This window comes from Sphingopyxis sp. (assembly GCF_016463645.1).
GTDB lineage: Bacteria > Pseudomonadota > Alphaproteobacteria > Sphingomonadales > Sphingomonadaceae > Sphingopyxis.
Window position 1 is genome coordinate 1 of the sequence record NZ_JAEMQX010000005.1, and the last position, 92,987, is coordinate 92,987.

General features: G+C 65.5%; 69 protein-coding genes and 1 pseudogene. 32 read left to right on the forward strand and 38 right to left on the reverse strand.

Annotation, left to right across the window (positions count from 1 at the left end; all coding sequences use genetic code 11):
• The 8 genes and pseudogenes from JHC57_RS02600 to JHC57_RS02635 form a co-directional block, all read left to right on the forward strand.
• Positions 1-326: pseudogene (locus JHC57_RS02600) on the forward strand (acyl-CoA dehydrogenase); the annotation flags it as partial.
• Between the two features lie 117 nt (positions 327-443).
• Positions 444-1,076, forward strand: a complete 633-nt coding sequence (locus JHC57_RS02605; RefSeq protein ID WP_294028409.1) for a response regulator transcription factor — start codon at positions 444-446, stop codon at positions 1,074-1,076.
• Between the two features lie 142 nt (positions 1,077-1,218).
• The gene (locus tag JHC57_RS02610; RefSeq protein ID WP_294028411.1) at positions 1,219-1,926 is read left to right on the forward strand and encodes a response regulator transcription factor; all 708 of its coding nucleotides are present in this window, start codon (positions 1,219-1,221) and stop codon (positions 1,924-1,926) included.
• A 125-nt stretch (positions 1,927-2,051) separates the two neighbouring features.
• Positions 2,052-5,129: a sensor histidine kinase gene (locus tag JHC57_RS02615; protein WP_294028412.1), complete on the forward strand. Its 3,078-nt coding sequence runs from the start codon at positions 2,052-2,054 to the stop codon at positions 5,127-5,129.
• Positions 5,130-5,320: 191 nt separating this feature from the next.
• Positions 5,321-5,848, forward strand: coding sequence for a hypothetical protein (locus tag JHC57_RS02620; protein ID WP_294028414.1), 528 nt, complete (start codon positions 5,321-5,323; stop codon positions 5,846-5,848).
• Positions 5,849-5,933: 85 nt separating this feature from the next.
• Positions 5,934-6,338, forward strand: a complete 405-nt coding sequence (locus tag JHC57_RS02625; RefSeq protein WP_294028416.1) for a hypothetical protein — start codon at positions 5,934-5,936, stop codon at positions 6,336-6,338.
• A 7-nt stretch (positions 6,339-6,345) separates the two neighbouring features.
• A complete protein-coding gene (locus JHC57_RS02630; RefSeq protein ID WP_294028418.1) occupies positions 6,346-7,080 on the forward strand; it encodes a C39 family peptidase in 735 nt (244 codons plus the stop codon).
• An 8-nt stretch (positions 7,081-7,088) separates the two neighbouring features.
• Positions 7,089-7,655, forward strand: a complete 567-nt coding sequence (locus JHC57_RS02635; protein WP_294028420.1) for a hypothetical protein — start codon at positions 7,089-7,091, stop codon at positions 7,653-7,655.
• Positions 7,656-7,784: 129 nt separating this feature from the next.
• Here JHC57_RS02635 and JHC57_RS02640 read toward each other — a convergent pair whose 3' ends face one another.
• Together JHC57_RS02640 and JHC57_RS02645 are read right to left on the reverse strand one after the other, a co-directional pair.
• Positions 7,785-9,224 carry a hypothetical protein gene (locus JHC57_RS02640; RefSeq protein WP_294028421.1) on the reverse strand — a complete coding sequence of 480 codons (1,440 nt, stop codon included), beginning with the start codon at positions 9,222-9,224 and terminating at the stop codon, positions 7,785-7,787.
• On the reverse strand, positions 9,221-9,901 hold the full coding sequence (locus tag JHC57_RS02645; protein WP_294028423.1) for a helix-turn-helix domain-containing protein: 681 nt from the start codon (positions 9,899-9,901) through the stop codon (positions 9,221-9,223). The genes JHC57_RS02640 and JHC57_RS02645 overlap by 4 nt, the downstream gene beginning before the upstream one ends.
• Before the next feature lie 390 nt (positions 9,902-10,291).
• Here JHC57_RS02645 and JHC57_RS02650 point away from each other — a divergent pair, with 390 nt between their 5' ends.
• Positions 10,292-10,525, forward strand: a complete 234-nt coding sequence (locus JHC57_RS02650) for a helix-turn-helix transcriptional regulator (RefSeq protein WP_294028425.1) — start codon at positions 10,292-10,294, stop codon at positions 10,523-10,525.
• A gap of 100 nt (positions 10,526-10,625) precedes the next feature.
• On the opposite strand, the gene JHC57_RS02655 is transcribed toward JHC57_RS02650, so the two are convergent.
• A complete protein-coding gene (locus JHC57_RS02655) occupies positions 10,626-11,069 on the reverse strand; it encodes a VOC family protein (protein ID WP_294028426.1) in 444 nt (147 codons plus the stop codon).
• 177 nt (positions 11,070-11,246) lie between these two features.
• Here JHC57_RS02655 and JHC57_RS02660 point away from each other — a divergent pair, with 177 nt between their 5' ends.
• The 8 genes from JHC57_RS02660 to JHC57_RS02695 all read left to right on the forward strand — a co-directional run bounded on the left by JHC57_RS02660 (position 11,247) and on the right by JHC57_RS02695 (position 20,770).
• Positions 11,247-12,977 (forward strand): FAD-dependent oxidoreductase, encoded by a 1,731-nt coding sequence (locus JHC57_RS02660; protein WP_294028428.1) that lies wholly within the window; start codon positions 11,247-11,249, stop codon positions 12,975-12,977.
• Entirely contained in the window at positions 12,974-14,299 is a 1,326-nt protein-coding gene (locus JHC57_RS02665; RefSeq protein WP_294028430.1) for an MFS transporter, read from the forward strand. Before JHC57_RS02660 ends, JHC57_RS02665 begins: the two co-directional genes overlap by 4 nt.
• Before the next feature lie 27 nt (positions 14,300-14,326).
• Positions 14,327-15,217, forward strand: coding sequence for an SDR family oxidoreductase (locus JHC57_RS02670; protein WP_294028432.1), 891 nt, complete (start codon positions 14,327-14,329; stop codon positions 15,215-15,217).
• A 174-nt stretch (positions 15,218-15,391) separates the two neighbouring features.
• Positions 15,392-18,031 (forward strand): TonB-dependent receptor, encoded by a 2,640-nt coding sequence (locus JHC57_RS02675; protein WP_294028434.1) that lies wholly within the window; start codon positions 15,392-15,394, stop codon positions 18,029-18,031.
• Positions 18,032-18,100: 69 nt separating this feature from the next.
• Positions 18,101-18,865: an SDR family NAD(P)-dependent oxidoreductase gene (locus JHC57_RS02680; RefSeq protein ID WP_294028436.1), complete on the forward strand. Its 765-nt coding sequence runs from the start codon at positions 18,101-18,103 to the stop codon at positions 18,863-18,865.
• 22 nt (positions 18,866-18,887) lie between these two features.
• Positions 18,888-19,622, forward strand: coding sequence for an NIPSNAP family protein (locus JHC57_RS02685; RefSeq protein WP_294028438.1), 735 nt, complete (start codon positions 18,888-18,890; stop codon positions 19,620-19,622).
• A complete protein-coding gene (locus JHC57_RS02690) occupies positions 19,619-20,347 on the forward strand; it encodes an NIPSNAP family protein (RefSeq protein ID WP_294028440.1) in 729 nt (242 codons plus the stop codon). Before JHC57_RS02685 ends, JHC57_RS02690 begins: the two co-directional genes overlap by 4 nt.
• Positions 20,348-20,356: 9 nt before the next feature.
• Entirely contained in the window at positions 20,357-20,770 is a 414-nt protein-coding gene (locus JHC57_RS02695) for an EthD domain-containing protein (protein WP_294028441.1), read from the forward strand.
• Positions 20,771-20,812: 42 nt separating this feature from the next.
• On the opposite strand, the gene JHC57_RS02700 is transcribed toward JHC57_RS02695, so the two are convergent.
• The 19 genes from JHC57_RS02700 to JHC57_RS02790 all read right to left on the reverse strand — a co-directional run bounded on the left by JHC57_RS02700 (position 20,813) and on the right by JHC57_RS02790 (position 53,239).
• A complete protein-coding gene (locus JHC57_RS02700) occupies positions 20,813-21,415 on the reverse strand; it encodes an OmpH family outer membrane protein (RefSeq protein ID WP_294028443.1) in 603 nt (200 codons plus the stop codon).
• A 1-nt stretch (position 21,416) separates the two neighbouring features.
• Positions 21,417-22,175, reverse strand: coding sequence for a SapC family protein (locus JHC57_RS02705; RefSeq protein WP_294028445.1), 759 nt, complete (start codon positions 22,173-22,175; stop codon positions 21,417-21,419).
• Positions 22,176-22,255: 80 nt separating this feature from the next.
• On the reverse strand, positions 22,256-34,450 hold the full coding sequence (locus JHC57_RS02710; protein ID WP_294028447.1) for a filamentous haemagglutinin family protein: 12,195 nt from the start codon (positions 34,448-34,450) through the stop codon (positions 22,256-22,258).
• A gap of 53 nt (positions 34,451-34,503) precedes the next feature.
• Positions 34,504-34,980, reverse strand: a complete 477-nt coding sequence (locus tag JHC57_RS02715; protein ID WP_294028448.1) for a hypothetical protein — start codon at positions 34,978-34,980, stop codon at positions 34,504-34,506.
• Between the two features lie 11 nt (positions 34,981-34,991).
• A complete protein-coding gene (locus tag JHC57_RS02720) occupies positions 34,992-36,581 on the reverse strand; it encodes a putative porin (protein WP_294028449.1) in 1,590 nt (529 codons plus the stop codon).
• Between the two features lie 32 nt (positions 36,582-36,613).
• Positions 36,614-37,309 carry a hypothetical protein gene (locus tag JHC57_RS02725; RefSeq protein WP_294028450.1) on the reverse strand — a complete coding sequence of 232 codons (696 nt, stop codon included), beginning with the start codon at positions 37,307-37,309 and terminating at the stop codon, positions 36,614-36,616.
• Positions 37,310-37,327: 18 nt separating this feature from the next.
• Complete coding sequence (locus JHC57_RS02730) at positions 37,328-37,735, reverse strand: biopolymer transporter ExbD (protein WP_294028452.1); 408 nt, start codon at positions 37,733-37,735, stop codon at positions 37,328-37,330.
• A 12-nt stretch (positions 37,736-37,747) separates the two neighbouring features.
• On the reverse strand, positions 37,748-39,439 hold the full coding sequence (locus JHC57_RS02735) for a DUF2341 domain-containing protein (RefSeq protein WP_294028454.1): 1,692 nt from the start codon (positions 39,437-39,439) through the stop codon (positions 37,748-37,750).
• Between the two features lie 10 nt (positions 39,440-39,449).
• The gene (locus tag JHC57_RS02740; protein WP_294028456.1) at positions 39,450-41,153 is read right to left on the reverse strand and encodes a ShlB/FhaC/HecB family hemolysin secretion/activation protein; all 1,704 of its coding nucleotides are present in this window, start codon (positions 41,151-41,153) and stop codon (positions 39,450-39,452) included.
• 208 nt (positions 41,154-41,361) lie between these two features.
• A complete protein-coding gene (locus JHC57_RS02745) occupies positions 41,362-42,147 on the reverse strand; it encodes a LuxR family transcriptional regulator (protein WP_294028457.1) in 786 nt (261 codons plus the stop codon).
• Positions 42,148-42,230: 83 nt separating this feature from the next.
• The gene (locus JHC57_RS02750) at positions 42,231-43,175 is read right to left on the reverse strand and encodes a FecR domain-containing protein (RefSeq protein WP_294028459.1); all 945 of its coding nucleotides are present in this window, start codon (positions 43,173-43,175) and stop codon (positions 42,231-42,233) included.
• Between the two features lie 20 nt (positions 43,176-43,195).
• A complete protein-coding gene (locus JHC57_RS02755; protein WP_294028461.1) occupies positions 43,196-43,738 on the reverse strand; it encodes an RNA polymerase sigma factor in 543 nt (180 codons plus the stop codon).
• 37 nt (positions 43,739-43,775) lie between these two features.
• The gene (locus JHC57_RS02760; RefSeq protein WP_294028463.1) at positions 43,776-44,447 is read right to left on the reverse strand and encodes an energy transducer TonB; all 672 of its coding nucleotides are present in this window, start codon (positions 44,445-44,447) and stop codon (positions 43,776-43,778) included.
• Complete coding sequence (locus JHC57_RS02765) at positions 44,444-45,037, reverse strand: STN domain-containing protein (RefSeq protein WP_294028464.1); 594 nt, start codon at positions 45,035-45,037, stop codon at positions 44,444-44,446. Before JHC57_RS02765 ends, JHC57_RS02760 begins: the two co-directional genes overlap by 4 nt.
• 368 nt (positions 45,038-45,405) lie before the next feature.
• Positions 45,406-46,998, reverse strand: a complete 1,593-nt coding sequence (locus tag JHC57_RS02770) for an alkaline phosphatase D family protein (protein ID WP_294028465.1) — start codon at positions 46,996-46,998, stop codon at positions 45,406-45,408.
• Positions 46,998-50,312: a TonB-dependent receptor gene (locus tag JHC57_RS02775; protein ID WP_294028467.1), complete on the reverse strand. Its 3,315-nt coding sequence runs from the start codon at positions 50,310-50,312 to the stop codon at positions 46,998-47,000. Before JHC57_RS02775 ends, JHC57_RS02770 begins: the two co-directional genes overlap by 1 nt.
• Positions 50,313-50,403: 91 nt before the next feature.
• On the reverse strand, positions 50,404-51,396 hold the full coding sequence (locus JHC57_RS02780; protein WP_294028468.1) for a FecR domain-containing protein: 993 nt from the start codon (positions 51,394-51,396) through the stop codon (positions 50,404-50,406).
• Positions 51,362-51,964, reverse strand: coding sequence for a sigma-70 family RNA polymerase sigma factor (locus JHC57_RS02785; protein WP_294028469.1), 603 nt, complete (start codon positions 51,962-51,964; stop codon positions 51,362-51,364). The genes JHC57_RS02780 and JHC57_RS02785 overlap by 35 nt, the downstream gene beginning before the upstream one ends.
• Before the next feature lie 318 nt (positions 51,965-52,282).
• Positions 52,283-53,239 (reverse strand): hypothetical protein, encoded by a 957-nt coding sequence (locus tag JHC57_RS02790; RefSeq protein ID WP_294028471.1) that lies wholly within the window; start codon positions 53,237-53,239, stop codon positions 52,283-52,285.
• A 7-nt stretch (positions 53,240-53,246) separates the two neighbouring features.
• Between JHC57_RS02790 and JHC57_RS02795 the strand changes: the two genes are divergently transcribed.
• Positions 53,247-54,785 (forward strand): hypothetical protein, encoded by a 1,539-nt coding sequence (locus JHC57_RS02795; protein WP_294028472.1) that lies wholly within the window; start codon positions 53,247-53,249, stop codon positions 54,783-54,785.
• Positions 54,786-54,928: 143 nt separating this feature from the next.
• Here the strand turns inward: JHC57_RS02795 and JHC57_RS02800 are convergent, their stop codons facing one another.
• From JHC57_RS02800 to JHC57_RS02820, 5 genes are all read right to left on the reverse strand, one after another.
• Positions 54,929-55,483: a hypothetical protein gene (locus tag JHC57_RS02800; RefSeq protein ID WP_294028474.1), complete on the reverse strand. Its 555-nt coding sequence runs from the start codon at positions 55,481-55,483 to the stop codon at positions 54,929-54,931.
• Positions 55,484-55,668: 185 nt separating this feature from the next.
• Entirely contained in the window at positions 55,669-58,983 is a 3,315-nt protein-coding gene (locus tag JHC57_RS02805; protein WP_294028476.1) for a TonB-dependent receptor, read from the reverse strand.
• A gap of 83 nt (positions 58,984-59,066) precedes the next feature.
• Positions 59,067-60,128, reverse strand: coding sequence for a FecR domain-containing protein (locus tag JHC57_RS02810; protein WP_294028477.1), 1,062 nt, complete (start codon positions 60,126-60,128; stop codon positions 59,067-59,069).
• Positions 60,125-60,634 carry a sigma-70 family RNA polymerase sigma factor gene (locus JHC57_RS02815; RefSeq protein WP_294028479.1) on the reverse strand — a complete coding sequence of 170 codons (510 nt, stop codon included), beginning with the start codon at positions 60,632-60,634 and terminating at the stop codon, positions 60,125-60,127. The genes JHC57_RS02810 and JHC57_RS02815 overlap by 4 nt, the downstream gene beginning before the upstream one ends.
• A gap of 193 nt (positions 60,635-60,827) precedes the next feature.
• Positions 60,828-62,003 (reverse strand): Gfo/Idh/MocA family oxidoreductase, encoded by a 1,176-nt coding sequence (locus JHC57_RS02820; protein WP_294028481.1) that lies wholly within the window; start codon positions 62,001-62,003, stop codon positions 60,828-60,830.
• Between the two features lie 95 nt (positions 62,004-62,098).
• Here JHC57_RS02820 and JHC57_RS02825 point away from each other — a divergent pair, with 95 nt between their 5' ends.
• From JHC57_RS02825 to JHC57_RS02860, 8 genes are read left to right on the forward strand one after another with little or no spacing between them, the layout of a single operon-like run.
• Positions 62,099-62,488 (forward strand): c-type cytochrome, encoded by a 390-nt coding sequence (locus tag JHC57_RS02825; protein ID WP_294028483.1) that lies wholly within the window; start codon positions 62,099-62,101, stop codon positions 62,486-62,488.
• A gap of 28 nt (positions 62,489-62,516) precedes the next feature.
• Positions 62,517-63,560 carry a sugar phosphate isomerase/epimerase gene (locus JHC57_RS02830; protein WP_294028485.1) on the forward strand — a complete coding sequence of 348 codons (1,044 nt, stop codon included), beginning with the start codon at positions 62,517-62,519 and terminating at the stop codon, positions 63,558-63,560.
• A gap of 45 nt (positions 63,561-63,605) precedes the next feature.
• Entirely contained in the window at positions 63,606-64,904 is a 1,299-nt protein-coding gene (locus JHC57_RS02835) for a sugar MFS transporter (RefSeq protein WP_294028486.1), read from the forward strand.
• Positions 64,901-65,812: a TIM barrel protein gene (locus tag JHC57_RS02840; RefSeq protein WP_294028488.1), complete on the forward strand. Its 912-nt coding sequence runs from the start codon at positions 64,901-64,903 to the stop codon at positions 65,810-65,812. Before JHC57_RS02835 ends, JHC57_RS02840 begins: the two co-directional genes overlap by 4 nt.
• A gap of 11 nt (positions 65,813-65,823) precedes the next feature.
• Positions 65,824-66,651, forward strand: a complete 828-nt coding sequence (locus JHC57_RS02845; RefSeq protein ID WP_294028489.1) for a DUF1080 domain-containing protein — start codon at positions 65,824-65,826, stop codon at positions 66,649-66,651.
• Positions 66,648-67,208: a gluconate 2-dehydrogenase subunit 3 family protein gene (locus JHC57_RS02850; protein WP_294028490.1), complete on the forward strand. Its 561-nt coding sequence runs from the start codon at positions 66,648-66,650 to the stop codon at positions 67,206-67,208. The genes JHC57_RS02845 and JHC57_RS02850 overlap by 4 nt, the downstream gene beginning before the upstream one ends.
• A complete protein-coding gene (locus tag JHC57_RS02855) occupies positions 67,205-68,044 on the forward strand; it encodes a sugar phosphate isomerase/epimerase (RefSeq protein WP_294028492.1) in 840 nt (279 codons plus the stop codon). The genes JHC57_RS02850 and JHC57_RS02855 overlap by 4 nt, the downstream gene beginning before the upstream one ends.
• A 20-nt stretch (positions 68,045-68,064) precedes the next feature.
• On the forward strand, positions 68,065-69,738 hold the full coding sequence (locus JHC57_RS02860; RefSeq protein ID WP_294028494.1) for a GMC family oxidoreductase: 1,674 nt from the start codon (positions 68,065-68,067) through the stop codon (positions 69,736-69,738).
• Positions 69,739-69,758: 20 nt separating this feature from the next.
• On the opposite strand, the gene JHC57_RS02865 is transcribed toward JHC57_RS02860, so the two are convergent.
• The 6 genes from JHC57_RS02865 to JHC57_RS02890 all read right to left on the reverse strand — a co-directional run bounded on the left by JHC57_RS02865 (position 69,759) and on the right by JHC57_RS02890 (position 81,049).
• Entirely contained in the window at positions 69,759-71,780 is a 2,022-nt protein-coding gene (locus JHC57_RS02865; protein ID WP_294028496.1) for a glycoside hydrolase family 97 protein, read from the reverse strand.
• A 27-nt stretch (positions 71,781-71,807) separates the two neighbouring features.
• Positions 71,808-72,854, reverse strand: coding sequence for a cupin-like domain-containing protein (locus JHC57_RS02870; protein WP_294028497.1), 1,047 nt, complete (start codon positions 72,852-72,854; stop codon positions 71,808-71,810).
• Positions 72,847-74,322, reverse strand: a complete 1,476-nt coding sequence (locus JHC57_RS02875) for a tryptophan 7-halogenase (protein ID WP_294028499.1) — start codon at positions 74,320-74,322, stop codon at positions 72,847-72,849. Before JHC57_RS02875 ends, JHC57_RS02870 begins: the two co-directional genes overlap by 8 nt.
• Complete coding sequence (locus JHC57_RS02880) at positions 74,319-75,863, reverse strand: tryptophan halogenase family protein (RefSeq protein ID WP_294028501.1); 1,545 nt, start codon at positions 75,861-75,863, stop codon at positions 74,319-74,321. Before JHC57_RS02880 ends, JHC57_RS02875 begins: the two co-directional genes overlap by 4 nt.
• Before the next feature lie 78 nt (positions 75,864-75,941).
• Positions 75,942-79,301 carry a TonB-dependent receptor gene (locus JHC57_RS02885; protein ID WP_294028503.1) on the reverse strand — a complete coding sequence of 1,120 codons (3,360 nt, stop codon included), beginning with the start codon at positions 79,299-79,301 and terminating at the stop codon, positions 75,942-75,944.
• Positions 79,302-79,615: 314 nt separating this feature from the next.
• Positions 79,616-81,049, reverse strand: coding sequence for an MFS transporter (locus tag JHC57_RS02890; protein ID WP_294028504.1), 1,434 nt, complete (start codon positions 81,047-81,049; stop codon positions 79,616-79,618).
• A gap of 144 nt (positions 81,050-81,193) precedes the next feature.
• Between JHC57_RS02890 and JHC57_RS02895 the strand changes: the two genes are divergently transcribed.
• On the forward strand, positions 81,194-82,198 hold the full coding sequence (locus JHC57_RS02895; protein WP_294028506.1) for a LacI family DNA-binding transcriptional regulator: 1,005 nt from the start codon (positions 81,194-81,196) through the stop codon (positions 82,196-82,198).
• A gap of 106 nt (positions 82,199-82,304) precedes the next feature.
• Positions 82,305-82,790, forward strand: coding sequence for a GFA family protein (locus JHC57_RS02900; protein WP_294028507.1), 486 nt, complete (start codon positions 82,305-82,307; stop codon positions 82,788-82,790).
• Between the two features lie 15 nt (positions 82,791-82,805).
• Here JHC57_RS02900 and ahpF read toward each other — a convergent pair whose 3' ends face one another.
• The 5 genes from ahpF to JHC57_RS02925 form a co-directional block, all read right to left on the reverse strand.
• The gene (gene ahpF, locus JHC57_RS02905) at positions 82,806-84,362 is read right to left on the reverse strand and encodes an alkyl hydroperoxide reductase subunit F (RefSeq protein ID WP_294028530.1); all 1,557 of its coding nucleotides are present in this window, start codon (positions 84,360-84,362) and stop codon (positions 82,806-82,808) included.
• Positions 84,363-84,491: 129 nt separating this feature from the next.
• Positions 84,492-85,055, reverse strand: a complete 564-nt coding sequence (gene ahpC / locus JHC57_RS02910) for an alkyl hydroperoxide reductase subunit C (protein ID WP_294028508.1) — start codon at positions 85,053-85,055, stop codon at positions 84,492-84,494.
• Positions 85,056-85,200: 145 nt separating this feature from the next.
• On the reverse strand, positions 85,201-85,494 hold the full coding sequence (locus JHC57_RS02915) for a hypothetical protein (RefSeq protein ID WP_294028509.1): 294 nt from the start codon (positions 85,492-85,494) through the stop codon (positions 85,201-85,203).
• A 41-nt stretch (positions 85,495-85,535) separates the two neighbouring features.
• Entirely contained in the window at positions 85,536-86,270 is a 735-nt protein-coding gene (locus JHC57_RS02920; RefSeq protein ID WP_294028511.1) for an AraC family transcriptional regulator, read from the reverse strand.
• Positions 86,271-86,278: 8 nt separating this feature from the next.
• On the reverse strand, positions 86,279-86,755 hold the full coding sequence (locus tag JHC57_RS02925; RefSeq protein ID WP_294028512.1) for a nuclear transport factor 2 family protein: 477 nt from the start codon (positions 86,753-86,755) through the stop codon (positions 86,279-86,281).
• 125 nt (positions 86,756-86,880) lie between these two features.
• On the opposite strand from JHC57_RS02925, the gene purT reads away from it, so the two are divergent.
• The 4 genes from purT to JHC57_RS02945 all read left to right on the forward strand — a co-directional run bounded on the left by purT (position 86,881) and on the right by JHC57_RS02945 (position 92,637).
• On the forward strand, positions 86,881-88,059 hold the full coding sequence (gene purT / locus JHC57_RS02930) for a formate-dependent phosphoribosylglycinamide formyltransferase (RefSeq protein ID WP_294028514.1): 1,179 nt from the start codon (positions 86,881-86,883) through the stop codon (positions 88,057-88,059).
• A gap of 141 nt (positions 88,060-88,200) precedes the next feature.
• The gene (locus tag JHC57_RS02935) at positions 88,201-89,271 is read left to right on the forward strand and encodes a hypothetical protein (protein WP_294028515.1); all 1,071 of its coding nucleotides are present in this window, start codon (positions 88,201-88,203) and stop codon (positions 89,269-89,271) included.
• 55 nt (positions 89,272-89,326) lie between these two features.
• Complete coding sequence (gene polA, locus JHC57_RS02940) at positions 89,327-92,137, forward strand: DNA polymerase I (protein ID WP_294028517.1); 2,811 nt, start codon at positions 89,327-89,329, stop codon at positions 92,135-92,137.
• Positions 92,134-92,637, forward strand: coding sequence for a hypothetical protein (locus JHC57_RS02945; protein ID WP_294028519.1), 504 nt, complete (start codon positions 92,134-92,136; stop codon positions 92,635-92,637). The genes polA and JHC57_RS02945 overlap by 4 nt, the downstream gene beginning before the upstream one ends.
• The last annotated feature ends 350 nt before the right edge of the window (positions 92,638-92,987 follow it).

A 92,987-nucleotide genomic window follows, 5' to 3' on the forward strand; every position in this document is an offset into this window, starting at 1 on the left:
GCGTCATACCCGATCCGGTGCTGCTGTTCCGCTATTCGGCGCTCACCTTCAACGCGCACCGCATCCATTACGACCGCGACTATGCGCGGGGTGTCGAGGGCTATCCCGGGCTCGTCGTCCACGGCCCGCTGATAGCGACCCTGCTCATCGATCATGCGCTCCGTGCCGCGCCGGATATCACCCCGCGCCATTTCCGATTCCGTGCCGAGGCGCCGTTGATCGACGGCGCGCCCTTCGACCTCTGCCTCGCTCGCGAGCGCGAAGGCGCACGATTGTGGGCGCGCGATGCGGCGGGGCGCACGACAATGCGCGCGGACCTCTGCTGATGGCGGAAATCACACGCGCACTTGTCGCTGTCGCTTCGCCGCCGGGAGCGCTATTATCGCCGGGCAGAAGCATACCCGCCGGTTGCCGGGGCAGCGCGGGATCGGGACATTCGAGCGATGCGTGAAAATTCGCCGGCCATCCGGGTCCTGATCGTCGACGACCATCCCGTGCTCCGCGCGGGCGTGGCGGCCATGCTGGGCAACCATTCCGACATGGTCGTGGTCGGAGAGGCCGGCGACGGCGCCGAAGCGCTCGACCAGTTCCGCACGCTCCATCCCGACGTCGTCGTGATGGACCTTCAGATGCCGGGCACGAACGGGGTCGAGGCGACGGCGGCGATCCGCGCCGAAGCGCCTTCGGCAAAGATACTTGTCCTCACCACCTATGCCGGCGACGTCCAGGCCGTGCGCGCGCTGCGCGCGGGCGCCACCGGCTATCTGCTCAAGAACAGCCTGCGCACCGGGATCGTCGACGCGGTCCGGAGCGTCCACGCGGGGCGGCGGCATATCGACCCCGCGGTGTCCGAACAGATTGCGCTGCACGTCGCCGACGATCCGCTGACCGAACGCGAACTCTCGGTTCTCGAACTGGTGGCGCTCGGCCACGCCAACAAACAGGCGGCCGCCGAACTGGGGCTGGCCGAGGAGACGGTCAAGGCGCATCTCAAGAACATCTTCCTCAAGCTCGACGTCAACGATCGTACGCGCGCGGTCACCGTTGCGATCGAGCGCGGGATCCTGGGCGGCTGACCCCCTCGAACGGGGCAGCGGCATACCCCGATGTCGGGGCTGGCGGCCGACGGCAGGCCGGTTATCCCTGTCATCGGGGATGGTGCAATCCCGCAACATCGCGTCGAATGAACCGGCACGCCCGAACGGGCTGGAGAACGTCATGGAGGACGATGAACCCCTGATCGTGATCGTCGACGACGACGACGCCATTCGCGACGCCGTGATCAATCTTCTCGCATCCGTCGGCATCGACGCCGTCGGCTTCGGGTCGCCGGCCGAGGCCGATCGCGCGCCGCTCCCCGATCGGCCCGGCTGTTTCATCCTCGACGTGCGCATGCCGGGGACGAGCGGCCTCGACTTCCAGCGGCAGCTTTACGCCGGGCCGGGCCGGGGCAAGCCGGTCATCTTCCTGACCGCGCACGGCGACATACCGATGTCGGTGCAGGCGATGAAGGCCGGCGCGATCGATTTCCTCACCAAGCCTTTTCGCGACCAGACGCTGCTCGATGCGGTCCAGACCGCGATCGAACGCGATTGCGCCCAACGGAACGCGAGCCGGATCTGCGACCGTCATCTGGAACGCTTCTCGGCCCTGACCCCGCGCGAGCGCGAAGTGATGCGCCACGTCGCGATGGGCCGGCTCAACAAGCAGATCGCCCATGACCTCGGGATCACCGAGGTCACGATCAAGCTGCATCGCAGCAACGTGATGCGCAAGATGAACCTCGCCTCCGCCAGCGACCTCGTCCGGTCGTGGGAGACCATGGCGCCGCACCTGTCGGAAGATGCGGCCGGAGCTGCCGGGGTGGCGCCGCGGGGGCGCCCGCCCGATCATCGCCTCCTCCACGGCAGCGCCGCCTGCTCCTAGCGCTTCGCGGCGGACGACGGCGGACGACGGCGGGTGGCCGTCGCGCGTTTAACCCTTATTTGATTTTAGGCCTTCGCCTCCGCTCCCCCCGCGACTAGTCTCGCGCGCCGTTGAAGGGGGCCAAGGTGGGAAGGCTGATCGCGATCCTGATCTTCATTCTGCTCGGCCTGTTGCCGGGCGGGGCGATGGCGGCGTTCGAACGGTCGGTCTTCCAGTACCACCACCGTCACTGGAGCGAGGAAAGCGACGCGCCGAAGCCTGTCTTCGCGGTAAAGCAAGGGCGGCGCGGCTATATCTGGATCGCATCCGCCGCCGGGCTGTTCCGTTTCGACGGAATCCGTTTCGACAATGTCAGCGAGGGCGTCGACCTGGTGCAGCATGGCCCGCCGTCGGCGATCCTCGTGCGCCGAAACGGCGATATCTGGACCAGCTTCGAGCGGTCGGGCCGGTTCGCCGTCTATCGGAACGGCCGCTTCCGCTTTCTCGATGCGCCACGTTCGCCCGACCGCGTCGCGGCGATGCACGAGGCGGAGGACGGTACGATCTGGGTACTGACCGAACGGACCGGACTGCCCTTGCTGCGCTATCGCGGCGGCCGATGGACGCGGTTCGGGACGGGGGCGGGCGCACCGTTCGACAATCCCTTCAGCATGGTCGTGACCCGTGACGGCACCGTCTGGGTTTCCTTTACCGGATCGGTTGCGCGATTGCCCCCAGGCAAGACCCGCTTCGAAACCGTGCAACAAAAACGCCGCGCGCTCGGCCGCTTGTCGCTCGATCCGCAGGAACGCGTCTGGCTGACCGAACAGGGCGGCTCCTATCCGATCAGTGGGCCGGGCGGCCGCGGTGCGCCGCCGCCGCTTCGCCACGCCTACGCCACCGATGCCGCCGAAATACGCGGCTGGCCAATGTTCGACCGCGAGGGCAATCTTTGGATATCGACCTATTATCACGGCATCCAGCGCGTCGCCCGCCCCGATCCGCGCGGCGCCGCAACCCGCGCCGAGGCGATCGCGAGCGTCGAGCATTTCACCGCGCGCGACGGCCTGTCTTCCAATGCGACCACGGCGATATCGCAGGATGCCGAAGGCAATGTCTGGGCCGGAACCGAAAATGGCGTCGACCGCTTCTGGCCGGCGACGCTGCGCTTCGAGCCGGGGCTGACCGACCCCGCAGCGTTCGGTGACCTCCTCCTCCCGGCATCGGACGGCTCGGTCTACATCGCCCAGGCATCGGCGATCTATCGCGTTCGCCCCGGCGGACATCCCGAGGCGATATTCCGCCCCGCGCTGGAGCCAAGCTCGCTCTGCGAAGCACCCGACGGTGCGATCTGGATCGGCGTGCGGAGGGATGTCTTCATCTGGCGCGACGGAAACGTCCGGCGGCTGCCCCGCCCCGTACCGCTCGATCTGACCATCTATGATTGCGCATTCGATGCGAGCGGCAGCTATTGGGTGACCGCCTCGCTCGGCGGCATGGCGCGCTGGCGCGCCGGGCGCTGGGAACATCCGCTCGGGCCCGCAAGCCGCGATTTCATTCCCAAATCGATGATAACCGACCGGAACGGCCGCCTCTTTGTACAATGGAACGACCGCACGCTCGCACGGATCGACGACACGCACACCACGAGGATCCCGATTCCATGGGACGGATATGAACCCGACGATGCCTCGCTCTATCCCGCCCCCGACGGGAACCTGTTCGTCGCCGGCCGGTTCGGGCTCGCCCGTCTAGCGGGCGGGCGTTTCCAGTCGGTCTCGGCCCGCCACACGCCGCTGTTCAGCGGCCTCAATGGCATGGTCAGGACTCCCGAAGGCGACAGCTGGCTTGCCGGGCCCGCCGGCGTGATCCAGATATCCTCCGACCGGCTCGACCGCAGCTTCGCAAATCCCTGCGGTGCCGTGCCGATGCGGGTGTTCGGCGCACTCGACGGCCTTCGCAGCCTGCCGCACGACCATAGTCGCCGTTCGATCGTTCGCGGCGGCGACGGGCGGTTGTGGATCGCGACCCAGACGGGAACGCTCTGGCTCGATCCGGGCGATATCGCGCGCAACCGCCAGCCGCCCCGGGTCGCGATCAGCGCGCTGTCGGCCGATCGTCTTTATCGCGACCCGCGACGGGTCGAACTGCCCGCCGGCACCTCCGACATCGAAATCGATTTCGCGGTGCTCGCCTTTGCCAACCCTCGCGCGACGCAGGTGCGCTACCGCATCGAGGGGCAGGACAGCGAATGGGTCGATGCCGGGACGCGGCGACAGGCCTTCTATACCAATCTTGCGCCGGGCACGTACCGCTTCCACGTCGCCGCCGCCAATGACGACGGCGTATGGAACGAAGAAGGCGCGGCGGTCACATTCGAGATTCCGCCGACCTTCATCCAGTCGCGCTGGTTCCTGCTGCTGTGCATCGCGGCGGGATTGCTCCTGATCTGGACGTTCATGCAATGGCGCTATGCCGAGGCGATGCGGCGCCTCAGGAACCGGCTCGAGGAAAGGGTCGGCGAACGCGAGCGGATCGCGCGCGATCTTCACGACACCTTGCTCCAGGGCGTTCAGGGGCTCGTGCTGCAATTCCAGGCGCTCGCCGACCGGATCCCGGCGGGTGACGGCGAACGCGCGTCGCTCCAGCGGACGCTCGACCTTGCCGACGATATCATCCTCGAAGGGCGCGAACGCGTCCAGGCGCTCCGCGGACATCAGGACGCGGCCGATCTGGAAAGCGTCATCCGCAATCTCGTGAAGGCGCATCCCTTCTATCCCGCGGTCGAGGTGAAGGTCGCGATAGAGGGAGCCGCCCGCGCGGTCGATCCGTTCGTCGCGTCCGAGCTGGCGCTCATCGGCGGCGAGGCGCTCTTCAACATCGCGCATCACGCGCGGGCGACCGAGGTTCGCGTCCTCGTCCGCTTTGCGCGCGACGACCTCTCGATCCGGTTCGCCGACAACGGCGCCGGCATTCCCGACGAGGTGCTTCGGCGCGGGCAACGCGAAGGCCATTTCGGACTCGTCACGATGCGCGAGCGCACCGAACGGATCGGCGGCAGCTTCGCGATCGACAGTGCGCCCGGGAAAGGAACCGCGATCACGATCCGCACCGCGGCCGAAATGGCCTATGCCGATGCCAGACCGGCAAGTCTCGGGCAAAGATTCCGGCGATATTTTTCGGGCAAGCCCGCGTCCCCTCGCCACGACGACGCGCGGGATTGACCGCACGCAATCCACCCACCGGGATCATCTGGATATTTCTCCACCCCGGCATTGCCAATTCGCAAAGCAGCCGGTGCCGCTGCGGATCATGATCAGCCTGTTCGCACCGATGCGGACGGAGTCGGGGAGGATCCGCATCTGCCATGCCATTCGGCATCGCGAGCCGTCCCCATTATCGAGAGGAAGACGTCATGATGAAGAAAGTCATGCTGGCGGTGTCGACGCTGGCACTCGCTGCGACGGCCGCACCGGCCCTCGCCCAACAGAACCAGGACAATGACAACACCACCACCGGCGCCGCAGGCGGCTTCGGCAACGACACCACCGTCGTCAACGACCTGATCGACCTGTTCGTCCAGGACAATGCGGCCGATACCTTTTCGGACGACGATCAGGACAATGATGGCAACGGCTCGGGCAACGGCAACACCGCCGTCGTCGCGATCCAGACGCTGAACGCCACCAACACCAACCAGTATCTCGACGAAGTCGTCGATCTGGACGGTGAAGACGACAGCGACACGGCCGTCGGCTACAACAGCGGCAACAACTCGGTGCGCGGCAATGCGTTTGCGGCCTATGCCGGCATCCTGAACGCCGCCTGGAACACGGGCATCAACGCCAACACCCAGGCCGCGACCAACATCGCCGCGCAAGGCACCGTCAGCTTCGGCGACAGCGCTCCGGCTGCTGCCGGCGGCGGCGGCGGCGGCGACTGATCGAGTCCCCCCGGATGGCCGGCCCGGCTCCACTGACGGGCCGGCCATTTCCTGAAGAAATTTCGCTTTCAAGGAGCCCCGTGTCATGAAACCCCCGATCGTCCCGGTTCTGCTGATCGTGGCAGGCCTGTCCGTGCCCGTATCGGCGCAATTGCCTCCACCGGAGACGGCTCCCGTCGTGGCCGTGGCCATCACAGCGGACGTATCGGCGGTCCCGCAGCGTCCGGCTCGACCCGCGCGCAAATCGCCGATGCTGAAGGACAACGAGCTCGATACGCTGCGCGGCGGCCAGTCGCTCGTCATCACCAACCAGACGATGGAATCGCTCGTCGCCGGCAACACCCTCAACGGCGACTATACCGCCGGGTCGGTCGCGCTCAGCGATTTCGCGCTGTCGAATTTCAACGGCGTCGGCAATCTGCTGATCAACACCGGTGCGCAGGTCAGCGCCCAGAGCGGCATGAACCTCACCATCAACCTCGGCGACTGAATTCGCCATGCGGCCCATGCGCGCCCCGATCGCAGGCTTCCTATGCGCCCTTGCGGCCGCCCCCGCCGCCGCCGAGGTCCGCCTGACCGGACCCGAAACCGGCAGCAGCTATCAGCTCCAGGTCATGACCTGGTGGGATATTCCCTTCCGCTCGGTCATCCGCCAGCGCTATGATTTCAGCTGCGGATCGGCCGCGATCGCAACGCTGCTCACCTATCATTATGGCGCGCCGACGTCGGAAACGATGCCCTTTCGCGCGATGTGGGAAAAGGGCGATCGCGAGGCGATCCGCAAGGTCGGCTTCTCGATGCTCGACATGAAGACCTATCTCGCCTCGCGCGGCTATCGCGCCGAAGGCTTTCGCCTGACCGTCGAGCAGTTGAAGCAGGTCAAGCGTCCGACGATCGTCCTGATGAACCTCAAGGGCTTCAAGCATTTCGTCGTGATCAAGGGCGTCCGGGGCGACCGCGTGCTCACCGGCGATTCGGTGCTCGGCCTCAACGAATATTCGCTCGAGGATTTCGGGAAACACTGGAACGGGATCGCGCTCGCGATCGTCGAGGGCGGCAGAGGACGCCCCGAATTCAACCTCGCAGGCGACTGGGGCCCCTGGTCGCAGGCACCGCTCGAAGAAGACGGGTCGCTCCGTGTCGCGGTTGGCGATCTCACGACCAACCTGCCCCCGCAATATCAGCTGTCGCCGCAGATCCTGCTCGACGTGCGCGTCGGCACCGTGAAATGAGAAAGACCATGTCCCCACGCATCCTCCTGCTCGCCCTCGCGCCCGTGCTCCTCGCTGCTGGCGAGCCGGAGGATGCGGATCCGCTGGCCAATGCCCGGACGGTATCGGACGAGATACTGGCCACGCAGCGCGGCGGTTTCGCCTTTCAGGGGATGGTGATTTCCTTCGGCGCCGATATCCGCAGTTTCGTCAACGACGAACTCGCGCTGCGCACGATCGTCAGCTGGACGCCCGAGGGACAGACGATCGAACGCTTCGTTTCGCCCTCGTTGACCGCGGTCGACGCGGCGCAGGTCCAGGGCGGCATCCTGACCAGCGGCGGCATCAGCATGCGCGTCGGCGACGAGTCAGTGTTCCTCGCCAACAACGGCCAGACGGCATTGATCCAGAGTACCGACGCGATCCAGAACGTGCTGATCAACACCGCCAGCAACGTCTCGCTGAACCAGCAGGTCGACGCCGTGCTCGACCTCAGCGGCTATGAAGGCTTCCGCGACGCACTGGCCATGACGCGGATGAGCGATGCGATCGGCGCGGTGATGGGCGCCCAGACGATCGGCGCACTCGGGAACTGACGACCCCCCGCCCCCGTTTCGACAGGGACGGTTCACCTGGCCCCGCCGTCATGGCGGGGCTTCTTTCGTTGCGGGCAAGGGAGAGATGGAGAGATGTCCGGCTCGGGGCGGGACGGAGGGCTTCGGGGCTTACAGCTTCCCGCCGAAGGGCATACGCAGCGTGATCGACACGTCGGGCGCATCCTCGGTCACCCCGATCTCGAAACCGAGGTTGATCACGTCGCGCTGCGTCAGGCGGTACGACATGCCGAAGTTGAGCGAGCCGACGTGAATATAGTTGGATTTCTGCCGCGTGTCGCCGACCTCGGTCTTGGTCGGAAAGATATAATTGTGCCGATAGCCGAGCGAGAAGGAAAAGCGCGGATTGAGCGCAAAGCCGAAGCCGATGTTGGCCGACACGGCATCGCCCGGATCGACGCGCCCGATCAGCACGTCGCCGACCATTTTGTTCACGTCGCGCGGGATGTGATAGAGATAGGCGGCGCCGCCATAGATGACCGCGGGATCCGACGGCATCAGGAAGTTGAGCCCCGGCTGAACCGCCCAGAAGCCCGATCCGGTGGCGAGCCCCGTCGCGACGCCGAATTCGTCATAGCCGATGTCGAAGGGCCCCTTGCCCGTGTCCGATTTGACGCGAAGCGATCCGACGAAGATCGGCTTCTGCCCGACCGGCCGGTTGAATTGATAGCGAAGCGAGAATTCGGCGTCGCCGATCCCGTCGCCGCGCAGCGCGATCGAGCGGACGATGCTCTCGTCGCGTTGCTGCACGACCTCGATCCGGTCGTTGCGATAGAGATAGGGCAAGCGGACTTCGGCCTCGAGCTGGTCGCTGAGCCCATAGCGGAACGAAGCGGTTCCGACGAGCGTGTCGCGGTCGGCATCGGTCGCTTCGATCAGTCCGATCTGGATCCCCGGGATCAGTTCGATCCCGCGGAAGACGAGGCGATTGGTCGACGAACGCGTATATTCAAACGAAGGTTCGAAGAAGAGCTCGCCGGCACGGGTGAGCACGCCCTGCCCTTCCGGCACGGCCGCCACGCGTTGCTGGGGCGGCTCCTCCGGCGGCGGCGCTTCTCCGACGGGCGCATCGGGCAGCGCGACGGTATCGCTGCCGGGACCTGGCAGCGCGGGGCCGGGGCCGACTCCCTGTCCCATGCCCGTCCCGCGGAACAGGTCGAGCGGCGCTTCGGCCAGAGCGAAGGACGACAGCCGGTCGATCTGCGCCTGCTGGGTGATAAGCTGGCCCTGCATTTTCACTATATGCTCCCGCTGTTCGACGAGCATCGCATTTTGCTGATCGATCAGCGCGCGTTGTTCGGCGATGATCCGGCGCTGCACCTCGATCTCGCTCTGGACGTCAGCGGCGGCAGGCGCGCCCCCGGCGATTCCGCCCTGCGCCGCGGCGGCATTCCAGGTCGGCAGGGTGTCCAGAAAGGGAAGCGTCTCGCACTGGCATTCGAGCGCCGGCGCTTCATGCGCTTCCGCCTGCGAGGGCATCATGACGGCCGAGAGGCCGACGGCTGCCACGCCGACGTGGCGCAGCACGGGCGGGGGGGACAGGCCGGTCATGCGCCTATCCCCTGCCCGCTGAACGATCGTCGCGGCCGCATTGCGCCCATATTGTCGATCGCCAGCCCCGCTTCCTCGCCCGCGATCGCCCGCAACCCCTCCAGATCGACGAGGCGACACAGCTGCGGCCCCTCCAGCTCGATCAGGCCTTGCCGGACAAAGCCGGAGATCGTCCGGCTCACGGTGTGGATGGTCAGCCCCAGATGATCGGCGATATCGCTCCGCGTCATCGGCAGCGGAATGCTGCCGAGCGCCGACAGCCGCTTCGCCGCGATCAGCAAAAAGGCGGCGACGCGCTCGTTCGCATTGCGGCGGCCGAGCAGGAATATGCATTGGTTCGCGCTGTCGAGCGCCCGTTCGAGGGCCCGATTCTGCCCGAAGCTGTCCGGCTCCATATTCAGCACCGGATGCCGGGTCAGGATCGTGTTGGTGACCGCTTCGGCCGCGGCGTCGCGCAAGCCATATTCGACTCCGAACACGTCGCCCTGATAGAAAAAGCCGGTCAACTGACGATGCCCGTCGACATGGAAATGACAGGTCCGGACCGTGCCCGAAACCACTTCGAACCAGCAATCGCCGGGGTCTCCCTGCGAAAAGATGATCTCGCCCTTGCGAAATTTCAGGATGGTATCCTGCGGAATAGTCCCGCGTTGAACTTCTGCCGACAGACCTTGCACGCCACGTCTCCAATCTTGAATTGGTATTTGCGGCGACCCCGTTTGCGAGTCTCATCTGCCTTTGCGGGTCGTGAATCCATCCGGGAAAAACCTAGGAATTCGTGTGTATGAACGGCCTAGCAAATTCACTTACGTAAATTTCCTCGGCATTTTCGATGTATTTACGACTGAATTTCAATATCATAGGCGTATTGGCATAGCCGGTGCCGCTATATGCTTAATTAGCTTGGGTTAATTGCTAAACAGCGCGCAAAGGGATATCATGCCCATCAGAGCAGGTGGGTTGCGGGTCGTGCCGCGCAAAAGATGCTCGTCGGTCGCAAAATATCCACGCCTTGGGTGTCAGGGGATTGCACCGTGCATCGTAATGCTTTGAACGTCGAACCGCATTTGACCTTTCGTGAACATCAAATACTGGAATTGGTAGCGGTCGGCTGCTCGGCCAAGCAGATCGCGCTCGAGATCAATATCGCGCCGCGCACGGTCGAACGGCATATCGAAAACGTGCGACTGAAACTCAATGCCCGCAACCGCGCGCATCTGATCACCCAGGCCATGCACCTCGGCCTGCTCGTCATCGAAACCCCGTCCCCCGACGAACCGACGCTCTTCGAACTCGAATAGTTGGCCGGCCCGGCCGAACCCGGTCGCCGCGCGCCCGGCCAATGTCCGATTTCAAACTCGAAGCAACCGGCTCCCATAATGTCGCAAAACCGCAGGCCGGCTACCAGCGCGGCTCGATTTGCGACAAGGCCATCGAAACGCAGGGATCGCCGTCGAACATGTTGAGCCTGGCTTCGCGGAAAACCTCGAACCGGTCGAACCAGGGCTCCGTTCCCCCGAGCTCGACCTCGAAACCCACCTCGACGCCCGCGTCGCGCGCGCGCTGCTGCGCCGCGTCCATATCCCGCACGCCGAACACGATGATCGTGCTGCCCTCGCCATATTTTTGCAGCCGGTCCCAATAGCGGCCCTCATTGCGCAACGGCGCGAGTATCTCGAGCCCCGAGTCCCATGAGAGAGCCGCAACGACCCCGGTGCTTTCAACGATGGCCGGCCGATCGAATTCGATGCCCAGCACGGCACTGAACTTCGCGACATAGGCGTCCAGATTTTCGCGATAAACGATGATCGCGACATGATCGATTTTTTGAATGGCCTGTTCCATAACCGGACTTTTCTCCCATTTTTCAACCGGATGAATAGAATCTTTCGGGTCTCGGGCATAAAATACCTAGTATTCTAATTATTTTGAGTCCACTGTCTTCACAGCCGTGACGTCTCGTTTGCGAACACGGGCCGGAAGAGCGGGCGACGCAATCAGCCCGCCGGGAGAGAGAGAATCGTGGTCGAAACGTCGCCGCATCGCGACCCGAATTCGCCCGCCGAACGGACCTGCGACGTTCTTGTCGTCGGCTCGGGCGCGGCGGGCTTTACCGCAGCGATTTCGGCTCGTCTGATGGGGCTTGATGTCCTGATGGTCGAGAAGGCCCCGCGCTTCGGCGGCACGACGGCACGCTCCGGCGGCATTCCCTGGATTCCTGGCAATCCCTATCAGGCCGCGGCGGGCGGCCCGGACGACCCCGCCGAGGCGCGCCGCTACCTGCGATCGGAACTCGGCAATCGTTACGACGATGCGTTGATCGAGGCCTATCTCGATTCGGGACCCGAAATGATCGCGTTCCTGACCGAGCATGGCGCGATCGCGTCGAAGGCGCTCGCCCCCTTCCCCGATTATCACAGCGACGTCGCGGGCGCGGCGCTCGGGGGGCGTGGCGTGCGGCCGCTACCCTATGACGGGCGCCGGCTCGGCCACCGCTTTGCCGACCTCGAATGGCCGATCGGCGAAACGATGCTCAGGGGGCGAATGACGATCAACAGCGAGCATATGGCGCATTATTACAATGTCGCCAAAAGCCTGAAATCCTTCCTGTTCGTCGCCGCGCGCCTGCTGCGCTATGCGCGCGACCGCTTGTCGGGCTACCCGCGCGGAACCGAAATCGCCGGAGGCAATGCCCTGATCGGGCGGCTTGCCGAAAAGGCCTTTGCGCTCGATATCCCCCTGCTTCTCTCCACGCCGATCACGCGCCTGACAAGCGACGGCGCACGGATCGTCGGTGCGGTGTCGGCGTCGGGTCCGATCCACGCGCGCCGCGGTGTCGTACTCGCGACCGGGGGCTTTTCCGGCGACGCGGCGTTGCGCGAGCGCTACTTCCCCGCCAATACCGCGGGAGAAAACAGCTGGACGCTGACCACCCCGGGCGTCGCCGGCGACGCGGCGCGCCTTGCCATGGAAGCAGGCGGCACCCTCAACGCCAATATGGCGCAGCCCGTCACCTGGCTGCCGATGAGCCGCGTCCCCCGCTCCGACGGAAGCGAGGGCCTGTTTCCGCACCTGATCGACCGCAACAAACCGGGCTTCATCGCCGTCGGCCAGGATGCCCGTCGCTTTGCCAATGAGTCCTCGTCCTATCAGGACTTCACGCCCCGCATCGCTGCGGCGCTCGCGGACGCCGCGCGGCAGGAAGCCTATCTGATCTGCGACCATCGGGCGCTCCGCAAATATGGCATCGGCCCTGTCCGCCCGGCGCCTGTCCCCTTCGGGAAATGGCTGCGCAACGGCTATCTGGTGACGGGCCGCAATCTTTCCGAGCTTGCGGAACGACTGGGCCTCGACGCCGCCTCGCTCGTCGGGACGGTCGCGCGCTTCAACGCGGGCGCCGGGACGGGGACGGACCCCGAGTTCGGCCGCGGCAGCACCGCCTATCAACGCGCAATGGGCGACCCCTCGCACACGCCCAACCCGTCGCTCGGGCCCCTTGTTCGGGCGCCCTTCTATGCGGTGCGCCTCGTTCCCGGAGACATCGGCACATCGATCGGCCTCTCGACCGATGCCGAAGCGCGAGTGCTCGACGCCGACGGCAAGGCGATCGTCGGGCTTTATGCGGTCGGCAACGACATGGCGAACCCGACCGTCGGCGTCTACCCCGGCCCGGGCGTGACCCTGGGCCCCGCGATGACCTTCGCCTGGCGTGCCGCTCGCCACCTAGCCACCGCCAGGGAACAGTTCGTATGACGATGCCTCCAACCGCCATCGCCGTTCGCCGCGACGCGAGCGATGCCGAACCGACACCCGCGAAGGGCGCATGGCTCGCGCTCGGCCTGCTGTCGCTCATTTACATGCTGAACTTCATGGATCGGCAGATCCTGTCGGTCCTGATCGAGCCGGTGCGGAAGGATATCGCCTTCAGCGATACCGAGATCGGCCTTCTTACCGGAACTTTATTCGCGCTCTGCTATTCGGCGCTCACCGTCCCGATCGCGATGCTCGCCGACCGCTGGAACCGGGTCCGGATCGTCGCGGCCGGTTGTTTCCTGTGGAGCCTGTTCACCGGATTGTCGGGGACGGCGACGAGCTTCATCCATCTCGCAGCCGCGCGGCTGGGGGTCGCTTTCGGCGAAGCGGGCGGGGTCGCGCCATCGCTGTCGCTGCTCGGCGACCTGTTCCCGCCGCGCCGCCGCGTGCTCGCGATCGCCATCTTCACCTGCTTCTCTCCCGTCGGGGTTCTCGTCGGAACGACTGCGGGCGGACTGATCGCCGCCGCCTGGGGCTGGCGCGCGGCGTTCCTGTTCGCCGCGGCGCTCGGCATAGTGATGACGCCGATCCTGCTTCTGTGCGTGCGCGAACCCCTGCGCGGTCGCTTCGATCGCCCGACCGTCAAAGCGCAGCGAACGTCATTCGGGGAAACGCTGGCACTGTTCGCCAAGCTGCCGAGCCTCGCCTGGCTGGCAATCACATGCGGCGTCTATGCCATGGTCGGCAACGGCCTGCTGACCTGGATGCCCGCCTTGCTGATGCGTACCCACGGTGCGTCGGTTCGCGATGTCGCGCTCTACTACGGGCCGATGGTCGGGATCAGCCTTATCGTCGGGACGATTCTCAGCGGGGTGGTCGTCACGCGTATGGAAAGCCGGTCGATCAAGGCCTATGCGCTGGTGCCGGCGGGAGCGATGGCGCTCTGCGCTCCCCTCTTTCTCTTCGCGTTGACGAGCGAGAGCTGGCAGTCGATGCTCCTCTGGCTCTTCGTGCCGATCGCACTGATGAATTTCGTGATCGCACCGGCGCTCAGCCTTATCCAGCATCTGGCGCCCGCCGACGCACGCAGCACGGCGTCGGCATTGCTGATGCTGGTCCTCAATCTCGTCGGCATCGGACTCGGGCCGTTGCTCATCGGAATGGTGAGCGATGCGCTGGCCGCCTCCGAAGGCACGCGCAGCGTCCATATCGCCATGATGACCGTCATCGGCCCGCTGATGGTGGCGACCGTGCTGCTGCTTCTGATGGTCGCGCGCCATCTCGCGCGCGACCATCAACGCGTGCTCGACGGCGACGTCTGAATTCCAACCACGACAGGGAGAGTCGACATGACCGACATCAATGGAAAAATCGCGTTCGTCAGCGGCGGAGCGAGCGGTATCGGGCTCGCCATGGCACAGGCGTTTGCGAAACGTGGAGCGAGGGTCGCGATCGCGGACATCGATTTCGATCTGGCCCGCCGCCAGGCCGCCCTGATCGACGGAGCCGCCGCGATCGAGCTCGACGTGACGAGCGAGGACAGCTGGCAGATGGCCGCCGAGACGACGCGGCGTGCGCTGGGACCGGTTTCGATATTGTGCAATAATGCAGGCGTTGGCGGAGGCTCCGGCAAGCTCGAGGAATATGATCCGGAAATCTGGCGCTGGGTCTATTCGGTCAATGTCCATGCGCTGCTCTATTCGGCCCGGACCTTCGTCCCCGACATGAAGGCGAGCGGCACCCGGTGCCATATCGTCAACACCGCATCGATGGTCGCGCTCGTGCCGACGCCCAATTCGATCGCCTATGTTGCATCCAAGTTCGCGACGCTCGGCATCTCGTTCGGAATGCGCAACGAGTTCGAGGGCTTTGATATCGGCGTCTCGGTTCTCTGCCCCGGCATGACCGCGACGCGCATCGTCCAGACGACAGGCAGGTTGCGCCCCGACAACCGGAATAATGCGCTCACGGACGAGCGCATGAAAACGATGCACGATATCCTCCAGACCGGGATGCGTCCCGAGTCGGTCGGCGAAATGGTCGCCCGAGCCGTCGAGGGGGACGAATTTTATGTCCTGCCGTCGCCGGAGTGGAAGCCGATGGTCGAGGGACATTTTTCCGACATCCTGTCGGGGTTCCGCGAGCCTGCCCAGCCGGGTCATTCCGACGATCTGACGAGTTTCCTCAAGGCCTGGAACAAGACGGAAATGTTCGGCTACCGCATTCCCGATGCGCCTTAGCACCTGAAGAAGCCGAGAAATATCTTTATATTTCCTTTTCTTACAACAAATCCGCGCACCGCTCGCGCAATTCCGTTTCAAAAATATCTTAGTATACGAACTTTTTTCTTCACGCCCCACCATTAGTAAGCTAAGTAAATTCCAGCGATCAAAGTCGCACATGGGAGGAAGAGGATGAAAAGAGAGGCAGCGCGCCGCCGCTTGCTGGCCGGCACCACATATGTTCCCGCCCTGATCTTGGCGTTTGGCACCTTGCTGCCAGCGACCGTCCATGCACAGGACGTGGCCGCGCAGGACGCGGCACCGGCGGCGAATGAAGAGATCGTCGTTACCGGCAGCTATATCGCAAAACCGATCCAGGATAATGCCTCGCCCATTTCGCTGATCGGTTCCGAGGAAATCCAGTCGCGCGGCATCCAGTCGGTCGAAGGACTTCTCTCGACCCTGCCTTCCAACGGCCTTTCCAAGCGTTACAGCGACGCGACCGGATCGCCTTACACCGTCGGCACCTCGCAGGTGAACCTGCGCGGCCTCGGCTTCTCGTCGACGCTGACGCTGATCAACGGACGGCGCCAGACCTTGTCGCCGACCCCCGACACCGACGGCGCGAGCTTCGTCGACATCAACCCGATCCCGCTGATCATGATCGAACGGCTCGAGGTGCTGACCGACGGCGCGTCGGCCATCTACGGCTCGGACGCCGTTGCCGGCGTCGCGAACTTCATCATGCGCAAGAAGATGGACGGCATCGAGGTGCGCGGCTCGCTCGCCGGCACCTTCGAGGATTGGCAGCGCGACAGCAATATCGGCATCGCCGGCGGCTTCTCTTCGGGGGGCCTCGATGTCGTCGCGGGCGTGGAATGGATCCACCGCTCGCGGCTCGGACAGGACGAGCGCGACTTCTCCGCACCCTTCGCTGTCTCGGGCTTCGGTTCGCCGGGTGCCTTCCAGCCGGTCGCCGGAACCGCGGCCGACCGCGTGCGCGATCCCGATTGCGAGGAACTGGGCGGCACGGCGGCGGCGGGCAATCTTTGTTCCATCTACCTGTCGCCCTATTTCGATCTCGTCCCCCGAGAAGACCGCATCGCGAGCTATCTCACCGCGACTTACGACCTGGGCGATGGCCTCGAACTTTATGGCGAAGGCGGATATACCTATTCGAAGATCTATATGCGGGGCAGCCCCTCCTATCTGAACTCGAAATTCCCGATCGTTCCCGCCGACAACCCCGGAAACCTCGTCGAAAATGGCGGACTGGGCGTCGATGCCTATTATTTCGGCCGCGCATTCGGCGCTCAATTCCCCGCGACCCAGCGCCCGCAGACGATCCATACGCTGCGCGGCGTGCTCGGCATGCGCGGCGATCTTTCCGACGATTGGCGCTTCGATACCTCCTTTTCATACAGCCGGCAGCGGACCTATTCGATCGTTCCCGGCGACGTGAACGCCGAGCGCTACGAAGCCGCGCTGAACTGTCAGGGCGGACCCAATAACGATCTCTGCTTCAACCCGTTCGGTTCGGCGCTGCTCGATCCGGCGCTGGCGAACTCGCAGGAGGTCATCGACGATTTCAGCCGCATCGCGCTGCGCGAATATATCTCGTCGCTCGCGGTCTGGGACGGCGTCCTTTCGGGCCGCGTCGCCGAGTTGCCGGGCGGACCGCTGTCGATCGCCATCGGCGCGCAGTACCGGCGTGAAACGCTCAGCTTTTCCGCCGACATCGAACAGCAAACCAACCAGCTCGGCTTCGTCTATTCGGGGCCCAATTTCGACAGCGGCCGCAATTTCTACGCCGGTTTCATGGAAATCGACATGCCGTTCCGCGACTGGATCACGCTCAACATCGCCGGCCGTTACGAACATATCGGCGGCGGCATCGGCGGCACCTTCAATCCCAAGGGATCGCTGCGCATCGAACCGACCGACGGGCTGGTGCTGCGCGGTTCGGTGGGATCGAGTTTCCGCGCACCATCGCTGTCGCAGATCACGTCGATCTCGACGATCAACACCGCGATCACCGATCCGCTCAACCCGTCCGCGGTGCCCTTCTTCACCATCGTGCGCACCGTTCCAGGCGTTGCGCTCGAATCCGAAAAGTCGCTCGCCTACAATCTGGGCGTGGTGTGGGAGCCGGCGCCGGGCCTGTCGCTCAGCGTCGACTATTACAGCTATGACTACAAGGATCTGATCGTAAAGCAGGATGCCCAGTCGATCGTCAACGCCGACCCGCTCGATCCGCGCATCGACCGCCTGAACGGCACTGGCCCGATCCAGTCGATCGCGGTGTCGTTCGAAAATGCGCAATCGGTGAAAATCAAGGGACTCGACTTCGCGGCGGACTATCGCACGAGCTTCGTCGGCGGAACGCTGTCGCTCACCGGGCGTGCGAGCTATACCGCGAGCTACAAGGCCGATGTCGGCCATGGCCATGTCGAGCAGCTTGCGGGCTATCGCAATTATCAGAACTTTGCGCCGCCGGTGCCGCGCTGGCGCGGCAACCTCAACGCGCGCTTCGAGACGGGACCGCATCAATTCTCCGTCACCACGACCTACATCGGTCCGGTCCGCGAGAATTACAACAATCTCAACGACCCCAATTACGGGTTCAAGGTCAAGTCGTTCACGACCGTCGATGCGCAATATTCGGTGCAGGTCGATGCATTGAAGAGCGAGTTCAGCATCGGCGTCCAGAACATCTTCGGCGCCGAACCGCCGAAAGTGCTCCTGACGTCGGTCGAACTGTCGGGTTTCGACCGCCAGCTTCACGACCCGCGCGGCACCATCGGTTACGTCGGCTTCAAGACGCGTTTCTGAAAACGCAGGCAAGGGGGCAGGCCCGCACAGGCCCGCCCCCATTTGCTCGACGAGAGAGGAGCCCGGCACATGGATGGTCGCCTGAAAGGCAAGATCGCAATTATCACTGGAACCGGCGGCGCCATGGGCCAGCAGGCGGCACTGCGCTTCGCGGCGGAGGGCGCGAAGGTTGTGGGCTGCGACTATAACGCGGAAAAAGGGGAAGAAACGGTCCGGAAGGTCCTGGCCGCGGGAGGCGAGATGATTTCGCTTCACCCGCTCGATCTGGGATATGAGGACGGCGCGCGGACGCTCCTCGACGCCGCGATCGGGGCTTATGGCGGGGTCGACATCCTCTATAACAATGCCGCGATGGCCTGGTTCGACTGGGTCCCCGACATGAGTTTCAAGGCGTTCGACGACACGATGCGCGAAGAGGTGGATATCATCTTCCATCTCACCAAGCTCTGCTGGCCGCATCTGATCAGGTCGGGGAGAGGATCGATCATCAATATCGCATCCGGTGCCGCATTGATGGCGCTCCCCGAACAGGGCGCGATCGCGCATTGCGCGGCGAAAGGCGCGGTCGTGTCGATGTCACGGCAATATGCGGCCGAAGGCGGCGTCCACAATATTCGCTGCAACAGCATCTCGCCCGGCGTGATCGCTTCGGCACAGACGGCGGTCTTCATGAAGGATCCCGCCTGGACCGAGAAGCTGGTCGCGAAGCGGATGATCAAGCGTATCGGCGACCCGGCCGAAGTCGTCAACGCGGCGCTTTTCCTTGCGTCGGATGAGGCGAGCTATGTCACTGGCGCCAATCTGTGCGTCGATGGCGGCTCGACCGCGATGTGACCGGCCGCGAAGGAGGCGCCCGATGATGTTCGAATATCGATTCTACGAATGCACCCCCGGACGCCTTGCCGAAGAGGTTGCGCGGATGAAGGAGGTCGCGATCGATCCGTGGCCGGGTGGTGGCGGCGAAAGCCTGTTCGACCGCTTCGGCATTCCCCGCCCGCTCGGCGCCTGGACCTCGATCGCCGGGCGCCAGCAACCGGTGTTCGGTTATATTCTGAAATGGGATTCGCTCGACGCCCGCGACCGCGCCTTTCCGCCCTTCTGGACGTGCCCCGAATGGGCCGAGGTGCGCACACGCACCGACGACGGGCATCCGCTGGTCGACAGCATCGAGGACTGGCTGCTCGCTCCGAATGCCGCGTGGAAGCGAACCGGCGAGATCGATGCGACGCGGCATGGCGGCGTCCACGAAATGCGGATCCACCGCTGCCTCGCGGGTTTCGGACCGCAGGTCACCGCCTATCTCGCCGAGATCGAGCATCGCCAGATCGAAGTCCTAGGCGGGCGCATCCTCGGTGTTTTCGACGTCGCCATCGGCCCGGACATGCCCGCGATCGTCAGCTTCGTCGCCTGGCCCGATTTTCCGACGCAGCAACGCGCCGCCGAAAGGCTCGACATGGAACCACGCGTGCGCGAGCGTCACCGGCAGTGGCGGGACGAATATGGCCGCTCGCCGATCCGCTCGGTCGAGCAGACGCTGCTCCGCCCGCTCGACTATGGCCTTCCCCTGAGCAATTTCGGACTGTCGTCATGATGGACGCCCCCCAGGATTATTACGAGCTGCGCATCTATCGCTGCCTGCCCGGTCGCCTGCCCGACCTGCACCATCGCATGGGCTATGAATTGCCGCACCTCTTCGCCCGCCACGGCGTTGCGCGGCCGCTCGCCTATTGGGACGGCTATGCCGGCGCGTTCAGCCCGATCTACTGCTACATTCAGAGATGGCAGAGCCTCGACGAACGCTTCCGCGCATTCGGGGGCTTCTACGCCGACCCCGAGTGGATCGAACAGCGCGATGCGAGCAATTGCGGCGAGCAGATGATCGACCGCCTCGACCTGATGCTGCTCAAGCCGTCGCCGCATTGGGCAGCGCTGAAAACGCCGGGCGAAGCACAACCCGTCGGCGGGATTCACGAGTTGCGGCTGCAGCGCCTGTCGACGCGGAACGCCGCCGAGGCGCATCGCGTGCTCGCCGAGGTCGATCTGCCCTATCTTCGCGATCGCGGCGCGACGATCCTCGGCCTCTTCATGGTCTGGTACGGATGGAAGACGCCGCACGCGGTCATCCTGCTCGCCTGGCCCGATATCGGGACGCGCGAGGCGGCAATGGACGCGCTCGACGCCGATCCCGCCATCCAGACCCTTCGCAAGGCCGAACGCGAAACCTTTGGCGGGCCGCTGCTCGGCACCGCCGATTCCCATCTGATGCGCCCGGCACCCTACGGCATCGCGCACAACAATCTCGCGCCGCAACCCTGAGATCGCCCGATGTTCAAAATGTCGTTCACCATATACCGCCGCCCCGGCATGACGCGCGACGAATTCCTCGATTATTGGAAGAATGTTCACGCGCCGCTCGCGATCAAGAACGCCAAGGTGCTGCGCATCCGCCGCTATGTGCAGATGCACGCGGGCGATTACGAGATGGTCCGGACCATGACCGAAACGCGCGGCTGCCAGCCGCCGCACGACGGCGTGTGCGAAATCTGGTGGGACAGCGAGGAAGACCGGCTCGCCGCCGCGCGCAGCGCCGAGGGACAGGCCGCCAGCCGCGAGATGTATGCCGACGAGCTTCGCTTTTGCGACATGAGCCGCGCGACCGTCTCGTTCGGCTACGAGCATGAGGTGATCGTGGAGGGTGAACCGACCCCCTCCTATCGTCAGGCGGCCGGTATCGAATAGCGCTCGGCTCGACCCGCCGGCCTGCCAAACCGGGAGGAGATCCTATTCGGCGCCCGGAGAATTTCCTTCCGCCGCGACCTGGGGCAATTTTTCGCGCTCGAACTGGATCGTCGTGATCTTGGCGTCGAGCGCCTGCACCACCTCGGCCGTCAGGTCGTTCGCGAAATTCCCGCCGAGCACCGCACCGCGATCGAACAACAACCCGCATTTACGTTCGCCATAGACTTTTACGATCACCGGCTGCGCTTCGTCGGCAACGCGCGCGAGCGCCTTGGCGCGGGTGGCGTCGATCTCGCGGCTGCCTTGCGCGGCCTGTCGCTGCAGCGCCTGCCAGCGCGTCGCGAGAGCATCGCGGCGCGTCCTGGTTTTGGCATCGTCGCCCTGCGCCGCGAGCGCCTTCGCCTCGGCCTCGATCGGCGTGCGCTGCTGGTCGACTTCGGCCTGGGCGGCGCGTGTCAGCTCCGCGATCCGCGCCGATACCGCCTTTCCGACAGCCGCATTGGCAAAAACCGCCTCGCGTGAGAGCAGGCAGACGCCGGGGACGACCGGGCCTCCGAACGTCGGCGCGGGAGCGGTCTGCTGCGCAGCGACCGGCGCGGCGACCAGCGCGAGAGCGATGGCACTTGTCGGTATGATCCGGATCATTTCAGGCATCCTCGGTTTCGGTGACGGCTTCCGCCGATACGACGGCGTCCTCTGCGCGCGCCAGCAGGTCGGCGAAGCGGTCGAGCGACAGGAAATGGAAATGGACGAGCGCGAGCCATCCCTTGCGATGCCATTCGAGCACCAGCGCGTCGGGAAGCGCGTCGAACTTCGCGCGATCGACGACCTTGAAACCGCTGAGCGTCAGGGCCTGCCCCGAATCGAGCCGCGCGTCGGCATGCTGGTCGACGAGCAGCTCCTGCGCGAGCAGCGCCTCGACGAAGGCATCGGTCTGGATGTGCGCACCGTGGAAATCGCGGCAGAAGGTCAGGATATTGTCGACCACTTCGGTCGGCCTCCCGTCCGAAAACAGCGCCGCGCCCTCGGCGTCTCCCGTAAAATGCGGCGCCGCGCGGTCGATCGCGAGGACAAAGCTGTCCTGCGACCGGTCGACGAAGACAAACGGATAGCGACGGGCATAAGCGGGCACATAGCAACCCGGCGCCCATTCTTTGCCATCGACGAATCCGTTGCGGCGGTCGAGGCCCAGGATCGCCACGGGAAAGCCGTCGCCGGCCGCAAAAACGACCGGGTAGTGTCGCATCGCAGGCCCGAATTCGACGACGGTCAGCGGGATCGCATTGGCTTCCTTGGCAAAGCCATAGCCGCCGGGCCGGAGCCGCAGGTCGACGTGCTGCGCCGCCGTGAGCAATTCGGGCTGGCGATAGAAGAGCGGAAATCGGGTTTCGGTTTTCTCGGTCATGTCGAACCTGTCTGCAAAAAGAGGAAATAGCGGTTGGCAGTGGCCGGGAGGAACGACCCTCCCTCCCGGCCGGCCGCCGGTCAGTCGCGATCGACCGGGCAACGGTTGGTTGCGGTTTCGACGCAGTCGTCGGTGCCGAAGCTGACGACCGATCCCGTCAGGATCGTCTGGCGGACGGTGCGCAATTTCTCGACTTCGGCTGCCATGTCGAACGCCTTGTCGAGCGCGTCGTCCTCCGCCGACTGGGCGAAGTTTTCGAGGTTGAGCGGCCCGACCGAGCCTTCCTCGGTCGTCAGGTCGACGTTCGTCTCGCCCCCGACCGTGATATTGTCGAGCCCGCGGATCTCGATCGCCCCGACGAACAGGTCGCGCGATGCCCGGATGCCCGCATCGCCGGCGTTGACGATGCCGTTGAAGGCATAAAGGTCGACGTCGCCGCCCTGCTTGCCGTCGACCTGGTCGAGCGTCGCGATACCGGCACCGTTGGGCAGGCCGGAGAGCTGGATGTTGGTCTGACCCCAGGCGTTGATCGGGAAGGCCACCGGCGGCACCGAAAGCGACGTCTTGCGACCGCGCCCGGCGTCGATGTTGCCAAAGGACGACCAGATCAGGATATCGCCGTCGTCGGCGGTCATCGTGCGGCTCTGGTTGACGATATAGTCGCCATAAGTGACCACATTGACCCCGCCGCCGCGCTGGGTGACGATACCCGCGGTGCCCGGATTGGTATTCGAGATCGCAAGGCTGGCGAGCTGGATCGAGCCGCCCGGCGCGAGCAGGTCGACGTTGCCGCCGCTTTCCCCGCGGATCTGGCTGACCATCATCTCGATATTGCCCGTCCAGCGATGCTCGCCTTCGGCCAGCGTCTCGCCCGGCTTGCGCTGCGCACCGGGGAAGAGGCGGCCCACCGCATCATAACCGCGCGTCGGGTCGCCCTGACGGACATAACGGCCGTCGGTTTCGGGCGAGCGGCCCACTGCTTCGCGACCGGCGGTCTTGAGCTCGGCGTTGAGGATGCGCACCGCGAGCGGCCGCTGGAGCACGGGGTCGAGCGCCTTGAACGCCGCGAACGCCCCGGCATATTCGGCGGGATCGATCTCGGCGACCAGCTTGCCGCGGGTGATCGGACGACTGCCACTGACCTCGTCGGGCGCTTCGGTCGGGATCGGTTCCCGCCCCGCCATCTCGCGCATGTAATTGACGAGTTCGATCGCATAGACGGTGGTCCGCGTCTGGCCGTCGGCGAGCACGACATCGGTCGAGACGGTCAGCCCCTCGCGGTCGCCCTCGACGAAATACTGGCGGAGCCACGACGGCGCATCGGCGACATTCTCGGGATCGAGATAATAATCGAAGAACGGCTGATACTCGGGTTCCTGATCGATGCCGGCGAGAGCGCTGATGCTGCCGCCGCTGAGCGGCGCCGCGGTCGGAACGATGCTGTATGCCTCGCGCGCCCGGATGCCCCGCCCCTCGGTGCGGCCCATCCAGATTTCGTCGCCCGCCTGCACCCACAGGTGTCCGGGGCCATAGAGCACGGCGTCGGGCAGATAGATCGAACCGCCCGCCTCGATCACCGGCACGTCGCTGCCGTCGTGGGTGATGAAGGTGATGTCGCCCATGCGGATGTTGCCGCCGGCCTTCAGCCGCGTCTCGTGCCCGAAGGTGAAGGTCCCGCCATGCATCCCGTTGCCGCCGTTCGGATCGGTATCGTAGCTGCCCTCGTCCCAGCCGATCATGTCGCCCTGCGCGGCGTAGATCCGGCTGTAGCTCGACGACCCGCTGTGGACGTTGGGCCCGTCGATCCCGTAGCCCGGCCCGGCCTGGTTGAACATCCAGTGGCCGTTCAGCGGATCCTGCGTGATCGTCGACTGGAACAGCGGGGTATTGAAATTGCTGGTGCCGGGGTTGATCGCGCGCGGAACCCAGAGCGGGTCGGCGTAGCCGATGGTGAAGCCCGCACCGTCATAATTGCCCGCAAGGCGGAACCGGATATTCTGCTGCGCGAGGAGGTCGAGCCGCGTGTCGGGCCACATGTCGACCATGACGCGGGCGCCGGCCTTGTCCTCCATCCCGAAGTTGATCGAGCCCGCCGTCGCCACGAACGCGGTCTGGCTGGGCAGTATATTCACCCCGCCGTTGGCGCCCGACTGGGTGCGATAGTTGATGTCGCCGCCCAGCGAGGTGACGCGAAGGCGGGTGTCGGCCGTGTAGCCGAGCCAGCTCGGCTGGTCGCCGCTGCTGCCGTAGCGCCCGCTGAGCCACAGCGGCAGCGACGTCACGCCGAGCATCGACGATACGCCGCGCAGATTGACGTCGCCGCCCGCCTGCAGGCTGAGCTGCGCATCGTCGACGGCGAGTTGCAGATAGGCGGCGTTGTCGAGCGCCAGCCCGATTCCCGTCCGCTGATCGGTCGCGATCACGCTGCCCGCGACGTCGATCGTCGCACGGCCCTTGCCGACCTGGACAAGGCCGCCTTTCATATTCTGGCCGACGTTCATGACCAGATCGCCGCCGCCCGACAGATGGAGCGTCTTGGCCGGCATGTCGGCCGTACCGCCCGAAACGCGCACCCACGTCGGAAGCGCGACAACCAGATTGTCGACATCCCCGCCACTGGTGATGCTGACGTCACCGCCGCCCAGCGCGCCGATGCCCTGCGTAAACTGGTCGGCGAGCAGCGAAAGCGCCGTCTGGCCGGTCTGGTCGGCCTGATATTGCACATATTCCGTGTTGAACAACGCGTTCGGGTCCTTGCCCGGATAGCTGTAGCCGAACAGTGCGGTCGTCGGCGTCGAACCGCTCGCCACCATCCAGCGGTAATTTTCGAATATCGTCCCCGCGCCGGTTATCGCACCGCCGACATTCACATTCACATCGCCACCCTTGGTCATATACGACCGGTGCGCGATGATGCCGGGCATGTTGCTGCTCGAAAAACCGACATGCGTCTTGTCGGTGAAATTGGCGACCGGACCATCCTCGACGCCGACGGTATAGATGGCGCCGTTCACCATCTCGACCGGCCGCACGTCATCGAAGCCGAACGTGCTGTTATCGGGGATATAGCGCCCGTCGGCGAGAACGAGCGCGACATCGCCGGTGCCGCCGACCACGACCCGGACCTCGAGGTCGCCGAGACCGGCGATCGAGGCGGGCACGCGCATCTGGACCGGCGCGCCCGGGTCGTTCGACCGGTTCGACGCGATTTCCCAGACGAGGTCGCCGCCAAGAAAGGTCTTGCCGGCGATGACGACTTCGCCGGGGAAACGCGTGTCGGCGGCCAGCGTCACATCGGCGGTCAGCACGGTATCCGCCGCGAGCACGCTGCCGTCGGGCATTTCGGTCCCCGCAGGCAGTTTCGTGCCCTTGCGCAGCACCGTACCCGCCGGAAGCTCGGGGTAGATGGTGCGCCCGGCACCGTCGGCCGAGGCGTAGCTCGTCGGCTTCAGGATCGTGCCGTCGGCGACCGGCGTGCCCTTCGGAACGGTGATCCGGGTCGCCGGATCGCTGTCGTTCCAGCTCCCCTGATAGCTGATCAGCGAAGCCTTTTCGTAGGTCAGGTCGCCGCTGGCGGCGACGTTGATGTCGCCGGTGCCGGTGCGCACCAGCCCGCCGACCTCGATCGCCCCGTCGCTGCCGGTTTGTGTCGAGAGCACATTGGTCTGTGCGAAATCGGCGCCCGCGACGAGGTTGTAGCTCCAGCTGTCGTCATTGGTGAAATCGGACGCCGGCGCATCGGGCAGCGGGACCGAGCCCGGGGTCCAGCCAAAGGGGAGCCCCTCCGGCGAAATGGCGTCGGGAGTCGCATGTCCGTCGACGAAGCCGTCTGACAGGTTGGCGTTGATCGTCAGGTCGCCCCCGGCGCGCAGTGTCAGCACGCCGCCCTTTCCGTCGAAGCGCGCATTCTTGAAGTTCCAGTTGTGGACAAGGTCCATGTCGCCTTCGGAGCGCAGTTCGATCCCCGGGACGAGCTGGAAGGCGGCATTGCCCGCCTGGCCGAGCCGCGCCCGGATTCCTGTACCATTGGCGTCCATGAACGCCGTCGCATCGGCGATCACCTGCTGCTGCAACGCAGTGTCGATTTCGGCCAGATGGCCGTTCGATGCGTCGCCGTCGGCGTCGCCGAGATCATAGACGCGGAACGCCTCGAGCTGCGTGGCGCCGCCCGAGACATTGGCGCCCCAGCGCGTGACGGCGACGTCGTTGCCGGTCTGCGCCGCGCGCAGCCGAACGGTGCCGCCCTGCCCCTTGCCTTTGCCCGAGACGTCGAGCGACGCATTGCCGACGTCGATATTGCCGCCGACCGCGACCTGCAGGTCGACCGAGCCGCCGCGCTGGTCGGCGCCCTTCGCGCTCACGTCAAAGCGCGCGCCGTCGGCGACGATCAGGTCGCCGCCCGAGGCGAGCAGGATCGTTCCGCCCTTCGCGCTGTCGCTACCGAGGATCGCGTCGCCGGCGACCGTGATATCGCCATTGCCGGTAACGATACGCAGCGCATCGACCCGTGTCGTGCCGTTGAGCAGGACATCGCCGTCGAGGATCGCGAAGTCGCGGCGCCGCGAGAAGCCCCAGTCGTTGAGTCTGGCGTTGAGGCCGCCGAAATCGTCGAGCGTCGAGGTCGTCAGCGCGAAACTGCCGGTACGGTAACCGTCGGCGACATCGGCCTTCAGCACGCCGCCCAGCACGACGACGCCGCGCCCCGCCGACAGTGCAACCGCGCCCGCGTCACCGCCCGCCGAACCGCCCGACACATTGAGGAGCGAGCCTTCTTCGACCAGCGTATCGCCGTTGACCGAGGTGAGTTGGATGCTGCCGCCGGGCAGGAAGCCCTGGACCTCGAAGAAGGACACATCGGCGCCGCCGACGTCGATCTTCGCGCCCGAGGCCAGCCGGACGTCACCCTCGCTCGCGGTCGCGCGCACCGTACCCGACCCCGCGCGAATCGCGGCATCGATCAGGACATCGGTCCCGCGGAAATCGAGCAAGGCACCCGCCGATGCGAAGGCGGGGAGCGCCGCCGTGCTGCCGTTGCCGCGCAGTTGGGTCGCGTCCGCCGCGGTCACGACATGGCCCGCGCCGCTTTCGCCGGTGATCTCGGCGGCGCGGATCGTAAGCGCGCCGTCGAAGCTGCTTTCGCCCAGACCCGCGAAGATCACACGCTGTTCGGCATCCATTGTCGTGGTGTCGAAGGCGAAATCGACATTGCCCTCACCCATCACGATATTCTTCGCGCCCAGCGCCAGCGCGCCGCCGTTTCCGGTGGCATCGATCGCCGCGGCGTCGCTGTTGCGAAGCTCGAGCGTGCCGGCGGCGATGCTCACATTGCCCGGCGTTTCGCCGCGCGCGATGAAGGCTGCGCCGTCGAGCGCGACCGTGCCGGTCAGGTCGAGCGCCACATCGCCATAGAAATCGATGGTCGAATAGCTTTTGAGCGTCAGCTTGTCGGCGGTGGTCAGCGCGGCCAGCGTCGCCCCCGAGAAGACGAGGCCCTCGGTGCCTTGCGGAACCGCACCGAGGCTGACGAGACCCGCCGCCGCGGTGATCGCGTCGGCCTTGATCACCGCGCCATTGCCGACGATCGTGTTCTCGGTCGAGTCGAGCAGCACCGAGTCCGCCGCTTCGAGCGTGGCGCCCGCCTCGACGATCATGTCGCCGGCAACGCTCTGCACATTCTCGCGCGACACGGTAATGTCGCCGAGGTTCGAGACGCGCAGGAAGGCACCGCCGCGATCTTCCGGACCGGCGACAAACTGTCCGAATTCATAAAAGGCGGGCATGCTCGGCGCGATTGCGATATCCGCGGCATCCGCGCCATCGCCCTGCGCGCGGATCACCGACCCGCTTTCGACGCGCACGGTGTCGTTCGCGGCGAACAGCAGCTCGGTGCCGGTCAGCGGATTGGCTCCATCTGTGCGGATCACGACATTTTCGGCGCCGACGCTCTTTTCGGGCGAGCGGACCTCGTCAACCGAATCGCGCGTGGATTGGCCGGTGACGACTTCGAGGCCGGCCTGTCCCTGACGGCGGATACCGCCGATCAGCAGGCTTTCAGCGATGTTCGAGATCTTGTTCGGATCGAGAACCAGATATCCATCGAGGTCGCTGACATCGGTCCCCGGCGCCGCGATCACGATATTGTCCGACGTGATGTCGACGATCCCGCCGCGCGCGCCGGTCACGCCGCTCGCGCCGCCGGCGACAATCGTGCCGTCGAGCTTGAGCGCGCTGTTCGCTGCGAGCGTCAGGAAGCCGCCGTCGACCGGCAGGCGCGGGTCGGCGTTATAGGGATTACCCGAACGCAGCAGCCCTTCGAGGAAACGCTCGCTCGAAAAGAAGCTGTTGCCATAGGTTTCGAAGAATTCGGAACGTTTGCGCACGTCCCTGCCGCTCGTCAGGCGCCAGGTCGACAGCGTCTGGTCGGTGATGCCGGTGCCCGACAGGCCGCGGCGCCCGAGCACGAGGAAGCTGTCGTCGGACGCCCGGCGCGCCTCGGTCGTCATCGGCGTATCGCCGGCGAGCGAGAGCAGATAGCCGCCCGGGGTCAGCGCATATTCGGCCGGGAGCAGCGTGTACCAGCCCGCCGGATTGCCGTCGAAGGCCGCAAGCCACACCGACGACCCGAGCGGCAGATAACCTGCCGTCGTGCCACCGTTGACCGTGTCGCTCGACGTGCCCGGATTATAGAGCGGGTCGATCGGCGCGATGATGCCGTTCCCATAGGCCGGGACGATCGCATAATTGCCCGACGCATCGAGAATGTTCGTCTGGCCCATCGGGCCCGCGACGAACTCCAGCCCGAGCACGTCGCCGCTGCCCGACACGTCGATCGTCGCGCCTTCCTGCACGTCGACGATATCGCCGCTCAGTGAAACGCGCTTTTCGGGCGGGGTCGACAATTCGGTCGATCCGGTGGTGCCCGCCGACGTCGGCGCATACCAGCTCTGGCCGTCGTAAGTGTAGCCGTAAAGGATCGTCCGGCCATCGGCCGCCGTCGACGTGATGCTGCCCGGAAGCAGGGCTACGCTGCCCGGAACGAAGGTTTCGGCTCCGCTGTCGTCGGTTACATTATAGCCCGTTGCGGTCAGGCGGATTTCGCCGAACGGCGCGCGCAGCGTGCCCGCCTGCTCGATTTTCGGCGCTTCGAGGATAAGCGTTCCGCCCGCCGACAGCGGCGCGGCGCGGCGGCCGGTCTGTTCGACGCGGATGCTCCGGTCGGAATCGAAGCGCAGGACCCCGTCGGTGGTCGGATAGATTTGCGCCGCGCGCAGTATGAGGTCGCTCGTCGTGTGGATTCCCGGGGTGACGTCGCCGTCTTCGGGGACCGGCTGCTCGGCCCCCACGGCAAAGCCGCCGCGTATGTCGCCTTCGGCCGCGATGACGACCTTCCCGAATCCGCCGACCTCGAACTTGCCGGCGATCTCGACCGTCTCGCCCGAAACCGTCAGCGTGCCGCTGCCTGCCTCCTTCAGCGCGAAGCCGATGCCGCCGCCGCCGGTCAGATAGACGTTGCGGCTGCTGAACGACATGTCCTGCGTACCGTTGAACCCGCCCGCGACGGTCAGCACCCGCTGGCTCGAAATATCGATCGCCTGGTCCGATTCCAGCTTGCCCGCGATCGACAGCGTATCGAAACGCTTCATATCGCGCAGGATGTTCGCGCCAACCGTGGCGCGCGAGCCGCGACCGAGCCCGGCCGGATTCTGGACGTTGCCGAGCGCGGTGAGCACGAATGTCATCGAGCGATCGAACGCGGCCATGTCGGCCGGCTCATATCCTTCCGGAAACGCATAGCGGCTCGGCGGTGGCACGTTCGGAACCGCAGTCATGTCGGCATCGAGCACGAGCGCACCGTCAGCGTCCGACGGGTTATATTTGACGAGCGGGCCCAGCACCGTGCGCACGAAATCGGTGAACTCGGCGATGCTGGTGATCTGGATATCCTCGATGTCACCGGCGCCGAAGCCAAGCTGCGGTTCGAGCCAGCTATAATTGTCCGCGAAAAACTGGCGCAGGCTGACCGGCGCTTCGGGCGTCGGTTCGGGGAAGAAGGCATATTGGAAATTGTCGAGGATCGATTGCAGGCCGGTTTCGCCGGTCGACCAGTCAGTATATTCGGGGAGCAACAGCTTGCCGTCGAGGCCGCCGGCGATGGCGAGCTTGCCGCCATAATTATACTGACTGCCCGCTTCGCCGCGCAGGTTGCCGAGCAGGTAGCCGCCGTCGGCATCGAGATCGATCGCACCGGCATCGCTGCCGATCACCTGATTGACCTTGACCACCGCATAGCGGCCGGGCTGGAGGACCGAGAGCAGGCCGCTGGTGCCCGACACGTCGATCGTCGCCCTGGCATCCATGACGACATGGGCGCCCTGCACCGCAACAGCGCCACCGTCGACAATCCGCCCGTCATACCAGAAACCGCGGCCGTCGGCGCCGCCCGGCACCTTCACCGTCTGGGCGATGCCGGTCGCGTCGAGCAGCGCGCTGTTGCCGAGGTGGATGGTCGAGGCGGACGTGCCGCCGACGTTGATCGAACCGCCGTGCGCGCGTAGCGTACCGTCGATACGGATCTGCGACGCGTCGAGCAGGATGCTGCCGAGCGGGTCGACCTCGACCAGCGCGCCGGCCTCGATCGTGATCGCGTCGCCGAGCAACTGGAGCGAGCCGCCCTGACGCAAATGCGGCGGCAGGAGCGCGAGGTCGGTCACGTCGCGCAGGTCGGTGCCGCTCGCGACGTCATAGGCGCGGCCGCGGAAGCGCATGTTGCGCGTCTGGAACAACAGGTTGGCGCCCGAAGCGATGGTCAGCGTGTCGGCGCCGAGCGCCAGACTGCCGACGCCCATGTCGCGGAACAGCGTCTCGTCGATATATTCGGCCTCCCCCGCCGAGCCGCCGGCGGGTCCGACGACGACATCGCCCGACGCGATCAGCGCCAGCATGCCACCACCGCCGAGGCCGCCAAGGCTGATGTCGGCGAAATCGAGAATCGCGCCGACGGTCTGGCCGCCGCCGCCCAGTTCGACCTTGCCGCCCTTGCCTTCGAACAGGCGGAAATCGCCTTCGTTGAAACGGGTGGACGCACCCTGCCCCTGGCTGTTCTGTCCGGGTTTGACGCGCTGGTACCAGCCGCCGCCGGCGGCATCGAGCGTGATGTCGCCCGTCAGCGTCGAGCCGAGCAGGCTGATCGTCCCGCCGTCGACATAGCCGCGGATGGCATTGGCGGGCGCATCGACGTCATTGATCCACGGCGCCGCGACCGACAGCAGGACGTCGCTGCCGATCGTCATGCCGTTGGCGGCCCCGAGCGAAATATTGCCCGATGGCGCGATGATCGAGACATTGTTGCCGACGCGGCCAACGCCATTTTCGCTGCCGGTCGAAAAACCGCCGCCCGGCGCGAGGCGGATCGAGACGCCGGGATTGATCGTCTGGTTCTGATGGCCGCTGCCATAACCGAGCACGACGTCGCCCATGCCCGAGAAGAAATCATCCTCGATATAGGAGATCCAGCGCGGCTGGCCGTTTTCATAGGTGCCCTTGGACGTCCAGAGCGGATCGCCCTCGGTATAGCTCTGGTCGCCATAGGCGGTGCCGACCGCGAACGGATCGAGCAGCATCGGATCGCTCTCGACGAACGGGCCGTTGGTTTCGGTCTCGGTCCACAGCGTGCCGGTGAATGCCTTTTCGTCGGCGACGATGAAGCTGTACGTCGACGACCAAGGCCCATATTCAGGCCCGCCGCGGTGGAGCGTCGCCGACCCCGCCTTGGGCATGCCGATTTCGCCGACAAGGCTCGCACCGACCGCGCCGGCGGGAACGCGCGGGGCGCGGATCTGACCGAGCGCCGCCATTACCTGGCGGTCGCCCACGACGGCGTCGCCCGTGAGCTTGCCGAACAGGCGCGAACTGCCCGACAGCAATTCGACCGCCCCCGCGTCGGCGCCCTCGACATAGCCCTTTTCCAGCCGCGTCGCCTTGCTGATCCCGACATAGCGCAGGTTCGGATCGGCGTCGGAGATATTGTGGAAGCGCCCGAAGCTGTCCTGCAGGCGCGTCACGGTCACTTCGGCATCGGTATATCTGGTGCTGCCGCCCGACACGTCGATCGTCGCGCCGTCCTCGACGATGGCGAACTCGGACGCGCGGATGCGTACGTTGCCGCCTTCGGTCGACATCTGTTCGGCGGTACGCTGCTCGCCCGCGAGCGCACCAGTCCAGTCGACGATCGCCGCGCCGTCGCGGCGGTCGACATAGACCGTCTCGCCGACCAATATGCCGTCGCGCTGCTTCGGCGAGGCCGACACTTCATTCGAGCGCACCTCGACCGCGAAGATGTTGTCGGCGACGCTGCGCTCGACATCGCGCAGGCCCGACACGTCGATCCGCGCGCCCGATTTCATGACGAAGCTGCCCTTGTCGCCGCGGGTTTCCTGGACCGAGCCGTCGGTGGCCGCCGGGCTGCTGCCGCCGCGTTCGCCGACGCCGCTCGGGCTCGCGTGGATCACGACCTCGCCGCTGCGCGAGATCACGCTGGAATTTTCCTCGAGCACAATATCCCTGCCCGCGATCAGGATGCGCCCCTTGGCGAAACTGTCCGCCGCAAGGCCGGTGATGTCCGATGTATCGGGGGTGATGCTGGTGACGCTGCCTTCGCCCAACGTGACCTTGCCGGCGAAATAATTGCCGCCGACCGAATAATCGCTGACGTTGAAGCCATGGCTCGCCTGCAGCACGATCGTGCCGTTGCGCTGGCGCACGCCGTTGGTGACGCGGATCGCGCCCATCTGGTCGACATTGGCGCCGACCATCGTCACCGCGCCGCGATCGACGAGGATCTCGCCGCTGTTGGCGGCGGTCATCCCCACCGCATTGGCGCGTTCGAGATAGGCCGCGTCCCACGCCGCCTGCGTTTCCGGCCGGCAACATGGCATTCCGGGGAAGCTGCCGTAGGAATCGATGATCGGCGTCGCCCGCACATTGACCGCAAGACCGCCGCGTGCCGAGTTGGTGAAGCCCTGACCGGCGCTGAGCTTGATTTCCTCGCCGGCGGCCATCAGCACCTGTCCGTCGTGCGCGGTCAGCTTGCCGGCGTTCGAGACGTTGGGGCCGAACAGCATGATCTTGCCGGGGCTGGCGCTGTCCGACGAACTGGCGGTCAGGGTCACGCCGCGTTCGACCGTGATGCGCGAATTGGCGAGATAATTGGTATAGTTCTGCTGCGTCGTCGCAAGGCGCGCGCTGTACTGGTCGACGAACTGCGTCTTGATCTGCGCCGCTACTTCGTCGCGCAGCATCTGGGGGATCGATTGCGATCCGGCCGGAATCCCCTGCCAGCTTACCCCGGTCCAGAACTGACTGATGTTGGTGAAATCCGAATAATCATAGTCGCCCATTTTCGACACGTCGATGTTGGCGATGATGCTTTCGAGCACCGCGCCGAGACCGACATTCGCGAATTCGGGATTGACGAAATAGCTGTTGCCGCCGGTCGACGCATCATAATAGCTCAGCAGGTCGAGGCCGTAGCCCGAATTATACTGGTCGACGCCCTCCATGCCATTGTCGCGCAGGATCGCCATGCGGATCGCGGCGCGCGCGAGGAAATCGATGACGCTCGTGCGCTCGCCCGCGACCGGCGCCGGCGCTTCGCCGAGCAGGCTGTTCGGATCGAGCCCGACCGGCGGGCGCGGCACCATGCCGATATTCTGGGCGGGAAAGAGCGGATTGGCGGCCTGACCGCGGATGACCCCGTTGCCCGAAAGCAGCCCGTTATAGAGCTGATTCTCGGTGATCGGCAGCGCGGTCGCAAGGATGCTGTGCGCGTTGATCTGCGCGCCGTCCTTGAAGATGATGCCATTGGTATTCTGCAACCACACCTGGCCCTTGGCGGTAATCTTGCCCGCGATCTCGCTCGGCTTGCTGTCGAAGATGCGGTTGAGCGCGATCCAGTCGGTGCCCTGCTGCTGGAAACGCACCTCCTCATTCTTGCCGACGTCGAAGCGCGACCAGTCGAGCAGCGCGCGCTTCTGCTCCTGCTCGATCGTCATCACCAGTCCCGTGTTCCCCTGCGCCACGGTCGGCAGCTTGGCACCCGTCCAGCGCCCGCCCTGCAGGATTTGCGTTCCCGGCAGGGTGCCGGCTTCCTGCGCGACGGCGGGCTGCGAGGCCATGACCAGCAGCGAAGAGATGCTGACCGATGCCGCCAGCGCGGCGCGGCTCAAACGGGTGATGCGCTTGCGGGCGGGGGCGATGAAAGCATTGGGGGTCAACATGACGATTCCTCGGGATCGAATGGGGAAAGGGGTACGCGCGGCGGGTGTGCGGATCAGGGGTTGGCCGGCGCCGGTTCGGCGGCGGGCACCGCGTCACGCTCGGGGTAGAAGCCGAGCGCCGCGACTTGGTCGCTGAACTCCTGCAGCTTGTTCTCCAGCCGGACGCGATAGAGGCCGGTCAGCGGTTCGCTCGCCGCCATCTTCTTGCCGAGGCCCATTTTTTCGTAATCGGCGATGATCGCGTCGCCGAGTTCGCGCAGTTCGCGGTTCTTGTCGGCGGCGATCGTGATTGCCTTGCGGCTCGCCTCGATCTGGCCGGTGGCGCTGCGCGCGGCGGCGACCTCGGCCTCCATCGCGCGCATCTTTTCCGACATGTCACGAAGCTGGTCGTTACGCTGCTTCAGCGTCGCGATCAGTTGCTGCGCCTGCTCGGCGACGATGCAACCGCCGGGCGCCGCATTTTCCTGTGCCTGCGCGGCAGGAGCGATGGCCAGCGCGACGAGCGACAGGCCGATGATCTGCTTTTTCATCACGATATCCCTCAAAACTTCGCGTTCAGGTCGAGCATGAAGACGTCGGTATCGATCGGCGGCGCGGCGGTGCCGGTCGCGGGGTCGACGAGGTCGATGGTGCGCGCCGAAAGCCACGAGCCGGTGAGCCAGAAATTCTTGGCGAGGCCCCAGCTGCCGCGAACGACAAAACCCTTCTGGTCGGTGCCGCCGAGACCGAAATCGGAATCGGTGAACAGGTCGAGCGTCGAATCGGCTTCGAGACGGCGGTAACCCGCGCTGAGGCTCCAAGCGTTCGCTTCGGCGATCTCGCGGTGGCCGATCGACAGCTGCGCGTTCCACGCCATGTCGCCGCTCGACGCGGGCACCAGCCGGTCGTCGAGTTCGTCGCGGTCGAAGGCGAAGTTTTTCAGCACCTCGAAATCGAGCGCGCCGACGAGCGTCGGGTTGATGTCGAATTCGGCGCGCGCGGTCGCCGCCCCGACGCGGAACTTCGATGCGAGGCCGAACTTGACGGTGTTCACGACGCCGCCGTCCTGGCGCAGGTTGAACACCGAGTTACCGAACTGGACGCGATCGGGCGCGGTGAAGTCGTTATCGCGCAGGCCCTGCGTATTATACTGGCCCTGGACGTTCGCGAATTCGTAGAGCGCCGCCGCCGCCTTGAAGCGCAGCCCGTCGACCGGCGCGGTCTTCACCCCGATCTGGCCCGCGAACAGGAATTTGTCGTCGCCGGTGAAATCCCATTCCTCGAGCGGGAAGGCACCGCCGGTCAGGAAGACCGAGGGTGCACCCTCGCCGCCACCAAGGCGCGCTTCGAGCGTCGCCGCCGCGCCCTCGAACTGCAGGTCGCGGTCGAACATCAGCTCGGTCGAGAAGAAGGGATTGTCGAACTTGCCGAGGATGAGGTTGCTGCCGGCAAAGCGGCCGTCCTTGTCGAACGGGCGCACGCGGATGTACGCACGGTCGAGCCCGACCATGAACTTGTCGAAATTGCCGGTCAGCGATTCATTCGTCGAAACCGGGTCGCTTGGGTTGCCGGTGACGAAGCGCAGGCCGGCCTCGACCTTGTCCGACACCTTGGCATCGACGCCGAAACGGGCGCGGACGCGCGCGCGCTGGCGATCCTTCGTCGTCGCGCGCAGCGGCAACAGGTCGTCGACGAAATAGCCGCCATCGGCGTTGATCGCATTGATGTCATAGATCAGCGGCGTGTTGCTCTGACCGAAGGCGACATGCTCGCCCCGCACGCGCATGTCGCCCGAGAAGCGAAAGCGGCTGAGCCATTCGGGAAGCGCGTCGGGCTGGGCCCAGCCTTCCTGCCGGGCGGTCGCGACGACCTCCTTCTTCACTTCGTCGCGGATCTGGTTGCGGACCGCCTCGGGCACATAGGGCACACGCACGACGCCGCTGTTCGCCTCGGCGCGCTTGCGCGCCTCCGACAGCACCGAATTGGCGTCGTCGCGCGACAGCACGCCCTTTTCGACGAGGACGTCGAGGATATCGATCGTCGAGGGATCGGTCGGGCGATCCTGCGCGGCGGCGCCCTGCGGGATCGCGGCCAATGCAGCGAGCGCAGCGGTCGCGGCCAGGAGAGTCGGTTTAAGCTTGTGGCTACGCATCGTTGATTTTCCCTGTTCCTTGGTCATGGGTTTCACGCCTGATTGAGTTGGAGAGTGATCTGGTTGGGGACGCCCGCGGGTGGCGGCGTGTCGATCCGGTTGAGGCCGCGCAGCGTCTGGAGCAGTTCGGCCTCGAGATCGGCCGGACGGACGCCCGAGAGCCCCAGGATTTCCAGCTGCCCCGACCCCGAGACGCGGACCCGGACACGAAACTGGAAGCTCGCCTGCGCGAGGTTGGGCCGCTTGCGCAGTTGCCGCATCAGCGCGCGCTGGACGAGTTCGGCATAAGCGCGCGACGCGCCGCTGCCGCCCTTGCCGGTGCCGCCGATCATCGGGCCGCTGCCGGTGCCGCCCTGCCCGCGCGGACCGCCCGAAAAGGCCCCGCTGTCGCTGGTCGGGTCCTGCAGCAGGCTCGACAGGTCGCCCGTCGGCGGGTTGGTGTTCGCCGGTTGCGGCGGCGAGAGCGGGTCGGGCTGCACCGCCTGCGCGGTTTCGGCGACCTTCTCGACCTCCTCGGGCGGCTGTTCGGTGAGTTCGGGCGGCGGCGGAGGCGGCGGCGGCGGGACCGCGAGGTCGAACATCTCGACCTCTTCGTCGCGCACGCGCTCCTCGACCTTGTCGAGGCCCGCGAGCCACCAAGCGGCCAGCAGCAGCGCGAGGATCAGCGCGGCCGGCCCGGCGACCCGCCTGAGGTCGGGCGTCTTCCGGAGGGATGGAAAAGCGGTCATGGCGGTCCGATACCCCGCTCAGCCCGCGGGCTTTTCGGCGGGCAGGCCGATCTTGGTGATGCCCACGCCCTTCAGCACATCGAGCACCTCGACGACCTTGCCATAGGCGGCCTGCGTGTCGCCGCGGATCACGACGGGCACTTCGGGATCCTCGGCGAAACGCTGACGCATCTCGGCCTCCAGCTCGGCAGTCGTCGTCGGCGCGCCGTTGAGATAGAGGTCGCCCGTCGACGCGACGCTGATCGCCTGCGTCTGCGAAGCCTCCAGCGTCTGGCGGTTCGACGCCTGCGGCAGGTCGAGTTCGATGCCCGCCACCTGCGCGGTCGCCATCAGGATGAAGATGACGATCAGCACATAGGCAAGGTCGAGCATCGGAACGACGTTGATCTCGTCGTAAATGGCGTCTTCGTCTTGAACTTTAGCCATGAGCCCGGCTCCTCAGGCGCCATATTCTTCGGCAATCCGCGCGACGAGGGCGTCGGCGAACGAGCGATTAGCAGCGTTGATGCGCTTGATCCGGGTGAGGATCAGGTTGTAGCCGAACAGCGCGGGGATCGCGACGGCGAGGCCGGCGGCGGTGGCGAGCAGCGCCGCGGCGACACCCGGAGCAATCGCGTTGACGTTGACGTTCCCCTGCGCCGCGATCGCGGCAAAGGTGATCATCACGCCGACCACCGTACCGAGCAGGCCGAGGAACGGCCCCCCCGCGATCGACAGCGTCAGGATGACGAGCTTGTCCGACAGGCTGTACGCCTGGTTCGACGACACCGCATCGATCCGCGCCTTCAGCGCTTCGATCGCCGGCGCAGTGAAGCGCGCACGTCCGGCCTGCGAACGATTGGCAACCTCCTGCAGCCCGGCCTGATAGAGCTGCGACAGCGTCGAGCTCGGGGTCTTTTCGGCGTGCTGGCCGAGCGCGGCGCCATCGAGCTGCGCTTCGGTCGCATAGGCTTTTTCGAACTGGCCGTTCTCGGTCTCGATCCGCTTCAGGAGGCGGAACTTCTGGACCATCACGCGGATCGCAAGCACCAGCAGCACGGCACAAAGCGCGATGACGAGCCAGCCTTCGATCGTGACGCTTTTGACGACGGTCACGAAATAGCCGAGTTCGAAATGCCCGCTGCGTTCCTGTTCGGCGCCGAAGGTCACGAGGCCGCGGCCGTTGTCCGACCGCGCGACCGCCTGCACATAGCCCGCGCTGCGATCGGCGGCGGCGAAGCGCAGATTGTCGATCTGGCCGGCGAAGCCCTGCCCGACGACGATATCGCCCTGCTGTGCGGGAAGCGCGGCGCTGCCGGCGCCCGCCGGGGTGCCATTGACGAACAGTTCGGCGCGGCCATCGCTGCGCACGACGAGAGCGACATGGTTCCAGCTGCCCGGCTTCAGCGCCGCAGTCGAGGGGATCTGCACGCCGCCGACGGTCACCACCGGCGCGAGCCCGGCAAGCGCGATCGAGAAGGACCCACCCCGGTCGACGACGCTGCCGCCCCCCGCCGCGCCCGGCTTGACCCACGCCATGAAAGTGAACGGCCGGCCGCCGATGTTGAGGCTGCTCGAAGCCGCGATGCGCAGCACTTCCCTGCCGCTGAACGTCGCCGACTGGCCGGCGAAGCCCGCCGAGGTCGGGACGGTCGAAACGCTGTTGTTGTTGCGCGTGCGGTCCTTGACCGGCGAGCCAGAGAAATCGAGCGCGAGGATTTCGGACGCATCGAACACCCCGGCCGGATTGGCGGTCGAGGCGACGTCGCCATCATAATAGAGATGATAGGTCTGGCTCGATGCGGGGTCGAGGCCGACGCCCTTCACCCACACCGTCGCGAGCCCCGACTTCGGGTCGAAATTCTCGACATAATGGTCGACGCGTTCGCCATTGGGGCCCGCGACGCGCAGGTCCGATCCGTCGGGCTTCACATCGTCGAACGCAAAGGTCTGCGTCGACAGGCGGAGCACGAAGGGAAAGGTCGCCGTCTTGGCGTCGAGCCCCGCGCCATCGGCCCCCGGCTTCACAACGATTTCCTTGCGCACCGACAGATTGTCGTCGAGCCAGGCGGCGTCTTGCGTTTGCGCCGCAGCGGACATGGAAAGCATGCCGATCGCTGCCGCGATCGCTCCGAAAATCAGTTTCTTCATGGGTATTTCCTCAGTATTTCAAGCCGACTTTGAAGTGCGCGCGCAGGCCACCCAGGTCGTCCTGGACAGGCTGCCCCGACTTCGTCGGATCCGATCGAAATTGATAAGCAAGGTCGAGTTGACCGTAGAAAATCTTGTACAGGTCGAACCTAGTCGTCAGGCCGGCGCTTCCGAGCCAGAAGGACGATTTTTCCTCGGGAAGCGGGCTTTCGATCCAAGCGTAGCCGCCCTCCAGGAAAGCCGCGACGCGCCAGTCGATCTTTTCGGCGCCCGTCGGGAGCTTGTAGCCGAGTTCGAGCGAAAGCCGCGCGCCGCTGTCGCCGAGCACTTCGGCCTCGCGGTAGCCGCGGATGCTGCCGACCCCGCCGAGCACGAACTGTTCGTTCGAAATCAGCGGCGCGGGGGCGAGCTGCCAGTCGAGCGCCGCGCGCAGGTCGAAATCATTCTTGAGCTGGCGGTTATAGACGCCGCTGCCATAGAAATAGATGAAGCTCGCTTCGGCGCCGGCGCGCTTGCCGACCGATTCCTCGTTGACGTTCGGGGTCAGCGGATTGTCGGGAATATAGCCGAATTCGCGCTGGCGGCCGACGAGGCCGTCGAAAGCGAAGGTCGTGCCGATGCTGAACTCGCCATTCGATTGCGTGTTGCCGCCGAGCCAGCGATATTGCGCGGTAAACGGCAGATAGGTGACCGGCGTGTCGAAGGTCAGTGTCTCGCCCGTTTCAGGATCGACGAGGCCGATCTGGTCGAGATAATCCTTGTAATCGACGCCGAACAACAGCGACTGCACCGTCCCCTGCGGCGAATTTCCGAGCGTGCGCATGAAGCGCCCGCCGACGGTCAGGCCATTGCCAAGCACGGTCAGCCCGCCGACCGTCGCGACGTCGGTGTTCGAATTGACGATATAGCCGAGCAGGCTCGACCGGCCGTAGCCGAGCGGCGCATAATAGGAGCCCGAGACGACCTGTACCTGATCGAAATCCTCGGGCGCGGTCTGGAAGAAGATATTCGCGCTGTGTCCGGCCTGCCAGAGATTGTCGTAGTTCGCCGACACGTTGAGGCGAAAGCGTTCGGTCGAGCGGTTATACTGGTCGCTGACCTCGATCGACGCGCCCCACGGCTTCTTGTCCTCGACCGCCAGTTCGATGTCGACGGTCCCCGGCGCCGCGCCGGCCTTGAACTCGGGAGTGATCGTGCGCGTCGTGCGCGCGTTCGCCGATGACAATTCCTGCTGGAGCGTCGGCACATTGGGAACGGTGCCGGGCTTCAGGCTCGGCAGCGCGCCGCGAACCTCGCTCGGCAGCACGAAGTCGGCGCCCGTCACGCGGACGCGGCCGACCTTGCCTTCGGTGACGACCAGCTCGAGAATGCCCGAGCTGACGTCCTGTTGCGGGATTTCGACGACGACCGTCGCATAGCCGCGGTCGCGATACGCTTTTTCAAGCTCGCTGCGCGCGACTTCGACGTCAGGCACGCTCTTGCCGTAACCCGCGTGCGGCATCAGCACCGTCTGGATGTCGGCCGCCGTGAGGACCGAATTGCCGCGCACGACATATTCCATGACGTCGAAGCGAAACTTGGGATCGCCCGCCGGCGCCGCGGCGGCCTCGTCCTGCGCCGCGGCCGGATTCGCCGCACAGAGAGCAAGGACGCTTACCGCGGCCATACAACCCCGCAGCGGGTGCAGGGTACGCCCCGCTCTCAATTTTTTCATTCGAACCATCGCTGTGCAACGCCCCTCGTAAAGTCGAATCGGTCAGCCCGATTCGCTACCGGTGGTCGCTCCGCTAAGGTTTCACTATGACATTAGTAATACTAACCTTTTCGAGTAGATTTATATAAATATCTTACAACAAAATGCCCGGATCAATATTGATCCAGGCTGGATTTGAAGAGGTTATTATTTCTATATTTTAGATATATTATATTCTTGAGCCGGCCTGTGACGACCGCACTCCTGCGCCTTCCCGGAACGATCCATCCCATGATGCATCGAGGATCGCGAAAAGCGCGATGGCATCCGCTCTGCTTCGGGTGCCCAGCTTTTCCCGGATTCCCCGGAAATGGAATTTGACGGTCTCTTCGACGATCTCGAGCTGCTCGGCGACGGCGCTGTTCGTGAGCCCCTGCGCGGCGAGTTCGAGAATCTCGATTTCGCGACGGGATAGCGGCGTGCGGCCGCGGATGAGCGAGAGCCTTTCGATCGTCCGTGCCGTCAGCACGGTCGCGACAAAGAAGAGGTCGAGAAATGATGGTGGCAGGGCCCGCAACACCGGCGGAGCAGCGATCGCGTCGGCGATCGCAACGCGCCCGCCGCGCCCCCATACCGCCACGCTGACGCCGCCTTCTACCCCTGCCCTGCGCAGGTTCGCCATGACATCCCTCGCAAAGGCCGACTTCTCGCCGGGCCATTCGTCGCAGGTCCACACGAAAGGTTCGATCGCGCGGCGTGCGAAGCGCCGGACCGGGTCGCGCCCGTCAAAGCCGATGTTGCGCACGCGGTCGGCCGTTTCGCTCGCCAGCGTCGACCATTGAACGGTCTGGTTGGCAAGGTCCCCCGGCGGAATGAAGGTCAGGATCAGATCGGGCAGGCCCTGCCCATGCAGAAAGCAGGCGAGCAGGTCGAACGCGTCCTTGCGCGTCCGGACCTGCGCCAGCCGGCCCGACAGCGCGGGAAGTCCGGCGTCGAGCATTTCCAGCGGCTTCATGGCAAGACACGCACTCATTTCATTCCCCTCGCTCCGATGACGTTCGGGGGCCGGGAAATGCGAAATCTTTTTTTCGCGGTTCCCTAATTTCGCAGGATCGCAATGCCTCCCGGAAGGCGGGTGACCTTCATGCCGAGCGACTTTGCGATGTGATCGACCGCAAAATCCGCGCGTTCGAGGTGGATGACACCGCTGATCCGGACCTCGTTTCGGCTGCCCAGCAGGTAGACGCGCCCGGGGCGATAGCGATTGAGCTCGGCTATCACTTCGCTCGCCGGGCGGTCCTTGAACAGGAACAGATCGCGCTGCCATGCGGCGCCGCTTTCGGCGACGTCGCGCGGGGTCGGCCGCACCTCACCCGCCCGGAAGTCGAGACTGGCGCCGGCATCGACCGTGGCGCGGCCGCCCTGCGACACCACCTCGATCCGTCCCTCCAGACAGGCGACACGCATCAGCCCACCGCCCGACCGCATCGAGAAACGCGCGACCTGTGCGCGGACCTCGACATCCTTCGCCGTGGCGATCAGCCGGCGTCCCGGATCGCAGGTCGCCGAAATCAGGGCCTCGCCCTGCGACAGCTCGACACGCGGCGCCGCGGCATCGGCCCAGAACAACAGCCGCGAATCGGTGTTGAGCTCGGCGCTGACCTCGGGCTCGAGCCGGACGTGACGGCGCTCGCCCTTGCCTGTGCGATATTCACGCGCCCCCGCCGGGACAGGCGCCGCCAGGGGCACCAGCGACACCGCCGCAGCGGCGGCCATCGCAGCCCCGCCGCCAAGGAACCAGCGGCGCGAAACCCCGTGGCCGGCCGCCGGCAAGGCCGCGCCGCCGGCCAGCGCCGGCCCCAGTTGTTCCCACAGGCGGACCGCCTGGCGGAACGCGCCTTCATTCTCTTCGTTTTGCGCGCGCCACGACAGCAGCATGTCGAGGTCGCGCTGCGTCGCCTCGCCCGATTTCAGGCGCACGACCCAGCTACGCGCCATCGCGTCGCGGTCGGGCCATCGTCCCAGTTCATTATTATCGGGCATCGTCAACCTGGATCAGTCCTTCAATGACGAGACGGTTTTTGCCGGCCATAAGCGAAATCCTCCCGTTCTTCTTTTTTCAGATATTCGGCGCAATGGTCGAGCGCGCAGCGAAGCTCCATCTCGACCGTCCGCGTCGAGACGCCAAGTTCGGCGGCGATTTCGCGGCACGACCGTTCGTGGATGCGCACCGCGATCAGGATCATCCGCCGCCGTTCGGTCAGCGCGGCAATCGCGGCTTCGAGCTGCCCCACCGCCTCGCGATCCTCCGCCGTGCGCGCGACCGAGGGTGTAGGATCGGGGATGTCGAGCGCTGCCTCGATCCGGTCCGCCAGCGAATGGCGGTTCGCCGACCGGCGGAGATCCGTCGCGGCATTCAGCGTCAGGCGGAACAGATAGGCGGGCGCGTTGCGCACCGAATAGGATTTTTCGGTCGTCCGCAGTTTGACATAGACTTCGTTCAGCGCCTCGTCGGCTAGGTCAGCCGAACCGAGGCGGCGACGCAGCCGCTCCCGGAAATCGGGATAGAGTTGCATGAAGCGCTGCAGGAGGGCGAAGGTCTCCACGGCGCTAGCGGGCCGTCACGGGCGGGCGCATCGGCACTCACCCCCGGACCTGGAAGTCGATCGGCACATCGACCTCGATCGGTGCGGGCAGTTCGTCGGGCACCTGCGGCAGCGGTTCGGCGCGCCACAGCGCGGCGAGCGCCTTTTCGCCGACCAGGCTGTTCGGCGAACGCAGCACGCGCGCATCGACGACGCGCCCGTCACGCGCGACGCGAAAACGCAGTATGACGAGGCCGGCATCGCCGCGACCGATATGATCGCCGCGGCGCCGGCTATGCGCCGCGATATGCTTGCGGAGGATCGCGCCATAGGCCGACTTGCCCGCCCCCGCGAGCGGATCGTCCGCCAGCAGGCTGGCCAGTTCGGTGTCGAATTTCGCGTTGCCCGCCTCGGCCGCCTTGCCGCTTCCCTTGGTGCGGATGGCGACGTCGCTGTTTTCCCGCGTGACGGGCAGATCGCGGGCATCGATGTCGCCGCCGCCCGCGCGTGCGGGACCGGCAGCGGGATCGAACGTCAAAAGTTCGACCGTCATCGGCTCGCTGCCCGGCGCCGCGCGCGATCCGCCCGCACCGCTGCCGGCATAGACCAGGCTGAAGAGGATGAAGCCGCCCGCATGAAGGACCAGCGAAAGCGCGATTGCGGCCTTGCGCCCACGATCCTCCGGCGCGGCGCGGCGGCTCTCGCCGCCGATCGCGGTCGCCGCGTTCATTGCGCGACGATCCGCAACCCGACCGGCTGGGGCATGTTCGCCGGCGGGGGCGAACCGACCGTCATGCCATCGAGCAGCCGGCGCGCGATGACGAGCGCCTCGCCGTTGCTCCCGGCGCCGAAACCGTCGAGACCGGTGATCCGTCCGTCCGCCGAGAGCCAGACATAGAGCGTGAAATCATAGGACCGCGTGCCCAGTTCGCTCGACCGGCGCAGGAGCGCGAGACTCGCGCCCAGCAGCTTCTCGCCATACCAGCGATATTCGTCGTTGCTGGCGCGAAAGGCCGAGGTCAGTACGTCGATCTCGTCGAGCGACATGTCGGCGGGCGCCTCGCGCGATGCCGATTCGAGGATGATGGCGTCGGGACGCGTGAAGCGCGGAACCAATCCGCTTCCCTCCAGCATCTGCATCAACGCCTCATATGCGGTCCGCGCCTCCTGCACGGGGCCGGCCCGCTTGCCCTCGACGAGGCCTTCGGCGACGATGACGTCATATCCGTTGCGCTTGCCGAACTGGCGCAAGGCATCCGCAAGCGGCTGGCCGGCGGTTACGCCCCAGTCGCGCTCGCGCGCCGCGACGGGCCCGGCCACCAGCGCCTGACATAACAGCGCCAGTGACAGAGCGAGCGCGCGTATCGCCCGGCCGGAATGTCTCGTCTGCCCCATCTAGCTTGATCGACCCCGTGCAGAGACCATCGCCGAAATGGAGGCCAGTTGCGCTGCCAGTATTGCAATTTGGTGACGACCGGCAGCGATGTCGCCAGTGCCCGCATTATCTGCGCGGCGCCAATCCGGCAGCCTGGCGAGGACGGCAAACCCGACGGCGGCAGCGACCGGAAGTTTCCCGACCTCGGCCCTTGAAGCCGGGGATCCCGGGTCTCGAAAGGCGTGTTTTGGGCGCGAAGTCGTTGCTTGCCCGGCGTGTCCGGCGAATCCGGAACCGGAACCACATGGGCGGTTCAGGATAAATCGAGGCGAGCCTTGTCGGGCGTCACGACGAAGCGAGCAAGCGTATCGAGCGAACCGCCCGGCGTCTGCACGCGATCCATGACCTTGACGTCCGCATGCCATGCCTCCGCAGTGATGTCGTGAATCTGGTATCCGCGCTGATCGTTGAGCAAGGCGACGTTGGGACTGGCGGCGAGCAGGGCCTCGTGCCGCTTGAGCGGTACGGACGATCCATCGCCGCCCGAGGTGATCGACGTCGCGAGAAATTCGGTCGCTGCCGCGGGACCGTCGGGTTCGTCGTCGCGCACCGGAATCGTTCCGACCGCGTGAATATGCGCATCGCCGGTCGCGATCACGACGTTGGTGAGGTCGTGACGACAGATCGAGCGCACCAACTGCTTGCGTGCGCCGGGATAGCCGCTCCAGCTGTCCGGACCGGCACGCAGCTTGCGCGTGCCGTCTCCCGCCGTTTCGTATAGCGGCATGGCGAATACCTGCTGCGCGATCAGGTTCCAGCCCGCCTTGTTGCGAAGCCCTCGATCGAGCCACGCACGCTGCGCGTCGCCAAGTATCGTCGCTTCGGCATCGCCGGTGCGGCACGCGGTCTGGCCCGGCTGCGTGCATGACTGGTCGTCGCGATAACTGCGCGTGTCGAGGACATGCATGCGCAGCAGTGCGCCGAAATCGAGCCGGCGATGCATGACGATGCCGCACGGCCCGGGAAGTTGGGCGCGGCGGACGGGCATATGCTCGTACCAAGCCTGCATCGCGGCGAAGCGCCGCAAGGCGAAAGCTTCGGGCGGCGTACCATCTTGGTCGAAGGCGCTCGCCCAGTCGTTGTCCACCTCATGATCGTCGAATGACATGACGAACGCGGCGGCGGCGTGCGCCGCCTGCAACTGGCGGTCGCCCTTATACTGGGCGTAGCGGCGCCGATAATCGTCGAGGCTGTATATCTCGTCGCCGAAATGCGACCGGTCGACGATGCCGCCGGCGGCATCGCGCACCTGGAGATGCGGCGCCCCCGGATGGCCGGCGGTCTCGTAGATATAGTCTCCATAATGAAAGACCGCGTCGAGGCCGGCTTCCTCGCTCAGGTGGTGCCACGCGTCATACCAGCCGTGCGGATAGGCCTGGCAGCCGGCGACGGCGATTCGCAGGCGGTCCACGCCGACGCCCGCCGCCGGGGCGGTCCGCGCCGTCCCCGCCGTGCTGGCCTCCGCGCCATCGACGCGGAAGCGGTACCAATAGGGCCGGTGCGGGCGAAGGCCATCGACCTCGACATGCACCGCGTGCGCGAATTCGGGCCGCGCCACCGCTTCGCCCGAGCGCACGATCCGGGTGAAACGCGCGTCTTCCGATACCTCCCAGCACACCGGAACCGCAACCATCGGCATGCCACCATGTTCGGCAAGCGGGTCAGGTGCCAGCCGCGTCCAGATCACGAAGCCGTCAGGCCATGGATCGCCGGAGGCGACACCAAGCGAGAAGGGATAGCGCCGGAATTTCGGCGTCGCCGCCGATACGGACCCGAAACCGGCGAACAGCGCCATGCCGCCTGCCGCGGCGAGAAGACGGCGGCGATCGATATGGGGCGACATCATCAGAAACGGGCGCGCAGGCCGATGACGCCGCTCGTTCCCGCCTTGAGATAGACGGCGCTATAATCGTCATAGGGAGTCGCCGAACTGGTTACGGTCGATCCCTCGACGATGACGTTGCGGGCGCTGTTGAGCAAGTTGCGGATCGAGAAGAATGCCTCGACCCCCTTGTGGACCGCAACGCTCCCCGAGAAGCTCATATCCCAGAAATCGTCGTAGTAGGAGGGCGTGGTGCTGCGGTATTTGTCGCCGGTCCAGGCGGTGTTGAGATAGAGCTTCACCGGTCCCTTGCGATAGGAAAGCGAGATGCTGCCCATCTTGTCGGCGACACCGACGATCGGCACTTCGGGATAGTTCATGCTGAGCGAGCCGCGCACCGACAACCCGTCGAGCGGCGATGGCAGATACTTCATCGCATGGCTGAATTCGAACTCCCAGCCGCGGATGCTGATCGCCTCGCCGCCCACCGTGGTGGTGGTGCGGAAGGTGTAATCCGAATATTCGGTACCGGTATAGCCGAACTCGTCGGCGGTCAGGTCCTGGGTCTGGAACAGCCCTTTCACCTTGTTCTGGTACAGGTTGATCGCGACGACGCCGACCGGTTCGAAATATTGCGCGAGACGCAGCGAGATATTGTCGGAAATTTCAGGCTTCAGCCCCGGATTCGGCGCGCGAATGACCTGGTTGATATCATCGATAGACCAGATACCGGTGAGCGTGCCCACTTCCGGACGGCGGATCGTGCGGCTGTAGCCGAGTTGCAGGTCGGTGCTGGGCGTGAAGGAATATTTGAGCGACGCGCTGGGAAAGAAATAGTCATAGGTTCCCTTGCGCTCGACCTTCGGGCGCGAGAAATATTGATATTCGAGCCCCGGGATGGTGGTCGCCATGCCCGTCGAGGCGGAGACGGGGTAGCCCGCGGCCGCGACCTCCTGCGCGGAGAGCGCGTCCACCTCCAGCGCGGTGGTGGTCGTCTGTTCCCAACGCAGGCCCGCGCGCACCTTCAGCTTCTCGGTCAGCTCCGCCGTGCCCATGGCGTACAGCGCGTTTGTTTCCTCGGCGAACTGCCGGTTGTTGCCCACATTGATGCTGTACCACTCGCTCGCCGTCGTCGCGGCGGTCGCGGTCCAATATTCGGGATGCTGGCGGTAGAGCTCGAGCAGCTTGTAACCGCTCGGCATATAAAGATACGAACTGCCGTTCAGAGTCCGGATGTCGATCCCGCTGTCGGCGAACGACACCTGGTTGCCACCCTGGATTTGCGCGAACAGGTCCGCGGTCGAAAGATCGCCGACATAACGGTAACGATCCTTGTCGGTCTCGTCGCGATACAGCCATTTGGCACGCTGGTTCTTGAAACCGACCTTCAGCACCAGCGGCAGGCCGCCGACATCGGTGCGATAGGTGGCATTGAGAGCGCCCCCGCGCTGGGTACGCTTGGCATATGGACCATTGTTGAGGCGCAGGATCAGCGCCGACGGTCCCGAGAAGCTCGCCGGGTCGCTCCAGTCTCCACCGCTCAACTGCTGAATCTGCCATTTCTGGCCGAACAGGTCGCCGGGTTCGCGTTGCGCGGAAAAATTGCCGCGGGCGGTGAGCGCGCTCAGCACATAGGCCGAATCCTTCTCGCCCTGCGGGTCATAGGTGCTGATCGAGTCCGAATAGAAGAGGTTGCCGTCGATGGCGAGCTGACCGGTCTCGTAATTGAAGCTGGGGATGATCGTCTTGCCCTTGCTCGTCTTGTAATTGAGCGTGTTCTGGATCGACATGCTCGCGGCCGTCGCCGCCTGCTGGGTGGTGATGTCGAATAGCGGGTCGCCGATCACTCCGCGCGTTCGTGCGTTGGTGGTGAATTTATATGCCGTCGACGCCGCCCAGATGTCGGCCTCGTTGTAAACCGACGCGAGCGAGAGCACGAGTTCGTCGCTCGCCTTGAAGTCCATATTCAGCGATGCCGCGAGCCGCGAGATTTCGCGCGAGTCCTGTTGCGTCTCGATCGATGTGATCGCCAGCGGCTCGGGGCTGATCGCGGTGGGCACGTTGCTGCGGCCGAGCGTGACCTGCTCATGCTCGATATAGAGGTTCGACTTGCTGACGCTCGCGACCACGCCAAGTCGTCCGCCGAGCAGCACGTCGGAATATTCGACCTGCCAGTTGGGCAGGAAGCGCTTGCCGCCATACCCGCCCTCGCCGGGGCCTGTATGTTCGCGCGAATCCCACAAATTGGCGTGGGTGCTGGCACTCGCCTGGAGCAGGATGCGCCGGCCCTTGCGATCGAAAGCCCGCTTCGTCTTGATGTTGATCGTGCCCGCCGGCGCGTTCGCATCGACATCGGCGCTGATCGTCTTCGATATCTCGATCGAGTCGATCGAGCTCAGCGACAGCTGTTCAAAGCTGAAGGTTCGCGAGCCGGCGGCGCCGGTCATCGCATCGACGCCCGCCAGGCTGACGCCGTTCAGCGTCACTGCGGTATATTCGGCGGGAAGCCCGCGCAGCTTGACGTTGCGCACGGTACCGTCGCCGTCGCCGCCGGCATCGGTGTCGACGCCCGGCATGAACTTGATGAATTCGCCCGGATTGCCGTCGGCGATATCGCCGTAGGATTCGGCCGACAGGCTATTCTTGATATCCATCGACTGGCGCTGACTCATGATCGCGCGCGCGTCACCCTCGCGCACGCCGATGACGACGATCTCGTCGTTGAGTTCGCCACGCTCGTCGCCGCGCGTCATCGCAAAATCCTGCCGCGTGGTGCCGCCCGCGGAAACGCTTACGGTCGCGTTCTGGCTGGCATAGCCGATATAGCGGACGGTGATCGTGGCGGGTCCGGCCGGCACATCGGCCAGCCGATATTCGCCGCCTTCGCCGGTCGTGATCGACCGCCGGTCGCCGTTCGCGGCCGTCACCTCGACGATCGCGGCACGCAGATATTCGCGGGTGGCGGGGTCGATGACCTGGCCGGTGAGTTCACCCTTGCCGGCGACCTCGCGGGTCTGTGCGCCCTGTACCGCGCGGCGGGAGCGCAGAGTCACCACCTGCCCGTCGTCGCTCGCGATTTCGAGCGGTGTGTTTGCGATCATGCGACGGAGCGCGGCGCGCACGTCCATCCGCCCCTTGATCACCGGCGTTCGCACCCCTTCGAGGTCGCGTGCGGCCGCAACGATCTGGATTCGCGCCTGACGGGCGAGTTCGGGGATCCCCTTGACCGCCGGCTGCGCGGGAATGTCGAACTGGCGGACCTGTGCATAGGCGGGCGCCGAGGTGGCGAGCGCGACGACGACGGCGGTTGTGGTAAGTGCGAAACGACGCGAATTCATGGCTATTGCCCCCGAGATGCGGGCGGCGACCTCCGCCCGTTCGGAGACTGAGAGACCTGGGCGGCGCGCTTCCGCCCCTGGCTTGCGCAAATTATTGCTGCGGTGCGGCGCGATACAGCCGGACGAGGTTTCCGCGCTGCTCGACGCGAGCGCCGAAGACCGTTGCGACGGCGCGGCCGAAGCCCGCCGGATCGCCTGCGGCGAACAGCCCCGTGACCGGTTCGCGCGCGAGCGCCGGGTCGGCGATCTCGATCCGCGTGTTGCTGTAGCGTGCGAAGGCGGCGGCCGCCTCGTCGAGCCGTTCGCCCTCGAAGGCGATCTTGCCCTCGCGCCACGCAAGTTCGCGCGATAGCAGGTTGGGGTCGACAATGCGTGGCGCGGGCCTGCGCGCGGATATGCCGCTGGCGGGAAGAATGAGCCGCGAGCCGGGGCGCATCGTCACCGGCGCCGCGATACCCGGCCCGCGCAGCGCAAGCCCCCCGCGGTCGACCAGGATATCGACGGGCGCCGCGTCCAGCGCACGGATGCGGAACGCGGCGGAGAAGGTCGAAAGCCGGTTGTCGCGGGCATCGACGACGAAGGGGCGCGCGCCGCGGATGGCCGTGAAGAAGGCCTCGCCTTCGAGCAATTCGACGCGGCGTTCGCGGTCGGTATACCGCACGCGCACGCTCGTGCTCGTGTTCAGCATGACCGTCGAGCCGTCGTCGAGCGTGACCAGCCGCACTTCGCCGAGATCGGTATGAATCGCGCCCGCGGCGGGGAGAACGATGCCGAGCGTCGCCGCCGATGCGGCGATCGCGCACCCGCCGCCGGCCCAGCCCAGCATCTTGCGCCGCGTTATGGTGCGGGGTTCGCCCGGCGCGAAGCGTTGCGGGTCGAACTGCGGCCCCAGCGCGCTAGCGGATTCGCTGAGCATCGAAACGGCATCGGCGCGCAACATCGCGCCGCGTCGGCGCGAATCGCCGGCGAGCCACGCATCCAGCGCCGCCGCTTCACCATCTGAAAGCGGGCCGCGGTCGCGTCTTGCGATCCAGGCGGCCGCCTGATCGTCAATGTCTCGACTGGTTTCGCGTTCGCTCGTCAAGGAAGGCCATCTCCAACTCCGTTTTCGTAGAGCCTTCTGCCAGAGCTCTTCCGCCATCGCCAAACCAATTGATCAGGTAACGCAGCCCTCGCGAAATGTGTTTTTCGACGGTATTTTCGGAGATCGCCATACGCGCGGCAATTTCGCGCTGCGAGAGACCATCGACGCGGCGCAGCACGAAGGCCTGCTGCGTCTTGCTCGGCATCGCGGCGATCGCCCGCGCCAGCCGCCCAAGCTCGTCGCGGTCGATGGCGATCCGTTCGGGCGATGGCAGATCGTCGGCATGCTCGAGCGCAGCGACGTCCTCGACCGCATGAATCGGGACGACCCGCGCGCGCCGCAATTGTCTGGAGATGACCGATCGCGCCACCTGGAAGAGATAGGCGCGGGGATGGACAATCCCGTCCGGGCTATCGAGGTCGGCCAGGATCGCATAGGCTTCCTGGATGATGTCGTCGGGATCAAGACCGAGCGGTGTGCGGCGCGCCAGCCACCCCCGCAGCGCCGGCTCGTGCGGCAGGATGTTGCGAAGAAACCATCGCGTTCTTTCTCGGTCCGGAACGGGCACTGGCTATCCCTGGAAAGCATGGTCGGATCATACGACCGCCGTGAGCGGGGAACCGCGGACGGCACGGCCCGGCGGCGAGTCCGCGCTGCGTTAGGTGTGAAATGTGACAGCCAGCATTCAGAACGATGCCAATGGCATGACAGTCTCGTTCCGGATTCGTCACAGAAATGACACCTCAACCGACGCGGCTTTCGGGATCGGTGCCGACCGGCAACGGTCTCGACGCGGACACCCTTCATCGTAGCTGGCGGGGCTGACGAAAGCCGTCCCGTTTTCACGACGGGGGTCTGTCGCAATCCCCAGCCTATCCGCGCGGCATCAGAATTTCTTTCGCAGCACCAGCCGGACCGTCCGCCCCAGGGGATCGACCTCGTCGCGGCTGAAACCGGCGGGGATCGAGCCGTCGACGCGCGTCACGCGCCGGTAGCCGTTGAAAAGATTGTCGACGTCGACGGACAATTTGAAGTCGTTCATCACCCCCTTCCTCGATGGAGAGGCGAAGAGGCGGTCGGGCTCGACGAAAGCCGAGAGGCCGAACGTCGTCGGCGGCCTGAAAATGAAATCTTCTGCCGCTCCCCGCACACGCCCCGGGGCGCTCCAGTTGGCGGCCAGGTTCAGGCCGAGGCCGCGCTTGCCGATCGACAGTTGCGCCGAGAGATTGTGACGCGGTTGCCCGCCGGCGCCGAGCTGGTCGATCGCCGGCAGGCCCGGACGGACAAGGAGCATGTTCTTGAGCCGCCAGCGATGGTTGAGCGAAGCGCTGAGTTGCACCGGGTCGGCCCGGTTGCCGCTCACGAGACGGAAGGTGACGCCGGTCGTGAGATCGGCATCCATGTTGCGGGCGATATTGATGGCCCGCGCATCGACCGTCACCAACCGCCCTTCCCCGTCGCGCGTGACGCGCTCGGGAAAGGCGGCCTCGATGGCCGGCGTCAGCTCGGGAAAGGATGTCACGCCGCCGCGCGTCACCGACCGGCGATAGCCGATGTTGAGCGTCAGAATCTGTCCGAGCGGACGGATCATGGCGGCAAGCGACACATCTCTGCGCTCGCCCCGGAGAAGGGAGGGATTCCCGCCCGTAATCCACACCGGTTCCGCGACCTCCTGCCGCGCATAATCGAAGATGCGATTGACGACGGTCTCGACCGGCGCGTCGAGCTGCTCGAACGAGGGCCCGATCTCCGCATGGTCGATCGACCCGCGAAACTGGACGACCGGCCAGGGCGACCAGCTCAGATTTCCGAAAAAGCGCCGCTGCGCCCGATTGCCCGTCATCGTCTGCATGCTGGCCGACAGATCGACGTCCAGGTCGCCGAGCCAGTTCGCCTCCGCGTCGCTCTGCCGCGATATCGGCAAACCGAGCGACAGCTGGCCGTCGATCTGTCGCCGCGACACGGCTGCCGGTGCGAAATGCCCGGCAACCGTCCCCCCCCTGCCGGCTCCATGTTCGATTGCGGCTGGCACCGATAACGACATTCCACACGATCGGCCCCGCCGGCAGATCGAGGATTGCCTTGCGCACATTGGCCCGCACGCTCAGATTTTCGCCGCGCGTCCGGCTGCGCAAGGCCAGCAGCAAATTCTCGTCCCACGCCCCATAGGGATTGAAATCGGGATCGCCCGCATCGATGGACCGCTGGACAGCCGCGACGTCGACCCCGCTTTCCAGAAGATTGTCGGCCCGGCTGCGCGACCAGTTGACGCCGAAACTCGTCTGCCAGCCCCCGATGCGGCCATTCAGCGACAGCGAGGCCCCGAGCGACGTGACCTCGTTGATCGTGCGAAGCGCGCGCAGGCCGTCGAAGGGCCGCGTCAATATGATATCATCGGCGAAGGGCGACGAGGGATGTCCGGCCGGGATGATGATCGACGCCATGGGCAGACCGCGCTTCCCCTCGGTACGGCTCCGGTTCGCGTTGAGCGCGAAGGAAGCCGAAAAAGCCCCGATCGGGCGCGTGAGGCCGAGGCTGAGAACCGCAGCCCGCCGCGGCGATCGCAATGTCTCGAAGCGATGGGGATCGACCGGATGGCGGATGTTCGCGGTCCGCGCGAAATCGTCGAGGCCGGGGTCGCGCGTCGCGCCGGCCGGAACGGCGGCCACGGTCACGGCCATGCCGGCGGCGAGACTGAGTGCGGGATCGATCTCGCCTCCGCCGGGCGCCGCAACGAAGCCCATGCCATCGAAGAGGCCCCCACGCCGCGGAAGATCGCGAGCGGATTTGAGAAAGGCGCTGTCGGCATTGACCCGCGCCTGGACGTTCCAGCGGGTATCGCCATCGATCGCCGCGCGCATCGCCGACAGCGAACCGCCATATTGTCCGCCGGCCGTCGCGAAATCAAAGCCGGCATCGACGTTGAGGCTCGCAAAGCTCTTCTTGAGAACCAGATTGATGACGCGCCGGCCCGCCTGCTCTCCGTATCGCGCCGCCGCTTCCGGTTTCAGAACCGCCAGCCGCTCCAGCGCCTCGGCCGGATAGGACAGGATCGACCGATCAAAGCCGATCGGCTTGCCGTTGATCAGGATCACCGGTTGCGCGCCGCCTGCATTGATGAAAGGGGAAAGGCGCGCCAGCAGATCCTGCACGCTATCCGCGCCATGGCCCGCGATCTCATCCTCCTCGAACTCGGTTTCCGCGGCGACCTCGGCTTCGCCGCGCCGACTGGCCGTGACGACGATCTCGTCGCTCCTGCCCGGCACCGGGTCGGGTTCGGCACCGGACCGCGCCTCGCTTCGCGGTGCGGGCAATTTCGCGGTGGCCGTCCGGTCGGCTTCGGAAATCGCCGCCATGCCATGCGCGGCGGGCGCCGCCGGAGCGAGTAGCATCGCCAACGAAAAGGGGATCAGCCTTCGCGCCATCGAGAAGCCCCATTGCGCATTACCAGCGAAAAAAACGGGCGCGCCCGAAAGGCGCGCCCGTAGTTCGGAGAGGTGCCGTTCATCCGGACACGATCACGAAAGGCGGCTTAGCTGATGTCCACCGCGCCGGGAGTTCTCAGCGGAAGATTGCCGATGATCGTGCAGGCGCCGCTGCCCGGGGTCACTTCCGGCAGCACCGCATTGACGTCGAGGCTGTCGTCGCCCGAGCTCGGCGGGTTGTTGTCGTTGAAGACGATGTTCGTGATGTCGCCGGCACAATCGCCGGGGGTCGGTGTGATCACATAGACGTTCCGGACATTGAACGCCTCGTTGCCGCCGGTATTGGTATAATCCACCGCAAAGGGCTGCGTGATCGGCAGGATGCCCGGACAGGCGATGAAGCCAGCGTTGAACTGGATGCCGTCGACATTGCCCGGCGTGACGGCGGGCTGCTGGGTTTGCGTCGTGCTGCCGGTGCCCGGATTCACGACTTCGACCGTCACCCGGCAGGGGAAGGCCGGCGACGATCCCTTCTGGACCGTGACCGTTCCTTCCCATACCCAGACCGGCGCGGCGCCCGGACCCGGCGTCCAGGTCTGGGCGCCCGCCTGCGCGTTCAGCAAGGACAGCGCCGTCGCTGCGAAGATTGCCATCTTTTTCATCAATCATCTCCCAAATAACAGTGAAAAAAGCGCTTACAAGAACATCACCGAGTCGTGATGCAGTAAAATTTTGCCACTATTAAATTTGGAGTCAATTGACTCTATATATATTATTCAATCTGAATTCGGTATTCATTATACCATTTCGGATATTAATATAAACAATATTTTACTCTATTTTACATCTAGAATCTTTTTGAGACACTGAAACCGATGATGCGGGGATCGAGCGTAAAGACGTTCGCGCTGAGGCCGGTATCGTCGGCGTTGGTAAACACGTCGGTGATCGGCGCATCGTCGAAGAGATTCTTCACATAGAACTGGAAGGCCAGGTCGTCGTCCGGACGCGACAGCGTCACCGCCACATTGGCATTGTCCCATGCCTTGAGCCGGTCGTAGGCGGTATTGTATATCCGGGCGTAGCTCTTCGACTGGCGGTAATAGTCGCCGCGGAACGTCAGCTCCCAATCGCCGCCGTCGATGAAGAACGTATATTGGGCGCCGACGTTGAAGGTCAGCCGCGGCGCATTGGGCAGCTCGTTCCCCGAAAGATCGGCCGCGAACCCGCGCCCGCCGTTCGGCGCTCCGCTGCCGCCCTGGTTGATGTTCAGCCCAATGGTGTCCGGGTTATAGGGTGCAAGCGGATCGTAGGTGAAGCCGAACAGGCTGTTGTAGGGCGTGCCGCCCGTCGTCGCGGGATTGAAATCCCCGATCCGATTGCTGCCCGGACACATCGCGGTCAGCCCCAGCTGATGCAGGCTGGTGCGCGCGCTGGCCAGGATGCGTTCGACCAGCACCCGCGGCGCGATGCAGTTGGAGGGCGCCTGCAGCCAGGGGCGCAGAACCACCCAGTCGGCGTTGCCCTGCGTACGGTTCATCACGTCGATGGACTGCTCGCCATTGTCCAGCCGGGTACGCAGATATCCCAGATTGGCATCGACGCGAAAGGCCCGCGACGGTCGCCAGGCGGCCTCGAGTTCCAGCCCCCAGCTCGTCGCATCGAAGTTTTCATTATAGGCGATGCGATCGACGATCTGCGAAATCTGATAATCTTTATAATCATAGTAGAATGCGGTCGCGTTGAGCGTGAACCGGCCGCCGTCGAAGCTGTTCTTCGTCCCGATTTCCAGAGCGTTGATATATTCGGGTTTGAACGTCGTATCGAGCGGCTGATCCTGGACGATCGCGGGATTGATGTCGACGCGAGGCGGATTGGTACCGCCGCCCTTGTAACCGCGCGATGCCGACGCATAGATCAGCGTATCGTCGGCAAAGCCGAGGTCGGGCTTCCAGTCGAGTACGACGCGGCCTGTGAACTTGTTCCACTTCTGCCGGATATCGTCGAGGGCCGGATAGCCGCTGTTCACGCGGCCGCCGGTACTCTGGCCGGGAACGGCGCTCTCGGTGCCGCCCGCGAGCAGCAGCTGGCTGGGTATCTGCGTCGACACCTTCCTGTCGCTCGTATAGCGCGCGCCCGCAGTCAGCTTGAGATTGTCCGTGACATTCCAGTACAGCTCGCCGAACAGAGCCTTCGACTTGATGCGCACGCCGTTCTGGCTGAGAAAATAATTGTGCCCCTGGTTGTCGAGGCTGTCGAGCCCGTTGGGGTCGGTGTAAACGCACTCCCGCCCCTCGAAGCCAAGCGGGCACGGGTTTGTCGTGAGCTCGCCGCCCGGACCGCGGATGCCCTTGTAGAAATAGTCCGCGATGGCCGTGAAGAAATTGTTGAAGACATAATAATCGTCTTGCGATTTGAAATCGAGATAGTTGGCGCCAAGATTGAAATTCAGCGCGCCGTCGAAATCGGATTGCAGCCGAAGCTCCTGCGACCATTGACGGTTGCGCGACCGGCTGATGTCGATCGACAGGAGCCGGTCCGAACAGCCCACCTGCGGATCGCAATAAATGCCGTCGGGCGTCGGTCCGGGATAGCGGGCGGTATCGATCGGCCGGTTGAAGACATCGTTGAGCGGTTGCGAGGAATCGTTGAAAACCTGATTGGATACGAAGCGGTTGTAATCCTGCGACGAGTAGTAGCGGTCGCGCGCATAAGCGGTCTGCGACACCAACTTCAGCCCGTCCGAAGGCTCGAGTTCCATGTTGAGCTGAAACAGGTCGTTCTTCGCCCGGAACACAGGATCGTAGCTGGTCGCAATCTCCCGCAGATTGCGGGACTGCACGACGTTGCTGAACGGGTCGCCCGGCCTGATCATCGGAACCGCGACCGTCCGCGTGACGGGATCGATCCCGAGCGAAATGCCCCGCGCGGCGAGATAATAGGACAAGGCGTTGCCGTTGGGCGCGCCATAGGCCGCATCGTCATAGAGCGACCCGGGCAGGCAGCCCTGGCTCATGCGCCCCTGCGTCACCGGATCGGTAATCGTCACATTGCCGATCCGCGATGGGCCGGGGTCGCGCGTACAAAGGCTCTTGCCGGTCCGCGAACGGTCGTCATCCTCCTCGAAATGCTGCCAGATCAGATTGGCGCGAAAGCGATCGCCCGGTTCCCACGCCGCGACCGCGCGCGTCGACCATAGCTCGCGGCCGTTCACACGCTTGCCGGTGAAGCTGTTATAATCGAAACCGTCGCGGCTGGTCAGCGCGCCCGCGAAGCGGACGCCCAGCGTATCGGTGACCGGAAGGTTCAGCATGGCGTTCGCGCGCATCGACTTGAAGCTGCCGACCTCGACTTTCGCGAGCAGGCCGAAATCGGGCTCGGGAAGCATCGGTATCAGGTTGACCACGCCGCCGGTCGCGTTGCGCCCGTAAAGCGTGCCCTGCGGACCGCGCAAAACCTCGACCCGCTGCATGTCGAAAAATTCGGACTCGAACAGGCGATTGCGGACAAGCGGCGTATTGTTGAAGCTCACCGCCACGGCCGGATCGCTCGATGCCGACACCGCCTTGGTCCCGACCCCGCGGATCGAGAAATTATACATGCTGAAATTGCTCTTGGAGAAATTGACGTTTGGCACCGCGCGAAGCAGCTCGGACCCGCCCTCGATCTTCCGGTCATCCAGCGCCGCCGCCGAAAGCGCGGTCATCGCGATCGGCACGTCGATGATCTTCTCCTCGCGCTTCTGCGCCGTCACGATGATTTCGCTGTCGCCACCCGCCTGATCGGACGCCCCGACCGCGGCCGCCATCGGGACCGCGCCCGCCGTCTCGGCGGAGGCCTGCGCGACCTTCCGCGCAGGGCTGACGATGAAGATCTTTCCGTTGCGGCGAAAGGTCAGCCCCGTCCCGCGCAGCAATTCGCGCAGCGCGCCCTCGGCGCCGGAGCGATGCCGCAAGGCCTCGCTACGCTTTCCCCGCACCATCTTGCCGTCGAAAATGACCTGAACGCCCGACACCCGGGCGAAAGTCCGCAGCGCACTGCCAAGATCCTGGGCCGGAATATCGAACTGGTGTATCTGACGCGCCTCGGCATGGGCCGGCGCCGAAACGGCGACCAGCGCGCCCAACGCAAGACTTGAAAGCAAATAGTAACGCGCGGACATAATCCCTCCCCATTGTGCGAGGGATTGTTTTTTGGCCCCTCCGCCATTAAAACGGATGGACCGTCCTTTTGCGCCCCCGTTTCTTATCTTGGATCGATTTTTTCTTCGCTTGCCCCCGAAACTGCGGTCCCGATCACGATCCGGCCATTTTCCTCGCGGGCGACGAGCGGATAGAGCGAGGTCACTCCCCTGATGAAACTCTCGGTGTCGCCAGCGTTGAAAACGCCGCTCACGAGATGGCGGCCGGCAGCCGCATCGCCGATGGCGATCGGCGATGCGGCGTAGCGGTTGATCCGTTCGACGGCGTTGGCAAGGGGCATGTCGTCGAAATCGACCTGCCCGCTTTCCCATCCCGGCGAACGGCCTTCCGCCACAGGAACTATCTCCGCCGCTCCCGACGAAAGACTGGCCACCAGTTCCTGTCCTGGCGCAAGCTGGGGGGTGGGCTGCACGGTCGATTTGCCCGCCCTGACCTTGCCCGTCGCGGCCGCACGCGGAACGACCGCAACCTGGCCTTCGAACAGCAGGACGCGCAATTGGTCGCGCAGCAGTTCGACGCTGAAACTCGTGCCTACCGCCACCACCGCCTGCGAACCCGCGGTCACCGTGAACGGCCGCAGCGGATCCTTGGCCACGTCGAATTTCGCCCGGCCGCGATCGAGCGTAATTCCGCGCCGCTCGTCGGTGAAGGACACCGATATCCGGCTGTCGGCGTCGAGCGAAACGCTCGATCCGTCATCGAGCCGGACCACACGCCGCTCGCCTATTTCAGTGAAATATACGTCCGCGCCATGGCTCCAGTACCAGCCCGCCGCCGATGCCATCAGCGCGACAACCGCCATCGCCGCAAAGGCGCGGCGACGTGTCAGCCCGGGGGCCTCGGTATCGGCGCGCGCCTGTTCCATCGCGGTCAGCGCCCTCGCGCGAAGCGACAGGAAACCTGGCATTTCGGCAATGGCATCGGTTCCCTGCCACACCGCGACCATCTGTTCGAAATGCCGGGCATGACGCCGGTCCGCGGCGAGCCACTCGTCAAAATCGCCCTGCTCACGCGCGGTGAGCGGCCGGTCGGCGATCAGCAGGCACCATGCCGCCGCCTGCTCTTCGCGTTCGCCAGGGTCATTGTCGTTCTGCGGCGTCATCATGTCCGCTGCTCCATCCGGCGAGCGAGAAAGACGAGCGCACGCAGGATATGCTTGTCGATGGTGCGGATGTGGAATCCGAAATTGTCGGCGATCGTCTGCTTCGGAATATTCTCCACCCGGTACAGGATGAAGATTTGCTGCGTCGGTTCGGGAAGCGCCTGGATCGCGGCCCACAGGACCGCGATCGATTCGCGCGCAGACACGATCCGGAACGGGTCCAGACTGTCGATGCCCGCGCCGGCATCCTGCTTCACCATACCCGCGAAATTGCGGCGCGTGCCGTCGCGGCGCGCCCTGTCCGTCACCAGATTGGCGGCAATCCGGAAGATATAGGCGGCACTCAGCTCTTCGCTGTCCCTGTGCGAATTCGCCAGCCGCAAGAAAACCTCCTGAGTCATGTCTTCGGCTTCGGCCAGACTTCCTACGCGCCGCGAAAAGAAGGCGATCAGCGGCGGCCGGAATTTCCGGGTCAACCGCTCCAGCTCGGGCACAGGTTCCGCCGTCACAGCCCCCTCTCATCCGCCGTCTCGACACTAAAACGTTTATCGGCGAAAAATGCGCCCTTCTTTTTTCCCGATCATGTCCGGTCCGGCTTTGAAATATGGTCGGCGAACGGCATCCCTTGCCCGCACATTCCGGCATGTGCAGGTTGGTACGATATCGATCTCTTCCCGGCCCTGCCGAAGAACCCGCTGACGCTCAGACCGTCGGGATATCGGGGAGCGGCGTCCATTTCGTTCCGCCCGAACTGTTTTCCACCGCCGCTTCGACGAAGGCCATCGTTCGCAAGCCGTCTGCGATTCCGGGAAACCAGTCGGCCGCACCGGGCGGCGGCGGCGTCGCAGCGCCCGCGCGCAGGGCCCGGCCGAAGCTGCGGTACAGGTTGGCGAACGCCTCGATATAGCCTTCGGGATGCCCCGCCGGGGTGCGCAGCCGCGCCAGCGCCGTGGCGTCGAGCCCCGGCCCGCCCGCGCGGACCAGTTCGCTCGGCCGGTCGAGCCAGCGCAAGGTCAGGCTGTTCGGCTCCATCTGCGACCATTCGAGACCGCCCTCCTCGCCGTGGATTCTGAGGCGCAGGCCGTTTTCATCGCCCGCGGCGACCTGGCTGGCTTTCAGCATGCCGCGCGCGCCGCCCCTGAACCTCAGGAGCACCGACACATCGTCGTCGAGACGGCGGCCCGGAACATGCGTGGTCAGATCGGCGCTGAGAGATTCGACCGCGAGTCCCGAGACATGCTCGGCGAGCTGGAACGCATGCGTCCCGATGTCGCCGAGGCAACCGCCGAGCCCGGCGCGCGCGGGATCGGTGCGCCATTCGGCCTGTTTGTTGCCATCGCGATCGATCGGCCGGCTGAGCCAGCCCTGCGAATATTCGACCTGCACCAGCCGGATATCGCCGAAATCGCCGCGCGCGACGCGCACGCGCGCCTCCTCGATCAGCGGATAGCCGCTGTAGGTGAAGGCGAGGCCATAGAGCTTGCCGCTGCGCGCGACCGCCGCATCGATCGCGCGCGCCTCGGCGAGATCCAGCGCCATCGGCTTTTCGGACAGGACGTGAAAGCCCGCATCGAGCGCGGCGATCGCCATCGGCGCGTGCAGATGATTCGGGGTGACGATCGCGAGCGCCTCCATCCGCTCATCCACGGGAAGCCCTGCTTCGGCGGCAAGCAACCTATCGAAGGTCGCATGGGCGCGACCCGCATCGAGTCCCAGCGCTTCGGCGCTGCGCCGGTTGCGGTCAGCGTCGGTGCTGAAGGCACCGCATACCAATTCATATTCGCTATCGAGCGCGGCGGCCATACGGTGCACCGCACCGATGAAAGCGCCTTCGCCGCCGCCGACCATGCCATAGCGAATTTTCGACCGACCGTTCATCGCATTCCCTCTGCCAGAATTCATAAAATTGTTTGCATTATTCGCTTTCAACCGGTTACATCATCGCACCGGCTGTTGCCAGACGGGAGAGGATAATGAAATTTCTGTTCGCCCTGCCGCCGGCGGGTGCAATATTGATGGCCGCGATGATCACGCCATCGCCCATAGCACACGCCGGACCGGCCCAAGGGCCGGGCGCGCAGGCCTTTGCCGCGTGCAAGGCCTGTCACACGGTGGAAGCGGGCGGCAAAAGCGTGATGGGGCCAAATCTGCACGGGCTGATGGGCCGGCAGGCAGGCTCGGTCGCCGGGTTCAATTACAGCCCTGCGCTCAAGGCCTCGAAAATCCGCTGGGATGAAAAGTCGCTCGACGAATATCTCGCCGCGCCGACCAGGAAAGTGCCCGGGACGCGCATGGTCGTCAAAGTGGCCGATCCGGCGCGGCGCGCGGCGCTGATCGCCTGGCTCAAGGCCGAAACCCAGTGACAGTCAAAGTGACGCGAAAGGCCATCGCATGAAGGGTCCGGCTGTTTTTCTCGCGCAGTTCATGGGCGACGCGGCGCCCTTCGACACTTTGCCCTCGGCGGCGCGGTGGATGGCGGAGGCGGGCTATGTCGGCATCCAGATTCCGACCTGGGACAGCCGCTGCATCGACCTGGCCAAGGCCGCCGAGAGTCAGGACTATTGCGACGAGCTCGCCGGGACCTGCCGCGAGGCGGGGGTCGAGATCACCGAGCTGTCGACGCATCTGCAGGGGCAACTGGTCGCGGTGCATCCCGCCTATGACGCCCAGTTCGACGCCTTCGCCCCCGACGCGCTGAAGGGCAAGCCGGCCGAGCGGCAGGCATGGGCGGTCGAGCAGCTCCACCTCGCCGCCAAGGCGAGCCGGCGGCTCGGCCTCGATGCCCATGCGACCTTTTCGGGCGCGCTCGCCTGGCCCTATCTCTATCCGTGGCCGCAGCGTCCCGCGGGACTGGTCGAGGAGGCGTTCGCCGAACTCGCGAAACGCTGGCGGCCGATCCTCGACATCTTCGAGGAACAGGGCGTCGACCTCGCCTACGAGATTCACCCGGGCGAGGATCTGCACGACGGCGTGACCTTCGAACGCTTCCTCGCGGGGGTCGGCGATCACCCGCGCGCCAACATCCTTTACGACCCCAGCCATTATGTGCTGCAGGCGCTCGACTATCTGGCCTTCATCGACATTTATCACGAGCGGATCCGCATGTTCCATGTCAAGGATGCGGAACTCAATCCGACCGGGCGATCGGGGGTCTATGGCGGCTTTCAGGACTGGGTCGACCGCCCCGGCCGCTTCCGCTCGCTGGGCGACGGCCAGGTCGATTTCGGCGGGATTTTCTCGAAGCTGACGCAATATGGCTATGCCGGCTGGGCGGTGCTCGAATGGGAATGCTGCCTGAAGCATCCCGAAGACGGCGCGCGCGAAGGCGCGCCCTTCATCGCCGCGCACATGATCCGCAAGGCCGACAAGGCATTCGACGATTTCGCGGGCGGCAGCGATCCCGCGCTCAACCGCGCGATGCTAGGGCTGACCTGACGACAGGGCACACCGGATAAAGATAAAGTTCGAGGGGACGCAGGGATGACGACATTGCACAAGGGACGCCTGTTCTGGCTCGGCGTGCTCGCGCTGTTCACCGCCGCGGCGAGCCTTGCGATCCGTGGCGCGATCGCCAGCGGGCTCAAGGCCGAATGGATCGACCCGATCGCCCCGTTGCAGGCGGGCGAGCTCGTGGCCGCGGCGCTGGGCGCCGCTTTCCTGAGCTTTTCGATCACCCTGTTCGTCGCCAGCGCGTTGCTCGACCAGATCGGGATGAAACGGTGCCTCGCCGGCGCGGGACTGTGCTTCATCCTCGGGCCGCTGATGATCGTCACCGCGGGCCATGTCGCGGCGGGCATGGCCGTCTATTGGGTCGTGTGGGCGGGCATGCTGCTCAGCGGCATCGGCTGGGGACTGACCGAGGCGGCAATCAACCCGCTGACCGCACAGCTCTATCCCGAAGACACGACCCACCGGCTCAATGTGCTGCATGCATGGTTCCCGGGCGGAATCATCGTCGGCGGGCTCATCGGCTTCTTCCTGTCGGCGGCATTGCCGTGGCAGGGCATCATGGCGCTGGTCATGATCCCCGCCGTCGCGACGGTCGTGGTCGCCCTGACCACGACCTTCCCGCCGCCGCTGCGCGAGCAAAGCGGGGTCAGCTTCGGCGAAATGGTGGGCGAGGTGTTTCGCCGTCCCAGCTTCTTCATCTGGTTCGGCGCGATGTTCCTGACCGCCGCATCCGAACTCGCACCCGGCCAGTGGATCGACGTTGCGCTGTCGAACCGCGTCGGCATGCGCGGCATCCTGCTGCTCGTCTATGTCAACGCGCTGATGTTCGTCTTCCGCCATTTCGCGGGCCGCCTCGCCAACCGCATCTCGAACCCGGGGCTGCTGTGGGTGTCGAGCCTGCTCGCCGCGATCGGCCTGTTCATGCTGGGCGAGGCGCAATCGCCGGTTGCCGCGGTTGTCGCCGCCACCGTTTGGGGCCTTGGCGTCTGCGTGATGTGGCCGACGATGCTCGCCTCGGTCGCCGAACGCTATCCGCGCGGCGGATCGTGGGCGATGGGGCTCGTCGGATCGGCGGGCGCGCTCGCCAGCTTTTTCGTGCTGCCGCAGCTCGGCGCGATGTTCGATCGCGCCAAGATCGAATTCGCCGGGGGCCCCGAAGCCTTCGCACGGCTCACCGGCGCCGCGAAGCTGGCGGTCGAGGACGCCGCGGCATCCTTGTCCTTCCAGCGGCTCGCGATCCTGCCGCTCGTCCTGCTCGCGGTGTTCGGCTTCATCTGGCTGCGCGAGCGCGGCAAGTCGCGCGCGGCGCTCGCGGGCGAAACCGCATGAGCCTTTCGCGCCGGACGCTGCTGGCGGGAGGCGCCGTCGCGGCAGCGGCCGCGGCAAGGCTCGCGCATGGCGCGGCGCCGTCGAACGCCCCGCGCTTCTCGCTGAAATATGCCCCGCACGAAGGCAGCTTCAGAAGCCGCGGCGGGCGGCTTGAACAGATCGCCTTTGCCGCCGATCAGGGCTTCACCGCGTGGGAGGACAATGAGGCGGCCGCCCGTCCGATCGCCGACCAGACCGCCATGGCGCGCGCACTGGAACAGCGGAACATGGCGATGGGCGTGTTCGTCGCGAGCATGCCGCGCTGGTCCGAGTTCCGCCCGCTGCTGGGCGGCAACGACAATGGCGATCGCGAGCGTTTCCTCGCCGATATCCGGGCCTCGGTCGATGTCGCCAGGCGGCTGAACGCGAAGCATATGACGATCGTCACCGGCTTCATGGACCGCAAGCTGCCGGTCGATATCCAGACCGCGCGCGTGATCGACGTGCTGCGCCGTGCCGCCGAAATCTGCGAGCCCCACGGCCTCACCATGGTGATGGAACCGCTCAACACGCTGGTGAACCATCCCGGCGTCTTCATGACGACCGTGCCGCAGGGCTATGCGGTCGCGCGCGGGGTGAATAGCCCCGCGATCAAGATATTGGCCGACCTTTACCACGAGCAGATTCAGGCGGGGAATCTCATCAACACGCTCGACGGCTGCTGGGACGAGATCGGCTATATCCAGTTCGGCGACAATCCCGGGCGCAACGAGCCCGGCAGCGGCGAGATCAACTATCGCAATATCGTCCGCTGGCTGCGCGCCAGGAAATTCGCGGGCGTCATCGGCATGGAACACGGCAATTCGGTCGAAGGCCGCATCGGCGAAGAGCGGCTGATCGCCGCCTATCGCGAAATCGACGCGGCATGAGGGAGAGACGCATGAAGCATATCGCATGGACCGGGACCATCGCCGCCGCCATCGCGGCGAGCGCGCCGGTTGCCGCGCAGGAAAAGCCCGGCTTCAAGGATACCCCGATGCTGCCTGGCGGCCAATGGCATGTTCACGATTCCGACCGTCCCTATCCGGCCACGGTGGCGCCGGGCGATGCCCCCGGCGCGCCGCCCTCGGACGCGGTGGTGCTGTTCGACGGCAAATCGCTCGATGCCTGGCAGGCGAAGGCACGACCGTGGACCGTGCGCGACGGCGCGATGACATCGATCCCGCCACTGGGCGGCCGCGGCGAGAATGCGCTGGTCAGCAAGGCGAGCTTCGGCGACGTCCAGCTCCATCTCGAATTCCGCTCCCCCAACCCGCCGCTCCATAGTTCACAAGACCGCGGCAACAGCGGCATCTGGTTCATGCAGCGTTACGAGATCCAGATTCTCGACGGCTATCAGAACCCGACTTATGCCGACGGCACTGTCGGTGCGATCTATGGCTGGAAACCGCCGCTCGTGAACCCGTCGCGGAGGCCCGGCGAATGGCAGAGCTACGACATCGTCTTCGAGCGCCCGCATTTCGCGCCCGACGGCAAGCTGCTGCGCCCCGCCTATATCACCGCCTTTCTCAACGGCGTGCTCGTCCAGAACCGCCAGCCATGGCTCGGCGGGACGATCTGGCGCGACCTCGGCCAATATGAGGCGCATGGCGATGCCGCGCCGATCCAGCTGCAGGACCATGGTTCGCCGGTCTCGTTCCGCAACATCTGGGTGCGTCCGCTACCCGAAACGGCTGCGAGCTACGACTTCGAAGGAACCGTGAAATGATCATCGACCGCAGGGACGCTCTCGCCGGCATGGCGGCGATGTTCGGCGCGAGCCTTTTCGCACCGATCGCCCGCGCCGCCGCGGCGCAGGCGACGCCGATCAGCGGCGGCCCGCCCTCGGCGCCGGTGTTCACCACGCAGCAGCGTGCACTGATGGCCGCGCTCAGCGAGCGGGTGATGCCGACCACCGATACGCCCGGCGCGATCGCGGCCGGCGTCCCCGAATTCATTGAAAAGCTGCTCGCCGACTGGGCGTCGCCCGATGACCGCAAGCCCATTCTCGCGGGGCTCGACGTGATCGAGGCGCGCAGCAGGAGCGATTACGGGGTCGCCGCCGACAAGGCCACGCCCGCGCAGCAGGACGCGCTGCTGACGCTGGCGATGGACGGCAAGCTGGCCGGCGGCGCGGATTTCTTCGACAAATTCCGCCAGCTCGTCCTCACCGGATATTTCACGTCCGAGGTCGGCATCACCCAGGAGCGCGAATATCTGCCCGTCCCCGGGCAATATGACGGCGCCTATCCCTATTCCAGGGTCAACAAGGTGTTCTCGTCATGATGATCGGCAGACGGCAATGGATGGCGGGTTCCGCCGCGCTTGCAGCGACACTTGCGGGGGGGCCGCTCATGGCGCGAGGTACCGGCCCCAGGCCCATCGGCATCCAGCTTTATACCGTGCGCGAACTCTTCGCGAAGGACCCGATGGGGGCACTCGAACAGGTCGCGGCGATCGGTTATCGCGAGGTCGAATATGGCGGCGGCGGTTATGACGGGATGGACCACGCCGCGCTCCGCAAGACGATGGACCGGCTGGGGCTGACCTCGCCCTCGATCCATGTCGCCTATGAAGCGCTCGCCACCGATTTCGATGGCGCGGTCGCGATGACCAGGGCGCTGGGCGCCGACACGCTGATCGTCCCCTATATGGGCGCCGCGTATCGCAACGCCGAAAGCTGGAAGGCCGCGGTGGCCGATTTCAACCGCTATGCCGAGCGGCTCAGGAAAGCCGGACTGGGCTTCGCCTATCACAATCATGATTTCGAGTTCACCGTGAAGCCCGGCGGCACCAGCCTGTTCGATACGCTGATCGCCGACGCCGATCCCGCGCTGGTGCAGATCGAGCTCGACCTGTTCTGGGCGGTCGCTGCGGGCGAGGACCCGAAGGCGATCATCCGGCGCCTGGCCGGGCGCATCTACGCCTATCACGTCAAGGACCGCACCGCCGACGGCAAGATGACGAGCGTCGGCAAGGGCGTGATCGATTTCGCCGACATCTTCACGCTCAACGCCGTCGCCGGCGTGAAGCATTTCTACGTCGAGAACGACCAGTCGCCCGCGCCCTATCTGCCCGACATCACCGCCAGCTTCAGCGCGCTCAGCCGCCTCCGCGCCTGACCGATATTCGAGGACAAGACATGACCGACCAGTTCGATGCGATCGTCATCGGTTCCGGAGTCAGCGGCGGATGGGCCGCGAAGGAATTGACCGAAAAGGGCCTGAAGGTGCTCATGCTCGACCGCGGGGTAATGGTCGAGCATGGCGATTATGATTACGACGGCAAGCCGGCCTATGAGGTCCCGGCGCGCGACATGATGCCCAAGGCGCTGATGGACAGCGACTATTTCATCGCCAAGCATGGCTATGTCTCGCCGTCGAACCGGAAATTCTACAACAACGACCGGCTCAACCCCTATGCCTATGGCGAGGGCGAGAAATTCTACTGGATCCGGCCCGCCGCGGTCGGCGGCAAATCGCTGATCTGGGGCCGGTGGAGCTTCCGCTGGGCGCCTGAGGATTTCGAGGCGAACAAGCGCGAGAATGTCGGGATCGACTGGCCGATCCGCTACGACGACCTCGCGCCCTGGTACGACTATGTCGAAAACCATATCGGCGTGTCGGGATCGCGCGAGAATCTGCCGCAATTGCCCGACAGCCGGTTCCAGCCGCCGATGCCGATGAACATCGCCGAGAAATGGGTGAAGGAACGGCTCGAGGCGACATCGCCGGGACGCAAGCTGATCAACACCCGCCTGTCGAACATGACCGAGGACAAGGAGGATCAGGGGCGCAGCAAATGCCAGTTCCGCAACCAGTGCGGGCGCGGCTGCTCCTTCGGCGCCTATTTCTCGACGCAAGCGGTCACCCTGCCCGCGGCGCGCGCTACCGGACGGCTGACGCTGCGCGCCGACGCGGTGGTCTCCAATCTCGAATATGATCCGACGACCAAGCGGGTCACCGGCGTGCGCGTGATCGACACGAAGACGAAGCAGGCGGAAGTGATCCCCGCGCGCCTCGTCTTCCTCTGCGCCTCGGCGATGGCCTCGACCCAGATATTGATGAACTCGCGCATCCCCGGCAGCAGCAAAAGCCATTTCGACGCCAGCGGCACCCTCGGCCGCTATGTGATGGATCATATCTTCCGCGTCGGCATCTCGGGCGATATTCCGGGGATGACCGACTTTATCGAATATGGCCGTCGCCCCGGCGGCGTCTATGTCCCGCGCTTCCGCAACGTCGGCGGCGAGGAAGGCGTCGGCTTCAGGCGCGGCTATGGTTTTCAGGGCAGCGCGCGCCGCGATCCGGCACCGCCCGAAGGCTTCGGTGCGGCGATGAAGCACGGTATGCGCGCCTATGGCCCGTGGAAATTCGGCATGGGCGCGTTCGGCGAATGCCTGCCTTATGAGGATAATCGCGTCAGTCTGCACCCCGACAAGGTCGACCGGTTCGGCATCCCGCTGATGCGCTTCGACGTCACCTTCCGCGACAACGAGATTCGCATGATGGACGATGCGCGCAGCGAAGGCGAAAAGATGCTGCGCAAGGCGGGCCTGCTCAACGTCACCAGCGGACGCAGCGAACATGTGCCCGGCGATGCCATCCACGAAATGGGCGGCGCGCGCATGGGTGCCGACCCGCACCAGTCGGTGCTCAACAAATGGAGCCAGGCGCATGATGCCGCCAACCTGTTCGTCACCGACGGCGCGCAGATGGCCTCGATCTCGTGCGTCAATCCGTCGCTGACCTTCATGGCGATGACCGCGCGTGCCGCCGACCATGCCGTGAAGCAATTGCAGGCCGGCGCTATCTAGGACGGACCCGCGCGGGCGCCTCAGTCCAGAAGGCGGAAACGGATCGCCGCGCCGCCACCGGGCGCGAGCTTCAGCGAGAGCGTGTCGGTGCGCGTCACGATCCGCTTTTCGATCATCAGCGCTTCGGGATTGGTGCGGTAATCGGCACCGGGACCGTCGGCATAGATTTGTGCCTCATAGCGCTTTCCGGGCGCGAGGAAGGCCAGCGGCTGCGCAATGTCGCGCGCCTCCTCGTCGCCGACCGCCCCCAGATACCAGTCGCCCTTCCCGCGCTGCTGCCGCGCGACGACGACATAGTCGCCGATGACGCTCTGCAAGGTTTTCGACTGCTCCCAGTCCGCCGGCACATCGCGGATGAACCCGAAGGCGTGGGGACGCGCCTCGTAATTTTCGGGAAGATCGGCCGCCATCTGGATCGGCGAATAGATCACGACATATTCGGCGAGCTGCGTCGCGAGCGTCGATTGCACGCGGCGCGTCAATTCCTTGCCTTGCCGGGCGATATCGAAAATCCCGGGGGTGAAGTCCATCGGTCCGGCGAGCATGCGCGTGAAGGGCAATATCGTCATATGTTCGGGCGGGTTCGTCGGATTGCCCCACGCGTTGAATTCCTGCCCGCGCGCGCCCTCGCGGCTCACCCAGTTCGGCCAGGTACGGCGCAGCCCCGTGTCCTTTACCGGCTCGTGCGTGTTGATCGCGATATGCAGCTTCGCGGCGCGCTTCACGACGTCGAGGTGGTGACGTACGGCATATTGGCCCGCGAACCACTGCAGGCGGCCCTCGCCGTCGACCATCGTCCCGCTGGGGCGGACATAGCCCGTCTTGATCAATGACACGCCAGTGTCGGCATAGAGTTTCAATGCCGGGTCGAGCTGGCGCGCGTAATTTTCGATCGCGCCGCCCGTCTCGTGATGGCCGATCAGCTTCACGCCCTTCGCCTTGCCGTAGCGGGTGATTTCGGCAAGGTCGAAATCGGGATAGGCTTCGGTAAAGCTGAACTTGTCGCCATTGGCGATCCAGTCGCCGTCCCAGCCCCTGTTCCACCCCTCGACGAGCACGCCGTCGAAGCCGTATTTGGCGGCGAAATCGATGTAACGTTTCACGTTGGCGGTGTTGGCACCGTGCTTCGGCCCGCTGCCCCAGGTCGATTTCTCGAGGTGCATTTCCCACCAGACACCGACATATTTGCCGGGCTTGAACCATTTGCCGATATCGGGAAGCTTGCTCGGCTCGTTGAGATTGAGCGTGATCCGGCTGTCGGCGAGCGCACCCGGCGTCTCGCCCACCAGCACCGTCCGCCAAGGCGTCGTGAACGGTCCCGTCTTCCGGGCGAGCACGCCGTCGGGCCAGGGCATCAGCCACGCATCATAGCCGCCCGCCCCGTCGCCTTCGAGCAGCATCGACGGAAAATCGACAAGCGCCGCTTCGTGGAAGCTCAGGTAAAGTCCGTTATCGCCTTTCAGCGTCAGCGGCGTTTCGGCGAGCGTGATCCGCCGCGCGTCGCTCTGGCCATAGAGATATTCGTCGCGCTCGCCCCCCAGCCCCGGATACCACCACGCCTGATAGGCGCCGACGGTGCGGAACTGGCTGTGGTCAGCGACCACCGACACCGCCTGTCCGGCGGGGATCGCGCCATAATTGTAGCGGAAGCCGAGCCCGTCGTCGAAGAGGCGAAAGGTGACGCCGACGGATTTGTTGAGCGCCGTGTCACCCGTGAGCGTCACCGACAACTCCTGATGATGGTCGCGGACCAGCCGTTGTTCGCCCCACGGCTGTTCCCATGTCGTGTCGACCGATGTCCGCTTCGCATCATCGATCGCGGTGAAGCGCGGGTCGCCCTCGCCCGCGAAGCGCAGTCCGAGCCGCGACGGCGCGATCACCGTCACGTCGCCGCGTCTGACCTGATAAAGCGCCTCGCCATTTTCGACCGAAACGCACAGCTCCAGCACGTTTCCCGGCGACCGCGCGCATTCGCGCGCCGCGGCGGGCGGGGCCATCGCCAGCATCGACAGGCCGAACAGGGGAAGCGTCTTCAGGATCATGATGTCTCTTTCACTGGGGGAGGATCGTTATTTCCGGAACGCCGTCATCAACTGCTGCCGCAGTGCCGCGCGCTCGTCGGGACGCATCGCACCGAGCGCGCCGCGCAGCGCCGCGGGAATATGCGCTGCAGACACTTCGGGATCGCCGAACACATGCAGGTCGAACATCGCCCGCCAATAGGCGCGTTCGCCGGGCGGCAACCGACCGAACGCCAACAGCGCCGCGAGGAAGATGTCGTCCGGTTTCTCGACGCCCTTCGCCGTGTCGCCCCACCAATAATTGACCATCGCATTATAGGGATCGAGCGAGGCGACATGATGCCACCAGTATCTGGGGATGAAGATCGCGTCGCCCGGATCCAGCACCGCGACACGCGCAGCGGCGAGCGCGTCGCGAAAGCGCGGGAAACGATCATGGTCGGGATGCTCCGGATCGACGAGCGACAGCGGCGGCGGATTGTCGAGCGGGCCGATATAGAGATTGGCGACCTGCTCGGGCGGAAACAGCGTGAAGCGCCGCCGCCCGGCGATCACGCAGGCGAGATTATGGTCGCGGTCATTGTGCGTCTGCGTTTTCACCGCGCCGCCAAGCCACAGTTTCGGTCCGATATCGGCGGGGAGCAGGGGTATCGCATTCTGGCGCACGAAATCGGGGAGCAGATCGGCGAGCGGCAGCATCTGGATCGCGACCGTCGGCGCATTGTCCTGCCCGACCAGCGCCTCGATCCGCGCCAGCGTGTCGCGCAGCGGCGCCTGCCTTTTGGTGAAGGTGAATTCGCGCATGTCGGCGCGATAGGTGAAGCGGCCCGCGGCGCGCGCGGGCGCTTCCATCACCGGCACCGGCATGCCGCGATCCATTCCCGCGAGATAGGCGTTGAGGCGGCCGGGCGAATGCCGCCCGGCCGCCAGCGCGACCCAGTCGTCGAACAACCCCTTGATGACGACGGGAATTCCGGCCGCGACAAGTGCGGCAAAGTCGGCGGGCGCAGGGGCGCCGCGCGCGGCGATACGCGGCAACCGGTCGAGCGCCGATGGCGGGGCCGGGGCAGGATCGAGGCGCGCGGGTTCAGCCATGCGGAGGTTGCAATATCTCTGCCAGATAGGCGTCATGCGTCGGCTGGCGCAGCACCGCCTCGCGCACGAAACCGAGCATCTTGCGGAAATGCGCCTTCACCTCGTCGGGCGGCACGCGGTCGACCGCGGGGCGCCAGCTTTCGGGGGTGATGCCGTGGCCGGTGAACAGCGCGCGCCAGCTGTCGGGCGGCAGGCTCTCGTCCTCCTGCGGCGCAAGTTCGCCCCGCGCGCGGAAGAAATCGATCATATGCGCGAGTTCATCGGAAAGCGGCATCGTCCGTGCCCTGTCCCAGAAAGCGCCCGCATATCGCTGAAGGCTGTAATGCGCCGTCCCGAAATCGGCGACGCGCGCGAGATGCGAGCGCAGGATCCGGTTATATTCGGCGCGCCGCGCGTCATGGTTCGCCCCTTCGGCCGGATAGGTCGCGAGCAGATGCACGATGCCGAGTTGCAGCCCGTGCAGCGCCAGGCCATGCCCCGGATCGAAGCGGCAGACCGCCTCGCCCAGCCCGATGCAATTGCCGCGCCAGGGTTCGGACGCGACGCCCGCCGCGACCGGGCGGAAGGCGACGGCATCGAGCGCCATTCCGCTCGCCGCCCCGGCCGCCCGCTCCGCCGCCTCGTCACTTTCGATCGCGCTCGAAAAGATGTGGACGACGTGCGTGTGCGTCATGGCGGGGAAAAGGCCCGTCCAGCCACCCGGGCCGGCCCGCACCTCGGAGTGGACGGGAAGCGCCGCAAGGCGCGGCGCGAGCGCGGTCAGCATCCGGTCGCCGGGCGTCGGCATTTCCTCGAATGCGCCGGACAGCAACAGCCGTTCGCGCGTCAGGTCGGCGAACAGCGCGCTTTCGAGCCGCTGCCCGTCGTCCAGCACCAGCGCCGCGACGTCCTCCCCCTTTCTTTCGACCGCAACGCCCGCGGTCTTGAAAATCTCGACCCCCAGATGCCGCGCGATCGCCTTCAGGCTCCTTGCATAGGCCGCGGCGGGCAGATGATAGCCATAATCGCTGCGCCCATAGCGTTCGCTCGCCTCGTCGGGCAGGAACAGCCGTCCGCTCAGCGCCGCCGTCGCGGTCAGCGAGAAATCGTCGAGCCCCACACCAAGCCCGAAGTGGCGCGCTTTCACCCAATGCGGGAAAAAGTCGTCGCCATCGATGCCTGTCCCGAAAGCGCCATAGCTGTGAAGAAAGCCCGACTGCCCCGCCCCGCTCGCGTCGATGAAATTCTGGCCGAGCGTGAAGGCGCCGCGTGTCGTGCGGAGCAGCGCTGCCTCGTCGATGCCGATCTGGTTGTGCAGCGCCTCGATCGCCGGCAGCGTGGCATGAATATCGGCCGGTCCCGCCGCATCGGGCAAGGCGACCGCTCGGACCCTGACGCCCGCGGGCGCCAATGCGCGGCGCAAGGCAGCCGCCGCCAGCCACAGCGGCGCGTCGTGGCCCAGCAGCGTGATGTCGCGCGCGCCGCTCATGCCGCGCTCGCCGTGCCACCCGGTCGCGCCATGGCCCCCGATGCGCAATAGCTCGCGAGGAATTCGGCGTGCGGCGTCATGTCGGCCGCATTGACGGCGATCCGCGCCGCGAGATCGTCGAGCCGTGCCTGCAGATCTGCCGCCGACAGGCGATGGGTTAGCGGACTCGCCGCCGACGGCAGAATGCCCTGTCCTTCCAGGACAGAAAGCCAGCTGTCGCGCGAGAACAGCCCCATCCTGTATTCGGGCGCCGCCGCGCTTTCGCGGAACAGCGCAACCTTGTGCGCGAGGCTGTCGGGCAGCGTCATCGCGCGCGCATGGTCCCACAAGGGTTCGCCGACGCGCTCGTTCGCCGCATAGTGCAGCACCAGAAAGTCGCGCGTCCGGTCGTAATGGATTTCGAACAGGCGATTGAACTCGCGCACCATGCGCGGATCGACCTTTTCGCCGCGGCGCGGGATCAGCCTCGCGAGGTCGATCGTCGCCGCCTGGATCAGGAAGATGCTCGTCGATTCGAGGGGCTCGAGGAAGCCGCTCGCGAGTCCGACCGCGATGCAATTGCCCGCCCATCCGGCTTGCCGGCGACCCGTGGCGAAACGCAGCAGCCGCGGTTCGCCTTGCGCTTCGCCGTCGATCGCGGCGAGCAACGTACGCCGCGCCTCTTCCTCGTCGCAAAAGCGGCTTGAAAAGACATAGCCATTGCCGGTCCGGTGCTGGAGCGGGATGCGCCACGTCCAGCCCGCGCGCTGCGCCGTCGCACGCGTATAGGGGGTGAGCGGCTCGACCCCGGCACAGGGCAGCGCGAGCGCACGGTCGCAGGGCAGCCAGTCGCTCCAGTCGACCCAGGGCACGCCCATCGTCGCCCCCAGCAGCAGCGAACGGAAACCCGAGCAGTCGATGAAGAGGTCGCCCGCGACCCTTGCGCCCGATGCGAGCGTCAGCGCCGCGACGTCGCCGCTTTCGCCGTCGCGGACAACGTCGACGACCTTGCCCTCCATCCGGCGGATGCCGCGCGCGGTCGCCCATTTGCGGAGGTAGGCGGCGTAGAGGCCGGCATCGAAATGATAGGCATAGCTGTATGTCGAGCGGATCGATTTGGGATCGGTGTTCGGATGCTCGAAGCCGTTGGCGCGGCAGGCGGCAACCGCGAAGCTGTAATCCTGTAACGACCGGCCGTCGGTTCCGGCGAGCCGCGCACGCGCCCAGTGATGCTGGAAGTCGGTGCTTGTCCAGCGGCCGCCGAAGGTGCCGAACGGGTGGATGTAGCGCACCCCGGGACGAAGCCAGTCGACGAACTCGATCCCCAGCTTGATGGTGCCGCCCGTCTCGCGCATGAATTCGGCCTCGTCGATGCCGATCAAGTCGTTGAAGCTCTTGATATGCGGCAGCGTCGCCTCGCCGACGCCGACGGTCGCGATCTCGTCGCTCTCGATCAGCGTGATGTCGTAATCGGCCGCCGCGAGCAGGCCCGCGAGGCCCGATGCGCACATCCAGCCCGCGGTACCCCCGCCGAGGATCACGATGCGATAGGGCTCCGCCATGACCGTTTCGTCGCTCCCGAATGACCGGCAGGAAGCGGGGGCCGCCGTGGACGGACGGCCGCGCTTCCTGCCGGGATATCAGAACTTCACGCGCGCGCCGAACTGGAAGCGGCGGTCGACGCGGCCCCAGTTGGCGTCGCGGTACACCGGCTTCGCCCCGGGGGTCAGCGGCGTGTCGCCGAATATCTGCTGCTGATAGACCGTTGTCGTATCGAGCAGATTCTGACCCTCGACCGACAGTTCGAGCCATCTGGTCGGCGAGAAGCGAAGCGACGCGTCGAGGAAGCCGACCGATTTCTGGAACACCGGCAGGCCGATACAGCAGTCGAGATTGTTGGTCAGGAAACGCGACCGCCAGTTATAGGCGAGACGGAAGGCGACCGGTCCCTTTTCGTACAGGCCGACGATATTGAAGGTGTGCTTCGAAATGCCCGCGAGGCGGTGCGAGTCCATCACTACGCCGCGTCCGCCCGACACGTCGAGCCCCGCGCCGAAGCCGCCCGTGCCGCCCCCGTCGAGTGCACCCTGCGTCACGAGGTTCGAATTGCTGATCCCGCTCTGCTTGACGTGGGTGTAGTTGGCCTGCGCCCCCAGTCCGCTGAGCAGGCCGGGCAGGAAGTCGAAGAAGGTCTGGAAGCCCGTTTCGAAGCCATAGAGCTCGCCGCCGTCCTTGGTATTGCGCGGCCCGCGCATCAGCACCGTCTGTTCGGACCCGTTGTTGGTGAACACGCGCTCGAATTCGCCGTAAGCCACGGTGTTGCGCAGCTTTTTATAGAAGACGTCGGCGTGGAACGACGTGCTGCCGCGATAATGTTCGAAGGTGAGATCGAACTGGTCGGCAAGGATCGGCTTCAGCCCGGCAAATCCCGATTCGGCGCGGAAGACGAAATTATAGCCGGTGATGTTCCCCGCAGCGTCGCGGACGATGTTCGCGCTGTTCGCGGTCGCGTCGAATGACGGCGTCTGGATCGAAACGAAATTCCTGAGCAGGCCGAAATCGGGCCGCGCCATCGCCCGCGAATAGGCGAAGCGGATGAAATTATTGTCGTCGAGTCCGAAACGCACGTTGAAGCTCGGCAGGACGGTCGTGTAATCGGCCTTCAGATTGTTCGGCACGGCCGCGCCGTTGGCAAAGGCCTGGATCTCGGGCGTCAGGAAGCAGGCGGGATTGACGACATCGCCTGGCGGCAACGGCGTCCCGCACGGCCGGTTCAGCACCGGCGTGAAGATCGTCGATTGCGGGAAGCCGACATTGCCGACGCTGTCGATATCGGTCCGCACGATACGCACGCCGATGTTGCCGCGCACATTCATTCCGCCGAGCATCGCATTGTCGCCGCCGAAGCGCAGCGTCGCATAGGCCGCCTTCGTCTTTTCGGTGACCTCCATGACCTCGGACGGGGTGAAGCAGCCGACGGTCGCCTCGGTCCGGTCGCAGATCGGCGTCCAGCCCGGAAGGATCGGCGGGCCGACGTTCGAACCGCGCAGCCCGTCGACCAGCCGGTCGCGGTCGCGCAGCACGTCGCGGCTCAGATAGACGAGATCGCCATTGTCATAGACCTGCCCGTTATAGAAACCACCGCCAAGGCTCGCGGGGCCGAACAGCCCGTCGCCATAGCCCTGGAACGGCGCGCGCGCGCCGCAGCCGGCGGGATAGGGTGCCGCCGCGGTGTTATCGACGTTGAAGCCCGGGCCGTTGCAGTTCCACGGCGCCGCGATCGGCGTCCAGTTGAAGGTCGAATAGCGGACATTCTGGTTGCGGTCGGCATAGCGCACGCCGACCTTCAGCGAGTCGAGCCAGTCGCTGCCCTCGAAATCATATTCGGCGTCGGCCTTGAGCGCCAATTCCTCCGCATCATTGTCCTCGAGATGCGCCTGGATGAACGGGATCCAGTAATTGTGCGGATTGGCGAGGCCGCCGTCGGCATAGTTGATGTTTGTCCCGGGCAGCAGCCTGATGTTCGGCGTGCCGTCCTTGTTGACGCCATACTCGTAATCGGCCGCCGATCCCGTCGCGACGAGGATGTCGTCGTTCGTGGTTTTCGCCTTGATCCACTGCGCATCGAAATTGAGCCGGAACCTGTCGCTCACATCCCACTGGATGTTAGCCGACAGGTCGCGCGTATTTTCGCTGTGATCGAAATTGCGCGCCTCGTTCTGGAAATAGAGGCCGTTGCGGTCGGGAACCGCGCAGGCCGAACCCGGACCGCAATAGTTGACGAAGGGCTGGCCCGGAACGGCCGAGCCGGTGTCGATCATCTCCGCCGCACTGCCGAAACTGCCGCGCCAGGTACCATAGGCCTGGCTGAGCAAGGCCGATTGCAACATGCCGTCGGGACCGAAGGTAAAGCCGGCATTGCCCGTCGGCGTGCGCAGGATCGACGAGCCGACCGGATTGAACGCCGGCGTCCCGTAATATGTGCCCTCGAGGATCGCGTGCGACGCATTCTCCAGCCAGGCATTGTCATAGGACGAACGGATGAACTGCACCGTCGCACGAACGTCGCCGGTCGGGCTTTCATATTGCCCGGCGAGCGCGATGCCCTCGCGCGTTCGGTCGTAATCGACCTGCGAATAGCGGATGCCGTCGGGGATCAGCGCGAAGCCCGTTCCGCCGAAGGGATTGGCCGCGCAGCTGACATTGCCGTCGGCGTCCACCGGACCCACTGCCCCTGCCGAGCAATAGGTGCGGATCTTGTCCATGATCACGCTTTCGGTACGCGTCACCACGTGGCTGCGCGCATAGTCGGCCATCAGGCCGAAGCGGCCGGCGGGGGTGTCGAAGGTCTTGCTGACGAGAACCGAAAATTCGCCGTTCCACTTGTCCGAACGATCGCCGTAGGTCGCCTTGGCATTCGCCGCGATCACCAGCCCCGCCTCGTCGAGCGGCAGGCGCGTGCGCAGGTCGACGGTCCCGGCGATCCCGCCCTCGATCATGTCGGCGGTCTGGTTCTTGTACGCGTCGACGCGCGACATCAGCTCGGGCGAGATGTCGTTGAAATTGAGCCCGCGATAGCTGTCGGCCGAGAAGCTGTCGCGGCCGTTGATCTCGGTACGCACAAAGGTCAGGCCACGGATCAGGACGCCCGCGGGCTCGCCCGACGGGTGGGTGCTGTCGTCGGTCGACTGCAGCCGCGATACGGTGATACCGGGAACCCGCTGCAGCGCGCTCGCGACCGAATTGTCCGGAAAGGCACCGATGTCGGTCGCGGTGATCGAATCGACGACGGTGAGCGCGTCGCGTTTGCGATCCTGCGCATCCTGCAAGGCGGCGCGCACGCCGACGACGACGATCTCGTCGCCCGCGCTTTCCGCCGCATCGTCCGCCGGCGGCGCGTCCTGCGCCATCGCCGGCGACGCCGCCAGAAGTCCTGCCGCCACGGCCATGACCGGCAGCGACACGCCGGCCAGCAAACCGCGCCCATTCGCGAATCCCATGAGCCCCATAGCTCCTCCCCTTCCCATGCCGCCCCATTTTTGGGGCTTGGTTGTTCGGCGCGTACCGGAGCAGCGCCTGCATCGTTGTTTGCATGATTTTGCGTATTCTTGCAAGAATGGCAAGCACAATGTCCCGGGGCATGGGGACTCAGATTATCTATCTGTTATTCATATATTTTATTTCAATTCATGCGACATGAGACGCAAAAGCCGCTGACCGGTCGGGCGAATCGAATACGTTTGCATTGCGGAATATATGTGCAAATATTTGCATAGCCGGTCGCATCTGGCGCCCCGATTTCCATCCGAAGCGCTCAGTTGCGAGGCGGCGGAATGAAGAGGGCGGCACCTGCCCCGAGCGCGAGGAACGCCGCCGCGAGCGCCAGGGCCATCAGCGGCTGCCCGCCGAAGAGGTGGAGGACGAGCGGCCCCAGCGCGATCGCCGCGACCAGCTGCGGAACGACCAGAAAGACGTTGTGGATGCCCAGATAGACACCGACCTTGGCCGCGGGCACGGCGTTGACGATGATCGCATAGGGAAGCGACAGGATCGCCGCCCAGGCAATCCCGATCCCGAGCGACGATAGCCAGAGCCATCGCGGATCGGGGATCAGGACGAAACCCGCCATGCCGATCGCGCCGCAGACAAGGCACGATGCATAGGTCGGCCGTTCGCCGATCCGTCTCGAGATGGCGGGAAGCAGCAGGGCCGCCAGCGCCGCAACGCCATTATAGCCCGCGAACAGGACGCCGACCCAGTCGGCGGCCGCGTTGAAAGAGCCCGATGCCGGATCGGCAGCGCCGAAATGCGCATCCGCGACGGCGGGCGCCGCGTAAATCCACATCGCGAACAGGCCGAACCAAGTGAAGAACTGCACCACGGCAAGCCGCCGCAATGCGCCGGGCATATGAACGAAATCCTCGACGATCTGGAACAGTCCCAATGCGCCGTCGCCGCGAGCCCGCTTTCTTTCGGCGGCAATTTGCGCGGCGCCGATCAGCAGCGCCGCGGCGGCGAGAAGCACCACCTCCCACTGCCACCCGAGGAATATCGCCAAGATCAGTACCGCACCGCCGCCGCCGGCGAACGCCCAGCCGCTCCGCGTGAAACGAACGGCATGGTTGCCCGGCATCACGGGCGCCGTACCGGTGAACGGCACGACCGTCACCGGGCGCTCGCGCGTGAAGATTATCGTCCAGCACACCGAAACCAGAAGGCAGGCGCTGCCGATATAGAAGGCATAGCGCACCGATGGCGGCAGCGCACCGCGCAGCGCGTCGCCCGATACGCCGAACCAGTTGACGAGCATCCACGGAAGCGCGGAGGCGAACACGGCCCCCGCACCGATGAAGAAGACCTGCACCGCATAGCCCTTCGCCCGCTGCGCATCGGGCAGATTGTCGGCGACGAGCGCGCGCGAGGGATCCATCGCGATGTTGATCGACGCGGTGAGCAGCCACAGCGCGGCGATCGCCGCCCATAATGTCGAGGCGTTGGGCATGATCAGCAGCGCGATCGCGGTCAGCAATCCGCCCGCGAGCAGGAAGGGCCGCCGCCGCCCGAAGCGCGAGCGCGAATGGTCGCTGAGATGACCGATGATCGGCTGGACGATCAGCCCGGTGATCGGACCCGCGATCCACAGCACGGGAAGCGCGCCGACGTCGGCGCCGAGCAGCTGGAATATCCGGCTGGTGTTCGCATTCTGCAGCCCCCACACGATCTGGATGCCGAACAATGCAAAGCACATCGACCAGATGTGCAAATTTCGGCGAGCAAAAGCGCGCTCTTCCGTCCCTTCGCCTGAAATCGACGGCTTTGCGGCATGCAAATCTTGCATTCCCTCCCCCTGATTGTGCTAACGCTCGCGCGACGCCATGCACGGAATCATCTTATGGGCAGCAACAATACCAGATTGGAAGACTTGGCAAGGATGGCGGGAGTTTCCATCTCGACCGTGTCGCGCGCGCTCAACGACCATCCGCTCATCAGCCTGAAAACCAAGAAAAAGGTCTGGGCGCTCGCCCGCGAGCATAATTATCCGTTCCGCACCTATATGCCGGCCGCGCCAGTGGGGTCGGAGGGGTCGATCGTCGTCGTCACCCCGCATATGCACGGCCGACCGCTCCCTTTATCGCACCCCTTCTTCCTCGAACTGCTCGCGAGCATCGGCGAGGCGGCGCGCGCGCGCGATTGCGATTTCACGGTCAGCCATACCGCGCCGCGCGATATCGACGATCTGGTCGCGGTGATGACGACGAGCCGCGCCAACGGCGTCATCTTCCTCGGGCAAAGCATGCTCCACGACGGATTCAACCAGCTCGCCGACGCGAACAGCAATTTCGTCGTCTGGGGCGCGCATCTGCCGGGACAGAAATATCGCTCGGTCGGGTCCGACAATGTTCTCGGCGGCCGCCGCGCGACGCTCCATCTCGCGCGTCTCGGCCGCAAGGCGATCGCTTTCGTGGGGTCGAGCGACCCCGAGGCGATGCAGCGGCGCCAGGGCTATCTCGAAGCGCTCGAAGCGAACGGGCTCGACGCCGATCCCGCGCTCGACGTCCGCGTCGACTTCGGGTTCGAATCGGCCGAACGCGCCCTGAGCCAGCTCCTCGCCCGCGGGCGCAAGCTCGACGGCATCGTCGCGTCGAGCGACCTCATCGCGCTCGGCGCCATCCGCGCGTTGCGCAAGGCGAACCTGTCGGTGCCGAAGGACGTCTCGGTCGTCGGCTATGACGACATGCTGCTCGCGCGGCTCAGCACCCCGGCGCTGACGACGATCCAGCAGGATACGCTCGAAGCGGGGCGCCGGCTGGTGTCGCAGGTGATGGACCCGCATTCCGAGCAGTTCCTCGATTATCTGCCGACACATCTCATCGTCCGCGAATCCTGCGGCGCCTGACCGGTTTTCGGGGTAGCGAAGACCGCGCGTCTGGAACATTGTTCGCCCCGGGACGCTTTTACCGACGTGCCCCACAGGCGGAATTCCGATCGACGAGGAGCGAGACATGGATCGTATCGAAACCGAAGCATCGGGCGGCTGCCAGTGCGGCGCGGTTCGCTGGCATGTCAGCGCCGTGCTCGACACCTCGCATATCTGCCATTGCCGCATGTGCCAGAAGGCGGCGGGCAATTTCTTCATCGCGTTGATCGGCATACCCCGCGACGCGATCGTCTGGACGCGCGGCGCGCCGACATGGTTCAAAAGCTCCGACCAGGCGGCGCGCGGTTTCTGCCGGACCTGCGGGACGCCGCTCGCCTATGATTATTTCGAGAGCAGGCACATCAACCTGACGACGGGATCGTTCGACGATCCCTCGCAATTCCCGCCGCAGGTCCAGTTCGGCCTCGAAGGACAGCTATCGCTGTTCGAGGATCTGCCGATCAAGGGCGAGGGCACCACCGAGGAAGTGATGAGCGATCTCGTGGGCGCGATCAAGGCGAGCAACCACCAGCACCCCGACCATGACACGGAAGCCTGGCCGGAGAGCTGAGTAGCGCCGGGCGCGTCAGGCTCCCGAACGGATCAGGTGGTCGAAGGCCGAGAGCGACGCCTTCGATCCCTCCCCCATCGCGATCACGATCTGCTTGTAGGGCACCGTCGTGACGTCGCCCGCGGCGAAGATGCCGGGCTGGCTCGTCGCGCCGCGCGCATCGACCTCGATCTCGCCGCGATCGCTGAGCGCCACCGTATCGCCGAGCCATTCGGTGTTCGGGATCAGGCCGATCTGGACGAAAATGCCTTCGAGCTCGACGAGATGCTCCTCGTCCCTGTTGCGGTCGCGATAGCGCAGCCCGACAACCTTCTCGCCATTGCCGAGCACTTCGGTCGTCAGCGCCGAGGTGATCACCGTGACATTCGGCAGGCTGTGCAGCTTCGTCTGCAGGACCGCGTCGGCGCGAAGCTGGTTGTCGAACTCGATCAGCGTCACATGCGCGACGAGCCCGGCAAGATCGATCGCGGCCTCGACGCCCGAATTGCCGCCGCCGATCACCGCGACGCGCTTGCCCTTGAACAGCGGGCCGTCGCAATGCGGGCAATACGCCACGCCCTTGTTGCGATATTCGGCCTCGCCGGGAACGCCCATCTGGCGCCAGCGCGCGCCGGTCGACAGGATCACCGTCTTGCCCTTCACGCTCGCGCCGCTCTTCAGTTTCACTTCGTGCAGGCCGTTCGCGCCGCCGGGGATCAGCTCGGCGGCTTCCTGCACATTCATGACGTCGACGTCATAATCCTTCACATGCGCCTCGAGCTGCGCCGCGAGCTTCGGGCCTTCGGTGTGCTGGACCGAGACGAAATTCTCGATCCCCAGCGTGTCGAGCACCTGCCCGCCGAAACGCTCGGCGACGACGCCGGTACGGATACCCTTGCGCGCCGCGTAGATCGCGGCCGCCGCGCCGCCGGGACCGCCGCCGACGACGAGCACGTCGAACGGCTCTTTCGCGGCGATCTTCTCGGCCGCGCGCCGGGTGGCGCCGGTGTCGAGCTTGGCGACGATCTGCGCGAGGTCCATGCGGCCCTGCCCGAAGGGTTCGCCGTTCAGGAACACGGCGGGAACCGCCATCACCTTGCGGCGCTCGACCTCGTCCTGGAACAGCGCGCCGTCGATCGCGGTGTGGCGGATGTTCGGATTGAGCGCCGCCATGATGTTGAGCGCCTGCACGACGTCGGGGCAATTCTGGCACGAGAGCGAGAAGAAGGTTTCGAAGACGAAGTCGCCGTCGAGCCCTCGAACCGCATCGAGCAATTCGGCGTCTTCCTTCGGCGGATGGCCGCCGACATGGAGCAAAGCGAGGATCAGCGAGGTGAATTCATGCCCCATCGGCAGGCCCGCGAACATCGCCTCGGCGCGCCCCTCGTCGCCCCGGATCGCGAAGGACGGACGGCGGGCATCGTCGCCGTCGAAACGCGCGGTGACGAGGTCCGACTGCGCCGCGACTTCCTCGACCAGCGCGCGCATCTCAGCCGATTTGGGCGAGGCATCGAGGCTCGCGACCAGCTCGATCGGCCGGCGCAGATTGCCGAGATAGGATTTGAGCTGGGCGGTCGTGTTGGCGTCGAGCATCGGCATGGGGAGAGCCTTTCGGACAAGAGCAAGGGTTCGCCGCGAAGAACGGCGTCAGACATTCTTATGTTTTCGAGGGTGCAAGGGACCGGGCGAACGCCGCCCGCCCGGTCCCGCGAATCGGTCGGCTCAGATCTTGCCGACGAGTTCGATCGAGGGAGCGAGCGTTTCGGCGCCTTCTTCCCACTTCGCCGGGCAGACCTGACCGGGGTTGGCGCGGACATAGACCGCGGCCTTGATCTTGCGGACGAGTTCCTCGGCATTGCGGCCGACGCCTTCGCTGGTGATTTCCATCACCTGGATCACGCCGTCGGGGTCGACGACGAAGGTCGCCCGGTCGGCGAGGCCCGAATCCTCACGCAGCACGCCGAAATTGTTGGCGAGAACGTGGTTCTGGTCGCCCAGCATGTGATAGTTGATCTTGCCGATCGCCGGCGAGCTGTCGTGCCAGGCCTTGTGGCTGAAATGCGTGTCGGTCGACACCGAATAGACTTCGACGCCGAGGCCCTGAAGCGCCTGATACTGGTCGGCGAGATCTTCGAGCTCGGTCGGGCAGACGAAGGTGAAGTCGGCCGGATAGAAGAAGAAAACCGCCCACTTGCCTTTGGTATCGGCATCCGTCACGGGGACGAACTTGCCCTGGTGGTACGAGGTGGCGTTGAACGGCTTGATCGAGCTTCCGATGATACCCATGGGAGAGTGTTTCCTTTGATTGCTGCACTGCAAAATGATTTGCAGGCCGCCAGCTATAAGGACGGACGCGCGCACTCAACCCCAATTTTCCGGGCACACTTATCGGTGAAATCGATTAAACGCCCATGTTCGCGCAAAACGGCGATCAGCGGCAGATATCCTTCATCCCCGCGAGCAAGTCGATCACTTCGCTGTCGAAATCGTCGGGCGCTCCGGGCGTGATCTTGCGAAAACGGCGCGCGCAATAGGCGGCACGCGGGCCGAGGTCGGGCACGTCGCGAAATTTCAGCGCGGTACCCGACGTCCCGCCGACAAGGTCGGGCATGTCGGTCCACACGGTGCGCACCGTGAAGACGGCGCCCGGGCGCACCTCGGGCGGGTAACGCTCGTGCCGGCTGATGCACAGCGCCAGGTCATCCACTCGCCAATCGTCCGTCATAATCAACCTCATGGTTGTTACGCAGCGTTGGGCGGAGGCTATCACATAAGCGTCTTGGTGCGAAGCGCCCGATCGCGCGTGATGACGGGCGCGACGGCAAGCCCCGCGATCCCCTCGCTCGGCGTCAGGCCGAAGACGTGGCGAAACACGCGCGACAGATGCGCGGTATCGGCGAAGCCCGCATCCATCGCCGCAGTGCGGACAAGCGCGCCGCCCGCCATCTGCTGCGTCGCATATTGCAATGCCGACCACAGCTTGAACTCGCGAAAGCCCTGCCCCGTCGCCCGCCGGAAAGTGCGCAGCGCCTGCGTCCGCTCCATGCCGAGCCGACGCGCCAACTCGTCCTGCGGCATCCGCCACATCGGATCGCCATGGATCGCGCGGACCACCGCCGCCATATCGGGGGGCAGCGCCCGCGCGCGCGGCGGTGCGAGCCGATCGCGCAGTTCGGCGACCGCCGACGCATCGCCATCGAGCGCCTCGCGCGCGATATGCGCCAACACACCTTCGAGCGTCACGGCAAGCGGTGCATCGAACGGAAACGCCAGCCCGTTGAGATAAAGCACGTCGGCGCCGCGTTCTGCGAGCGCGACCCCGTGAATCACGCCCGGCCGGACGACAAGCACGTCGCCCTCGACACAAACGCGGCCGCGCTCGAGCCGTAGCGGGCCCGACCGGCCGCCGAGGACCGCCGTCACCAGATTGGCATGCGGCGCGAGCGCGCGCGTCCCCACCGGAAAACAGCTGGCAAGGAAGGGCGCGACCGGGTCAGGCATGCCGGCGATCATTCACCCGCCGGGACCCGCGCGCAAGGAGAGCGGCGGCGCATCTGTCGCGCGATCCCGGCCCGCGCGAAGGCCGCCTCCATCCGCGCGATATCGGGATAGACATGTTTGCTCACGACCTCGCCGCCGGCGTTGACCCGGATAACGTCGAGCATGCCGACATGCGCGACAAAGGCGGTGCCGTCCGGCATCGCGAGCGTCAGGACCATCGCCCAGTCGAAGGTCCAGTAATCGCGGCCGAAGATCCTTTTCCCCATGATCATGGAAAAATCATAGGTCGCGAACAGCTGCCGGCAATGCGCGCGCAGCGCCTCGCGCCCTTCGACTGCGGGCGATCCGTCGTGAAGACGGAAAATGGTATCGGCGGAATGCAACGACGCGATCAGGTCGACGTCCTTCGTTTCCCAGCCCACATGATAGCGGTCGAACAGCGCCTCGGTCGGCAGCGCCCGTTCGGGTTCGGCGATGGCGTGCATGATCTTTCTCCTTGTCCGTCACGACGCATTCTAGTGGCGCGCCGGCCGGTCGCGTTGAACAAACGTGCATTGCGCGGCGACGCGATTTCGGCTGTGGAGGCGCATCGGATTCGAAAAGGCGCGCCATGACCCCCACCGCAAAAATCCTCCTCCTCGGTTCGGGCGAGCTTGGCCGCGAGTTCGCGATTTCAGCGAAGCGCCTCGGCTGCCACGTCGTCGCGTGCGACAGCTATGCCGGCGCCCCCGCGATGCAGGTCGCCGACGAATATGAGGTTTTTTCGATGCTCGACGGTGATGCGCTCCGCGCCGCGATCGAAAGGCACCGTCCCGACCATATCGTTCCCGAGGTCGAGGCGATCCGCACCGAAATCCTCGCCGAGGTCGAGGCCGGAGGCTTCCATGTCGTGCCCTCGGCGCGCGCGGCGCAGCTGACGATGAACCGCGACGCGATCCGCGACCTCGCCGCGAGCGAGCTTGGCCTCAAAACCTCGACCTTCGAATATGCAACCACCCGCGAAGAACTCGCGGCCGCCTCCGCACGCATCGGCTTTCCGCTCGTCGTGAAGCCCGTCATGTCCTCCTCAGGGAAGGGGCAGAGCACGGTGAAGAACGCCGCCGGCGTCGACGCCGCGTGGGACTATGCCGCCGCCGGGATGCGCGGCGACCGGCTGCGCGTGATCGCCGAGGCGTTCATCGACTTCGACTACGAGATCACGTTGCTCACCGTCCGTCACAAGGATGGTGTGAGCTTCTGCCCCCCGATCGGCCATCGGCAGGAACGCGGCGACTATCGCGAAAGCTGGCAGCCCGCGGCGATGTCGGATGCGGCGCTGGCAGCGGCGCAGGATATGGCGACCAAGGTCGTCGATGCGCTCGGCGGCCACGGCATCTTCGGCGTCGAATTTTTCGTGAAGGGCGACGAGGTGATCTTTTCCGAACTCTCGCCGCGCCCGCACGACACCGGCATGGTCACCTTGATCTCGCAATCGCTCTCCGAATTCGACCTCCACGCGCGCGCGATCCTCGGCCTACCGATCCCCGCGATCGCGGTCCCCGACGCGAGCGCCAGCGCCGTGCTTCTCGCCGACCGCGACGCGGCCGATTTCGCGATAACGGGACTCGCCGACGCGCTCACGCAGCCGAACGCCGCAACCGCGGTCGATGCGCGCATCTTCGGCAAACCCGTCACGCGCCCCTATCGCCGTATGGGCGTTGCGCTCGCCAAGGTTGCGGGCGGCACCACCGACGACGCGCGAACAGCAGCAGTCGACGCGGCATCGAAGCTCATCATCGACTATCGATGAACCGCGCGGTCCGCCACAGCTCGGCAAGGACGCGACCATGTCGACCTGCCGGCGATCACGCCCTACACCGGGCAGGGGCATGCTCCATCGTGACCCGCCGCCGCTCACGCGGCCCAATATGGCTGGCAAGGAGACCCTTGGATGATGCGTGCCCTGTTCTTGTCCATCCTCGCGCTGCTGGCGGCTCCGGCGTCGGCGCAGGAATTGGAAGATTTCGCGTCGGGCTGTGCCGACGACAGTGGGGGTGATCGCTGCTCCGACGCCGCGGTCAGGGCTTGGCACGATCGTTACGGCCTTCGTCCCGTGGAAACGATGGCCGCCGACGGCACTATGGTGCGCCGGATGCTCTATGTCGATGGCTATGGCCTCGACGTGCTCGCAATCAGTGCCATCCGCGCGAAGGGCGCGCCGCCAGTCATCGAGATACGCCGAGCGCGGGATAAGGGTGGCGCGCAACCGACGACATGGACGCGCCCGATCCCCGAGAAAGCGTGGGACCGCATTCTAAGCGACGCCGCCACCGCGCATCGCCGCCTCGCGCCCGAAACCAAGGCAGGCGACGACGCCGCGATCTGTCTGCACGCTTGGGTGTCGCGCTTCGAAAGCGGCGATCCGCGCCGGCTCGCATCCTTTGTCGTCGGCCAGTTGTGGCTCGACCCCGAAAGCCGCGCCATGACCGCGTCAGCTTGCGAAGGCAGCCCGACCGAGCGCTTCGGGACGACACTGGCCGAGGTGGCAGCCGGCACCTTCGGCGAATGTTCGTCGCTCGACGCCGACCGCATGCGCAACGGCATCGCGCTGATCGAGGCCTGCATGGGCCTTCGCGGGGACACTCTCGCCGCAGGGCATGTCATGAGCATCTACCGCGACCTTTATCCCCTGATCTTCCGCGCGGAAGAAGAGGGAAAGAGCTGGCCCGACCTGCTGCGCGCCGATTTCCGCCTGGCTTCGCAGGGCCTCAAGGAAGGCGAGCAGGCCGATTGGGGCGAACTGCGGGCCCTGTTCGCCAAAGCCGACAATGTCTATTTCGAAGTCGAGGAGGCCACCGGTCTCGATGCCGACAGGGTGGAAATGACAGCGACCTTCCATTGGGCCGATCACGGCGCCGGCACAGGTGCGGAAAAACCCGAGCGTCATGCGAGAAAGCTTCAGATGATGTGGGTACGGCAGACCGGGGACTGGGTGGTCGACCAGATAAAGCTGGCCGATTGATCCGATCTGCACCCGGCGCTCGCTCAGGCGGAAATGCCCTGCTACACCCCGCGCCATGTCCGAAAAGAATCATCTCTATCTGGTCGATGGCTCCAGCTACATCTTCCGCGCCTATCACCGCCTGCCGCCGCTGACGAACCCCAAGGGGGTGCCCGTTGGCGCGGTCTATGGCTACACGACGATGCTGTGGAAGCTGGCGAAGGACCTGCACGACGCCGACGGGCCGACGCACCTCGCGGTGATCCTCGATCATTCGAGCCAGTCGTTCCGCAACGAGATTTACGACCAGTACAAGGCGAACCGCCCCGAACCGCCCGAGGATCTGCGCCCGCAATTCCCTCTCATCCGCGACGCGACGCGCGCTTTCTCGCTGCCGTGCATCGAGATGGAGGGTTTCGAGGCCGACGACCTGATCGCCTCTTATGCCGAAGCCGCGGTGCGCGAGGGCTGGGACGTCACGATCGTCAGTAGCGACAAGGATCTGATGCAGCTGATCCGCGAGCCCGCCGACGGCCCGCACGTCGACATGCTCGACACGATGAAGAATGTCCGCCTCGGATTGGAAGCGGTGAACGAGAAGTTCGGCGTTGCGCCCGATCTGGTCGGCGATGTGCTCGCACTGATGGGCGACAGCGTCGACAATGTCCCCGGCGTGCGCGGTGTGGGTCCGAAAACCGCGACCAAGCTGATCCAGGAATATGGCAACCTCGCCGCCGCGCTCGACGGTGCCGCGACCATGAAGGCGTCGAAGCTCCGCGACAACCTCATCGAGCATCGCGGGATGGCCGAACTGTCGCGCATCCTCGTCGATCTGAAGCGCGACTGTCCGCTGCCCGACGCGCTCGACGACCTGAAGCTCGGCGCGATTCCGCCGCTGCCGCTCAAGACCTTCCTCGACGAACATGGCTTCCGCTCGCTTTCGGCCAAGCTCGACCTCGGCGGCACGCCCGGCGGACCGCCGACGCTGCCGCGCGCGACCGCCGCGCCGGCCGCACCCGCCAGCGGCCCTTCGACCCCGACCTTGCCGCCGATGCCGGCGATCGACCGCGCGCTCTATGAGACGGTGACGACGATCGAGGCGCTCGATCGCTGGATCGAGGCCGCGCGCGCGGCACATGTCGTCGCGATCGACACCGAAACCGCGACGCTCGACAGCGTTACCGGCGAGCTTGTCGGGGTCAGCCTGTCGACCGGCCCCGGCCGGGCCTGCTACATCCCGCTCGGCCATGGCGGTACCGACATGTTCGCCGAAAAGCCCGAGCAGGTGCCGCTCGCCGACGCGATCGGGCGGCTGCACGCACTTTTCGCCGACGAGGCGGTGCTGAAGGTCGGGCACAATCTCAAATATGATATCGGCGTGCTCGCACAGCATGGCATCACCGTCGCGCCCTATGACGACACGCTGGTGATGAGTTTCGCGCTCGATGCAGGCAAGCATCAGCACGGGCTCGACGAACTGGCGAAGCTCCACCTCGACCATGTCTGCATCTCGTTCAAGGAAGTGTGCGGGACGGGCAAGTCGCAGATCAGCTTCGCCGAAGTGCCGCTCGACCGCGCGACGCAATATGCCGCCGAGGATGCCGAGGTCGCGTGGCGCCTCTGGAAGCTTCTGAAGCTCCGCCTCCCCGTCGAGGGCGGAACGCGCGTCTACGAGATGGTCGACCGCCCGCTCGCCGCCGTCGTCGAGGGAATGGAGCGCGCCGGCATCATGGTCGACCGCGACTATCTCGCGCGCCTGTCGGGCGAATTCGCGAACGACATGCTGCGCATGGAGGGCGAAATTCACGAGGAGGCGGGGCAGCCCTTCGCGATCGGCAGCCCCAAGCAGCTCGGCGAGATCCTCTTCGACAAGATGGGCCTCAAGGGGGGACGCAAGGGCAAGTCGGGCGACTGGTCGACCGACCAGAGCGAGCTCGAGCGGCTCGAACGCGACGGCGTGTCCATCGCGCGCAAGATACTGGAATGGCGGCAGCTCGCGAAGCTGAAGTCGACCTATACCGACGCGCTGCAGCAACAGATCAACGCGAGGACCGGACGCGTCCACACCAGCTACAGCCTCGTCGGCGCGCAGACCGGACGGCTGTCGTCGACCGACCCGAACCTCCAGAATATCCCGATCCGCACCGAGACCGGGCGCCAGATCCGCGACGCCTTCATCGCCGCGCCGGGGCATGTTCTGCTCGCCGCCGACTATAGCCAGATCGAGCTCCGCCTCGCGGCGCATATGGCCGACGTCCCCGAACTCAAGGAGGCTTTTGCCCGCGGCGACGACATTCATGCCGCGACCGCGATCGAATTGTTCGGCGAGGTCAACCGCGACACGCGCGGCAAGGCGAAGACGGTCAATTTCTCGATTCTCTACGGCATCTCGCGCTGGGGCCTCGCGGGCCGGCTCGAAGTGACGCCCGACGAGGCGCAGGCGCTGATCGCCCGTTATTTCGAGCGCTTTCCGGGGATCAGCGACTATATCACCGACACGCTCGAGAATGCACGGGCGAAGGGCTACACCGAGACGCTGTTCGGCCGCAAGACATGGTTCCCGCGCATCAAGGCGGCGAACCAGAACGAGCGCGCGGGCAGCGAACGCGCCGCGATCAACGCACCGATCCAGGGCACCAGCGCCGACCTCATCAAGCGCGCGATGGCGCGGATGCCCAAAGCCCTCGAGGACGCCGGCCTCTCCGACGTCCGGATGCTGCTCCAGGTCCACGACGAGCTGGTGTTCGAGGCACCCGGGGACAAGGCGGCCGCGGCGGGCGAAGTGATCCGCACGGTGATGATGGGTGCGGCCGAGCCGGCGCTCCGATTGTCGGTCCCGCTCGAGGTCGAGGTGGGCACCGGCAGGAGCTGGGGCGAAGCGCATTGATCGCCGCATTGCTGCTCGCCGCGGCGCTCGTCGCCGATCCGGTCGCCGCGCCGTCCGCCGCCGCACCGGCGGCCGCGCCCGCGCGCGCCGCCCCGATCGCCGACACCGATCTGCGCGAATTCGCGGCGATCGCAGGCCGCAAGGTCGTCGGCCGCGCGGTCGGCGGCCCCTATGCGAACGCCGACAAGGTGCTGCTGATCGCGCGCGACGACAAGGGCTATCCGGCCGTCGCCGCGAGCATGGGCTTTCCCGTGCGCCAGTCGCTTCCCGCGCCGCCCGCCACGACGCTGGCGGTCATCCGCGTCCACCAGCGCTACGAAACGACGATCCCGGGCCCGACCGCGGACGACCTCGCCTTCGTCGCCGCGAACAGGCTGCCGCTGTTCGTCATCGGCGAATGGGCGCGCCCCGCGCCGATGTGGGAAGTCGCATGGGTCGACGACGCCGTCCGTTTCCGCACGATCGGCGAGGTCGGCGAGATCGGGCCCTGGCGGGACTGACGCACCTGTTTCGGTGCGGACCGAAACGGTTGTCGCCGACACCCCCGCGCGTGCCAGTTCGACCGGGAGCCACAGCAGCAGCAATGCGCCCGCGACGGCCAGCCAGTCGGTCGCACCGGCCGGGACATTCGCCTTGATCGCCCGACCGACCGCCGAATCGCACGCTCGCGCGGTTGAACGGCGCAGTTCCACGCCGCGCCGAACGCGCCGCCCTTTCGCAACGATCACTTTGCCTCTATGACGCGCCGATGACATCCGGCCGTCATTTTTGTGACGGCCGGCAGCAAAGGGTCCGCATGAGCAAGTTCGAACCCGTCGCCAAGGCGCCGGTCCGCATCCAGCAGAACATC

What these genes read in the sequence shown, in the direction of transcription:
- JHC57_RS02725 (WP_294028450.1), bottom strand. Translation starts at nt 37,309, where the DNA reads ATGACCGCTTTTCCATCCCTCCGGAAGACGCCCGACCTCAGGCGGGTC.
- JHC57_RS02800 (WP_294028474.1), bottom strand. Translation starts at nt 55,483, where the DNA reads ATGAAAAAGATGGCAATCTTCGCAGCGACGGCGCTGTCCTTGCTGAAC.
- JHC57_RS02655 (WP_294028426.1), bottom strand. Translation starts at nt 11,069, where the DNA reads ATGGAACAGGCCATTCAAAAAATCGATCATGTCGCGATCATCGTTTAT.
- JHC57_RS02935 (WP_294028515.1), top strand. Translation starts at nt 88,201, where the DNA reads ATGATGCGTGCCCTGTTCTTGTCCATCCTCGCGCTGCTGGCGGCTCCG.
- JHC57_RS02690 (WP_294028440.1), top strand. Translation starts at nt 19,619, where the DNA reads ATGATGGACGCCCCCCAGGATTATTACGAGCTGCGCATCTATCGCTGC.
- ahpF (WP_294028530.1), bottom strand. Translation starts at nt 84,362, where the DNA reads ATGCTCGACGCCAACACGACCGCCCAGCTCAAATCCTATCTCGGCAAT.
- JHC57_RS02880 (WP_294028501.1), bottom strand. Translation starts at nt 75,863, where the DNA reads ATGGCGGAGCCCTATCGCATCGTGATCCTCGGCGGGGGTACCGCGGGC.
- JHC57_RS02870 (WP_294028497.1), bottom strand. Translation starts at nt 72,854, where the DNA reads ATGGCTGAACCCGCGCGCCTCGATCCTGCCCCGGCCCCGCCATCGGCG.
- JHC57_RS02810 (WP_294028477.1), bottom strand. Translation starts at nt 60,128, where the DNA reads ATGATGACGCCGCAGAACGACAATGACCCTGGCGAACGCGAAGAGCAG.
- JHC57_RS02845 (WP_294028489.1), top strand. Translation starts at nt 65,824, where the DNA reads ATGAAGCATATCGCATGGACCGGGACCATCGCCGCCGCCATCGCGGCG.
- JHC57_RS02835 (WP_294028486.1), top strand. Translation starts at nt 63,606, where the DNA reads ATGACGACATTGCACAAGGGACGCCTGTTCTGGCTCGGCGTGCTCGCG.
- JHC57_RS02675 (WP_294028434.1), top strand. Translation starts at nt 15,392, where the DNA reads ATGAAAAGAGAGGCAGCGCGCCGCCGCTTGCTGGCCGGCACCACATAT.
- JHC57_RS02875 (WP_294028499.1), bottom strand. Translation starts at nt 74,322, where the DNA reads ATGAGCGGCGCGCGCGACATCACGCTGCTGGGCCACGACGCGCCGCTG.
- JHC57_RS02625 (WP_294028416.1), top strand. Translation starts at nt 5,934, where the DNA reads ATGAAACCCCCGATCGTCCCGGTTCTGCTGATCGTGGCAGGCCTGTCC.
- JHC57_RS02775 (WP_294028467.1), bottom strand. Translation starts at nt 50,312, where the DNA reads ATGAATTCGCGTCGTTTCGCACTTACCACAACCGCCGTCGTCGTCGCG.
- JHC57_RS02790 (WP_294028471.1), bottom strand. Translation starts at nt 53,239, where the DNA reads ATGACGGGCAATCGGGCGCAGCGGCGCTTTTTCGGAAATCTGAGCTGG.
- JHC57_RS02680 (WP_294028436.1), top strand. Translation starts at nt 18,101, where the DNA reads ATGGATGGTCGCCTGAAAGGCAAGATCGCAATTATCACTGGAACCGGC.
- JHC57_RS02630 (WP_294028418.1), top strand. Translation starts at nt 6,346, where the DNA reads ATGCGGCCCATGCGCGCCCCGATCGCAGGCTTCCTATGCGCCCTTGCG.
- JHC57_RS02820 (WP_294028481.1), bottom strand. Translation starts at nt 62,003, where the DNA reads ATGAACGGTCGGTCGAAAATTCGCTATGGCATGGTCGGCGGCGGCGAA.
- JHC57_RS02895 (WP_294028506.1), top strand. Translation starts at nt 81,194, where the DNA reads ATGGGCAGCAACAATACCAGATTGGAAGACTTGGCAAGGATGGCGGGA.
- JHC57_RS02750 (WP_294028459.1), bottom strand. Translation starts at nt 43,175, where the DNA reads ATGCCCGATAATAATGAACTGGGACGATGGCCCGACCGCGACGCGATG.
- JHC57_RS02925 (WP_294028512.1), bottom strand. Translation starts at nt 86,755, where the DNA reads ATGCACGCCATCGCCGAACCCGAACGGGCGCTGCCGACCGAGGCGCTG.
- JHC57_RS02665 (WP_294028430.1), top strand. Translation starts at nt 12,974, where the DNA reads ATGACGATGCCTCCAACCGCCATCGCCGTTCGCCGCGACGCGAGCGAT.
- JHC57_RS02830 (WP_294028485.1), top strand. Translation starts at nt 62,517, where the DNA reads ATGAAGGGTCCGGCTGTTTTTCTCGCGCAGTTCATGGGCGACGCGGCG.
- JHC57_RS02885 (WP_294028503.1), bottom strand. Translation starts at nt 79,301, where the DNA reads ATGGGATTCGCGAATGGGCGCGGTTTGCTGGCCGGCGTGTCGCTGCCG.
- ahpC (WP_294028508.1), bottom strand. Translation starts at nt 85,055, where the DNA reads ATGGGTATCATCGGAAGCTCGATCAAGCCGTTCAACGCCACCTCGTAC.
- JHC57_RS02620 (WP_294028414.1), top strand. Translation starts at nt 5,321, where the DNA reads ATGATGAAGAAAGTCATGCTGGCGGTGTCGACGCTGGCACTCGCTGCG.
- JHC57_RS02920 (WP_294028511.1), bottom strand. Translation starts at nt 86,270, where the DNA reads ATGCCTGACCCGGTCGCGCCCTTCCTTGCCAGCTGTTTTCCGGTGGGG.
- JHC57_RS02840 (WP_294028488.1), top strand. Translation starts at nt 64,901, where the DNA reads ATGAGCCTTTCGCGCCGGACGCTGCTGGCGGGAGGCGCCGTCGCGGCA.
- JHC57_RS02640 (WP_294028421.1), bottom strand. Translation starts at nt 9,224, where the DNA reads ATGACCGGCCTGTCCCCCCCGCCCGTGCTGCGCCACGTCGGCGTGGCA.
- JHC57_RS02825 (WP_294028483.1), top strand. Translation starts at nt 62,099, where the DNA reads ATGAAATTTCTGTTCGCCCTGCCGCCGGCGGGTGCAATATTGATGGCC.
- JHC57_RS02670 (WP_294028432.1), top strand. Translation starts at nt 14,327, where the DNA reads ATGACCGACATCAATGGAAAAATCGCGTTCGTCAGCGGCGGAGCGAGC.
- polA (WP_294028517.1), top strand. Translation starts at nt 89,327, where the DNA reads ATGTCCGAAAAGAATCATCTCTATCTGGTCGATGGCTCCAGCTACATC.
- JHC57_RS02850 (WP_294028490.1), top strand. Translation starts at nt 66,648, where the DNA reads ATGATCATCGACCGCAGGGACGCTCTCGCCGGCATGGCGGCGATGTTC.
- JHC57_RS02805 (WP_294028476.1), bottom strand. Translation starts at nt 58,983, where the DNA reads ATGTCCGCGCGTTACTATTTGCTTTCAAGTCTTGCGTTGGGCGCGCTG.
- purT (WP_294028514.1), top strand. Translation starts at nt 86,881, where the DNA reads ATGACCCCCACCGCAAAAATCCTCCTCCTCGGTTCGGGCGAGCTTGGC.
- JHC57_RS02860 (WP_294028494.1), top strand. Translation starts at nt 68,065, where the DNA reads ATGACCGACCAGTTCGATGCGATCGTCATCGGTTCCGGAGTCAGCGGC.
- JHC57_RS02700 (WP_294028443.1), bottom strand. Translation starts at nt 21,415, where the DNA reads ATGATCCGGATCATACCGACAAGTGCCATCGCTCTCGCGCTGGTCGCC.
- JHC57_RS02710 (WP_294028447.1), bottom strand. Translation starts at nt 34,450, where the DNA reads ATGTTGACCCCCAATGCTTTCATCGCCCCCGCCCGCAAGCGCATCACC.
- JHC57_RS02705 (WP_294028445.1), bottom strand. Translation starts at nt 22,175, where the DNA reads ATGACCGAGAAAACCGAAACCCGATTTCCGCTCTTCTATCGCCAGCCC.
- JHC57_RS02605 (WP_294028409.1), top strand. Translation starts at nt 444, where the DNA reads ATGCGTGAAAATTCGCCGGCCATCCGGGTCCTGATCGTCGACGACCAT.
- JHC57_RS02770 (WP_294028465.1), bottom strand. Translation starts at nt 46,998, where the DNA reads ATGATGTCGCCCCATATCGATCGCCGCCGTCTTCTCGCCGCGGCAGGC.
- JHC57_RS02915 (WP_294028509.1), bottom strand. Translation starts at nt 85,494, where the DNA reads ATGACGGACGATTGGCGAGTGGATGACCTGGCGCTGTGCATCAGCCGG.
- JHC57_RS02695 (WP_294028441.1), top strand. Translation starts at nt 20,357, where the DNA reads ATGTTCAAAATGTCGTTCACCATATACCGCCGCCCCGGCATGACGCGC.
- JHC57_RS02740 (WP_294028456.1), bottom strand. Translation starts at nt 41,153, where the DNA reads ATGAAAAAATTGAGAGCGGGGCGTACCCTGCACCCGCTGCGGGGTTGT.
- JHC57_RS02685 (WP_294028438.1), top strand. Translation starts at nt 18,888, where the DNA reads ATGATGTTCGAATATCGATTCTACGAATGCACCCCCGGACGCCTTGCC.
- JHC57_RS02855 (WP_294028492.1), top strand. Translation starts at nt 67,205, where the DNA reads ATGATGATCGGCAGACGGCAATGGATGGCGGGTTCCGCCGCGCTTGCA.
- JHC57_RS02865 (WP_294028496.1), bottom strand. Translation starts at nt 71,780, where the DNA reads ATGATCCTGAAGACGCTTCCCCTGTTCGGCCTGTCGATGCTGGCGATG.
- JHC57_RS02715 (WP_294028448.1), bottom strand. Translation starts at nt 34,980, where the DNA reads ATGAAAAAGCAGATCATCGGCCTGTCGCTCGTCGCGCTGGCCATCGCT.
- JHC57_RS02745 (WP_294028457.1), bottom strand. Translation starts at nt 42,147, where the DNA reads ATGAAGCCGCTGGAAATGCTCGACGCCGGACTTCCCGCGCTGTCGGGC.
- JHC57_RS02610 (WP_294028411.1), top strand. Translation starts at nt 1,219, where the DNA reads ATGGAGGACGATGAACCCCTGATCGTGATCGTCGACGACGACGACGCC.
- JHC57_RS02890 (WP_294028504.1), bottom strand. Translation starts at nt 81,049, where the DNA reads ATGTGCTTTGCATTGTTCGGCATCCAGATCGTGTGGGGGCTGCAGAAT.
- JHC57_RS02730 (WP_294028452.1), bottom strand. Translation starts at nt 37,735, where the DNA reads ATGGCTAAAGTTCAAGACGAAGACGCCATTTACGACGAGATCAACGTC.
- JHC57_RS02760 (WP_294028463.1), bottom strand. Translation starts at nt 44,447, where the DNA reads ATGAACGCGGCGACCGCGATCGGCGGCGAGAGCCGCCGCGCCGCGCCG.
- JHC57_RS02720 (WP_294028449.1), bottom strand. Translation starts at nt 36,581, where the DNA reads ATGCGTAGCCACAAGCTTAAACCGACTCTCCTGGCCGCGACCGCTGCG.
- JHC57_RS02795 (WP_294028472.1), top strand. Translation starts at nt 53,247, where the DNA reads ATGCTGGCCGACAGATCGACGTCCAGGTCGCCGAGCCAGTTCGCCTCC.
- JHC57_RS02635 (WP_294028420.1), top strand. Translation starts at nt 7,089, where the DNA reads ATGTCCCCACGCATCCTCCTGCTCGCCCTCGCGCCCGTGCTCCTCGCT.
- JHC57_RS02735 (WP_294028454.1), bottom strand. Translation starts at nt 39,439, where the DNA reads ATGAAGAAACTGATTTTCGGAGCGATCGCGGCAGCGATCGGCATGCTT.
- JHC57_RS02900 (WP_294028507.1), top strand. Translation starts at nt 82,305, where the DNA reads ATGGATCGTATCGAAACCGAAGCATCGGGCGGCTGCCAGTGCGGCGCG.